At 60.1% G+C, this 115343-nt stretch carries 94 protein-coding genes and 1 tRNA gene (1 of these 95 running past the window's edge); 61 read left to right on the top strand and 34 right to left on the bottom strand.

What is annotated here, in order from left to right; translation table 11 throughout:
• Window positions 1-1979, top strand: partial view of a dermonecrotic toxin domain-containing protein gene (locus GIW28_RS04610; protein WP_236458929.1) — the 3' end only. It extends 3256 nt beyond the left edge of the window; the window shows 1979 of its 5235 coding nt (coding positions 3257-5235); its start codon lies off the left edge, out of view; it ends in the stop codon at window positions 1977-1979.
• Here the strand turns inward: GIW28_RS04610 and GIW28_RS04605 are convergent.
• The 3 genes from GIW28_RS04605 to GIW28_RS04595 form a co-directional block, all read right to left on the bottom strand.
• Window positions 1969-2595 carry a LysE family translocator gene (locus GIW28_RS04605; RefSeq protein ID WP_099548913.1) on the bottom strand — a complete coding sequence of 209 codons (627 nt, stop codon included), beginning with the start codon at window positions 2593-2595 and terminating at the stop codon, window positions 1969-1971. The genes GIW28_RS04610 and GIW28_RS04605 overlap by 11 nt on opposite strands.
• Window positions 2596-2660: 65 nt before the next feature.
• A complete protein-coding gene (locus tag GIW28_RS04600) occupies window positions 2661-4007 on the bottom strand; it encodes an NCS2 family permease (protein ID WP_017137842.1) in 1347 nt (448 codons plus the stop codon).
• A 227-nt stretch (window positions 4008-4234) separates the two neighbouring features.
• Window positions 4235-4669 (bottom strand): MarR family winged helix-turn-helix transcriptional regulator, encoded by a 435-nt coding sequence (locus GIW28_RS04595; RefSeq protein WP_236446100.1) that lies wholly within the window; start codon window positions 4667-4669, stop codon window positions 4235-4237.
• An 81-nt stretch (window positions 4670-4750) separates the two neighbouring features.
• Here GIW28_RS04595 and GIW28_RS04590 point away from each other — a divergent pair, with 81 nt between their 5' ends.
• The gene (locus GIW28_RS04590; protein ID WP_236446098.1) at window positions 4751-5917 is read left to right on the top strand and encodes an aminotransferase-like domain-containing protein; all 1167 of its coding nucleotides are present in this window, start codon (window positions 4751-4753) and stop codon (window positions 5915-5917) included.
• A 10-nt stretch (window positions 5918-5927) separates the two neighbouring features.
• Window positions 5928-6530, top strand: a complete 603-nt coding sequence (locus GIW28_RS04585) for a glutathione S-transferase family protein (protein WP_170037786.1) — start codon at window positions 5928-5930, stop codon at window positions 6528-6530.
• A 69-nt stretch (window positions 6531-6599) separates the two neighbouring features.
• Here GIW28_RS04585 and GIW28_RS04580 read toward each other — a convergent pair whose 3' ends face one another.
• Window positions 6600-7496: a LysR family transcriptional regulator gene (locus GIW28_RS04580; protein ID WP_236446096.1), complete on the bottom strand. Its 897-nt coding sequence runs from the start codon at window positions 7494-7496 to the stop codon at window positions 6600-6602.
• Between the two features lie 111 nt (window positions 7497-7607).
• On the opposite strand from GIW28_RS04580, the gene GIW28_RS04575 reads away from it, so the two are divergent.
• The 3 genes from GIW28_RS04575 to GIW28_RS04565 are packed head-to-tail and all read left to right on the top strand — an operon-like array spanning window position 7608 to window position 10535.
• Window positions 7608-8900 carry a CitMHS family transporter gene (locus GIW28_RS04575; protein WP_099548917.1) on the top strand — a complete coding sequence of 431 codons (1293 nt, stop codon included), beginning with the start codon at window positions 7608-7610 and terminating at the stop codon, window positions 8898-8900.
• 1 nt (window position 8901) lies between these two features.
• Window positions 8902-10224, top strand: coding sequence for an acyclic terpene utilization AtuA family protein (locus tag GIW28_RS04570; RefSeq protein ID WP_169984790.1), 1323 nt, complete (start codon window positions 8902-8904; stop codon window positions 10222-10224).
• Window positions 10221-10535 (top strand): AtuA-related protein, encoded by a 315-nt coding sequence (locus tag GIW28_RS04565; RefSeq protein ID WP_017137835.1) that lies wholly within the window; start codon window positions 10221-10223, stop codon window positions 10533-10535. Before GIW28_RS04570 ends, GIW28_RS04565 begins: the two co-directional genes overlap by 4 nt.
• Window positions 10536-10673: 138 nt before the next feature.
• Here GIW28_RS04565 and GIW28_RS04560 read toward each other — a convergent pair whose 3' ends face one another.
• The 5 genes from GIW28_RS04560 to GIW28_RS04540 form a co-directional block, all read right to left on the bottom strand.
• The gene (locus GIW28_RS04560; RefSeq protein WP_017137834.1) at window positions 10674-11045 is read right to left on the bottom strand and encodes a glutathione S-transferase N-terminal domain-containing protein; all 372 of its coding nucleotides are present in this window, start codon (window positions 11043-11045) and stop codon (window positions 10674-10676) included.
• A 102-nt stretch (window positions 11046-11147) separates the two neighbouring features.
• Complete coding sequence (gene folE / locus GIW28_RS04555; protein ID WP_003442011.1) at window positions 11148-11693, bottom strand: GTP cyclohydrolase I FolE; 546 nt, start codon at window positions 11691-11693, stop codon at window positions 11148-11150.
• Between the two features lie 78 nt (window positions 11694-11771).
• Complete coding sequence (locus tag GIW28_RS04550; protein ID WP_017137833.1) at window positions 11772-12329, bottom strand: Smr/MutS family protein; 558 nt, start codon at window positions 12327-12329, stop codon at window positions 11772-11774.
• 75 nt (window positions 12330-12404) lie between these two features.
• Complete coding sequence (locus GIW28_RS04545; RefSeq protein ID WP_056861118.1) at window positions 12405-12725, bottom strand: hypothetical protein; 321 nt, start codon at window positions 12723-12725, stop codon at window positions 12405-12407.
• Window positions 12726-12861: 136 nt separating this feature from the next.
• Entirely contained in the window at window positions 12862-13452 is a 591-nt protein-coding gene (locus tag GIW28_RS04540) for a cysteine hydrolase family protein (protein ID WP_017137831.1), read from the bottom strand.
• A 239-nt stretch (window positions 13453-13691) separates the two neighbouring features.
• On the opposite strand from GIW28_RS04540, the gene prmB reads away from it, so the two are divergent.
• On the top strand, window positions 13692-14600 hold the full coding sequence (gene prmB / locus GIW28_RS04535) for a 50S ribosomal protein L3 N(5)-glutamine methyltransferase (protein WP_058420625.1): 909 nt from the start codon (window positions 13692-13694) through the stop codon (window positions 14598-14600).
• 77 nt (window positions 14601-14677) lie between these two features.
• On the opposite strand, the gene GIW28_RS04530 is transcribed toward prmB, so the two are convergent.
• Together GIW28_RS04530 and GIW28_RS04525 are read right to left on the bottom strand one after the other, a co-directional pair.
• Window positions 14678-15484 (bottom strand): hypothetical protein, encoded by an 807-nt coding sequence (locus tag GIW28_RS04530; protein ID WP_099548920.1) that lies wholly within the window; start codon window positions 15482-15484, stop codon window positions 14678-14680.
• Between the two features lie 99 nt (window positions 15485-15583).
• On the bottom strand, window positions 15584-16546 hold the full coding sequence (locus GIW28_RS04525; protein WP_236446093.1) for an alpha/beta hydrolase: 963 nt from the start codon (window positions 16544-16546) through the stop codon (window positions 15584-15586).
• Between the two features lie 143 nt (window positions 16547-16689).
• On the opposite strand from GIW28_RS04525, the gene aroC reads away from it, so the two are divergent.
• The 4 genes from aroC to GIW28_RS04505 all read left to right on the top strand — a co-directional run bounded on the left by aroC (window position 16690) and on the right by GIW28_RS04505 (window position 20023).
• Window positions 16690-17781: a chorismate synthase gene (gene aroC / locus GIW28_RS04520; protein WP_099548922.1), complete on the top strand. Its 1092-nt coding sequence runs from the start codon at window positions 16690-16692 to the stop codon at window positions 17779-17781.
• Window positions 17782-17854: 73 nt separating this feature from the next.
• Window positions 17855-19018: an MFS transporter gene (locus tag GIW28_RS04515; RefSeq protein WP_017137826.1), complete on the top strand. Its 1164-nt coding sequence runs from the start codon at window positions 17855-17857 to the stop codon at window positions 19016-19018.
• Window positions 19015-19545: an acireductone dioxygenase gene (locus GIW28_RS04510; RefSeq protein WP_099548923.1), complete on the top strand. Its 531-nt coding sequence runs from the start codon at window positions 19015-19017 to the stop codon at window positions 19543-19545. Before GIW28_RS04515 ends, GIW28_RS04510 begins: the two co-directional genes overlap by 4 nt.
• 208 nt (window positions 19546-19753) lie before the next feature.
• Window positions 19754-20023: a response regulator transcription factor gene (locus GIW28_RS04505; protein WP_017137824.1), complete on the top strand. Its 270-nt coding sequence runs from the start codon at window positions 19754-19756 to the stop codon at window positions 20021-20023.
• Between the two features lie 62 nt (window positions 20024-20085).
• Here the strand turns inward: GIW28_RS04505 and GIW28_RS04500 are convergent, their stop codons facing one another.
• Complete coding sequence (locus tag GIW28_RS04500) at window positions 20086-20364, bottom strand: DUF3509 domain-containing protein (RefSeq protein WP_016970113.1); 279 nt, start codon at window positions 20362-20364, stop codon at window positions 20086-20088.
• 393 nt (window positions 20365-20757) lie between these two features.
• On the opposite strand from GIW28_RS04500, the gene GIW28_RS04495 reads away from it, so the two are divergent.
• From GIW28_RS04495 to GIW28_RS04475, 5 genes are all read left to right on the top strand, one after another.
• Entirely contained in the window at window positions 20758-22584 is a 1827-nt protein-coding gene (locus GIW28_RS04495) for a long-chain-acyl-CoA synthetase (RefSeq protein ID WP_099548924.1), read from the top strand.
• Window positions 22585-22683: 99 nt separating this feature from the next.
• A complete protein-coding gene (locus GIW28_RS04490; protein WP_017137822.1) occupies window positions 22684-23199 on the top strand; it encodes an ankyrin repeat domain-containing protein in 516 nt (171 codons plus the stop codon).
• Window positions 23200-23240: 41 nt separating this feature from the next.
• A complete protein-coding gene (locus GIW28_RS04485) occupies window positions 23241-23771 on the top strand; it encodes a hypothetical protein (protein ID WP_017137821.1) in 531 nt (176 codons plus the stop codon).
• A 67-nt stretch (window positions 23772-23838) separates the two neighbouring features.
• Window positions 23839-24030, top strand: coding sequence for a PLDc N-terminal domain-containing protein (locus GIW28_RS04480; protein WP_003172956.1), 192 nt, complete (start codon window positions 23839-23841; stop codon window positions 24028-24030).
• Between the two features lie 412 nt (window positions 24031-24442).
• Complete coding sequence (locus tag GIW28_RS04475; RefSeq protein WP_017137820.1) at window positions 24443-26530, top strand: LTA synthase family protein; 2088 nt, start codon at window positions 24443-24445, stop codon at window positions 26528-26530.
• 56 nt (window positions 26531-26586) lie between these two features.
• On the opposite strand, the gene GIW28_RS04470 is transcribed toward GIW28_RS04475, so the two are convergent.
• Complete coding sequence (locus tag GIW28_RS04470; RefSeq protein ID WP_015885095.1) at window positions 26587-26739, bottom strand: DUF3309 family protein; 153 nt, start codon at window positions 26737-26739, stop codon at window positions 26587-26589.
• A 329-nt stretch (window positions 26740-27068) separates the two neighbouring features.
• On the opposite strand from GIW28_RS04470, the gene GIW28_RS04465 reads away from it, so the two are divergent.
• Together GIW28_RS04465 and csrA are read left to right on the top strand one after the other, a co-directional pair.
• Window positions 27069-27884, top strand: a complete 816-nt coding sequence (locus tag GIW28_RS04465) for an SDR family oxidoreductase (protein WP_017137819.1) — start codon at window positions 27069-27071, stop codon at window positions 27882-27884.
• 249 nt (window positions 27885-28133) lie between these two features.
• A complete protein-coding gene (csrA, locus tag GIW28_RS04460; protein WP_017137818.1) occupies window positions 28134-28331 on the top strand; it encodes a carbon storage regulator CsrA in 198 nt (65 codons plus the stop codon).
• A 7-nt stretch (window positions 28332-28338) separates the two neighbouring features.
• Here the strand turns inward: csrA and GIW28_RS04455 are convergent, their stop codons facing one another.
• The 5 genes from GIW28_RS04455 to mnmC all read right to left on the bottom strand — a co-directional run bounded on the left by GIW28_RS04455 (window position 28339) and on the right by mnmC (window position 35652).
• Window positions 28339-28566: a YheU family protein gene (locus tag GIW28_RS04455; RefSeq protein ID WP_003192759.1), complete on the bottom strand. Its 228-nt coding sequence runs from the start codon at window positions 28564-28566 to the stop codon at window positions 28339-28341.
• A 90-nt stretch (window positions 28567-28656) separates the two neighbouring features.
• A complete protein-coding gene (locus GIW28_RS04450; RefSeq protein WP_017137817.1) occupies window positions 28657-29841 on the bottom strand; it encodes an osmoprotectant NAGGN system M42 family peptidase in 1185 nt (394 codons plus the stop codon).
• 136 nt (window positions 29842-29977) lie between these two features.
• Window positions 29978-31723: an N-acetylglutaminylglutamine synthetase gene (ngg, locus tag GIW28_RS04445; RefSeq protein ID WP_236446091.1), complete on the bottom strand. Its 1746-nt coding sequence runs from the start codon at window positions 31721-31723 to the stop codon at window positions 29978-29980.
• A gap of 3 nt (window positions 31724-31726) precedes the next feature.
• Entirely contained in the window at window positions 31727-33499 is a 1773-nt protein-coding gene (locus GIW28_RS04440) for an N-acetylglutaminylglutamine amidotransferase (RefSeq protein WP_169984785.1), read from the bottom strand.
• Window positions 33500-33663: 164 nt separating this feature from the next.
• Entirely contained in the window at window positions 33664-35652 is a 1989-nt protein-coding gene (gene mnmC, locus GIW28_RS04435) for a bifunctional tRNA (5-methylaminomethyl-2-thiouridine)(34)-methyltransferase MnmD/FAD-dependent 5-carboxymethylaminomethyl-2-thiouridine(34) oxidoreductase MnmC (RefSeq protein WP_099548927.1), read from the bottom strand.
• A 210-nt stretch (window positions 35653-35862) separates the two neighbouring features.
• On the opposite strand from mnmC, the gene GIW28_RS04430 reads away from it, so the two are divergent.
• The 14 genes from GIW28_RS04430 (at window position 35863) to GIW28_RS04365 (ending at window position 54286) form a co-directional block, all read left to right on the top strand.
• Entirely contained in the window at window positions 35863-40707 is a 4845-nt protein-coding gene (locus tag GIW28_RS04430) for an NEL-type E3 ubiquitin ligase domain-containing protein (RefSeq protein ID WP_236458928.1), read from the top strand.
• A 102-nt stretch (window positions 40708-40809) separates the two neighbouring features.
• Window positions 40810-42324 carry a polyphosphate:AMP phosphotransferase gene (gene pap, locus GIW28_RS04425; RefSeq protein WP_017137812.1) on the top strand — a complete coding sequence of 505 codons (1515 nt, stop codon included), beginning with the start codon at window positions 40810-40812 and terminating at the stop codon, window positions 42322-42324.
• A 457-nt stretch (window positions 42325-42781) separates the two neighbouring features.
• A complete protein-coding gene (locus GIW28_RS04420) occupies window positions 42782-43966 on the top strand; it encodes a thiolase family protein (protein WP_017137811.1) in 1185 nt (394 codons plus the stop codon).
• Window positions 43967-44470: 504 nt separating this feature from the next.
• Window positions 44471-44980, top strand: a complete 510-nt coding sequence (locus tag GIW28_RS04415; RefSeq protein ID WP_425326919.1) for a fimbrial protein — start codon at window positions 44471-44473, stop codon at window positions 44978-44980.
• A gap of 52 nt (window positions 44981-45032) precedes the next feature.
• The gene (locus GIW28_RS04410) at window positions 45033-45593 is read left to right on the top strand and encodes a fimbrial protein (protein WP_017137809.1); all 561 of its coding nucleotides are present in this window, start codon (window positions 45033-45035) and stop codon (window positions 45591-45593) included.
• A 20-nt stretch (window positions 45594-45613) separates the two neighbouring features.
• Window positions 45614-48217, top strand: a complete 2604-nt coding sequence (locus GIW28_RS04405) for an outer membrane usher protein (protein WP_236447523.1) — start codon at window positions 45614-45616, stop codon at window positions 48215-48217.
• Window positions 48214-48972, top strand: coding sequence for a fimbria/pilus periplasmic chaperone (locus tag GIW28_RS04400; protein ID WP_099548932.1), 759 nt, complete (start codon window positions 48214-48216; stop codon window positions 48970-48972). Before GIW28_RS04405 ends, GIW28_RS04400 begins: the two co-directional genes overlap by 4 nt.
• Window positions 48973-48993: 21 nt before the next feature.
• Complete coding sequence (locus GIW28_RS04395; protein WP_026013763.1) at window positions 48994-49578, top strand: fimbrial protein; 585 nt, start codon at window positions 48994-48996, stop codon at window positions 49576-49578.
• 10 nt (window positions 49579-49588) lie between these two features.
• The gene (locus GIW28_RS04390) at window positions 49589-50083 is read left to right on the top strand and encodes a fimbrial protein (RefSeq protein WP_017137805.1); all 495 of its coding nucleotides are present in this window, start codon (window positions 49589-49591) and stop codon (window positions 50081-50083) included.
• Between the two features lie 13 nt (window positions 50084-50096).
• Complete coding sequence (locus tag GIW28_RS04385) at window positions 50097-50576, top strand: fimbrial protein (protein ID WP_099548933.1); 480 nt, start codon at window positions 50097-50099, stop codon at window positions 50574-50576.
• Window positions 50577-50587: 11 nt separating this feature from the next.
• A complete protein-coding gene (locus tag GIW28_RS04380; protein ID WP_017137803.1) occupies window positions 50588-51124 on the top strand; it encodes a fimbrial protein in 537 nt (178 codons plus the stop codon).
• Between the two features lie 80 nt (window positions 51125-51204).
• Entirely contained in the window at window positions 51205-52176 is a 972-nt protein-coding gene (locus tag GIW28_RS04375; protein WP_026013762.1) for a fimbrial protein, read from the top strand.
• Window positions 52177-52292: 116 nt separating this feature from the next.
• Window positions 52293-53249, top strand: coding sequence for a fimbrial protein (locus GIW28_RS04370; RefSeq protein WP_017137801.1), 957 nt, complete (start codon window positions 52293-52295; stop codon window positions 53247-53249).
• Window positions 53250-53329: 80 nt separating this feature from the next.
• Window positions 53330-54286: a DMT family transporter gene (locus tag GIW28_RS04365; protein WP_236447524.1), complete on the top strand. Its 957-nt coding sequence runs from the start codon at window positions 53330-53332 to the stop codon at window positions 54284-54286.
• Between the two features lie 109 nt (window positions 54287-54395).
• Here the strand turns inward: GIW28_RS04365 and GIW28_RS04360 are convergent, their stop codons facing one another.
• Window positions 54396-55784: a class II fumarate hydratase gene (locus GIW28_RS04360; RefSeq protein WP_017137799.1), complete on the bottom strand. Its 1389-nt coding sequence runs from the start codon at window positions 55782-55784 to the stop codon at window positions 54396-54398.
• 320 nt (window positions 55785-56104) lie between these two features.
• On the opposite strand from GIW28_RS04360, the gene GIW28_RS04355 reads away from it, so the two are divergent.
• The 7 genes from GIW28_RS04355 (at window position 56105) to GIW28_RS04325 (ending at window position 63966) form a co-directional block, all read left to right on the top strand.
• Complete coding sequence (locus tag GIW28_RS04355; RefSeq protein ID WP_017137798.1) at window positions 56105-56623, top strand: DUF2059 domain-containing protein; 519 nt, start codon at window positions 56105-56107, stop codon at window positions 56621-56623.
• Window positions 56624-56629: 6 nt separating this feature from the next.
• A complete protein-coding gene (locus GIW28_RS04350) occupies window positions 56630-56923 on the top strand; it encodes a BolA family protein (RefSeq protein WP_236447670.1) in 294 nt (97 codons plus the stop codon).
• Between the two features lie 275 nt (window positions 56924-57198).
• Complete coding sequence (gene trhO, locus GIW28_RS04345; protein WP_017137796.1) at window positions 57199-58140, top strand: oxygen-dependent tRNA uridine(34) hydroxylase TrhO; 942 nt, start codon at window positions 57199-57201, stop codon at window positions 58138-58140.
• A gap of 36 nt (window positions 58141-58176) precedes the next feature.
• On the top strand, window positions 58177-58782 hold the full coding sequence (locus GIW28_RS04340; protein ID WP_177034541.1) for a DsbA family protein: 606 nt from the start codon (window positions 58177-58179) through the stop codon (window positions 58780-58782).
• Entirely contained in the window at window positions 58772-60574 is a 1803-nt protein-coding gene (locus GIW28_RS04335) for an ABC transporter ATP-binding protein (RefSeq protein ID WP_017137794.1), read from the top strand. Before GIW28_RS04340 ends, GIW28_RS04335 begins: the two co-directional genes overlap by 11 nt.
• A 65-nt stretch (window positions 60575-60639) precedes the next feature.
• On the top strand, window positions 60640-63114 hold the full coding sequence (locus GIW28_RS04330; protein WP_236447669.1) for an EAL domain-containing protein: 2475 nt from the start codon (window positions 60640-60642) through the stop codon (window positions 63112-63114).
• A gap of 45 nt (window positions 63115-63159) precedes the next feature.
• Window positions 63160-63966 (top strand): TenA family transcriptional regulator, encoded by an 807-nt coding sequence (locus GIW28_RS04325; RefSeq protein WP_017137792.1) that lies wholly within the window; start codon window positions 63160-63162, stop codon window positions 63964-63966.
• A gap of 21 nt (window positions 63967-63987) precedes the next feature.
• Here GIW28_RS04325 and GIW28_RS04320 read toward each other — a convergent pair whose 3' ends face one another.
• The gene (locus GIW28_RS04320) at window positions 63988-64914 is read right to left on the bottom strand and encodes a GGDEF domain-containing protein (protein ID WP_017137791.1); all 927 of its coding nucleotides are present in this window, start codon (window positions 64912-64914) and stop codon (window positions 63988-63990) included.
• 282 nt (window positions 64915-65196) lie between these two features.
• On the bottom strand, window positions 65197-66339 hold the full coding sequence (lldD, locus tag GIW28_RS04315) for an FMN-dependent L-lactate dehydrogenase LldD (protein ID WP_236447668.1): 1143 nt from the start codon (window positions 66337-66339) through the stop codon (window positions 65197-65199).
• 101 nt (window positions 66340-66440) lie between these two features.
• Between lldD and GIW28_RS04310 the strand changes: the two genes are divergently transcribed.
• From GIW28_RS04310 to GIW28_RS04270, 9 genes are all read left to right on the top strand, one after another.
• Window positions 66441-67325: a LysR family transcriptional regulator gene (locus GIW28_RS04310; RefSeq protein ID WP_099548938.1), complete on the top strand. Its 885-nt coding sequence runs from the start codon at window positions 66441-66443 to the stop codon at window positions 67323-67325.
• A gap of 86 nt (window positions 67326-67411) precedes the next feature.
• A tRNA-Asn gene (locus GIW28_RS04305) sits at window positions 67412-67487 on the top strand.
• 214 nt (window positions 67488-67701) lie between these two features.
• Window positions 67702-69423 carry a ShlB/FhaC/HecB family hemolysin secretion/activation protein gene (locus tag GIW28_RS04300; protein ID WP_236447667.1) on the top strand — a complete coding sequence of 574 codons (1722 nt, stop codon included), beginning with the start codon at window positions 67702-67704 and terminating at the stop codon, window positions 69421-69423.
• A 33-nt stretch (window positions 69424-69456) separates the two neighbouring features.
• Window positions 69457-84144: a two-partner secretion domain-containing protein gene (locus GIW28_RS04295; RefSeq protein WP_236458927.1), complete on the top strand. Its 14688-nt coding sequence runs from the start codon at window positions 69457-69459 to the stop codon at window positions 84142-84144.
• The gene (locus GIW28_RS04290; RefSeq protein WP_099548941.1) at window positions 84131-84364 is read left to right on the top strand and encodes a hypothetical protein; all 234 of its coding nucleotides are present in this window, start codon (window positions 84131-84133) and stop codon (window positions 84362-84364) included. The genes GIW28_RS04295 and GIW28_RS04290 overlap by 14 nt, the downstream gene beginning before the upstream one ends.
• A 65-nt stretch (window positions 84365-84429) precedes the next feature.
• Window positions 84430-85011 carry a tetratricopeptide repeat protein gene (locus GIW28_RS04285; RefSeq protein WP_177034762.1) on the top strand — a complete coding sequence of 194 codons (582 nt, stop codon included), beginning with the start codon at window positions 84430-84432 and terminating at the stop codon, window positions 85009-85011.
• A gap of 190 nt (window positions 85012-85201) precedes the next feature.
• Window positions 85202-85708 carry a sigma-70 family RNA polymerase sigma factor gene (locus GIW28_RS04280; protein WP_017137010.1) on the top strand — a complete coding sequence of 169 codons (507 nt, stop codon included), beginning with the start codon at window positions 85202-85204 and terminating at the stop codon, window positions 85706-85708.
• Entirely contained in the window at window positions 85705-86670 is a 966-nt protein-coding gene (locus tag GIW28_RS04275; protein WP_099548943.1) for a FecR domain-containing protein, read from the top strand. Before GIW28_RS04280 ends, GIW28_RS04275 begins: the two co-directional genes overlap by 4 nt.
• A gap of 96 nt (window positions 86671-86766) precedes the next feature.
• On the top strand, window positions 86767-89601 hold the full coding sequence (locus GIW28_RS04270) for a TonB-dependent receptor (RefSeq protein ID WP_236458926.1): 2835 nt from the start codon (window positions 86767-86769) through the stop codon (window positions 89599-89601).
• A 129-nt stretch (window positions 89602-89730) separates the two neighbouring features.
• Here GIW28_RS04270 and GIW28_RS04265 read toward each other — a convergent pair whose 3' ends face one another.
• On the bottom strand, window positions 89731-89883 hold the full coding sequence (locus GIW28_RS04265) for a hypothetical protein (protein ID WP_017137007.1): 153 nt from the start codon (window positions 89881-89883) through the stop codon (window positions 89731-89733).
• A 183-nt stretch (window positions 89884-90066) separates the two neighbouring features.
• On the opposite strand from GIW28_RS04265, the gene GIW28_RS04260 reads away from it, so the two are divergent.
• Both GIW28_RS04260 and GIW28_RS04255 read left to right on the top strand, forming a co-directional pair.
• Window positions 90067-91122: an NAD(P)-dependent oxidoreductase gene (locus GIW28_RS04260; RefSeq protein WP_236446978.1), complete on the top strand. Its 1056-nt coding sequence runs from the start codon at window positions 90067-90069 to the stop codon at window positions 91120-91122.
• A gap of 108 nt (window positions 91123-91230) precedes the next feature.
• The gene (locus GIW28_RS04255) at window positions 91231-92154 is read left to right on the top strand and encodes a LysR family transcriptional regulator (RefSeq protein ID WP_170037863.1); all 924 of its coding nucleotides are present in this window, start codon (window positions 91231-91233) and stop codon (window positions 92152-92154) included.
• Between the two features lie 22 nt (window positions 92155-92176).
• Here the strand turns inward: GIW28_RS04255 and phnX are convergent, their stop codons facing one another.
• The 5 genes from phnX to GIW28_RS04230 form a co-directional block, all read right to left on the bottom strand.
• Complete coding sequence (phnX, locus tag GIW28_RS04250; protein WP_017137004.1) at window positions 92177-93004, bottom strand: phosphonoacetaldehyde hydrolase; 828 nt, start codon at window positions 93002-93004, stop codon at window positions 92177-92179.
• Window positions 93005-93093: 89 nt separating this feature from the next.
• Entirely contained in the window at window positions 93094-93966 is an 873-nt protein-coding gene (locus GIW28_RS04245) for a LysR substrate-binding domain-containing protein (protein WP_017137003.1), read from the bottom strand.
• A gap of 20 nt (window positions 93967-93986) precedes the next feature.
• A complete protein-coding gene (locus tag GIW28_RS04240; RefSeq protein ID WP_017137002.1) occupies window positions 93987-95282 on the bottom strand; it encodes an MFS transporter in 1296 nt (431 codons plus the stop codon).
• A gap of 103 nt (window positions 95283-95385) precedes the next feature.
• Window positions 95386-96477: an iron-containing alcohol dehydrogenase PsrA gene (psrA, locus tag GIW28_RS04235; protein WP_026013707.1), complete on the bottom strand. Its 1092-nt coding sequence runs from the start codon at window positions 96475-96477 to the stop codon at window positions 95386-95388.
• 112 nt (window positions 96478-96589) lie between these two features.
• Entirely contained in the window at window positions 96590-97234 is a 645-nt protein-coding gene (locus GIW28_RS04230) for a TetR/AcrR family transcriptional regulator (protein ID WP_017137000.1), read from the bottom strand.
• A 119-nt stretch (window positions 97235-97353) separates the two neighbouring features.
• Here GIW28_RS04230 and GIW28_RS04225 point away from each other — a divergent pair, with 119 nt between their 5' ends.
• On the top strand, window positions 97354-98571 hold the full coding sequence (locus GIW28_RS04225; RefSeq protein ID WP_099548947.1) for an MFS transporter: 1218 nt from the start codon (window positions 97354-97356) through the stop codon (window positions 98569-98571).
• A gap of 204 nt (window positions 98572-98775) precedes the next feature.
• Entirely contained in the window at window positions 98776-99642 is an 867-nt protein-coding gene (locus GIW28_RS04220) for a DNA/RNA non-specific endonuclease (RefSeq protein ID WP_236446976.1), read from the top strand.
• Window positions 99643-99727: 85 nt separating this feature from the next.
• On the opposite strand, the gene GIW28_RS04215 is transcribed toward GIW28_RS04220, so the two are convergent.
• The 5 genes from GIW28_RS04215 to GIW28_RS04195 are packed head-to-tail and all read right to left on the bottom strand — an operon-like array spanning window position 99728 to window position 104712.
• Entirely contained in the window at window positions 99728-100747 is a 1020-nt protein-coding gene (locus GIW28_RS04215; protein WP_236446974.1) for a branched-chain amino acid aminotransferase, read from the bottom strand.
• A 33-nt stretch (window positions 100748-100780) separates the two neighbouring features.
• Complete coding sequence (locus tag GIW28_RS04210) at window positions 100781-102031, bottom strand: ATP-grasp domain-containing protein (protein WP_236446972.1); 1251 nt, start codon at window positions 102029-102031, stop codon at window positions 100781-100783.
• Window positions 102028-102975 (bottom strand): DMT family transporter, encoded by a 948-nt coding sequence (locus GIW28_RS04205; RefSeq protein WP_017136995.1) that lies wholly within the window; start codon window positions 102973-102975, stop codon window positions 102028-102030. The genes GIW28_RS04210 and GIW28_RS04205 overlap by 4 nt, the downstream gene beginning before the upstream one ends.
• A complete protein-coding gene (locus GIW28_RS04200) occupies window positions 102972-104177 on the bottom strand; it encodes a DUF6421 family protein (RefSeq protein WP_236446969.1) in 1206 nt (401 codons plus the stop codon). Before GIW28_RS04200 ends, GIW28_RS04205 begins: the two co-directional genes overlap by 4 nt.
• Window positions 104164-104712, bottom strand: a complete 549-nt coding sequence (locus GIW28_RS04195; RefSeq protein WP_017136993.1) for a hypothetical protein — start codon at window positions 104710-104712, stop codon at window positions 104164-104166. The genes GIW28_RS04200 and GIW28_RS04195 overlap by 14 nt, the downstream gene beginning before the upstream one ends.
• A 240-nt stretch (window positions 104713-104952) precedes the next feature.
• Between GIW28_RS04195 and GIW28_RS04190 the strand changes: the two genes are divergently transcribed.
• The 5 genes from GIW28_RS04190 to GIW28_RS04170 all read left to right on the top strand — a co-directional run bounded on the left by GIW28_RS04190 (window position 104953) and on the right by GIW28_RS04170 (window position 109291).
• Window positions 104953-106164 (top strand): YeeE/YedE family protein, encoded by a 1212-nt coding sequence (locus GIW28_RS04190; RefSeq protein ID WP_236446967.1) that lies wholly within the window; start codon window positions 104953-104955, stop codon window positions 106162-106164.
• Window positions 106165-106190: 26 nt separating this feature from the next.
• Window positions 106191-107066 carry a LysR family transcriptional regulator gene (locus GIW28_RS04185; RefSeq protein ID WP_177034770.1) on the top strand — a complete coding sequence of 292 codons (876 nt, stop codon included), beginning with the start codon at window positions 106191-106193 and terminating at the stop codon, window positions 107064-107066.
• 111 nt (window positions 107067-107177) lie between these two features.
• Window positions 107178-107603 carry a VOC family protein gene (locus GIW28_RS04180; protein WP_236446964.1) on the top strand — a complete coding sequence of 142 codons (426 nt, stop codon included), beginning with the start codon at window positions 107178-107180 and terminating at the stop codon, window positions 107601-107603.
• A 157-nt stretch (window positions 107604-107760) separates the two neighbouring features.
• Window positions 107761-108303, top strand: coding sequence for a cysteine hydrolase family protein (locus GIW28_RS04175; protein WP_099548952.1), 543 nt, complete (start codon window positions 107761-107763; stop codon window positions 108301-108303).
• Window positions 108304-108307: 4 nt separating this feature from the next.
• Window positions 108308-109291: a GlxA family transcriptional regulator gene (locus tag GIW28_RS04170; RefSeq protein WP_017136987.1), complete on the top strand. Its 984-nt coding sequence runs from the start codon at window positions 108308-108310 to the stop codon at window positions 109289-109291.
• On the opposite strand, the gene GIW28_RS04165 is transcribed toward GIW28_RS04170, so the two are convergent.
• Window positions 109262-109429, bottom strand: a complete 168-nt coding sequence (locus tag GIW28_RS04165) for a DUF2986 domain-containing protein (RefSeq protein ID WP_017136986.1) — start codon at window positions 109427-109429, stop codon at window positions 109262-109264. The genes GIW28_RS04170 and GIW28_RS04165 overlap by 30 nt on opposite strands.
• Window positions 109430-109569: 140 nt before the next feature.
• On the opposite strand from GIW28_RS04165, the gene panB reads away from it, so the two are divergent.
• The gene (gene panB / locus GIW28_RS04160) at window positions 109570-110385 is read left to right on the top strand and encodes a 3-methyl-2-oxobutanoate hydroxymethyltransferase (protein WP_099548954.1); all 816 of its coding nucleotides are present in this window, start codon (window positions 109570-109572) and stop codon (window positions 110383-110385) included.
• Here panB and GIW28_RS04155 read toward each other — a convergent pair.
• Window positions 110373-111749: an aminotransferase-like domain-containing protein gene (locus GIW28_RS04155; protein ID WP_236446962.1), complete on the bottom strand. Its 1377-nt coding sequence runs from the start codon at window positions 111747-111749 to the stop codon at window positions 110373-110375. The genes panB and GIW28_RS04155 overlap by 13 nt on opposite strands.
• 299 nt (window positions 111750-112048) lie before the next feature.
• On the opposite strand from GIW28_RS04155, the gene GIW28_RS04150 reads away from it, so the two are divergent.
• The 3 genes from GIW28_RS04150 to GIW28_RS04140 are packed head-to-tail and all read left to right on the top strand — an operon-like array spanning window position 112049 to window position 114663.
• On the top strand, window positions 112049-113032 hold the full coding sequence (locus GIW28_RS04150; RefSeq protein WP_236446960.1) for a DUF1852 domain-containing protein: 984 nt from the start codon (window positions 112049-112051) through the stop codon (window positions 113030-113032).
• A gap of 29 nt (window positions 113033-113061) precedes the next feature.
• Window positions 113062-114096, top strand: a complete 1035-nt coding sequence (locus GIW28_RS04145) for a methionine synthase (protein ID WP_236446983.1) — start codon at window positions 113062-113064, stop codon at window positions 114094-114096.
• A gap of 51 nt (window positions 114097-114147) precedes the next feature.
• Window positions 114148-114663, top strand: coding sequence for a flavin reductase family protein (locus tag GIW28_RS04140; protein WP_017136981.1), 516 nt, complete (start codon window positions 114148-114150; stop codon window positions 114661-114663).
• The last annotated feature ends 680 nt before the right edge of the window (window positions 114664-115343 follow it).

The raw sequence follows: 115343 nt of genomic DNA, 5'->3' as shown, positions 1-115343 counted from the left end.
TATATCGTTTTGTTGCCATGCTTGTGGAGTTTTTTTTGGCCCCGCACAAAAAACCGGCGGTGGACAATGAAAGCATCGAGGCATTGATCAAGGAGCAAATCGAGTCGCAGCCTGAACATTGGTTAGCGGCTGCGCCCACCACCTGTGGCAATGCCATGGCGTTGTTGGCCCACGCCAAGGTGTTCGATCTGCAACGGCGTACCCAAGCCCAATCCCAGTCTTCCCAGGCGCTGGAGCAATACCGCGAGCAGCGTTTGGGCGAGCAGCACGACGCGACGATTCGCGGGCTGCTGGGCTTTGTCCCGGTACTGGGTGTTGGCATCAGCCTGTATGAAATGCTGCTTGCAGCGCGGCGCTATCATCACAGCGGGTCTGCCCATGATGCTGTGGATGTGGCGTTCTTGACGATGCTTGCGTTCTTCGACGTGCTGACATCCTTTGGCCCTTCCGCGAAAGGCGCGCGCGTGTCGCGTGTCGCTTTAGGCCGCTTGCATCGCCATCAAGGGGTCACGCTCGGTACCCGCGCAGGCCTGAAACCGTCACCGATCAAGCCACGTCACCTGCTGGAGCACTTCCAGTCCCCTGATGGACTGGATGGGGCCATTGAATTGGCGGGGCCGGGCGCTAAAGGGCGGTACGCGAAAGATGGCCGGCAGTTTATTCGTGAGGGTAAAGATATTTACCCGGTATATCAGCGTGAGAACGAATGGGGACTGCGACTGAAAAAGAGCCAGGGAGAAGGGCAAGATGAACTGATTTTAAACATCGAGCAGCCCCACGAGTGGCAGTTAGGGGCCGATGCACCGGTGCCCGGGCCGAGTTCAGGCGTATGGCAACCTTGGGCGCCCACCAGGAGCGCAGCGGATTGGTCACCGCCTTCGCGTACGGGCCTGGAAGCGAACTTGCGCGCGTTGCCTGTGCCCACCAGTGCCTGGCAGGCGTGGGGTTTTCGGCGCAGTGACGCACTGATCGAAGTACCGCCCCTGGGCCGCAATATATACCGGGTGGCTGCAACGCCGGGTGCGGCGGCTTTTGATCTCTTGCGACTAGGGCCTGATTACTATCGGTTGTTGCCCCAGGGTACAAACGCGTCGTCTTCGAGCATCGTCTTTATAATGAGAAACCAGGATGTTTCGTTCAGGGCATCCGTGGATATAGAGCGCTGGCTGGGCGTGGCTGCTGCTGAGCAGCCGATACCGGCGACCCTGGGTGCCAATGGGCTGTGGACGCCCCATCAAGTGCTGTTTAATGAACGCCTGGACGTCACGGTGGGGCGGGCGTTTCCTGCTATGACCCCGGGCAGCAGGCGGTTTGTCGCCGACCGGCTCACTGAGTTGGCGGACACCGGCCCCAGGGTGACGGCCACGCACTTACTCAATATCAGGGCGACACTCGACCGTTGGACGGCCCCGGGAAACCCGGACCGCCTGCCCGATCTGCTGAGAATGCTACGGCCTGCGGGCGAGCCGGGTGCCCTCACCATTAACATAGGGATCGATGGGGTAGCGCCGGGAGGCACGCGGCTGGATTTCACGCCGCCCTTACACCTTGATCCCTCGTTGCTCAGGCGCAGCCGCGGCAACGGCGTACTTCGTTCGCGAGCTGTTCACACAGCTGTCAGGCAGATACTCGAAAGATATGGATTCACCGTCAGGAGCATTCCAAGGCGGCATGGCGGGGCCAGTACGAGGGACTTTTACTGCACCCATCCGCATTCGAGTTCGGTTTACTTTGTGCTGAATAATTGGGTCGATAATCGCAACGTCAGCCTGCGTTCCAGGGTGGCCCCGCAGCTCTCCGAGGCTTGGTTTCGCGAGCGTATCGGTTCGCAGTCGCCATTCTCGGCGGAGTTTGCCGCCATTGATCAAGCCATGACACAAAACCGTCTGGTTCGGATCGTTGCAGGCATTCAGTGGCAAGTTCGTTATGGAGAGCCCGCCAGTGTGTATTTTGCCAAAGTCGCGCCGTTTAACCCTTGAGCAGCGCTGCGGTTGCCGCCCCGCCAAATAGCGTGGCACTGACGCGATTGAACCAGCTCTGGCCCGCGCCGCTGCGCAGGTAACGCGCGGCACCGTGGGCGCCGAGGCCGTAAGCCAGCTTGCAGAGCAAGTCGAGTACGGTCCAGGTCGCGATCATGATCAGCAGTTGCGGCAGAAACGGCTGCTGGCTACTGAGGAACTGCGGCAGGAAGGCGGCGAAGAACAGGATGTCCTTGGGGTTGCTGGCGCCCAGCACAAAGGCCCGGCCGAACAGTGCGCGAAAACGCGGCACCGCCGGCGCCTGCGGTACCTCGGCGCCATGGGTTGGCAGGCGAGATTGCTGCCAGCTCTGCCAGGCCAGATAGAACAGGTACAGTGCGCCGATGATTTTCAAGGCGCTGAACAACTGCTCGGAGGCCAGCAACAATGCTCCCAGGCCCAGAGCCGAGGCGCTCAACAGGCAGATCGAGGCAAACACTCCGCCCAGGAACGCCGGGTACGAACGGCGCAGGCCGTAGTTGAGGCTGTTGCTGATCATCAACAGCGACAACGGCCCGGGGATCAGGATCACCACCAGTGCCGCACCACTGAACAACAGCCAGGTATCCAGGTTCATCTACATTTCTCCCTCTATGCAAAAGCCCCACCCGAAGGTGAGGCGGTTTTTCAGCCGTTCCCGAACTACAGGAAGATGAACTTGGCGATAAAGATCGCGCACAGCACCCACAGGCTGACAGAAATCTCACGGTACTTGCCGGTGCCTGCCTTGAGCGCCACGTAAGTGATAAAGCCCAAGGCAATCCCGTCGGCGACCGAGAAGGTCAACGGCATCATGATCGCGGTGACAATCGCCGGAATGCTGTCGGTGGCCTCATCCCAGTTGATATGGGCCATGCTCGCCATCATCAGCATCGCCACGTAAATCAGCGCGCCGGCGGTGGCATACGCCGGAATCATTCCCGCCAGTGGCGCAAAAAACATCGCGGCCACGAACAGGATGCCCACGGTTACGGCGGTCAGCCCGGTGCGACCACCTGCGGCCACACCCGCCGCGCTTTCCACATAGCTGGTCACCGGCGGCACACCGACCATGGCGCCAAATACGCTGGAGGCACTGTCGGCCTTCAGCGCACGGGACAGGTTATCGATCTTGCCATCGGCGTTGACCAGTCCGGCCCGTTGCGCGACGCCCATCAGTGTACCCGCGGTGTCGAACATGTGTACAAAAAGAAAAGCAAATACCACGCTTATCATGCTTACATTGAATACACCTTTTATGTCCATGGCCATCCATGTCGGCGCCAGGCTCGGTGGGGTTGAGAGAATACCGTTGTAGTGCACCAGGCCCAGGCCCCACCCGGCGAGGGTCACGGCGATGATGCTGATCAGGATCGCGCCGAATACCCGGTGATAGCTGAGGATCGCAATCAACAGGAAGCACACGGCCGCCAGCAAGGGCGCAGGCTCGTGCAGCGAACCGAGCTTGATCAAGGTGGCCGGGCTGTCGACGATGATACCGGCGGTCTTCAGGCCGATCACCCCAAGGAACAAACCGACGCCTGCGCCCATGGCATGACGCAAGCTCACAGGGATGCTGTTGAGCAGCCATTCACGCACGCGCGACAGTGTCAGGCCCATGAACAGCACGCCGGAAATAAACACTGCGCCCAGCGCGGTTTCCCAGTGGTAGCCCATGGTGCCGACCACGGTGTAGGTGAAAAACGCATTCAGGCCCATACCCGGTGCCAAACCTACCGGCCAGTTGGCGTAAAGCCCCATCAGCAGGCAGCCCAGCGCGGCGGCGATGCAGGTGGCGACGAACGCCGCACCGTGATCGATACCGGCGTCGGCCATGATGTTGGGGTTGACGAAGATGATATAGGCCATGGTGATGAAGGTGGTGAGGCCGGCAATCAACTCGGTCCTCACTGTGGTGCCATGCAAGCGCAGTTTGAACAGGCGTTCCAGCCAGCCGCCTTGCGGTGGGGCGAGGTCCAGCGTAGGGGCTTCGGTTTTTTGGCTATCCACAGCAAGTACTCCTCAAGAGTTTTATTGTTATTTCCAACGCCGGTCACAGAGGTGGGCAGCAGCGCTTTGAGGTACTGGCGGGTTTTGTTGACCAATAGGTCAGGAACTCGCACGAATCGAATTATGCTTTTGTATACAAATAAAGCAAATAATGTTTTCTATTTTGTTTGCGAAAGGGGATGAAAGGCGGATGCGCGGGCGTTTCTTCGGCTTGTTGTGGCATAGGGTTAAGGTTGGCCGGCGAGGGCCTGGTTCACGGCTAGCCAGCCTGCCACGGCGTCTTCACCGGCTTCACTGAACGCACGCTGCAACAGCTTCACCTGTTCGCGGCGCAACGACTGCTCAAAACGCTGGCCTTCTTCCGTCAGTTCCAGCAGGCGTTTGCGCTTGTCGGCCTCGGAGGCAACGCTGTCAACCAGGTGCATTTCCTGCAATTGGCGCAGCGGCATGTTCAACGCCTGCTTGCTCACCCCGAGCAATTCCAGCAACTCCTTCACGCTCAAGGCCGGGTAGCGCGCGATAAAAAATACGATGCGCTGATGCACGCGGCTCAGGCCACGGCGCTCGAGCATTTCGTCGGCCTTGGCGGTAAAAGCCTGGTAGCCGAAGAAAAAGGCTTCCATGGCTTGTTGTTGGCTGCCCTGGTTTTTAAGGTCAAGCATATTGACGTATCCACGCGAGTCGTCGTAATTTCGGTCAACCAGTTTGACGTATTTGCCCCCGACTTCGCTACCGGTGACCCTATGGCCTTCTCTGAACGTGTTACGCGCCTCAAAAGCTCCTTGATCCGTGAAATTCTTGCGGCGGCCCAGCGCCCACAAGTGATGTCGTTCGCCGGTGGCCTGCCCGCCGAAGCCATGTTGCCGGTACTGAATTGGGATGAACTGCCACTGAACATCGGCCAATACGGTATGAGCGAAGGCGAGCCGCAATTGCGTGCACTGCTCGCCGCCGAGGCCCGCGCCTTGGGCTTACCGTGCCAGGCCAGTCAGGTGCTGGTGGTCAGCGGTTCCCAGCAAACCCTCGACCTGGCAGCCAAGCTGTACATCGACAAGGGCACTGAAGTCTTGCTGGAAGGCCCGACCTACCTGGCTGCACTGCAAATTTTCCAATTGTTCGGCGCCGATTGCCTCACCGTGCAACTGGAGGCCGACGGCCCGAACCTGGCTGCCCTGCGCGCCAGCCTCGAACGCCATCGCCCGGCGTTCATCTACCTCATCCCGACCTTCCAGAACCCCTCGGCCGTGCGCTACAGCGAGACCAAGCGCGCAGCCGTGGCCGCCTTGCTCGATGAATTCGGCGTAACCCTGATCGAAGACGAGCCCTACCGCGAGCTGACATTCGACGGCGCCAGTGCGCAGCCCATCGCCGGGCGGTTGAAAAAAGCCAGCTGGATCTACACCGGCACCGTCTCCAAGACCCTGTTGCCGGGGTTGCGCGTCGGTTACCTGATCGCCAGCGAGGATTTGTTCCCGCACCTGCTCAAGCTCAAGCAATCGGCCGACCTGCACACCAACCGCATCGGCCAGTGGCAAGCGATGCAGTGGATCGGCACGCAAAAATACCAGCAACACCTGGCGCAGTTACGCGACTTTTACCGCGAACGTCGCGATGCCTTTCAGTCGGCTCTGGAGCGCCACTTTGGCGACCTGGCCGACTGGCAAGTGCCTCAAGGTGGATTATTCTTCTGGCTGACCTTGAAACAACCCCTCGACACCCGCACCTTGTTGGCGCAAGCATTGGATCAGGACGTGGCGTTCATGCCCGGTGAACCGTTCTTTTCCGAGCCCGATCAACACTTGGGTTCGTTGCGCCTCAATTTCAGCCATATCGACCCGGCCCGTCTGGACGAAGGTCTCAAACGCCTGGCCGCGGTGGTCCGTCAAGCACAGCACGCGCAAGCGGCATAAGGGGAGCCCCATGTACAAGGTTTATGGCGATTACAAGTCGGGCAACTGCTACAAGGTCAAATTGATGCTCAACCTGCTGGGCATCCCGTACCAATGGATCGATATCGACATCCTCAAGGGCGACACCCAGACTGCTGAGTTCCTGGCCAAGAACCCCAATGGCAAGATCCCGGTGCTGGAACTTGAAGACGGCACTTGCCTGTGGGAGTCCAACGCGATTCTCAACTTCCTGGCCGATGGCAGCGAATTTTTGCCGTCCGAGCCACGCCTGCGCACGCAAGTGTTGCAGTGGCAGTTTTTCGAGCAGTACAGCCATGAACCGTATATTGCGGTGGCGCGGTTTATCCAGTTTTACCTGGGCTTGCCCGCAGACCGTCTTGAGGAATACAAGAAGCTGCACAAAGGTGGCTACAAGGCCCTCAAGGTCATGGAGCGCCAACTGCAACTGACCCCGTATCTGGTGGGCGATCAATTCTCCATCGCCGATGTGGCGTTGTATGCCTATACCCATGTGGCCGAGGAGGGTGGGTTTGAGCTGGACGCTTATCCGGGTGTGCAGGCGTGGCTGGCGCGGGTGGCGAGCCATCCAAAACATGTAGCGATGCTTGATTGAGTTCACGCGGTCAAAAATGTGGGAGCTGGCTTGTGTGGGAGCTGGCTCCCACATTGATAGTGTCCAGTTTCAGTTCGATGTTGTGCCAGACAGCTCATCACTCAGCAGCTCAAAGCAACGCTGCGCCGCCGGGCTGAGGCCCATCCCGCTGCGACTGATCAACCCGATCTCGCGGTTCACGCCGGGATGGTCAATATTGATGCGCTTCAACCCCTGCAAACTGTCCGCCGCCGACTCCGGCAACACGCTGATGCCCAGCCCCTGGCGCACCAACGCCAGCACCGTCGACATGTAGTTGGCTTCCATGCCGGCATTCATTGTCAGCCGTGTCTGATCAAACAACGCGTCCACCTGCTCACGCACACTGCTGTCGCGCCCGGTGAGGATGATCGGCTGGTCCGCCAATTGCTCCAAGGTCAGTTGGCGATGGTGGGCGAGGGGATGGCCCAGTGGCACAAACGCACACAACCGATCATTGAGTACCGGCAAAAACACCAGGCCGTGGCTCAGCCGTGCGCGCACACCAATGCCAAAGTCCACCACGCCTTCGCGCACCTGTGCATGAATGCGATGGGCGACCAGGTCATGCAAACGTACTTCGATGCCGGCAAAGCGTTCGCGAAACAGGCGCAAGGCCGGCGGCAGGGCGCCGGCGCACACCGAGGGCAGTGCGGCGATGGTGACCACGCCGCGGCGCAGGGCGGCGAGGTCGCGCGAGCCAGTGACGATGTTGTCCAGGTCCAGCAACAGTTTTTCCATGGGGCCGCGTGCGTCCTCGCCGGCGGCGGTAATGCTCACATGACGAGGGCTGCGGTCGAGCAGGGCGACACCAAGCCAGTCTTCGAGTTGTTGCACCTGCACCGTCAGGGCTGAGGGCGATAAGTGCAACTCGTTGGCGGCCTTGGTGAAACTGCCGGTACGGGCTACGGCTAAAAAGGCTTGTATATGTTGGATGCTGTTCTTCATTTTGTTTTTCCGAACGTGCCAGGCCGAATATTCCAATTTACAAAGACTAACCTGCTTCCAATACTCCAGGGAAAACAATAACCGGCCACCAAGGCCGCTCTGGAGTAACCCATGCTCGCAACCCTGGGTGTCATCACCATCCTGTGCCTGCTCGCTGCCGTCATGAGCAAACGCCTGTCGCCACTGGTGGCGCTGATCGCCTTGCCGATCATCGCCGCACTGCTCGGCGGTTTCGGCCTGCAAACCAGCGCCTTCATCATTACCGGAATCAAGAACGTCGCCCCAGTGGTGGGCATGTTTGTGTTCGCGATTCTGTTTTTCGGGATCATGACCGACGCCGGCATGCTCGACCCCATCATTGATCGCATCCTGCGCACCGTAGGTACGCGTCCTACGCGGATTGTGGTCGGCACCGCGACCCTCGCGCTGCTGGTGCACCTGGACGGCTCCGGCGCTGTGACGTTTCTGGTGACGGTGCCGGCGATGCTGCCGCTGTATACGCGGTTGGGCATCGACAAACGTATCCTCGCGTGTGTCTGCGCCATGGCCGCCGGGGTCAATTTCCTGCCGTGGACCGGCCCGGTGCTGCGCTCGTCGGCGGCCTTGCATGTGCCGGTGGCCGACCTGTTCCAGCCGCTGATCCCGGTGCAGATCGTCGGCCTGGTCTTCGTGTTTGCCTGCGCCTGGTGGCTGGGCCGTCGTGAAGAAAAACGTCTGGGCCTGGGCGCCGGTTCCTCGGTGGAGGCGGTACCGCAACGGGTGCTCAGCGACGAGGACATCAAGCTACGGCGCCCACGGCTGTTCTGGGTCAACCTGTTGCTGACCGTGCTGGTAATGGTGGTGATGATTGCCGGCTGGGTCGACCCGGTGGTGATGTTTATGCTCGGCACCGTGGTGGCGCTGTGCATCAACTACCCGAATGTGGATGCCCAACGGGCGCGCATCGATGCCCATGCGAAAACCGCCCTGACCATGGCCAGTATCCTGCTCGCCGCTGGCGTGTTCACCGGCATCATGCAAGGCACTGGCATGCTCAAGGCGATTGCCGAGGTGGCGGTCGCACAGATTCCCGCCGGCCACGGCAAGTTGATCCCGGCGGTGGTGGGCTTTATTTCCATGCCGTTGAGCATGTTGTTTGACCCCGATTCCTACTATTTCGGCGTGATGCCGGTGATCGCCGAGGTCGGCAAAGCCCTGGGCGTCGACCCGCTGCAAGTGGCCCAGGCCTCGTTGCTGGGCGTACACACCACCGGTTTCCCGGTCAGCCCGCTGACGCCTGCGACCTTCCTGCTGGTGGGCCTGTGCAAGATCGAACTGGCCGATCACCAGCGCTTCACTATTCCGTTTCTGTTTGCTGCGTCGGTGTTGATGACCCTGACCGCATTGCTCCTGGGAGTGATTTGAGATGAAAACCTTGCGCATCGGTTCCGGCGCCGGCTACTCCGGCGACCGTATCGAGCCTGCCGTGGAACTGGCCGAACAGGGCGACCTGGATTACCTGGTGTTCGAATGCCTGGCCGAACGCACCATTGCCCTGGCGCAACAGGCGCGTATCAGCGACCCGCAGGGCGGTTACGACCCACTGCTGAGCGAGCGTATGCGCCGGGTGTTGCCATTTGTTGGCTTGAAGGGCCACCGTCGCCTGCGGGTAATTACCAATATGGGCGCGGCCAACCCCGTGGCGGCGGCCGTTGAAGTGCGGCGCATTGCCAACGAGTTGGGCCAGGACCTCAAGGTCGTGGCGGTGGTAGGCGATGACGTGCTGGATGTTTTACAGCCCGAGCAACGCCTGGATAACGGCCAGACCGTTGGCTCTTTGGGCGAGCGGCTGATATCCGCTAACGCCTACCTGGGCGTCGACGGCATCCTTGAAGCCTTGCGCGCCGATGCCGATGTGGTGATCACCGGGCGCGTGGCCGACCCGTCGCTGTTTTTGGCACCGCAGATGTTTGAGTTCGGCTGGGCTGCGGACGACTGGCAGCGGCTGGGGCGCGGCACGTTGGTCGGGCATTTGCTGGAATGCGCGGGCCAGGTCAGCGGCGGTTATTTTGCCGATCCCGGTTTCAAGGATGTGGATGAGCTGGCACGCCTGGGTTTCCCGTTGGCTGAAATCGATGCCGATGGCGAGGCTGTGATCACCAAGGTGGCGGGCTCAGGCGGGCAGGTCAGCCGTGCGACGTGCACCGAGCAGATGATCTACGAAGTACACGACCCGGCGGCTTATCTCACGCCGGACGTGACGGCAGACTTTTCTCAAGTGAGCTTTGTGGAGGAGGGCGTGGATCGCGTCCGTGTCCAAAACGCCAGTGGTCGCGCTCGGCCTGAACAGTTAAAGGTCAGCGTGGGTTACCTGGACGGATGGATCGGTGAAGGGCAGATGTCCTACGGCGGCCCAGGCGCGGTCGCACGGGCTGAGTTGGCGCGGGATATCGTACTCAAGCGCCTGGAACTGATGGGCGTAAAGATGCAAGAGCTACGCGCCGAGCTGATTGGCATGGATTCATTGCACGGCCCACGCAGCAGCGTCGAGCCCTGGGAAGTGCGTCTGCGCGTGGCCGCCCGTTGTGAAAATCGCAGCGAAGCGGTGCGGGTTGGCAATGAAGTGGAGACCCTCTACACCAATGGTCCGTCGGGCGGCGGCGGCGCGAGTAAAAGTGTGCGCCAGGTGGTGGCAGTAGCGTCGTTATTGCTGCCCCGCAGCGTGGTCAACCCGAGGATCGAAGCATGAAACTGCACACACTGGCCCATTCCCGTACCGGCGATAAGGGCGACACTTCGAACATCTCGATCATCGCCTACCGCGCCGAGGATTATCCGTTGCTGTGCGAACAGCTCACGCCCGAGCGCGTCGCCACGTTTTTTGCCGGCTTGCGTGAGCCGGGCGCAGCGCCGGTGCGGCGTTATGAATTGCCCAACGTGCAGGCGCTGAACTTCGTGCTGCCGGGGATCCTGCGCGGCGGCGTGACCCGCTCGCTGGCGCTGGACGCCCATGGCAAGTGCCTGGGCTCGGCCTTATTGGATCTGGTAATACTGACTTAATTACACAGCCAAACAAATGTGGGAGCTGGCTTGCCTGCGATAGCATCAACTCAGTCTACCTGAATCACCGAGGTGCCTGTATCGCAGGCAAGCCAGCTCCCACACAAGCCAGCTCCCACTTGGGTTCTTCAGCGGCTGTCAGACCGCGGCAAACCGCTTGTCGAGGTAATCAATGATTACCTTGGAATCATACATCCAGGTGGTCTGGCCATTCTCTTCGATACGCAGGCACGGCACTTTGATCTTGCCGCCTTGCTCCAGCAGGGTCTGGCGATCCTGTTCGTTGTTTTTCGCGTCCTTGAGCGCCACCGGCACATTCAGGCGGTGCAGGGTGCGGCGAGTCTTCACGCAAAACGGGCAGGCGTGAAACTGATACAGCGTCAGTTCCTTGGCCGCCGCGTTGACCTGTGCCTGTTGCTCGGCAGAACGCTGCTTTTTGCGCGGGCGGGTCAGGAAGTCGCCCGCGATGATGATTTGGCCGAGACCCACTCGAAGTGCTTTGACGAACATGGCTGAAAACCTCTTGCCCATGAAGAAGGGGCCGCAGCTTACCTGAATTTCGCGGGCGAAAAAAAACCGGCGATGAACGCCGGCTTTTCCTTACGCAGCCTGTTACTTGATCAGGCTGAGGAATTCGCTGCGGGTGGCCGCGTTTTCGCGGAACTCACCCAGCATCACCGAAGTGATCATCGACGAATTCTGTTTCTCCACACCGCGCATCATCATGCACATGTGCTTGGCTTCGATCACCACCGCCACGCCCAGGGCGCCAGTCACTTGCATCACTGCATCGGCGATCTGGCGGCTGAGGTTTTCCTGGATCTGCAGGCGGCGCGCATACATGTCGACAATCCGCGCAACCTTCGACAGGCCCAGCACTTTGCCGCTCGGGATATACGCCACATGCGCCTTGCCGATAAACGGCAGCAGGTGGTGTTCGCACAGCGAGTACAACTCGATGTCCTTGACCAGCACCATTTCGCTGTTGTCGGAGCTGAACAAGGCACCGTTGGTGACTTCTTCCAGCGTCTGTTCATAGCCGCGGCAAAGGTACTGCATCGCCTTGGCGGCACGCTTTGGCGTGTCGAGCAGGCCCTCGCGGGAAACGTCCTCGCCGAGCTGGCCGAGGATCGCGGTGTAATTCTGTTCCAGGGACATGAAACTACCTGTGGGATTTTCGCAAAGCGCAAGGTTACGGTGGCGGGCACATCGCTGCAAGCCTGACGATGGCACTTGTTACTCGTCGCGCCCTTCCATCATGGTGCGCTTGAGCATCACATACACCGCACCGGCGCCGCCGTGGCGGGCCTGGCAGGAGGTAAAACCGAGTACCTGGGCATGCTGGCGCAGCCAGGTATTGACGTGGCTCTTGATCATGGGACGCTTGCCGTCCAGGCGCACGGCCTTGCCGTGGGTGACGCGCACGCAGCGGATTTCGAATTTGGTCGCTTCGGCCAGGAAGGCCCAAAGGGTTTCGCGGGCTTTTTCCACGTTCATGCCGTGCAGGTCGAGGCTGCCTTCGAACGGGATCTGGCCGATCTTGAGCTTGCGCATCTGGCTTTCCTGCACGCCGTCGCGAGCCCACATCAGCTCGTCTTCGGGGCCTACATCGATCACGAACTGGTCCGACAGGCCATCCACCGTGGTGGCGTCGGTGCGCACGGTCGCGGCCTGGCGCAACTTGGCGATCTGTGCCCGGTCGGCCTTGGGTTTACCGGTGTCGGCACGATCATGCTTGATCGGCTTGACGCCGCGCAGCTCGTTTTTGAACAGGGAAAAATCGTCGTCTTGCATGTCAGCCTCCGCGAAGGGCGGGCAGTTTACCTAAATCGCGGCGGCCAGGGCGCAGGAAACGCTATCCAAGCGCCATCAGTCGTGCTTTTTCATCAAGTGCGAAGCGATGTTCAGTGACAGCGGCTGACGCATTTTCCGACGGCTACGACGCCATAACCACACACCCAACCACAGCACCAGCAGTCCGATTACCAACAGGATAGCCGAACCGCCGGGGCTGGCATTCAACTCGCCAAGGGCCGGCGAATGACCAAACAGGCCGGCGCCACCAGCGCCGGCCAACAGCAAACCTACAATGGCCAGCAACGCGGCAAAGCCGGCTACCAGGCGCAGACGCCAATTGCTCGGGCCTTTGGGGCGCAAGCGACGAGCGTCAAAACCATCGGATATCTTCATTCCGACCTTTCCTCCAGGGTATCGGCCCTTCGACCGGAAGATACACAGGTTGTTCCGACAGCAGCGGTAAATGCGCCAAATGAGAGGGCTTTGCGGATGAGCGGGGCAATAAATACGCCGCTCATCTCAAGGGCGATCAGATCAGATCTTTGGTCAACGCGAGGGTGGCGAAGTTGTCGGCCATGATGGCCATTTCAGTTTGCTGTACGTGCTCGGCGCTCAGGATGCCACCTTTGTAAGGCAGGTCACGGGTGGCGCAGGCGTCTTCCACCAGGGTGCAGCGAAAGCCCAGGTTCTTGGCGGCGCGCACGCTGGTGCTGACACTGGAGTGGCTCATGAAACCGCAGACGATCAAGTCCAGGGAGCCGAGGTCTTGCAGGTGTTTCTCCAGGCCGGTGCCATGGAACGCGCTGGGCAGCAGTTTGCCGATGATGGTTTCATCGCCTTGGGGTTCCAGGCCAGGAATGAACTCGCCGCGCTCGCCCTGCGGGTCGAACAGGCCACCGACGGTGCCAAGGTGACGTACATGCACGATCGGGCGCCCGGCATTACGCGCGGCTGTCACAAGCTGCTTGATGTTGTCGACCGCCGCGTCCATGCCGGACAGGGCGAGTGGGCCGCTGAGGTATTCCTTCTGGGCGTCGATGATCACGAGGGTCGCATGGTTCAGGTTGGCTGCTGCGTAACCGCGACCGCTGAGTTGAAACATCGTCTTTGGAACGGACATTCTGGGGCTCCTGTGAGGGGGGCTTTTGTCACATTGTCCACTGGCTGAGCGGTTCTGTGAATCGCTACCATCGTAAGGTACGCCGTTGTTGACGTGCAGCCATGTCAAGAGGTGGGCTTGATCAGCGCAATGATGGCAATTTGAATGATTTCCGACAGATGGTGAAGGGTTTTCGTACATCGTCGGTACAGGCGAAGGCTGTTAGAATCGCCAGTCGTTTTTTCCAGGAGCTTGCCCCCGTGATTACCTCCCGCCTGCGCACGTTGCGCGACCACATCCGTTGGGCTGTCAGCCGTTTCCATGGGGAAGACCTGTTTTTCGGGCATGGCACCGACAATGCCTGGGACGAAGCCCGGCAATTGGTGCTCGGCGCCTTGCACCTGCCTTGGGAAATTGCCGACAGCTACCTGGACTGCAACCTCGAAGAAGAGGAAGTCGCCCATGTGCAGCGCTTGCTGCACAAGCGTATCCACGAGCGTGTCCCTACCGCCTACCTGTTGAAGGAAGCCTGGTTCTGCGGCATGTCGTTTATTGTCGATGAGCGCGTGTTGATCCCGCGTTCACCGATTGGCGAGTTGATCGAAAACCGCTTTGAGCCATGGCTGGCCCAGCCGCCGGCGCGCATCCTCGACCTGTGCACCGGCTCCGGTTGCATCGGCATCGCCTGTGCCTACGAGTTCCAGGACGCCGAAGTGGTGCTGGGCGACTTGTCCTTCGAAGCCTTGGAAGTGGCTAACCAGAACATTGAGCGTCATGGTGTCGATGAACGCGTCTACACCGTGCAGGGCGACGGCTTCGATGGCCTGCCGGGCCAGCGTTTTGACTTGATCGTGTCCAACCCGCCGTACGTGGATGCCGAAGACTTCGCCGACATGCCGGATGAGTACCAGCACGAGCCGGAACTGGGCCTGGCCTGCGGCGACGATGGTCTGAACCTGGTGCGACGCATGCTGGCCGAGGCCGCCGACCACCTGACCGAGAAGGGCTTGCTGATTGTTGAAGTCGGCAACAGCCAAGTGCACGTCGAAGCGCTGTACCCGGAAGTCGACTTTGCCTGGCTGGACTTCCAGCGCGGCGGGCACGGTGTGTTCATGCTGACGGCTGAGCAGTGCCGGGCGCATCAGGCGGTGTTTGCGGCGCGGGTTTAACTTCATTCCGCAATAGGAACGCGATCAGTGTGGGAGCCGACAAGCCAGCTCCCACATTTGGAATGCATTCCAACCTTTCAGCGGTGTGTGGCAATCCAGATCAACAGCCCCGCCTGAAACACCGTAAACGCCACCAGGCACGTAATGGTAAAGCGCAGCCCACTGTCCTCGCGCTTGAACTTGGTGACCTTTTCTTCTTCCTTGCGCAGCTTCACTTCATGCTCGGCCAGGTTCTGCTCGGCCTGCTGCAGCATTTGCGCAGCTTCGAGGATCTCCACGTACTGCACCTTCTCGGTGTTCCAGCTGTCCAGCACTTCGCTGACTTTGCCGGGTTGCACGGTTCCTTTGAGGTGCTGCACATCGGCGTAGGCCACATCAAAACCCTGGATGCGCAGGAAATGATCGCGACGCAGGCGCGTGGCTTCGTTGAGTGCATCCTTGTTGGCGAGGTCCACGCCGTCTACGCGGTAATGTGACCACTTCTTTTTCGCCCACGCGGCGGCCTGTGCCACCAGAAAGCGTCCCAGGCCACGGTTGGCCGGTTCAATTTCCAGGCTGTTACCCGGGCCGAAGTGCACACGGTGCGTCTCGTGATCGACCCAGATATCCAGGTGGTTCTGCTCGCGGCGCACACGTTGGCCGGGCAACTGGATCACCATGCGTAACAGGCTGTGTTTCTTGTCATGGCGTTCGGTATAGCCAAACTGTACGAACCGCAGCGGCCGTGCGCCGGTGGCACGATCAGTGGCCAGGGGCGCCAGGCGCAGCATCTTGAAGTGTTCGGCCTGAACGTCCGCCCACGGCAGGGCCGCGGCCTCGACAGCCTCGGGTTTTTCGGCCGGGGTGTCGGCGGTAGATTCGGGTGTTGCTTCGGTGGTAGTCATGCGGCGCGATCCTGTCCAAGCCCGGCGAGCCGACAGTCTTTTTACTGTCGACTCTGGGCTTATCGGCCGTTTTATTCAGGACTGGAGGCAAATAATCGCTTAACGGGGTTGAAGTCCGTCGATAAAGCGCACGATGCGTTGGCCCAGCTCGGCGGCGAGGGGCAGTTTGGGGTCGTTGTACGACTCAAGCTGTTCCTTTACATCCTTGGGCACGATGCGCATCACGTGGTTCATGCCTTGAATCACGCTCAGTTTCGCGTCGGGCTTGGCCGCTTGCAACTGCTGGGCATCCGCCACGCCGACCTGGATATCGTTGGTGCCCTGGATGATCAGAGCCGGCATGTTCAGTTTGGCGAAGGCGGCCGACGGGTCGGCACGAAACAGGCTGATCAGGTACGGCTGCACACTGGGGCGGAAAATGCCTTCCAGCGGGCGCGGTACATCGGCATCCACTTGGCCGGCCTTAAGGTGGTCGAGAATTTCATTGCTGCGCAGCAACAGGGCAGGGGGCAGATGATCGGCCAGTTGCTGGCGGATCACCTGGTCCACCGGCCGGGCGCTGCCGGACAGCGAAATAACCCCGGCCGGGTCGAGTTGCGGCGCGGCGAGGGTGGCGACCAGCGCACCTTCGCTATGGCCCAGCACGATCAACTGGCCCATGCGGCTGTCGGCCTTGAGCAGCTTGCCCCAGGCCACCGCATCGGCCACATAGGCGTCCAGGGTGAGGTTGCGTTCGTCGGGGGTGGCGGCCAGGCTCGCGGCCACGCCGCGTTTGTCGTAGCGCACGCTGGCGATGTTATTGCGCGCCAGCACCCAGGCCAGGCGCTTGAGGCTGTCGTTGCGCGCACCATCGGCGCTGTTGCCGTTGCGGTCGGTGGGGCCGGAGCCGGCGATGATCAGCACCACGGGCACCGGCTTGTCGGATTTTGGCAGCAGCAGCGAACCAAACAGCTCGCCGCTGCCGGTGTCCAGGCTGATCGGCCGTTGCAGCACGACGGGGGAGGCGGCGAAGCCAAGGCTGGAAAACAGGGTAAGGGTCAAAAGCAAAACTCGCAGCATCATCACGCCATCATCAGGAAGGTGCCGGTTGGACCAACGTCTACCGGTAAGGTTTCGAGGATGAACTACTCGGTTAGCCTGCGTATACTGGCTGCCTTAAGTTATTACGGTTGAGTTGATTCAACTGATTTCACGGAGCGCCCTGCATGTCCGGCAATACCTTCGGCAAGCTGTTCACTGTCACCACCGCGGGCGAAAGCCATGGCCCGGCGTTGGTCGCCATTGTCGACGGCTGCCCGCCAGGCCTCGAGTTGTCTCTGGAAGACCTGCAGCGTGACCTCGACCGCCGCAAGCCCGGCACCAGCCGCCATACTACCCAGCGCCAGGAGCCCGACGAAGTCGAGATTCTTTCCGGCGTGTTCGAAGGTCGCACCACCGGCTGCGCCATTGGCCTGTTGATCCGCAACACCGACCAGAAGTCCAAGGACTACTCGGCGATCAAGGACCTGTTCCGCCCGGCCCACGCCGACTACACCTACCACCACAAATACGGTGAGCGCGACTACCGTGGTGGTGGCCGCAGCTCGGCGCGTGAAACCGCCATGCGCGTGGCCGCCGGTGCCATCGCCAAGAAATACCTGGCCACCCAGGGCATCGTGATCCGTGGCTACATGAGCCAATTGGGCCCGATTGAGATCCCGTTCAAGACCTGGGACAGCGTCGACGACAACGCCTTCTTCAGCCCCGACCCGGACAAGGTGCCGGAACTGGAAGCCTATATGGACCAGTTGCGCCGCGATCAGGATTCGGTGGGTGCCAGGATTACCGTGGTCGCCGAAGGCGTCAAACCGGGCCTGGGCGAGCCGATCTTCGACCGCCTCGACGCCGAGCTGGCCCACGCGCTGATGAGCATCAATGCGGTCAAGGGCGTGGAGATCGGCGCCGGTTTTGCCTGTGTCGCCCAGCGCGGCACCGAGCATCGCGATGAAATGACGCCGCAAGGTTTCCTCAGCAATAACGCGGGCGGCATCCTCGGCGGTATTTCCTCCGGCCAGCCGATTGTTGCGCACCTGGCGCTCAAGGCCACGTCGAGCATCACCACGCCGGGCCGTTCGATCGATGTGCATGGCAACCCGGTGGACGTGATCACCAAGGGCCGCCACGACCCGTGCGTGGGCATCCGCGCCACGCCGATTGCCGAGGCGATGATGGCCATCGTGTTGATGGACCACCTGCTGCGCAACCGTGGGCAAAACGCCGATGTGCAGGTGAGTACGCCGGTGTTGGGCCAGCTGTGACGGTGTGTGGCGAGCGAGCTTGCTGTGGCGAGGGAGCTTGCTCCCGCTGGGCTGCGCAGCAGCCCCCCACAATATGACGCAAAGCCTCCCATACTGGCGCCTCTCCAGCTTCTACCTCTTCTACTTCGCCCTGCTCGGGGCGACGGCGCCGTTCCTGGCGCTGTACTTCGACCACCTGGGGTTCTCCAGCGCGCGTATCGGCGAGCTGGTGGCCATCCCCATGCTGATGCGCTGCGTGGCGCCCAACCTGTGGGGCTGGCTCGGCGACTACACCGGCCGGCGCCTGGCCATCGTGCGTTTTGGCGCGGTGTGTACCCTGGCGAGTTTCTCGCTGATCTTCTTCAGCAAAACCTACGCCTGGCTGGCCCTGGTGATGGCACTGCATGCGTTCTTCTGGCACGCGGTGTTGCCGCAGTTTGAAGTGATCACGCTTGCGCACCTGCAAAAGCAAACCGCGCGCTACAGCCAGATCCGCCTGTGGGGCTCCATCGGTTTTATCCTCACCGTGGTGATCATGGGCCGCCTGTTCGACGGGCTGAGCCTGGACATTTACCCGGTGGTGGTCGTGGTGATCATGGCCGGCATTATTGGCGCCAGCCTGTGGGTGCCGAACGCGCAGCCCGCCGTCCAGGGCAATCGCCTGGCCGGTGACGGTTTCCTCAAGCAATTGCGCAGCCCCGGCGTACTGGCGTTTTATGCCTGCGTGGCCTTGATGCAAATGAGCCATGGCCCGTATTACACCTTCCTGACCCTGCACCTTGAACATTTGGGTTATAGCCGTGGCGTGATCGGCATGCTGTGGGCGCTGGGTGTGGTCGCGGAGGTGCTGATGTTCCTGGCCATGAGCCGGATCCTGACGCGTTTTTCGGTGCGGCGGGTGCTGTTGGCCAGTTTCGTGTTGGCGGCTATCCGCTGGTTGCTGCTGGGGTCATTCGCTGAAATCTTCTGGGTATTGCTGCTGGCGCAAGTGCTGCACGCCGCCACGTTCGCCAGCTTTCATGCGGCCGCCATCGCCTTTGTACAACGCAGTTTCGGCGCCAGACAACAAGGCCAGGGCCAGGCGCTGTATGCCGCGCTGGCCGGCACCGGGGGCGCGTTGGGCGCCCTCTACGCCGGCTACAGCTGGAACCTGTTGGGCCCGACCCTGACCTTCAGCATCGCCAGCGTCGCCGCCCTGGCCGCCGCCATTATCATTGGCCTTCGATTGCAAGAACCGACTACAGGAACCGAGCAATGAGTTATGTCGCTGTTTACGCTGCCACCACACCGGATACCCCGAACAAGGTCCTGACCCATTTCGACGATATCGTCTCGACGCTGGCCGACCACGGTGTGCGTTTTGCGCGCTGGCAGCCGGCGCCGATTGAGAAGGGCGCCAGCGACGCAGACATGATCGCCGCGTACCAGCCGCAGATCGACGCCCTTGGCTACGCCGCCGTGCAGGTGCTTAGGGCGGCGGGCGATCTGGCACAGAACATTGAACTGCGTGCGCAATTCCTCAGTGAACGCCGCTACAGCGAAGACGAAGTGCGTTTCTTCGTCGCAGGCCAGGGTCTGTTCAACGTGCACGTGGGCGACTATGTGTATGCCGTACGTTGTGAGAAAAATGACCTGCTGGTGATTCCGGCCGGCGTGCCGCATTGGTTCGACATGGGCGAGAACCCGCACTTTGTCACCTTGCGTTTGTTCAACACAGCTAAAGGCTGTGAGCCTCAACTCACCGGCGATGCTATTGCCGATGGCTTCCCGGGCTTGGACGACTAAGCACAGATATTTAAATGTTCAACCCAGGCAAGTTGGAAGTTGTTGTGGGAATAAGCCTGATTATCTGTAAGGCGTAGCTGTTTCTGCTGCGCCCTGTGCTTTCAATCCATTCGTTATGTAACTCTCTGCAGACTCGATGTTTATATCACCTGTCAATAGCAGGAATCCGAAAGGTGATAGGGCATCCACTACATAAGGAGAGAGCACAATGAGTGGCCCAGAACAGTCGTGTCGCACGCCGGTGGACGCGCCGATGACCGTTAGAAGACGTCTGAGCCTGGGCGGCAAGCCCCTCACCCCGACAGAGCTGGAAATTTTGCGCTGGGCCTCGGAAGGCAAGACCGTCTGGGAAATCAGTCAGATCCGGGCAACCTCTGAAGCCACGGTGAAATTCCATCTGCGCAATATCTACGGCAAGCTGGAAGTCACCAACCGCGTACAGGCGATGAATGAGGCCAGCCGACAAGGCTTGTGCTGAAGCCACACAAAAAAGGGCCGCGACGCCTGTAAGCGTCGCGGCCCTTTTTGGTTATCGGTGGTTTATGCCGAGTGGTAGGTCGGCAGGGCAAAGCGGTTCTGGCTTTGCAGCATCGAAATCTGTGGCAGCTCACTGGCTTGTTCGGCCAGGTCGCGGCGGATCGCGCTGATCACCCAGGTCAGTTGGTCAGCGGTGTGCAGCTGTTGATACGAGATCGAACGCTTGACCTGTTTGCCTTCGCTGTTGCGCAGGGTCAGCAGGATACCGCCGTCTGGACGTGGCTGAGTGGTGACGTCGTATTGGGAGAATACAGAAGCGAATTTATCTTGGATCAGGCTCATGTCTATCAGCTCCGTTGGCTCAAGTTGGCAAGCATGGAGAGATAGGTGCAGTGATTGTGCCAGTATTGGATATCTGAAAAAGTCGTTATAAATCAATTAGTTAAAAATTTTACAGATTTTCGGTTTCGTGCAATTTGCATGAATGGCCATCGTGCATCCTGCATTTTGCGTTATTCGCGCCAGCTGTTTCAGGTCAGCCTCGAAGATAAAGACCGCCTCGGTTGGGCAAAATTCCTTTTCGGTGGAAGCCGACTCGGGATACAAAACTTTTCAAATCCCGCATGTACAGTCAAAGAATGGCAGGCGTATTTTCCCGCATGGCATTCGGCATCTGCCTACAGGGCTGCCGCTATGTCTGGATCATACGAAGAATAAGAAAAAGGACGTTCCGCCATGAGCCATCAGCAAGACGACATGATCACGTGGGGCAAGCTCTTACGTAAGGTGCCTGCGATTGTTCGAGCTTTGCCACGCGTAGTGCGTGGCATGCGCGCCGCGAATGTCACCGACCCCGCGCAGCCTTGCGGCCTCGGTTGGCACTTTGAACAGGCTGCGTTGCGCAACCCCGACGGCGCGGCGTTGTTGTACGGCGACAGCGTGCTCAGCTACCGCGAAGCCAACCAGCGCGCCAATCGCATGGCTCATTACCTTCAAGCGCAGGGCATCGGCAAGGGTGATGTGGTCGCGCTGTTTATTGAAAATCGCCCGGAACTGCTCCTCAGCGTACTGGCCGTGGCCAAGCTGGGCGGTATCTGCGCCATGCTCAACACCGCGCAAACCCAGGCGGCGCTGGTGCACAGCCTGAACCTGGTGAACCCGGCGGCGATCGTGGCAGGTGCAGAATTGGTAGACGCCTATGCGGCGGTGCGCGAGCAAGTGTCGATTGCGGCCGAACGCAGCTGGTTTGTGGCGGATCAGTCCTCAAACGCGGTGCCGCAGGGCTACACCGACCTGATGGCCGCCAGCGCTGACAGCCCGGTGGACAACCCTGCCAGCAGCGGACAAATCTTCTTCAACGACCCCTGCTTCTATATCTACACCTCCGGCACTACCGGTTTGCCCAAGGCCGGCATCATGAAGCACGGGCGCTGGACCAAGACGGCGGTGAGTTTCGGCAGCATCGCCCTCGACATGGGGCCGCACGACGTTCTGTATTGCACTTTGCCGCTGTACCACGCCACGGGCCTGTGCGTGTGCTGGGGTTCGGCGATTATCGGCGCATCGGGTTTCGCCATCCGGCGTAAATTCAGCGCCAGCCAGTTCTGGGACGATGCGCGCAAATTCAACGCAACCACCCTGGGGTATGTCGGTGAACTGTGCCGCTACCTGCTGGACCAGCCGCCCAGTGCGCAGGATCGCGACAATAAAGTCACCAAGATGGTCGGCAATGGCTTGCGTCCCGGTGTCTGGGCGCAGTTCAAGCAGCGTTATGGCGTCGAGCACATCTGCGAGCTGTATGCCGCCAGCGACGGCAACATCGGTTTTACCAATGTGCTGAATTTCGATAACACCATCGGCTTTTGCCTGCAGCATTGGGCGCTGGTGGAGTACTCCCACGAAACCGGTGAGCCGCTGCGTGGCAGCGATGGTTTCCTGCGTAAGGTGCAAACTGGCGGGCAGGGCTTGCTGCTGGCCAGGATCGATGAAAAGTCGCCGTTCGACGGCTACACCGACCCGGAAAAGAACCGCAAGGTGGTGCTCACGGACGTGTTCGAGAAGGGTGACCGCTACTTCAATACTGGCGACTTGCTACGCAGTATTGGCTTTGGCCATGCGCAATTTGTCGACCGACTGGGCGATACGTACCGTTGGAAGGGCGAAAACGTCTCCACCACCGAAGTGGAAAACGTGTTGCTGCAGCACCCGCAGATCGCCGAAGTGGTGGCCTATGGCGTCGAGATCGAGAACACCAATGGCCGCGCAGGCATGGTCGCCATCACGCCAAGCGAGTCCTTGGCGGCCCTGGACATGCGTGAGCTGTTGCAGTTTGCCCACGGCCAGTTGCCGCACTATGCGGTGCCGTTGTTTTTGCGCATCAAGGTCAAGATGGAAACCACTGGCACCTTCAAATACCAGAAGGTCAAGCTCAAGGAGGAAGCCTTCGACCCGGACAAGGCCGGTAACGACCCGGTGTACGCGTGGCTGCCCGGCTCCGACAGTTATGTACCGGTCACCGGGCTATTACTGGCGCAGATCCAGGGCGGGCAGTTCCGTTATTGATTCTGGCTATGAATGCTTTTGACAAAAAAGCCATGACAGCGGGGAACTCCCTCGCGACACTGAGCGCCTTATACACATTCGCAGACAAGGAGCCCCCGCATGTCAGACCAGCCCAAACAAATGACCGACGATGAAGCCGCCGAATTCGCCGAGCAGGTTTTTGATGTGGCCCGCAAAGGCGATGCAGCGATGCTGGCTGCGCTGCTGGCCAAAGGCTTGCCGGCCAATTTTCGTAATCACAACGGCGACACCTTATTGATGCTCGCTGCCTACCACGGCCATGTCGAAGCGGTAAAAGTGTTGCTCGAGTTCAAAGCCGACCCACTGATTGCCAACGACAAAAATCAGCTGCCGATCGCCGGTGCAGCGTTCAAAGGCAACCTGCCGGTGGTGAAGGCGTTGATCGACGGCGGCGCGCCGGTGGATGCAACCTCCCCGGACGGGCGCACAGCGCTGATGCTGGCCGCTATGTTCAACCGCGTTGAAATGGTCGACTACCTGCTCGGCCAGGGCGCCAACCCCAAGGCCGTCGATGCCCAGGGCGCGACCGCGCTGGCTGCCGCGCAAACCATGGGCGCGGCGGATACGGCGGCACGGTTGCAGAAACTGGTGTAGGCTACGCGCCCTCAAAAACCAGCCCGCCACAGGACCTTCCCATGCAAACCGCCCTCGTCGAACTTATCAGCAAAATCAGCGCCGGCGTCATGGGCGAGGACGAGGTGGCGCGCATCGCCACAGAAGCCGCCCAAGCCTACGCGGACCCGGTGGCGTTTCTGGCGGCGAACCCGGATATCAACTACGACGACACGTTCCCTATCCCTCTGGGTGAGTGGGTAGTGGTTGGCAGCCTGCCGGACACGGTGCTGTTCCAGGCCGACACCTATGGCGATCTGTTCGCGCAGATCGTCGCCTCGTTCGGCCCGGGCGTGGCGTTCAACCTCAAGCCCAAGCAGTTGGCCAAGACCGAAGACCTCACCGCGCTGAACCGCATCCAGATCCAGATGAGCGCGTTGAGCCCCGAAGATGGCGGCTATGTGTTGCTTAACTTCAGCCAATTGCTCGATGACGAGATCCAGGCGGTGCTGGTGTACGGCAATGACCTGCCGCGCGTGTTGCAACTGTGCGCCGAAGTGGGGATCAAGGCCGAGCCGTCACTGGAAGCCTTGAAAGTCGCTGTGCACGTCTGAAATAAAACGGAACCCAGGCAAACGCTGACTATCCTACAAGTGCATGCCCTCACTTAGGAGCGACACCATGGGTTCCACTTTCAACGGTCTTATCGGCCTGATCATCCTGGCGCTGGATATCTGGGCGATCATCAACGTGTTCAAAAGTGGCGCCAGCACCGGCGCCAAAGTGCTGTGGATCCTGCTGATCCTGTTGCTGCCGGTACTGGGCCTGATTATCTGGGCGATTGCCGGGCCGCGCGGTAACGTGCGGATCTGATCGTTCGCCCACTCCATCTAGAGTGGGCACAGTCAATGTGGGAGCGGGCTTGCCCGCGATAGCGGTGTATCAGTATCAGATGTTTTGACTGACACACTGCAATCGCGGGCAAACCCGCTCCCACAGTGGTTTCCAGCGTACTCAGGATTTTGTGTGTCGAAACTATTCGCTGCACACAATTTTCACATCTTTTTCAAGACAATTCGGCGGTTTTACGGCTCTCCCAAGGCTCTAACTCAAGTGCCATTAAAGGCCGGGCCACGGCGCACGTTCAGTAATTAATAGCGTTGATGCCATTGATCGGGCACCATTTGCGCCACCGCGTTAACCGCCTACCCCAGCCAGCCTGGGCGAGGGACGGACGCCACTGCATAATTTCGAAACTTAAACTTCCAATGGGTCCTAGAACGACATGGCAAACCCGGACGCCCTGAGTCAGCAGCGAGCTTCTAATCGCTTGCTGCAACCGACCGTCAAATCCCATCTGGCATACACGCTGCTTTGCGCGCTGGTCATGATGGTGATGTTCTCCCTGCTGCGCCTGGCGCTGCTGGTCTACAACCGCGAGATGATCCTCGACACGCCGGCCTCGACCTTCCTCGAAGCCTTCGTCAACGGCACGCGCTTCGACATCCGCTTTGTGATGTACGCGCTGGTCCCGCTGCTGCTGGCGCTGTTCAGCGTACGGGCCATGGCGGCGCGCGGGTTCTTCCGTTTTTGGCTGACCATCGCGTCCAGCATTGCCCTGTTCCTGGGCTTGATGGAGATGGACTTCTACCGCGAGTTTCACCAGCGCCTCAACGGCCTGGTCTTCCAATACGTGAAGGAAGACCCGAAAACCGTGATGAGCATGCTCTGGTACGGTTTCCCGGTGGTGCGCTACCTGCTGGCCTGGGCCGTAGGCACGCTGATCCTGAGCATCGCCTTCAAGGGCGCCGACCGTGCGACACGCCCACGTGGTCCGTTCAGCGGCGGCACCGTCGGCACTCGCCAGGTTGCTCCGTGGTACAGCCGCATTGCGGTGTTCGTGGTGTGCCTGCTGATCGCCGTGGTCGCCATTCGTGGCACCCTGCGCCAAGGCCCGCCGCTGCGCTGGGGTGATGTCTACACCACCGACTCGAACTTCGCCAACCAGTTGGGCTTGAACGGCACCCTGTCGTTGATCGCCGCAGCCAAGTCGCGCTTCTCCGAAGAGCGCTCGAATATCTGGAAAGCCACGCTGGACCAGCCGCAGGCTACCCAGACCGTGCGTGACATGCTGGTGTTGCCGCAAGAGAAACTGGTGGATACCGACACCGCCGCCGTGCGCCGTGACTACACGCCACCGGCCGAGAAAACCCTGCCGATCAAGAACGTCGTGGTGATCCTGATGGAAAGCTTCGCCGGTCACTCGGTCGGCGCACTGGGCCGCCCAGGCAACATCACGCCGTACTTCGACAAACTGTCCAAGGAAGGCCTGTTGTTCGACCGTTTCTTCTCCAACGGCACCCACACCCACCAGGGCATGTTCGCCACCATGGCGTGTTTCCCGAACCTGCCGGGTTTCGAATACCTGATGCAGACCCCGGAAGGCAGCCACAAACTGTCGGGCCTGCCGCAGTTGCTCAGCGCGCGCAAGTTTGACGACGTGTATGTCTACAACGGCGATTTCGCCTGGGACAACCAGTCGGGCTTCTTCAGCAACCAGGGCATGACCAACTTCATCGGGCGCAACGACTTCGTTAACCCGGTGTTCTCCGACCCGACGTGGGGCGTGTCCGACCAGGACATGTTCAACCGTGGCCTGGAAGAGCTGAAGGCCCGCGAAGGCGGCAAGCCGTTCTACGCCCTGCTGCAAACCCTGTCCAACCACACGCCGTATGCGTTGCCGACGCCCTTGCCGGTCGAGAAAGTCACCGACCGTGGCAGCCTCAACGAGCATTTGACGGCCATGCGTTACTCCGACTGGGCCTTGGGCCAATTCTTTGAAAAGGCGCGTAAAGAGCCGTACTTCAAGGAAACCCTGTTCGTGATCGTGGGTGACCACGGTTTTGGTAATGAACAGCAGATCACCGAGATGGACCTGGGCCGCTTCAACGTACCGATGCTGATGATTGCACCGGGCATGCAGGAGAAGTTCGGCGAGCGTGACCACACCGTGGGTACCCAGATCGACATCGTGCCGACCATCATGGGCCGCCTGGGTGGCGACACCTTGCACCAGTGCTGGGGCCGCGACTTGTTGAACCTGCCGGAAGGCGACAAGGGCTTTGGCGTGATCAAACCGTCGGGCAGCGACCAGACCGTCGCCCTGGTCACTGCTGACCGCATCCTGGTACTGCCTAAAGAGATGCCGCCGAAACTGTGGGAATACGAACTGGGCGCTAACCCGACCGGTAAGGTGATTCCTGAATCGCCGGACGAAGCCGCGCTGAAACAGAAACTTGAGTCGTTCCTGCAGACGGCCACCAAGAGCCTGTTGGATAACACCGCCGGTGTGATCGACGGCAAGCCGGACTAATAATCCGGGCATAAAAAAAGAGGCCTTCTAGAAGGCCTCTTTTTTTTGTCCGGATTTTATATCCGGCCGAGCAGCAACAGCACCAACAGTACCACCAGTACCACACCCAGAATACCCGACGGGCCATAGCCCCAGTTACGAGAGTGCGGGAACACCGGCAGGCCGCCGACCAGCAGCAGGATCAGAATTATGATCAGAATCAGGCTCATGTTTTTTTCCTTGTAGGCCTTCTGAAAAGACCGGTTGTTTAACGACAGGCCCGTGGGTTTATTTACGGACGCCTTAACAACTCCGACTGTGCCGTTGTGGAGAAAATTCCATAGTTTCTTAAAGCATTTCGCACACTGGTTTATTTCTTTTAATGCGTTCGCAATAATGGGCACTTAGTTGAAAAAGATTGAACTTACGCTATAAGCCGGGCTGCTACCTGGCTGGCGGTTTGCCTGAGGCATTCATCAATTGGATGGTGCGTGGGTGCAGGAAAAACCTTCGCTACACTGCCGATCACTTCTTCCGTGAACTACAAGGCTACTTACCTATGCAAAATCGCATGATGATCACTGGCGCCGGATCCGGCCTGGGTCGAGAAATCGCGCTGCGCTGGGCACGCGAGGGTTGGCAGTTGGCCTTGTCGGACGTCAGCGAGCCAGGCTTGCAGGAAACCCTGAAGCTGGTGCGCGAGGCCGGTGGCGATGGCTTTATCCAGCGCTGCGACGTGCGTGACTACAGCCAGCTCACCGCCTTTGCCCAGGCTTGCGAGGTGAAGCTGGGCGGCATTGATGTGATCGTCAATAACGCTGGCGTGGCCTCGGGTGGTTTTTTTGCCGAATTGTCCCTGGAAGATTGGGACTGGCAGATTGCGATCAACTTGATGGGCGTGGTCAAGGGCTGCAAGGCGTTCCTGCCGCTGCTGGAAAAGAGCAAAGGGCGGATTATCAACATCGCGTCCATGGCTGCGCTGATGCAGGGGCCGGCGATGAGCAACTACAACGTGGCCAAGGCTGGTGTGGTGGCGTTGTCGGAGAGTTTGCTGGTGGAACTCAAGCAGCAGGAAGTCGGTGTGCATGTGGTATGCCCGTCGTTTTTCCAGACCAACCTGCTGGATTCATTCCGTGGGCCAACGCCTGCGATGAAGGCGCAGGTCGGCAAGTTGCTGGAGAGTTCACCGATTTCGGCGGCGGATATTGCCGATTACATTTATCAGCGGGTGGCAGAAGGGGAGTTCATGATTTTGCCCCACGAGCAGGGGCGCATGGCGTGGGCGTTGAAGCAAAAGAACCCGCAGTTGCTGTATGACGAGATGACGCTGATGGCCGACAAGATGCGCGCCAAGGCCCAGGCAACCAAGGGCTGATGATGATCGTTCCCACGCTCCGCGTGGGAATGCCGCCCCGGACGCTCCGCGTCCCGCTTTTGAAGGCGTGACGCGGAGCGTCACCGGATGCGTTACCACGCGGAGCGTGGGAACGATCAGAAACTGGGGCTTGTCTGTCAGCAAAATTACCGGGCTACGTAGGCCTTTCCTGATTTTACTGCAAGCCATTGCTGCGCCAAATCCAATCGCGCATGGTCAAGGTCCTGTCACTCCAAAAGGACAACCGCCATGCTGGTCTTAAGCCGCGCTGTGGGCGAAGTCATCTCCATCGGCGATGACATCGCCCTGCACATCCTCGAACTCAACGGTACCCAAGTGAAATTCGGCATCGACGCCCCGGTGGGTGTGAATGTCCATCGGGCCGAGGTGTATCGCAAGATCCTCGAACGCCAGGCCACAGAAACCCATGCCGAACCCAACCGCTGAACCCTGCTCAGTCAAACAGATGCTTGGGCACGTCGTGCTTGAGCATCAACTGGCATTGCTCGCTCTCCGGGTCGAACACGATCAGGGCCTGGCCCTTGGTCAGCGCTTGGCGCACGCGCAGTACGCGGGTTTCCAGGGGCGTGTCGTCGCCATTGTCGGTACCGTCGCGGGTGACGAAGTCTTCGATGAGGCGGGTCAGGGTGTCGACTTCAAGTGCGTCGTAGGGAATCAGCATACAAGCCTCGGAGGTAGGAACCCGGCGATGCTACTGCGCCGGGGGCCCTTGTTACCAGCAGTTACCATCAGTTACCAGTAGTTGCCAGTGTCAGGACTTCTGTCCGACCAGGCTGTCCACCGACGGCACGCGGGTGTCGCTCTCCATTTGCGTTTCGTGCTCGATCTGATGGCTGAACCGGTCCAGCGAACCCTGGGCCGGCTGTGCGTCGCTGGCAAATACCGGCGGGCTGAGGATGTACGCGCCCAACAGGCGGCTGAGTGCGGCCAGGCTGTCAATGTGTGTGCGCTCATAGCCATGGGTCGCATCGCAGCCAAACGCCAGCAGCGCGGTGCGAATATCGTGGCCGGCGGTGACTGCCGAGTGGGCGTCGCTGAAGTAATAGCGAAACAGGTCGCGGCGCACCGGCAGTTCATTCTCCGATGCCAGGCGCAGCAAGTGACGGGACAGGTGATAGTCATACGGCCCGCCGGAATCCTGCATCGCCACACTCACCGCGTGTTCGCTGGAGTGCTGGCCGGGCGCGACCGGGGCGATGTCGATACCGACAAATTCACTGACATCCCAGGGCAGGGCGGCGGCCGCGCCACTGCCGGTTTCTTCGGTGATGGTGAACAGCGGGTGGCAGTCGATCAATAACGGTTCGCCGCTGTCGACAATCGCCTTGAGTGCGGCAAGCAGGGCGGCCACACCGGCTTTATCGTCCAGATGGCGGGCGCTGATATGCCCGCTCTCGGTGAATTCCGGCAGTGGGTCGAACGCCACGTAGTCACCGATGCTGATGCCTAACGAGTCGCAATCGGCGCGGGTGGCGCAGTAGGCGTCCAGGCGCAGTTCCACGTGGTCCCAGCTCACCGGCATTTCATCTACGGCGGTGTTGAACGCGTGCCCGGAGGCCATCAACGGCAGCACGCTGCCACGGATCACGCCGTTGTCGGTAAACAGGCTGACACGGCTGCCTTCGGCAAAACGGCTCGACCAGCAGCCCACCGGTGCGAGCGTCAAGCGGCCGTTGTCTTTGATCGCACGCACGGCGGCGCCGATGGTGTCCAAGTGCGCGGAAACAGCGCGGTCGGGGCTGTTTTTCTGGCCCTTTAGCGTGGCGCGGATGGTGCCGCGCCGGGTCATTTCAAAGGGAATGCCCAGCTCTTCCAGGCGCTCGGCGACGTAGCGCACGATGGTGTCGGTGAACCCCGTGGGGCTGGGGATGGCAAGCATTTCCAGCAGCACTTTCTGCAGGTAGTTGAGATCCGGTTCGGGGATGGTTCGGGTCATGGAAACTCCTGATGAGTTGAGGGCGATCGTTCCCACGCGCAGCAAAGGAATGCCTCACTGGACGCTCTGCGTCCGCTCTTGTGACGCGGAGCGTCACCGGCTGCATTCCCACGCAGAGCGTGGGAACGATCAGTGGTCAGGCGGTCGGCTGACTGTGCGGAAACAACAAATCCACAAACTTTTCTGCCGTCGGTTGCGGTTCATGGTTGGCCAGCCCGGCGCGTTCGTTGGCTTCGATAAACACATACTCGGGCTGGTCGGCGGCGGGCACCATCAGGTCCAGGCCGACCATGGGAATGTCCAATGCACGGGCGGCGCGCACGGCGGCGTCTACCAATGTCGGGTGCAGGATCGCGGTGACGTCTTCCAGGCAACCGCCGGTATGCAGGTTGGCGGTACGGCGCACCGCCAAGGTTTGGCCACGGGGCAAGATGCTGCTGTAGTCGTAACCGGCGGCGTGCAACGTGCGTTGGGTTTCGGCGTCCAGCGGGATTTTGCTTTCACCATAGGTGGCCGCCTGGCGGCGACGGCTCTGGGCTTCGATCAAAGCACCGATAGAGTGCTGACCATCACCGGTAACCTCGGCCGGGCGCCGAATTGCAGCGGCAACTACCTCAAAGCCGATCACCAGGATGCGCAGGTCGAGGCCTTCGTGGAAACTTTCGAGCAGCACACGGCTGTCGTATTGACGCGCCGTCTCGATGGCTTTTTGCACCTCCTCGATGGTCTGCAGATCCACTGCCACGCCTTGGCCTTGTTCGCCATCGAGCGGCTTGACCACGATGCGCTGATGCTCGTCGAGAAACTCCAGGTTGTCGTCGGCACTGCCGGCCAATTGTTGCGACGGCAGTTTCAACCCCGCTGCGCTGAGCGTCTTGTGGGTCAGGCTCTTGTCCTGGCACAGGGTCATGCTGATGGCGCTGGTCAGGTCGCTCAACGATTCGCGGCAACGCACACGGCGCCCGCCGTGGCTGAGGGTGAACAAGCCGGCGTCGGCGTCATCCACTTGCACATCAATGCCACGTCGATGGGCTTCTTCGACAATGATGCGCGCATACGGGTTAAAGCCTGCCTGCGGGCCGGGGCCGAGAAACAGCGGCTGGTTGATGCCGTTCTTGCGCTTGATCGCAAAGGTGGTCAGCGCGCGAAAACCGAGCTTGGCGTAGAGGCTTTTGGCCTGACGGTTATCGTGCAGCACCGACAGGTCGAGATAGCTCAGGCCACGGCTCATAAAGTGCTCTACCAGGTGGCGCACCAGCACCTCGCCCACACCGGGGCGCGTGCACTGCGGGTCGACCGCCAGGCACCACAGGCTGCAACCGTTTTCCGGGTCGTGGAAGGCTTTTTGATGGTTCAGGCCCATCACGCTGCCGATCACCGCGCCGCTGTCTTCATCCTCGGCCAGCCAATACACCGGGCCGCCTTGATGGCGTGGTGTCAGGCGCTTGGCGTCGACGGGCAACATGCCACGGCCTTGGTAGAGTTGGTTGACCGCCTGCCAATCGGCGTCGGTTTGCACGCGGCGAATGCGAAAGCCGCGAAATACCCGCGTAGCGGGGCGGTAATCGCTGAACCACAGGCGCAAGGTGTCGGAGGGGTCGAGGAACAACTGCTGCGGGTCAATCCCGAGGATTTGCTGGGGCGCCGCCACGTACAGCGCGATGTCGCGCTCGCCCGCCTGTTCATTGAGCAGTTCCTCGGCCAGGCTGGCCGGGTCCGGAAAGGTATGCCCGATCAATAACCGGCCCCAGCCGCAATGCACGGCAATCGGCTCGGCGCCCAGTGGGCTGCCGTCTTCAGCCAGGCGCGCCTGCAGGCGCTCGTAGGTCGGCGCCTGGCCCTTGAGCAAGCGTTGGCTGTAAGCCGCTGCAAGAGGTTTCATCGATCAGATTCCTTGTTCGCTGAGCCACAGGTTCAGCGCTGCCAGCTGCCATAGTTTGGAGCCGCGCAGCGGCGTCAGTTGGCCTTGCGGGTCGGTCAGCAGGCGGTCAAGCATGGCCGGGTTGAACAGGCCGCGATCCTGGCTTGGGTCCATCAGCAAATCGCGCACCCAGTTCAAGGTATCGCCCTGCAAATGCTTGAGGCCCGGCACCGGGAAGTAGCCTTTCTTGCGGTCGATGACTTCGCTGGGGATGACTCGGCGCGCGGCTTCTTTGAGCACCTGCTTGCCGCCATCGGGCAATTTGAATTTGCCTGGCACACGGGCTGACAGTTCTACCAGGCGGTAGTCCAGGAACGGCGTGCGCGCCTCCAGGCCCCAGGCCATGGTCATGTTGTCGACGCGTTTGACCGGGTCGTCCACCAGCATCACGGTGCTGTCCAGGCGCAAGGCCTTGTCCACGGCGGCGTCCGCGCCGGGCATGGCAAAATGCTCGCGCACAAAGTCACCGGCGGCGTCATTGGCGGTCAGCCATTTTGGCGCGACGGTGGCGGCATAGTCGTCGTAGCTGCGGTCGAAAAATGCGTCTCGGTAGGCGGCATACGGGTCGTTGGCGCCGTCCACCTGCGGGTACCAGTGGTAACCGGCGAACAGTTCATCCGCGCCCTGGCCGCTTTGCACCACTTTGCAATGTTTGGCCACTTCCCGCGACAACAGGTAGAAGGCGATGCAGTCATGGCTGACCATCGGCTCGCTCATGGCACGGAACGCTGCCGGCAGTTGCTCGATGATTTCGCTTTCGGCGATGCGCAACTGGTGGTGACGGGTGCCGTAGTGTTTAGCGATCAAATCCGAATACTGGAACTCGTCGCCACGTTCGCCACCGGCGTCTTCAAAACCGATGGAGAAGGTCGACAAATCCTGCACGCCGACTTCCCGCAGCAGGCCCACCAGCATGCTCGAATCGACACCGCCCGAGAGCAGCACGCCGACATCCACGGCCGCACGTTGGCGGATCGCCACGGCTTCGCGGGTGCTGTCGAGCACGCGGTCGGTCCAGTCTTCGAGGCTGAGGTTTTTTTCATCCTCGTGCGGGCCGTAAGGCAGGGTCCACCAGGTTTTCTGTTCGGTGGTGCCGTTGGCATCGATGCGCATCCAGCTTGCCGGCGGCAGCTTTTCGATGCCTGCCAGCAAGGTGCGCGGTGCAGGCACCACGGCGTGGAAATTGAGGTAGTGGTTGAGTGCGACCGGATCCAGGATCGGGTTGATATCGCCGCCCTTAAGCAGGGCCGGCAGCGCTGAGGCAAAACGCAGGCGCTGGCCGGTGCGCGACAGGTACAACGGCTTCACACCCAGACGGTCACGGGCGATAAACAGGCGCTGCGCGTCACGCTCCCAGATGGCAAAGGCAAACATGCCATTGAGCTTGGGCAGCAAGGCTTCGCCCCAGGCGTGATAGCCCTTGAGCAGCACTTCGGTGTCACCGCCGGAATAGAAGGCGTAGCCCAAGGCTTCCAGCTCTTCACGCAATTCCGGGAAATTATAGATTGCACCATTGAACGCCAGGGACAGCCCCAGCTGGGCGTCGACCATCGGTTGGGCGGAGCCGTCCGACAGGTCCATGATCTTCAGGCGGCGGTGGCCCAGGGCAATCGGCCCTTGGGCATGGAAGCCCCAGGCGTCCGGGCCTCGCGGGGCAAGGTGATGGGTGATTCTCTCTACGGCTGCCAGGTCGGCAGGTTGATGATCAAAGCGTAACTCGCCAGCTAGTCCACACATAAATTCCTTACCGGTTTTTCCGTTGGGGAGGGCAATACTCGATACGCCCGACAGGGCGCGTACCCAGAAACTGACCCAGTGCTATGCGTGGAGTTTTAGACCGATAAGTTATAAGGCAAATAGCCGCGATGCTCGCGACGGCGTCGTTTCTTCCCTCACGGCGATCAGCGTGTCGCCGGTTTTCCTCGAACCAGCGCGCGCAAGGCAAACCGGTTCGGGTGGCAGGCTTCGGCCACGCTGGCCGGCACCGGCAGCGGTTCGTCGCTCAACCAGGCGGCCAGCAGTTCGCCGCACAGGGGCGCGGTGATCAGCCCGCGTGAGCCGTGGCCGCTGTTGATATACAGGCCCGGCAACCACGGGCAGGGCGTATCCGGGACTTGCCGGGCGTCTTTGCCCAGTACGGCATAAGCCTGTTGGAACGCAGCGCTTTCGGCCAAGGGGCCGACGATTGGCAGGTAGTCAGGGCTGGTGCAACGAAAGGCGGCGCGGCCTTGCAAGTGTTCGGCGTTTAGTGAGTCAGCGCCAAGACGCAGCAGCAGGTCTTCGGAAATCTCCCGCAGCATCGCAAGGTTGCCCGTGTGCTCGGCGAGGGTGGGGGTGAGGTCTTCATTGTTGAAATCAAAACTGGCGCCCAATGTGTGTTCGCCAAGGCGCGCCGGTGCCACATAACCTTCGGCGCACACCACGGTGGCCAATGCCGCACTCGCGGGAGTTTGCGCCAAACGTGTGATCTGCCCGCGAATGCGCTTGAGCGGCAAGCCCGCACTATGCGGGAATCGCTTGATTTCGGCTGCACCGGCCAGCACTACCACGTTGGCGCTTGCCAGTACGTCATCGCCGTCACGGGCTTGCCACTGCTCGTCGACGCGGTGCAGCTCCAGCGCCTCGTGATGGGTAAGCACCTTGATAAGCGGATGCGTGGCTTGCCATTGGCACAGCGCCGGTGGATGCACCCAGCCACCTTCGGGGAAAAACAGCCCGCCCTGGGCCAATTGTATGCCGGCCTGTTGTTGAGCCTGATCGCGGCCGAGCAGGTGCAACAGATCCGGTGCGAAGGCCTCGGCCAGTTGCGCCTGGCGTTGGGCTTCCTTGGCGTCAAACGCCAGTTGCAGGACACCGCAACCGTCCCAGTCAACGCCGCGCTGCAAGTGCTCCAGCAGGCGCCGGGTGTGGCCGAAACCGCTGAGTATCAGCTGCGACAATGCTGTGCCATGGGCCGACAGCTTGAGGTACAGCACGCCCTGCGGGTTGCCCGATGCTTCCTGGGCCAGGGCGGCGTGACGTTCCAGCAAGCTCACGCGCCAACCGCGAGCGGCCAGGCTGGCGGCGGTGGCGCAACCGGCCAGGCCGCCGCCGATGACCATGGCGTGGCGTTCGCCTTCGATGCCTGCCGGGCGCGCAAACCAGGGTTTGGGTGTGGCCGGCGGTGGCGTATCTTCGGGCCAGCCGAGGAACTCACCGCGCAGTATTTCCCATTTATGGCCGATGCCCGGTGTGCGTTTCATCTTGAACCCGGCGGCATTGATCAACCGGCGTACCCAGCCGGTGCTGGTGAAGGTGCTGATGGTCGAACCCGGTGCCGCCAGGCGCGCCAGTTCGGCGAACAACTCAGCGGTCCACATGTCGGGGTTCTTGGCCGGGGCAAAACCGTCGAGAAACCACGCGTCGATTTGCGCGTCCAGTTGCGGCAATTGCTCCAGGGCGTCGCCGATCAACAGCGTCAGGGTCACCCGGCCGTTATCCAGCACCAGGCGCTGGAAGCCTTGATGGATCGCAATGTACTGAGCCAACAGTTGCTCGGCGAAGGCACTGAGTTCCGGCCAGAGGGCCAGGGCGCGTTGCAGGTCGGTGTGGCTCAGAGGGTACTTTTCCACACTGACGAAGTGCAGTCGCGCACCGGCCACGGCGTGCTGTTCAAACAGTTGCCATGCGCAGAGAAAATTCAAACCCGTGCCGAAGCCGGTCTCGCCAATGACCAGTCGCCCACCCACCGGCAGGGCCGCAAAGCGCGCCTGCAGGCGGTTCTGTTCAAGGAACACATAGCGGGTTTCTTCAAGGCCCGACTTGTCGGAGAAGTACACATCATCGAAGACCCGCGAGTGCGGTCGACCTTGGTCATCCCAATCGAGCTGGGCGTGGGTGATGGGGTTCATGGGCGACTCATAAAAAAAGCAGACAAAGGCAAGGCGGCCATTCTAGCCGATCACGGGGCAGAGGGCTGATTGCGGGTGGTAACCCAATAGATTTTGCATGGAAAAAACTGCTGTGCGCAGCCTCCAAGCCATCAACAATCAGCGCTAATCCTGGGCAGATTGCTGCGGTATCGTCATTCCTTGATTGATAGGCAATAAAGGATATTGCTGATGCGCACCGAGGATGATTTGAACAATAAACTGAGCCAATTGACCCAGAGCCAGCTGCAAGCGGCCTTGCTGGAAATGACGGGCGATCTGGACAAAGCTCAGGTGCTGCAAAAGCAACTGCCTGGCTGGATGGTCAACGCGCCGCCCGGCGTGCTGGATGCATTGACTAAAGATGCCCTGCAGGTTGCAGATGCCCAGGCAGCCGTCGCCGAGCGATTGAAGCCATTGCAGGCGCTGGATGAGTTTTGCAGTGAGCGGCTCAAGCAATACTGCTCTACGCGATGGCAACGGGTTGTGGACCCCAAAAAAGATCTATTTATTCGTGCGGTAAACGAATACGAGAAAGAGGTCTTGCCGTTGAAGTATGTGAAGACGGTGAGGTTGGTGCAGGACAGCCTGCTGCATGTGGCGATGCAGAATTTCTCAGAGGATGAAGCCCGGGCGCAGCACTTTCCCGTCGGGTCGCTGTTGCAGTCGGGGTCTGCTGATCGTGAAGTCATTGGCATTACACCCCTCGAGTTTGCGCAGGGGTGTCGCGCCCTGGATCTTGGCCGCTTGTATCAGCAGCACATCAGTGACGTGCTTGAACTTGACAGCGACCCGGCAGGTGATAAGCCTTACCTCAATAATGTAGCGACCGATATCGGCCGGATGAAAATCCTGGACGTAAAAGTCGACGCCCATATTGCCTTGATGCGAGGGGACATTACCCAAGGCACCTACGCGATGTTGTGCACATTGCTGGACCGCCAATTGACGCCGTCCCAGGCCCAGGCCGAAGGGGTGCTGTACGACGGGCGCCCGGTCATTTGGCAAGGGCTCAATACCCAGGGCGGATGCCTGTGGAGCATTCTGGTATTTTCCGCTCGCTCGATTGCGCAATACCCGCAAGCGCCTTGCGTGGTGTACATGCCCAATGAACCGGAACGGCCATTCTTTGAGTATGCCTCGCTTGACGACTTTCAGGTCTACCTCAAGCGCAAGCTTGCACTGGCCGCGTACCGTGCCTTCTTTACGCGTTACCTGAGCCAGGGGGACCGGGTTGGGTTCTTCACCCGTTTCGATCAAGCCCAGAGCCTGGGGGCGCTGGACGCCAACCCCATTACGGCCAGCCTGGCGCGGCACTTTTTCGACACTTACGCCGCAAAGCTGCAAGCCGATGCACGGGCCCTGGCGGTGCCGGTGGCCGAGGTCGATGAGGACGTCCGTGAGCAGCGCTTGCAGACGTATCTGGACGCCGGTTTGACGGTGCTCAACCTCGCAGGGTTTGTCGTCCCGGAGCTGGGGTTATTGATGACAGCCGTGGCGGTAGGCCAGATGCTCGGCGAACTCTATGAGGGCATTGAAGACTGGCGCCGTGGTGATAAGAATGAGGCGTTCCAACAGTTGGCAGTGATCGCGCAAAACATCACGTCGATGGTGTTGTTCGCGGCAGGGAGCAAGGTTGTCGGTTCGGCCATGCAGCGTACCGGCCTTAATCTGAATGGTTTTTTCCGTAAATTCGAGGTGATAAACCCCGCTGTGGGCAACCAGCGGCTGTGGCGTCCGGATATCACGCAATACGTCCATGATCAGCGCCTTGGCGACGAGCAGGTTGCCGACGCGTCGGGAATCTACACGGTGGAGGGGCATTCGTACGTCAAGGTCAATGACTGTATCCACCGGATCGCGTTCGACGCGAGACTGGATCAATGGCGGGCCAGCCACCCGGTGCGGCAGACGGCTTATCGCCCGAAATTGCTGCATAACGGTGAAGGTAGCTGGCGTTTTGCGTTCGAGAAGCCCGACGAGTGGGAGAACCCGGAGTATCTTTTTTCGCGGTTGAAACCGACAGGTCCCGGCTCTTCGCTCCCTCCTCGCAAACTTCTACAGATCAAGGCCATTATGGATTTGCCCGATGATTGGGGCGTCTATCAGGCCCAGGAGTGTCTGCCGTTTCCCGCACGCTTTCGCGATCTGTACGAACGTTTCAGGCTCGATCAGTCCATTCGCGATTTGAACTGGCAGTTGGAAAGCGGTGCTTCCCCCAACATTGAAAACTCGACCTTGCAGATGCATGCCTTGCCCCTGTTACCGGGGTGGCCCGCCGGGCGCTATTTTGAGCTGCTGGATGCAAAGCGCAGTGTCATGGCGCGTTACCCTGCCAGCGAACCTTACGATGCAGGCCTGCGTTTGACGATCACCGAGCCGATGCTCAGTGAGGGGAAAGTGTTTGAAGTGCTGTTGTCCGGGCTGGATGACGCACAAAAGACCGGCTTGTTGGGAGAGGGCGTAGACGCCGATCAGGCGCACACCGTGCTGGCGCGTCAGTTGCTCGCGCATCTGAAGGCTGATCGCAAGCCGCTGTTTGAGCAGTTGTATCAGACCTATGATGGGCCCGTACCGCCGGAATGGGCGTTGCTCAGGCGCACCTACCCGCAATTGCCCTGCACGCTGATGCGCGAATTGATGGCCGAAACGACCACCGTGCAGCGTGAGTCCCTGCGCGATAATCAACGGGTTCCCATGGCGTTGGCCGAGTCAGTGCAACGTGCTCTTGAGGCACAACGCCTGGACCGCGCCTTGATGGGGTTTGAGCAGCCAGAGTTGGCCAGCCTGGATACTGCCCTCATCGCCGTTCGGACAATGCCGCGCTTGGCGGGGTGGGGGGCAGAGCTGCGGCTTGAGTTGCGCCAGGACTCGCCTCAAGGCGACTTGTTGGCCTTGGGCGCGTTCAAAGACGCTGGTGTGCGGCGAGTAGTAGTCAGGTCGAACGCAGGGTTTGAAGCGTTCAACGACAACGGCCGCAGTCTCGGCGGACCTTATGCCGGGCCGGACGGCCTGTTCGAGGCGATCGATGCAACGCTGATGGATGGCCAGCGAGTGGCATTGGGATTGCCGCTGAAGGACGCCAGTAACATTTGGCGTTTGCGATACATGAGTGCCTCGCAAGCGAAAGGCGATCGGGAACTGGCTGCCGAGGCTTTTTCCAGCCAGGTCAGCGAACCGGCGTCGCAGGGGGTGAGCTGTGAAATGGCCGATTTGCCGACGGGGCCGTTGGTTCATCCAGCCGCACTGGTGCGTAAGGTAAAGCGTTTGTACCCATTGTTCAGTGAGGCTCAAGTGTCTTCGCTATTGATGACGTTGGGCGCTGACCATCTGGCCCGGGCCAAGGCGGTCAAACGCTTGAAGGCAGAACTCGGTCATTTGCGCGCGCTGCTCAAGCATTGGAAAACCGATATCCAGGGCATGGAGACACAGCCGGGCCTGAGTGACGTTCGTACTAGCCGCCAGCAGGTGGCTGAGCGCATTGAAGCGTGTTGGCGGCGTCAAAGCTTTGCTCTGGATGAGCATCAGACGTCCGTTGCCAGTTTGAACCTGGATGGGATGCGCGTTGGCTCACTGCCGACGCTGCCAGCCGACATACGTTTCGACCATGTTCGGCAGTTGTCACTCAGGAACATGCGACTGGGCGATGACGTCGCCTATTTCCTGAAGTGCTTTAAAGGCGTGCAGCATTTGAAACTGGGGCGTAACCGCCTGACCCGCTTGCCGGAGGTATTCTCGCGAATGCTCGACCTGGAAAGTTTGTCGATGCCCCGCAACCGTCTTGTGCTCACCGAATACACCCGACTGAAACTGGCAGACCTGAATACGTTGCGCCTGCTGGATCTGAGCCACAACCCGCTGGACAAGTTGGTGGATGTCAGCCGGATGCGTGACCTGCACACCCTGTTGTTGCAGGACACCAAAATCGTCGACTTACCCGCAGGGCTTGGGCGCCTGGCTCACCTGGAGCAAGTGGACCTGCGCGATAACGTGATCACCGTGTTGCCTGAGTGGTTGTTTACGGTGTCACGCAGTTTCAGCCAGTCGATTGACCTGGGCGGCAACCCGCTCTCCAGTACCACGATAACCGCGCTTACGCGTTACCGTGACGAAGTGGGAATTGGCATGGGGTTTGTAGAGGACGATCAGCCACGCATGACCGAACTGAAGGCCAGGGCATTGTGGTTGCCGGACGAGGTGGCCGCCCGAGAGGCCCACAAATCTACCGTGTGGGCCAACCTGCGGGATGACCCGGACTCGACGCCGTTGTTCCACTTGCTGGCTGAGCTGTCCGGTACTGCCGACAATCGTCATGTGCACGAGGACTTGGCCCAGCGGGTCTGGGACGTGTTGCAGTCGACCCACGACAGTACCGATCTGCGCGAGCAGGTCTTTCAACTGGCGGCTCATCCGGCGAACTGCGCAGACGACGCCGCGCAGATTTTCAGTCAGATGGAGGTGCTCAAGGAGGTCGAGAAGGCAACGCAGCAGGCCGGTCGTGTAAAAGGCAATTCCGGGGCGCTGTTAAACTTGGGCCGAGGGTTGTTTCGCCTCAGCGAGCTGGAGAAAATTGCGGCCACCTACGCTGTCGAAAACGCGTCCGTGGACCCGCTGGAAGTCAGCCTGGCATTCCGGGTAGGGTTGGCCAAAACCCTGCAGCTACCGGGGCAGCCCAAGCACATTCAATATGGAGAATTTGCCAATGTGACCAGCGACAGTCTGGAGGTGGCGCACTCCCAAGTGCGCACGGCAGAGCTGTCCCCCACGTTCTTGCGTTTTATTTCACAGCTGGCGTTCTGGAAAACCCACCTCAAGCAGCAGTTTTCCGGTGCGTTCGAGTCGGCGACAGAGCCCTTTGATACGCAGCAGCAAGCACTTTTTGAGAACAGCCAGAATCTCACCGACGCGCAGTACCTTGAGCAAATGGAGGCCCTGCGTTCGCCTCGCCGGCAGGCCATTACCGAAGTGGTAGAGCGGCTCACACAGCAGATGTTGAGGCAGCATGACCTTGGCATTTGCCATCTGCCAGGGAACTAGCCATAGGGGATGGCGATTGATCCATGGCAACTGTTTTGGAATTCTTTGAGTGGCGTGGTGCCCAATCCGCTAGTCTTGAGCCATCTTGAAATGGAGCTGCCCATGTTCGAATCCGCCGAAATCGGTCACGCCATCGATAAAGACACGTACGACGCCGAAGTGCCGGCCCTGCGTGAAGCCTTGCTGGAAGTACAATACGAACTGCAACAGCAGAAGCGCTTCCCGGTGATCATCCTGATCAATGGCATCGAGGGCGCGGGCAAGGGCGAAACCGTCAAGCTGCTCAATGAATGGATGGACCCACGGCTGATCGAAGTGCGCACCTTTGACCAGCAGACTGACGAAGAACTGGCGCGCCCACCGGCGTGGCGCTATTGGCGTCAGCTGCCGGCCAAGGGGCGCATGGGCATCTTTTTCGGCAACTGGTACAGCCAGATGCTGCAAAGCCGCGTGCATGGCCAGATCAAGGACGCGCGCCTGGACCAGGCCATCGCCGGTGCCGAGCGCCTGGAAAAGATGCTCTGTGATGAAGGCGCGCTGATCTTCAAGTTCTGGTTCCACCTGTCCAAGAAACAGATGAAGGCACGCCTCAAGGCGCTGGCCGACGACCCGCTGCACAGCTGGCGCATCAGCCCGCTGGACTGGCAGCAGTCCGAAACCTACGACAAGTTTGTGCATTTCGGCGAGCGCATCCTGCGCCGTACCAGCCGTGACTACGCGCCGTGGCATGTGATCGAAGGCGTGGATGCGAATTACCGCAGCCTCACGGTGGGCAAGATCCTGCTCGAAAGCCTGCAAAACGCCTTGAAGCTGCCCAAGGGCAAGGCCAGCGGCATGAACCCGGCGCCTTTGATTGCCTCCGTGGACAAGAAGGGCCTGCTCGACAGCCTCGATTTGACCCAGCGCCTGGAAAAAGATGATTACGAAGAGCAACTGATTACCGAGCAGGCGCGCTTCTCTGGCTTGATGCGCGACAAGCGCATGCGCAAGCACGCATTGATCACCGTGTTTGAAGGCAACGATGCGGCGGGCAAGGGCGGCGCGATCCGCCGCGTGGCGGCAGCGCTGGACCCGCGCCAGTACCATATCGTGCCGATTGCCGCGCCGAGTGAAGACGAGCGCGCCCAGCCGTATCTATGGCGCTTTTGGCAGAAGATTCCGGCTCGCGGCATGTTCACCGTGTTCGACCGCTCGTGGTACGGCCGCGTATTGGTGGAACGCATCGAGGGCTTCTGCACCCCGACGGACTGGATGCGTGCCTATGGCGAGATCAATGACTTCGAGGAGCAACTGCGCGATGCGGGGGTGATCGTGGTCAAGTTCTGGCTGGCGATCGACAAAGATACACAGTTGGAGCGCTTCCAGGCCCGTGAGGAAATTCCCTTCAAACGCTTCAAAATCACCGAAGACGACTGGCGCAACCGCGACAAGTGGGATGACTACCGGGCGGCGGTGGGTGACATGGTCGATCGCACCAGCACCGAAGTGTCGCCCTGGACCCTGGTGGAAGCCAACGACAAACGCTGGGCGCGGGTCAAGGTGCTGCGCACCATCAACCGCGCGCTGGAAGAAGCGTTCGACAAGACCGACAAGCACGATAAGAAGAAAAAGAAATAAAGCTGGCGGCACCTCCTGTGGTGAGGCTCCCGTGGTGAGCGACGCTTCTGTGGCGAGCAGGCTTGCCCTGCGTTGGGCTGCGCAGCAGCCCCCGACCCAAGCAGCGCGTTCTTTCTGGTAGACCTCATTGGCAGGTTTTGGGGCCGCTGCGCAGCCCAGCGCGAGCAAGCTCGCTCGCCACAGTTTGCGTCGCCTTCAAGTCCTGTGGCGAGCAGGCTTGCCCTGCGTTGGGCTGCGCAGCAGCCCCCGACCCAGGCAGCGCGTTCTCTCAGGCAGACCTCATTGGCAGGTTTTGGGGCCACTTCGCAGCCCAGCCCAGCGCAGGGCAAGCCTGCTCGCCACAGAAGCCTCGTTCAGGCGGTCATGCTTTTGTATATGCCAGGTGAATGATCGTCGCGGTTGGGCAGGCCGGCCTCTATGCTCGGTCCATCTCCCAACCACAAGATCGAGGTAGCCCATGCGTGAAGTAGTGATCGTCGACAGCGTGCGAACCGGCCTGGCCAAGTCCTTTCGTGGCAAGTTCAACCAGACACGCCCGGATGACATGGCGGCCCATTGCGTCAACGCGCTGCTGGCGCGTAATGGCGTCGACCCGGCGACGGTCGAGGATTGCATCGTCGGCGCCGGCTCCAACGAAGGTGCCCAGGGCTACAACATCGGGCGCAACGTGGCGGTGCTCTCGCAACTGGGCACCGGGACGGCGGGCATGACCCTCAACCGGTTCTGTTCCTCGGGCTTGCAGGCGATTGCGATTGCGGCCAACCAGATTGCCTCGGGTTGCAGCGATATCATCGTTGCCGGTGGCGTCGAGTCCATCAGCCTGACCATGAAAAGTGTCAACACCGATAACCTGATCAACCCGCTGCTCAAAGAGCAGGTGCCGGGCATCTACTTCCCCATGGGCCAGACTGCCGAGATCGTCGCGCGCCGCTATAACGTCAGCCGCGAAGAACAGGACCTGTACGCCCTGCAAAGCCAGCAACGTACCGCCCAGGCCCAGGCCGACGGCTTGTTCAACGATGAAATCGTGCCGATGGCCGTCAAGTACAAGGTCGAAGACAAAAACACCGGCGAGGTGCAGGTGCTCGATGGCGTGGTCGACCGTGACGACTGCAACCGCCCGGACACCACACTGGCCAGCCTCAATGGCCTCAAGCCGGTGTTTGCCGAAGACGGTTCGGTGACGGCGGGCAACTCTTCGCAGTTGTCCGATGGCGCTTCGATGACCTTGGTGATGAGCCTGGAAAAAGCCCTGCAATTGGGACTCAAACCCAAGGCGTTTTTCCGTGGCTTTACCGTGGCCGGTTGCGAGCCGGACGAGATGGGCATCGGACCGGTGTTCTCGGTACCCAAATTGCTCAAGGCCAAGGGTTTGCAGGTGGCGGATATCGACCTGTGGGAGCTTAACGAAGCGTTTGCCTCGCAGTGCCTCTATGCTCGCAATCGCCTGGAAATCGACAATGGCAAATACAACGTCAACGGTGGCTCGATCTCCATTGGCCACCCGTTCGGCATGACCGGGTCGCGGCAGGTCGGGCACCTGGTGCGTGAGTTGCAGCGACGTAACCTGCGCTACGGCATCGTCACCATGTGCGTGGGCGGTGGCATGGGCGCTACCGGATTGTTTGAGGCGGTGCGTTAGTCAATCGACAGCTCACACCTATCCATACAAAAGGGGGAGCGTGCTCCCCCTTTGCGCATTCGCTGTTTGGTAATAATCAGGTACTTCTCTGCTTGTTTGATTAGTTGCTCAAAGTCCGTAAACACGGTTATTTTTTAATGCGCGTAATCCCCATCTTACAGAGACGGTCTGATTTGAATTGTTCTCATTAATCTGCATGTAGTCCTTTTCCTTCAGCCAGTTTTAAAGTTTTGGCAAATAGCCATGTTTTTCCTGCGCGCTTTGGCGTACTGCGGCTACTTGGTTTGCGGAAACAGACGGCTTACTTGCTCAAGTGTGAAGTGGAGAATTGCCCGGCGTTGAGCTGATTCCTGGATTGCAATACAACAAGTTGGAAAAACTCAGGAATCATCGGCTTAACAGCACGGGTTATAACCGCTCGTTTAATCAGCCCTGCACCGACCTGTGGCCGGGCTTCTTTAATGACACTTGTTAATAAGTGGGAATCTGTAGATGAATACCAAAATGAAAGCTGCGCTGTTGTCTATCGGTCTGTTGGCCGGCTCGATCTCTGTTGCGCAGGCAGCGGATGGGACCGTCACGTTTCTGGGGTCGGTGCATTCGGGTGCTTGCTCCATCAAGCCTGACTCTGTGGATCAGACCGTTCGCCTGGGGGCGATTGCCAAACACCAACTGGAATCGGGCGGCAAGTCTGAAGCGCGCCGCGTGCTGATTGAACTGGAAGGCTGCGACCTGTCCGGCCTGACCGATAACACCGTGACCACGACCTTCACCGGCGCACCGTCGAGCGTGGTTCCAGGTGCGATCGGTACGGTCGGCGGCGCTGGCGGCGTGGGCATCATGATGACCCACGGTGGCGCACCTGTTGAGCTGGGTGTTCCTACCACCCCGCAAGTCATCTCCACCGGCAACAACACCCTGGAGTTCGGCGCTTATGTGCAAGGTGCCGCCACGGACCCGATCATTCCTGGCGATTTCAGCGCAGTAACCAACTTTACCTTGGCTTATCAGTAAGTTTTTCCCCCCGCCACCACGTGTGGCGGGGGGACGCTGACGGGAGATCCAGGTGAAAACATTCCTACGTTTGGCTATCGCCTCTTCATTGACGACGTTGATCTGCCCTTACGCTCTGGCCCAGGACGCTTCGCAGGGTGAAGGCGTCGTCCTGTTGGGCGGGGAAGTCGTGGACTCAGCCTGCGGGCTGGAGCTGAGCAGTATCGATCAAACCATCGAAATGCCGTCGGAGCCAGTTGGCCGGCTGTTGCGCAACACGCGGGGAGAAGATCACCCGTTTCAGTTGCGTTTGGTCAACTGCTCACTGACACGTCCGGACCCGTCGCGCCCAGGGGCAACCCTGCCTGACTGGGAGCACATGCGGGTGACGTTTGATGGGCCGACCGACCGGGCTGGGCTTTCCTTCGCTGTGTTCGGTGGCTCCCAGGGGGTTGCCCTGCACATTGTGGACGCGGCCGGCGAAGAGAGTATTCCCGGGCAGCGAATGTCGCCTACGCCACTGTCGGAGGGCGATATGACACTTAACTACAGGTTTTATCTGGTTGGCAATGGACTGCCACTGGTAGTGGGCGCCCACAGTGCCGCAGTGCGGTTCAAGTTGGAATACTTTTGAACATTGATGGACAGGCTTTCATGTTGAATACAGCGAAGATCAAAAACACGCTGCGCCCGAGTCTGTTTGGCGGGCTGATGTCTCTGGCGGGAACTGCATTGGGTGCCGGGGATATCGAGTTTAATACCGACGTTCTTGACTTGATTGATCGCACCAACATTGACTTGTCTCAATTTGCGCGCAGCGGGTTTATTTTGCCCGGCACGTACTCGATGGTCGTGCACATCAACGGCCAGCCAATTGCCGAACAATCGGTGGCGTTCTATCACCCCGATAATGATCCCAAAGGCAGTCAGGCGTGTTTATCTCGCAGCCTGGTGGAACAGTTGGGTCTAAAAGCGGCGGATGCCGACAAACTTGCCTGGTGGAAGGGCGGCGAATGCCTTGATGTTCAAAGCTTGCCGGGCACCGAGGTCAGTGGCGACCTGGCCACGTCCACGCTGAGCATCAATCTGCCCCAGGCCTACCTCGAATACAGTGCCATCAACTGGGACCCGCCCTCGCGGTGGGACGAAGGGGTGCCGGGGTTGTTGGTTGACTACAGTCTGACGGCGCAGTCCAACTACCAGCGCGGCGATGGTAACCGCAATAACCTCAGTGGCAACGGCACCGTTGGCGCCAATGCCGGCGCCTGGCGGTTGCGGGCCGATTGGCAGGGGCGCGTCGAGCGTGGCCGCCAGGAAGCGGCCGGGCCGCAAAAGCTGGAGTGGAGTCGCTACTACGCGTACCGCGCCATTCCTGCGCTGAAGGCACGTTTGGTGGTGGGCGAGAACTACCTGTATTCGGACCTGTTCGACAGTTTCCGCTTTACCGGTGCCGCGCTCAACTCGGATGAAAGCCAGTTACCGCCCAACCTGCGTGGGTATGCGCCGGAAGTGGTCGGGGTGGCCAAGACCAATGCCAAAGTCATCATCAGCCAACAGGGCCGCGTGCTTTACGAAACCCTGGTAGCGGCGGGGCCCTTTCGTATTCAAGACTTGCAGGATGCAGTGACGGGCAAGCTCGATGTGCGGGTGGAAGAACAGGACGGCTCGGTCCACAGTTTCCAGATGGATACGGCCGGGGTTCCTTACCTTACCCGCCCGGGGCAAGTACGTTACAAGCTGGCATCCGGGCGCCCGTCCAACCTTCAGCATGGCGGTGACGGCGACTTTTTCGGCACCGGGGAGTTTTCCTGGGGCATCAGCAATGGCTGGTCGTTATTTGGCGGCGGCATGACCGATAACAACTATCGGGCGTTGTCCGTGGGGGCGGGGCGCGACTTGCTGGCGTTCGGCGCGGTCTCGCTGGATGTGACGCAGTCTCACGCCGAGGTGTGGAACGAGACGCTCTCGGGTAAATCCTACCGCCTTCAATACTCCAAGAACTTTGAGCAGTACGACAGCCAGGTGACCTTCGCCGGTTACCGGTTCTCCGAGAAAAACTTCTTGAGCATGAGTGAATACCTGGATGCCCGGTATTACGGGCTGAACGGTGAACTCGGCGGGCGTGGTGATTACCGTGACCCGAATGAGGGCTGGAAGCCGATTGGTGGCAACAAGGCGCTGTACACGGTCACGGTCAACAAGCAGTTTCGTGACCTGGGCGCCACCGTCTACGCCAGCTACAACAAGCAAACCTACTGGGATAGGCCCGACACCCAGCGCTGGAACCTGTCGCTGTCGCGCTACTTCAACGTGGGCACGGTCAAGAACATGAGCCTGTCCCTGAACATGTACCGCACCCAGGAATACAACTACAAAGACAACGGCATGGCCGTCACGGTCAGCCTGCCGCTGGGGCGCACCGGCACATTGTCGATGGACGCCAGCCGCACCGCCGGCAGGAACAACTTTGCGACGCGCTACAGCGATCGTCTCGATGAGCGCAACAGCTATCAGCTCAGTGCCAGCGATTCGTCCGCCAGCGGTTACTTGAGCCATATGGGCGACCAGGCCGATATCGACGTCAGCGCCAGCACGCAAGAGGGCGGCTACAGCAGCCTGGGTGTGTCGGCGCGTGGCGGTGGCACGGTCACGCAATATGGCGCGGCCGTGCACCGTACCACCAGTACCGGCGGCACGCGCCTGATGCTCGACACCGGCGGTGTACCCGACGTGCCGGTGCGCGGTTACGGCTCGCCGACCCGTAGCAATGCCTTCGGCAAAGCGGTTATTTCCGATATCAGCAGCTATCAGCGTACGGCAGCCAGCGTGGACCTGGAGCGCTTGCCGAGCACGGTCGAAGCCACTCAATCGGTCACGCAGTTGACGCTCACCGAAGGGGCGATTGGTTATCGCTCGCTGAGCGTGATTGCCGGTGAAAAAGCCATGGCGATTCTGCGCCTGCCGGATGGCAGTTCGCCGCCCTTTGGCGCCACGGTGAAGAACCTCAAGCAACAGGACACCGGCATTGTGAATGACGGCGGCAATGTCTACCTCAGCGGCCTGCAGGCCGGCGAGCAGATGGTCGTCAGTTGGGGCGGCAACGAGCAATGCATCCTCACGCTCCCCACCGTTCTGCCCGTCGATGGCTTGACGCACGCCCTGCAGCTGCGCTGCCAGAGAGTTGCCGCTGCCCCATCCCTGCCCGAGCCAGCCACGCTGACCGGGGAGCTTACCGACACGGAGAACACAGCCTCATGAAGCTTGATATGCGCCTCACCTTCCCAGCGTTCGCGCTGCTGGCCCTAGGCTTGAGCCAGGGCGCCAGCGCCGCGGTTGGCCTGGATCGTACCCGGGTGATTTTCGATGGCGGCAAAGATGCCACCAGCGTGAACATCACCAACAACAATACTCAGCTGCCGTACCTGGCCCAGGGTTGGATCGAGGATGAAACCGGTAAAAAAATCAACTCACCCTTGATCGTGCTGCCGCCGGTGCAGCGCCTGGAACCCGGCAAACAAAGCCAGGTGAAAGTCCAGGCGCTGCCGGCCGCCAAGTCGTTGCCGCAGGACCGCGAGACGGTCTATTACTTCAACTTGCGAGAAATCCCGCCGCGCAGTGATAAATCCAACACCCTGCAAATTGCCCTGCAAACCCGCATCAAGTTGTTCTACCGCCCGGATGCGATTGCGCCGAGCCAGCAAGACCTGTCCAACCCCTGGCAGCAGAAACTGACCCTGACCCGCGAAGGCGACCACTACCGGGTCCATAACCCGACGCCGTACTACGTGACCCTGGTGGATGCACGTGCCAGCAAAGACGGTAAAACCGTGCCGGGCTTTGCACCGGTGATGGTTCCCCCCAAGGACGCGCTGACCCTGGGCCCCAGTGCCAAGGCACTGGGTACGTCACCTTATCTGGCCTATGTGAATGATTACGGCGGCCGTCCACTCCTGGCGTTCACCTGCAATGGCAATACGTGCCAGGTCAACGCGCAGGCCTCAGCGCCGAAATGAGTAATGCTGCTGGAGAACATCATGAAGTCGCAAAGTGTGAAGGTCTTGGGCTGCCTGTTATGGGTCTTGGCGATGGGCGCGCACGCCGCCGACGATGACGAAGATATCGAAGGGATGAGCGGAATGTTGAATGTCCTCGGGGCCATGAATGAGTCGCCTTGCAGTCTGGATATGACCTCATTGCACCAGACGGTGGACCTGGACGCGGTGTCGACCAGCCATTTGCAACGGCCTGGTGATCAGGCGCCCGCCAAGGCTTTTCAACTGCGTTTTACCGACTGTATGCGCACCGCCGGTCGCGTGCGCAACGAACGCACGGGCAACCTGACATGGAGTGCTTACCAACCTGTGTTGTCGGTGGCGTTTGTCGCGCCGGCCGACGCCGATGATCCACGGTTGGTCAAAGTCCAGGGCATCACCGGGATGGGCCTGCAATTGACCGATCCCCTTGGCCGGGATGTACAGCTGGGCTCAAAGGGCGAACCGTTGATTCTGCCCGTGGGCCGCAATACCCAGACCTGGAATGTTCGGCCTACGCGCACCTCGGCGCCGTTGAGCAGTGGGGCTTTCAGGGCCGTGGTGGAATTCAGGCTCAACTATGAGTAAGGGCAGAGCGATGGCTAACTCAATCGGCCCGTGGGCCATTCTTATCGGTGGCGGTTTACTGTGGCCTGTCAGCCAATGCGTGCAGGCCGACACCAGCCTGACCATCCGCGCGGTCATCATCGCGCCGCCGCCTTGCGTGATTAACAGTGGCGCAACCCTGGATGTGCCGTTCGGCAATGACCTGCAGACGTCACGGGTAGACGGGGTTAATTACCGTCGTGACGTGCCCTATACCGTCACCTGTAATTCGCCGTTCAGCAACGCCCTGACCCTGGAACTCAAAGGCACCGGCGCCGGGTTTGACAGCCGCGTGCTGTCGACCCGCAAGGCCGACCTTGGGGTCAAGCTGTTCGTGAATGGCGCTGACTGGCCGTTGAATACGGCCGTGAATTTTACCTATCCCAACTTCCCGGCGGTACAGGCGGTGCCCGTCAAACGCGTGGGCAGCACGCTGAGCGGCGGGGCATTTGATGCTGTGGCAACCCTGGTGGTCGATTACCAATGACGAGGAATGCTCAATGACATTTTGGCAGCAACGCGTGTTGCTTACCTTGTGTTCCATCGGCCTTTGCAGTGGTGCGTCGGCCAACCTGACGTTCAGCGGCACGCTGAATGAACCGCCGCCCTGCACCATTGACGGCGGCAACACCATTGAGGTGGATTTTGGCGATGTGGGGGTAAAACGCGTCGATGGTGTGAAATACCGCCGGGGCGTCGGTTATGCCATCAACTGTGGCACCGACACGCTGCCGTGGGAGCTCAAATTGAGCGTCAACGGCACAGCCACCTCATTTGACGGTGCAGCGGTACAGACCAGTGTGCCGGCACTGGGCATTCGGATTTTCCAGAATAACCTGCCACTTCCACTTAATACGCCACTGGACATCACCCTGTCGTCACCGCCGACATTGGAGGTGGTGCCCGTGCAGCAGCCAGGCACCATTTTGACGCCCGCGCGGTTTACGGCGGTGGCCACGTTGTTGGCCGAATACCAGTAGGAGTTGAGTCGATGCGAGACCAAATTGTGCAAAAAGGCGGGTTGGCGTTATTGCTCACCGTCGGCCTGATCCCCCTGGGGCACGGCGCGGACAACCTGATGTTCAAGGGCAACCTGGTGGAAGAGGCCTGCACCATCCGCCCTGGCGATGAGGCCATCACGCTGGAGCTCTGGGACGTCACCAGCAAGCACCTTTATATCAACACGCGAACCGTGGGCAAGCGGTTCCAACTGCACTTGGAAGAGTGTGACACCACCATTGGCAACACCGTGACCATCACCTTCGGCGGTGCCGAAAATGGCGAACTTCCAGGTTTGCTCGCGCTGGACGGTGGCAGTGGTGCCTCGGGGATTGGCGTTGGTATTGAGACGCTGAGCGACAAGCCGTTGCCCTTGAATACCGTCAGCGATGAGCAGGTGCTGAGCGATGGTAGCAATGTGATCGAACTCAAGGCCTATGTGCAGGGCGAGCCGACGGCGATAAGAGATCAAACCATTGGGCACGGTGCGTACACGGTGACCTCTACTTTTACGTTGGACTATCCGTAGCGGCTACGTCCTCTTCACGACGTGAGCCGAGTGCCCGGCGGGCGACATTCGGGTAGATAAAAGCCGCGAGAGATTAAAAAATGAAACAGCGCTATGGAGCCATTGTGCTTCTTGTACTGATGGGAATGACTACGGCTGCGAGTGCAACTGATTGTCGTGTGAACGGCGGGGCTTGGATATTTGTAGGTGCGGGTGGGACTTTAAACCTGCAAGTTCCCGTCACAGTTCAACTGAGCGCAGACAGAACTCGTATCATGCTCGAAGGGGCAAGGTTAGAGTGCCGGTTCTCGGGTTTTGGCGGTAGCCAGCCTTGGTATACGGACTACTGGGCTACGTCCGCAAGAGTGGGGCCGGCCTGGGTGCCAGGCCCGAAGTTCACCAGCCAAGGCACCGGCTTACGCATCAACGGCAGCTATCAAAATACCCCGGTCCCGAATGGTATCCGAATGACGACCATGCCTAACAACGGCATCGGCGTGCTGGTCGATGTCACACCTTATATTTTGGTGCGTAACAATCCGACCAATCCTATCGACGTTCGATTAGGAGACGTCCTCGGAAGGTTAAACCTGGACCAGACAAATAACTATAACTCCGGCAGCTCAACGCTCGCGCTCACGTACACGGCCGCCAACAACTTCTCCATCTCCCCATCCACCTGCACCATCAACAATAACAATCCGATCGAGATCAACTTCGGTACCGTCCATCAGCGGGCAATCGGCACCGACCCGTTGACCTCTTCCGTCGTCAGCAACCGCAGGCTCACTTACTCATGCCCGGACGGCGGCATTACCACGCCCATCACCATCACCTACAAAGGCACCCGCTCGGCCTTCGATGCACGGCTGTTGATGATGAGTAACCCGGATGTGGGCACGGCCATGGTGCATGCCGGTACTGCGGTGCCGGTGAACGGCTCGTTCCTGACCCGTATCACTAACAGTGTGGGAGCAGACGATGTGACCTTTTCGCTGGTGCGGCGCAATGGCTCCTTGCCGACCGCAGGCGCCATAAGCGGCAGTGGTGTGCTCGTAATGGGTGTGCCATAAGGCCCAAGCTCGCCGGCAGCCAACCCTACTAACCCCAACACTCTAACGGGCGGCGCGAACAGGGGGCTGAATATTCCTCGGACGGCGCCTGGGTAGAAAAATCACGAGAAGTCAAAATGAAATCACTTTATGGCGCGCTGGCGCTTCTCGCCCTGGCGGGTTTTACCACAACCGCGCACGCCGTCGATTGCCGTGTTAACGGCGGGGCTTGGCAGAATGGCAACCCCAACCTGCAGGTGCCGGTGACGGTCACCCTGGCTGCAGATCGCACGAGGCTCATGCTCGAAGGTGCAAGGCTGGAGTGTCGGTTTACCTATAGCGGAGGCCCCGCTTGGCATACGGACTTTTGGGTCAGTGGAAGCGCCGCAGGTACGGCCTGGACTCCCGGACCAAAATTTGCCGGCGAAGGCACCGGTTTACGCATCAACGGCGCTTTTCGAAACACGCCGGTGCCGTCCGGCATAGGGATTGCGAACATCCCCAACAACGGAGTGTTTTACCCGATCAATGTCACCCCCTACATTTTGCTGCGTAATTATCCGTCCAACCCGTTCGATGTTCGTATCGGTGACAACCTCGGCCTGTTGCGCCTGACCAGCTCGAACAATTACGACGGCACCCGGCCACAGCTCACGGTGACCTACACGGCGGCCAACAACTTCACCGTCTCGCCCTCCACCTGCACCATCAACAATAACAACCCGATCGAGATCAACTTCGGCGACGTCCACCAACGCGCCATAGGTTCCGACCCGTTGACATCCTCCGTCGTCAGTAACCGCAGGCTGACCTACTCATGCCCCGACGGTGGGATCAACACACCGATCACCATTACCTACAAAGGCACCCGTTCCGCGTTCGACCCGCGCCTGCTGATCATGAGCAATCCCGATGTGGGCACGGCGTTGTTGCGCGGCGGTGCTGCAGTGTCTGTCAACGGCTCATTCCTCACCCGTATCACCAACAGTGTGGGCGGCGATGATGTGACGTTTTCGCTGGTGCGGCGCAATGGTTCACTGCCGACGCCTGGCGCCATCAGCGGCAGTGGTGTGTTGGTGATGGGGGTGCCCTGACCCCCAAATGATCGATACCCAAAGCACAACGCCTCGCCCTAGAATGCCAGCTCCTCCACCTCTGGCATTTTGGGGCGCTCATGCACATCTCTTCCGGTCGCTGGGTCTATGGTTTTGGCCTGACCCTGCTGACTGCGTTTCTCTGGGGCATTCTGCCGATCAAACTCAAGCAAGTGTTGCAGGTGATGGACCCGATCACCGTCACCTGGTTTCGCCTGGTGGTGGCCGGCAGTTGCCTGTTTATCTACCTGGCGCTGAGCAAACGCTTGCCCAGTCGCAAGGTGCTTGGTCCCAGGGGCGGCTGGCTGGTGGCGATGGCCGTGTGTGGTTTGGTGGGCAACTACGTGTTGTACCTGGTGGGCCTGAAAATGCTCAGCCCCGGCACCGCGCAATTGGTGGTGCAGATGGGGCCGATTTTTTTGATGATCGCCAGTGTGTTCGTGTTCAAGGAGCGTTTCAGCCTGGGGCAGGGCATGGGGCTGGCGGTGCTGATCCTGGGCTTTGGTCTGTTCTTCAACCAGCGCCTGGCTGAGCTGCTGACCTCTATGGGCACCTACACGGCGGGCGTGTTGACGATCCTGCTGGCTACCACCATCTGGGTGTTCTACGCCCTGGGCCAGAAGCAATTGCTGACGGTGTGGAATTCGCTGCAGGTGATGATGGTGATCTACTTGTCGTGCGCCCTGTTGCTCACGCCATGGGCACATCCGCTGGAGGCGTTGCAATTGAGTCCGCTGCAAGGCTGGTTGCTGCTCGCGTGCTGCATGAACACGCTGGTGGCCTATGGTGCGTTTGCCGAAGCACTGGCGCATTGGGAGGCCTCGCGCGTCAGTGCGACCCTGGCGCTTACGCCGTTGGTGACCTTTGTGGCGGTGGCGGCGGCGGCGTGGCTGTGGCCGGACTATGTGCAGGCAGAAGAGATCAATGCCGTGGGCTATATAGGGGCATTGGTGGTGATGCTGGGTTCAGCGACGGTAGCACTGGCGCCGTCGCTGCTCGCCGGGCTCAAGGCCCGGCGGGTGCGTATGGCGTCTTAATACCTTACTTAAGGACGAACACTCTCATTGTGGCGAGCAGGCTTGCCCTGCGTTGGGCTGCGCAGCAGCCCCAGCCAGCTTTAACTGACTCACCGAGTCGCCAGTTCTCTCAGTGGCCGGCTTCCAGCATGTTCTCCGGGCGCACCCACTGGTCGAACTCTTCATCAGTCAGATAACCCAGGTCCAGCGCCGCCTGGCGTAGCGTCAAGCCTTCGGCGTACGCCTTCTTGGCAATCTGCGCCGACTTGTCGTAGCCGATATGCGGGTTGAGCGCCGTGACCAGCATCAAGCCGCGCTCCAGGTGCTCGGCCATTTGCTCGGCATCCGGCTCAAGGCCTGCGATGCAGTGCTCCTGGAAGTTGTTGCAGCCGTCGGCCAGCAGGCGGATCGATTCGAGCAGGTTGTGGATGATCACCGGCTTGTACACGTTCAGCTGCAAGTGCCCTTGACTGGCGGCGATGCCGATGGTCACGTCATTGCCCAGCACCTGGCAGGCCAGCATCGACAGCGCTTCGCACTGGGTGGGGTTGACCTTGCCGGGCATGATCGAGCTGCCCGGCTCATTGGCCGGCAGCTTGACCTCAGCCAGGCCTGCGCGTGGGCCGGAACCCAACAGGCGCAGGTCGTTGGCGAGCTTCATCAGCGCCACCGCCAGGGTCTTCAGTGCGCCGTGCAGGGTGACCAGCGGTTCATGGCCGGAGAGGGCGGCGAACTTGTTGGGGGCGGTAACGAACGGCAAGCCGGACAAGGCCGCCAGCTCGGAGGCGATCGCCTCACCAAAGCCATGCGGCGAATTGAGCCCGGTGCCCACGGCGGTGCCGCCCTGGGCCAACTCGCACACAGCGGGCAGGGCGCTACGGATGGCGCGCTCGGCGTAGTCGAGTTGGGCGATAAAGGCCGAGACTTCCTGGCCGAAGGTGATCGGCGTGGCATCCATCATATGGGTGCGGCCGGTTTTCACCAGTTTCATATGGCGTGCAGCCAGCTCGGCCAAACCGCCAGAAAGCGTGGCGATCGCCGGGAACAGGCGTTGATGAACCGCCTGCACCGCCGCAATGCTCATGGCTGTGGGAAAGCAGTCGTTGGAGCTTTGCGAGCGGTTCACATGGTCATTGGGATGCACCGGGCTTTTGCCGCCACGGGCCTTGCCCGACAGCTCGTTGGCGCGGCCGGCGATCACTTCATTGGCGTTCATATTGCTTTGGGTGCCGCTGCCGGTCTGCCATACCACCAGCGGGAACTGGTCGTCGTGCTGGCCATCGAGCACTTCATCGGCGGCCTGTTCGATCAGGCGGGCGATGTCGGCGGGCAAGTCGCCGTTGCGGTCGTTGACCCGTGCTGCGGCTTTCTTGATCAGGGCCAGCGCGTGCAACACCGCCAGCGGCATGCGTTGCTCGCCGATGGCGAAGTTCACCAGCGAGCGTTGGGTCTGGGCGCCCCAGTAAGCGTCATCCGGGACTTGGACGTCTCCCAGGCTGTCGGTTTCGATACGGCTCATCGGGCACACTCCTTCAGGTTCGTTTGCGCAGTTTAGGCTGTGATCCGTTGGTGGGGTTCCATAAAAGACTTTTCATCGAGGGTATTCCCATGCGGTTCGGGCCGCCTGCGATGGCGTCAACGGGTTGTCACTGATAAACCGCGGTGCTTGCATCGCAGCGGTGCGACGATTCGACAAGCCGGCTCGCATAGAAAGGCAGATCCCAGCCCCGTGCCCCCGCAAAACCAGGCTGAACAAGGCCTGGGGTTGAGCCGCAAGGTTTTTTAGGCGCAGAATGGTCGCCCTTGGGGTCTTACCTCGCCTGCTAGAAAGGAAACTCGATGACTCGTCTTCGTGCCATCTGTACCGCGGTTGCTCTGGTTTGCGCCAGCGGCCAGGTTTTTGCCGATACCGCCAGCCATAACGCCAGTGCCGAAGCCTTCCTGACCCTGGCCCACGCTGACAAGCTGGGTACCCCGGTGTACATGCAAGTGCAGCAAATGTTTGCCCAGCGTTTCGCCCAGACCAAGGCACCTGCCGCCAAGCAGTCCGTACTCGACAGCTACCAGGCCAAGGCCAATGCTGCGCTGGACCAGGCCATCGGCTGGCCGAAGCTGAAGCCGGACATGGTCAAGCTCTACACCACCAACTTCAGCGAATCCGAGCTCAAGGACCTGGTAGCCTTCTACCAGTCGCCGCTGGGCAAGAAAGTCCTGGAAAAAATGCCGCAACTGACCCAGCAATCGGCCCAGATGACCCAGGCCAAGCTGGAAAGCGCGGTACCTGTGGTGAACAAGCTGCTCGAAGACATGACCAACGAGCTGACGCCAAAAGCCCCGGCCCCGGCCAAGAAGAAGTAAACAGGAATGACCATGCAACAGCGTATCGAATCGGCACTCGTCGCCCTGAGCCCGGAATACTTGAGCGTGCTGGATGAAAGCCATATGCACAGCCGTGGGTTGCAGACCCACTTCAAGGCCGTGCTGGTCAGCCAGCAGTTCGAGGGGCTCAACCGGGTAAAGCGCCATCAGAAGGTCTATGCCACCCTGGGTGACCTGATGAGCGAATTCCATGCGTTGGCGCTGCATACCTACACGCCTGACGAATGGGCGAAAATCGACGCAGCCCCGGCCTCGCCGACCTGCGCCGGCGGGCACTGACACTGTGGCGCATGGGCGTTATGTGGTGAGGGAGCTTGCTCCCGTTGGGCTGCGCAGCAGCCCAGATGCCCATCACTGCGATCTTTGTGAAAGGTCACAATCGCCTTATCGGGGCCGCTTCGCAGCCCAGCGGGAGCAAGCTCCCTCGCCACAGTAAAGAGGCGGCCCATAAGCGTCGCCAATTTTGTTAGAATCCGCAACGCGCCGCTTAGCCGGCGCGTTTTTTTTGCATCCGGTTCACCCCTTACGAGGGTAGCCACCTGGAGAGAACACCCATGACTCAACCGATTGTCGTGGCGGCACTGTATAAGTTCGTCACCCTCGAAGATTACGTCGCCCTGCGCGAGCCACTGTTGCAGGCAATGGTCGATAACGGCATCAAAGGCACCTTGCTGATCGCCGAAGAAGGCATCAACGGCACCGTTTCCGGCAGCCGTGAAGGCATTGATGGTCTTATGGCCTGGCTCAAGAACGACCCACGCATGGACGACATCGACCACAAAGAGTCGTACTGCGACGATCAGCCGTTCTACCGCACCAAGGTCAAGCTCAAAAAAGAGATCGTGACCCTGGGCGTCGAAGGCGTTGACCCGAACAAAAAGGTCGGCACCTACGTCGACCCGCAGGACTGGAACGCGTTGATCAGCGACCCTGAAGTGCTGTTGATCGACACGCGCAACGACTACGAAGTGTCGATCGGCACCTTTGAAGGCGCAATCGACCCGAAAACCACCAGTTTTCGCGAATTTCCTGACTATATCAAAGCCAACTTCGACCCGGCCAGGCACAAGAAAGTCGCGATGTTCTGCACCGGCGGCATTCGTTGCGAGAAGGCTTCCAGCTACATGCTCAGCGAAGGTTTCGACGAGGTTTACCACCTTAAAGGCGGGATTCTGAAGTACCTCGAAGAGGTGCCGCAGGCAGAAACCAAATGGCAGGGCGACTGCTTTGTGTTCGACAATCGCGTGACCGTGCGTCACGACCTGAGCGAAGGCGACTACGATCAATGTCATGCCTGTCGCACACCGGTCAGCGTAGAAGACCGCGCGTCCGAGCATTATGTGGCTGGCATCAGTTGCCCGCATTGCTGGGATAAGCTGCCGGAGAAGACCCGTCGCAGCGCCATCGACCGGCAAAAGCAGATCGAACTGGCCAAGGCCCGCAACATGCCGCACCCGATTGGCTTCAACTACAAGCAAACCCCTTCCGAGGCCTGACCCATGCCCGCGCGCCTGCTCTATGTGATGGACCCGATGTGTTCCTGGTGCTGGGGCTTTGCCCCGGTGGCGCAGGCGCTGGTTGAGCAGGCCCAGGCGGCCGGCGTGGATGTGCACCTGGTGGTGGGCGGTTTGCGCACCGGCAGCGGCGCGGCACTCGAGCCGACTACACGGCGCTATATCCTTGAGCACTGGCAGGCCGTTACCGACGCCACCGGCCAGCCGTTCAAGCGCGAAGGCGCGTTGCCCGACGGGTTTGTCTATGACACCGAGCCTGCGTGCCGCGCCATCGTCACCGCGCGCAGCCTGGCGCCCGATTGCGCCTGGACACTGCTGGGGCTGATCCAGCGTGCGTTTTATGTCGAGGGCCGCGATGTGACCCTTGCCAGCGTGCTGGTGGAACTGGCCGAGCAGGCGGGCATTCCGCGCATCGAGTTTGCCGGCGCCTTCGACCGCGCCGAGCAACATGCGGCGACGGCGGCTGACTTTACCTGGGTGCAGGACTTGGGCATCGCCGGTTTCCCGACGCTGCTGGCCGAGCGTAATGGCCAGCTGGCGTTGCTGACCAACGGTTATCAGCCGTTGTCCGAGCTGTCGCCCTTGCTCGCCCGATGGCTGGAGCGTGCCACCTGTGCAGGATGAGCCCAAACGCACCGACCGACTGACTTGGGCGGAAGTTCGCCGCCTGGCCCTGCGTCACAAGAAATCCCTGTGGATCGCCAATGGCGTTGCCGTGCTGGCGACCCTGTGCAGCGTGCCCATCCCTTTGCTGTTGCCGTTGCTGGTGGACGAAGTGCTGCTGGGGCACGGCGATGCTGCGCTCAAGGTGATGAACCACGCGTTGCCACTGGGTTGGCAGAAGGCAGCCGGTTATATCGGCCTGATGCTGTTGGTGACCTTATGCCTGCGCTGCGGTGCGCTGGTGTTTAACGTGGTGCAGGCGCGGCTGTTTGCGCGGCTGGCCAAGGACATTGTGTACCGCATCCGCGTGCGCCTGATCGAACGGCTCAAGCGGATTTCCCTGGGCGAATACGAAAGCCTGGGCAGTGGCACGGTGACCACGCATCTGGTCACCGACCTGGACACCCTGGACAAGTTTGTCGGCGAGACTCTCAGTCGCTTCCTGGTGGCCATGCTCACGCTGGTCGGCACCTCGGCGATTCTGGTGTGGATGCATTGGCAACTGGCACTGTTGATCCTGCTGTTCAACCCCTTGGTGATATACGCTACGGTGCAGTTGGGCAAACGCGTCAAACACCTGAAGAAGCTCGAGAACGACAGCACTTCGCGCTTCACCCAGGCGCTGACCGAAACCCTCGACGCCATCCAGGAAGTGCGCGCCGGCAATCGCCAAGGCTTTTTCCTCGGGCGCCTGGGCCAGCGCGCCAAGGAAGTGCGCGACTACGCGATCCATTCGCAATGGAAAACCGATGCCTCCAGCCGCGCCAGTGGCTTGTTGTTCCAGTTCGGCATCGACATCTTCCGCGCGGCGGCGATGCTCACGGTGTTGTTTTCCGACCTGTCCATCGGCCAGATGCTCGCAGTGTTCAGCTACCTGTGGTTCATGATCGGCCCGGTGGAGCAGCTGCTGAACCTGCAATATGCCTACTACGCGGCGGGTGGTGCGCTGACGCGGATCAACGAGCTGCTGGCGCGGGCCGACGAGCCGCAATATGCCGGCGGCGAAGACCCGTTCACCGGGCGTGAGACCGTCGGCATCGAGGTGCGCGGCCTCAACTTCGGCTATGGCGAAGAGTTGGTACTCAACCAGTTGAACCTGGCTATCGCACCCGGCGAGAAGGTCGCGATTGTCGGCGCCAGCGGCGGCGGCAAAAGTACCCTGGTGCAACTGCTGTTGGGGCTCTATACCCCACAAGCGGGCAGTATCCGTTTCGGCGGTGCTACCCAGCAGGAAATCGGCCTGGCGACCATCCGCGAAAACGTCGCAGTGGTGCTGCAACACCCGGCGCTGTTCAACGACACCGTGCGCGCCAACTTGACCATGGGCCGCGCCCGCAGTGACCAAGCCTGTTGGCAGGCACTGGAAATCGCCCAGTTGGATGCTACCGTCAAGGCACTGCCCTTGGGCCTGGACAGTGTGGTGGGGCGCTCGGGGGTGCGCTTTTCCGGTGGGCAACGCCAACGCCTGGCGATTGCACGCATGGTGCTGGCCGAGCCCAAAGTGGTAATACTGGACGAGGCCACCTCGGCCCTGGACGCAGCCACCGAGTACAACCTGCACCAGGCGCTGGCGCGGTTTCTCAGTGGGCGTACTACACTGATCATCGCCCACAGGCTTTCTGCGGTGAAACAGGCCGACCGGGTACTGGTGTTTGATGGCGGGCATATCGCCGAAGATGGCGACCATCAGCAGTTGATTGCCGATGGAGGGTTATACGCCAAGCTCTACGGGCATCTGCAACAAGTGCGTTGATTTGGCTGAGCTATCGAGAGCGGATTCTCGCGTGCGTATCAAGCAGTGCATGTGCAAGGGACCTCATGAAGCAAAAGCGTACTCTCGCAGCGACGTTAAGCAAGCCTCGGTTGCTGGGCATTGTCTGGCCCTTTATCGCCGTCGTGCTGTTCCAGGCATTGCTGGGCTGCGTCAGCCTCTACATGCTGTCAGCGGTGCGCGGCTATGTAGCAGGCGAGAGCTTGTGGTCCAAGGGCCAGAAAGACGCCATCTACTATCTGAGCCTTTACGCCGATAACCGCGACGAAGCGACGTTCCTCAAATACCGGCAAGCCATCGCCGTGCCCCAGGGCGGCCATGAGCTGCGCGTCGCGCTGGACCGTCCCACGCCCGACCTTGCGGCCGCGCGCCTGGGCATCCTCAAGGGCGGCAACCACCCCGATGACGTGTCCAATCTGATCTGGCTGTACCTCAATTTTCGCCATTTCAGCTACCTGGAAAAAGCCATCGAGTTGTGGACCGTGGGCGATGGTTACCTGGTGCAACTGGATGACCTGGCCCAGGCGATGCACCGGGCGATCCGCAGTGATCAGGTCAGCCCTGGCGACATTGCTGGCTGGAAGACGCGCATCATCGCCATCAACGACGGCGTGACGCCAGCCGCCAAGGCCTTCAGCGATGCCTTGGGCGAAGGTTCGCGGATGATCCTGCGCCTGTTGCTGATCACCAACCTGGCCACCGCCCTGGGGTTGATCGTGCTGGCACTGCTGCGTACCCATAAACTGCTGACCCAGCGCCACGCCTTCGCCACCGCGTTGCAAGCCGAGAAGGAGCGGGCGCAGATCACCCTGGAGTCGATTGGCGACGGCGTGATCACCACGGATGTCGACGGCGCCATTGCCTACATGAACCCGGCGGCCGAGGCGCTGACCCATTGGAAGAACGCGCAGGCCCAAGGGTTGCCGCTGGCGGCGTTGTTCAACCTGCTTGATGAGAACGCCGAGCCCGATGGCTTCGCCCTGATTGAACACATTATCAAGGGTGAACTCAGCGGTGGCAGCGAGCATTCCAAGCTGATCCAGCGCGTGGACGGCAGCACGGTGTCAGTCACCCTGGTAGGTGCCCCGATCCGCAACGCCGGCAAGGTCAGCGGCGCGGTGCTGGTGTTGCACGACATGACCCAGGAGCGCCAGTACATCGCCAACCTGTCGTGGCAGGCGACCCACGATGCCTTGACTGGCCTGGCCAACCGCCGCGAATTCGAGTTCCGGCTGGAGCAGGTGCTGCAACAGGTAGCGCGCCAGCAAAGCGGGCGGCATGCCTTGATGTTCCTCGACCTCGACCAGTTCAAGCTGGTCAACGACACTTGCGGGCATGCGGCGGGCGATGAGCTGCTGCGGCATATCTGTGCGTTGCTGCAATCGGACCTGCGCGAAGGCGACACCCTGGCGCGCCTGGGCGGCGATGAATTCGGCATCCTGTTGGAGAACTGCCCGGCAGCGGTGGCGGAAAAGATCGCTGAAAGCCTGCGCCATACCGTGCAAAGCCTGCATTTTGTGTGGAAGGGCCGGCCGTTCATGACCACCGTGAGCATTGGTCTGGTGCATATCTCGCAATCGCCGACCACCCTGGAAACTTCGCTGCGCGCCGCTGATATGGCCTGTTATATGGCCAAGGAAAAGGGCCGTAACCGGGTGCAGGTCTACCATGTCGATGATTCGGAATTGTCCATGCGTTTTGGCGAAATGGCCTGGGTACAACGCCTGCACATGGCCTTGGAGGAAGATCGTTTTTGCCTCTACGCCCAGGAAATCTCGCCGTTGGGCCATACCGATGGTGGTAATGGTCATATTGAGATACTCCTGCGCCTGCACGACGAGGCGGGTCGGATCATCTTGCCGGACAGTTTTATTCCGGCTGCAGAACGTTACGGTTTGATGACTTCGCTGGATCGTTGGGTCGTGGAAAACGTCTTTAAGATTATCGCCCGTTGTATGCAAGAGCGTGCAGGCCGTCCTATGGCTATGTGTGCGATTAATCTGTCAGGCATAACTATTGGCGATGATGATTTTCTCGGGTTTTTACGTGAGAAATTCGAGGCTTACAGCATTCCGCCGGAAATGATTTGTTTTGAAATAACAGAGACCAGCGCTATTGCCAATTTGGGCAGTGCAATCCGCTTTATTAATGAACTCAAGGCCTTAGGTTGCCATTTTTCACTTGATGACTTTTGTGCCGGAATGTCCTCGTTCGCTTATCTTAAACATTTACCTGTAGACTTCCTGAAGATCGACGGGAGTTTCGTAAAGGATATGCTGGACGACCCGATTAACCGTGCCATGGTCGAAGTGATCAACCACATTGGCCACGTCATGGGTAAGCGCACAATTGCCGAATTTGTTGAAACACCGCTGATCGAGCAAGCTTTACTTGAGATCGGTGTGGATTATGCTCAGGGCTACCTGATCGAACGTCCGCAATTGTTTACCTTTGATAGTCTGCAGTGCCGACCCGTGCGGCCGCAGCCACTGTTGCTAAAGGCGCCCGGCACATTCCGCTGAAGCATTCGACGGTCTGTACAATCACACTAGAAAAGGAGCCCTACAGTGATCGACACCTTCAACCGAACCGGCCCGCTTATGGAAGCCTCGAGTTACCCAGCCTGGGCGCAACAACTGATCCAGGACTGTAGCGAGAGCAAGCGCCGGGTTGTCGAACACGAACTGTACCAGCGCATGCGTGATAACACGCTCAGCGCCAAGACCATGCGCCACTACCTGATCGGTGGCTGGCCAGTGGTTGAACAGTTTGCCTTGTACATGGCACAGAACCTCACCAAGACCAAGTTTGCCCGTCATCCTGGGGAGGATATGGCGCGCCGGTGGCTGATGCGCAATATTCGCGTGGAACTCAACCACGCCGACTATTGGGTGCACTGGGCGCGCGCCCACGGTGTAAGCCTGGAAGAGTTGCAAGCGCAGAACGTACCACCGGAGTTGCACGCACTGAGTCACTGGTGCTGGCACACCAGCTCGGCCGATTCGTTGATCGTGGCGATTGCCGCGACCAACTACGCGATTGAGGGGGCGACTGGGGAGTGGTCTGCCGTGGTGTGTTCGACCGGCGTGTATGCGGCCGCCTTCCCTGAAGAAGACCGTAAACGCGCCATGAAGTGGTTGAAGATGCACGCGCAATACGACGATGCCCATCCTTGGGAAGCCCTGGAAATCATCTGCACCCTGGCCGGGATGAACCCGAGCAAGGCCTTGCAGGTAGAACTGCGTCAGGCGGTGTGCAAGAGCTACGACTACATGTACCTGTTTTTGGAAAGTTGCATGCGGTTGGAGAACGAAAAAGCAAAGGCCCCAGCAGTTGTTCGTGAACGTCAGGTTCGCGCCGCCAGCGAGGCGTGATGTAAGCGTGATGGCGGGGTTTTACCCCGCCATTGCCAAGCGGTTGCGGCCTTCGCGCTTTGCCACGTACAGGGCGTTATCGGCCCGCCGCAACAGGCTTTCTGCCGACTCGGCGGCCAACAGGGTCGAGCAACCCAGGCTCACCGTCAGTTCAATTCGCTTGCCATCGGCCCAATAGTCCTGAGCCTCTGCCGCCCGACGCAGGCGTTCGCCGACCATACCTGCCGCGTCCCGGCCGGTGTTCGACAGCAGGATCAGAAACTCTTCCCCGCCAAAGCGAAACACCATGTCCACATTGCGCAACTGGCTTTTGATCGAGTCGGCGACAGCGCGCAATACGATGTCGCCCGCTGCATGGCCGTGGGTGTCGTTGATTTTCTTGAAGTGGTCAATGTCCAGCATCAACAAAGACAGCGGGCTCAGGTGCCGCCGGGCCATGTCGATTTCCCGTTGCAGCGTCTGGTCCATCGCAATGCGGTTGCCGGTTTCGGTCAGCGGGTCACGCAGGGCGCTGCGGGTGGCGGCGCGGTAGAGCAGGGCGTTACGCATCGGGTACAGCAACGTCGACAGCAGTGACTCAAGTTGCGCCAACTCGTCGTCCAGCAAACGCTGGTTGCGCCGGAATATCAACTCGCCCAGATGCTCGCCTTCATGGCTCAAGGTGTAGCTCACCGAGTGATGCCCGCGATGGCCAAACTCCAGGCGCAAGTCGCTGGCCTCATGGCGATATTGCAGCGCGTCCAGCGGCACCAGCCGCTGAACTTCGCGAAAGAACAGCGCCAGAATGCGCTCCGGCTCAAGGCTGGTTTGCAACTGCTGGTTCAGTTGCTGACGAAGTTGCGCAAGTGTGGTGGGGCGACGTGGAAGCAGGGACGGCTGACCAAACCCCAGGCGTTGCAATTTGGCACTGTCGAAGTCAATTGCGTTGGTCTGGGTCGGTGATTTCATAAGCTGACGGCCTCTAAGCACTTAACTGTCTTACAGGCTGCACGAGAGCGGCAAATGCCAAGCGTCTTACTGTTCCTTCAGTTCCGTAAAACATTGGAAACAGTTTAAACCGCTTTTCCATGGGTTATAACCCCTGGGCCCTGCCACACGTCTTGTCATCGCTTAACCTGCTTGAAAGGGGTTAGAGCGAGATTCATGCCACTTTGTTTAACTTACAAAAACGCCTTATAAATCAACGACTGTTTTAAAAAACTCAACACAGTCGTTGTGCAGTGACGTCAGTTATTTGGCTGTTTGAACCAAGGTGGAGTGGTCAATCTGGTCAATCGAGGTGACGCCGGTCAAGGTCATGGCCACGCGCATCTCCTTGGCGAAGATATCCAGCAGGTTTTCCACCCCGGACTGGCCGGCGGCGGCCAGCGCATACACGGTCGAACGTCCCAGCAGGCAACCCTTGGCGCCCAGGGCGAGCATGCGTACTACGTCGAGTCCGGAGCGAACGCCGGAGTCCACCAGCACCGTGAGATCATCGCCCACGGCCTCGGCAATCGGCGGCAAGGCTTTGGCGGTCGACAACACGCCATCCAGTTGGCGCCCGCCGTGGTTGGAGACCACGATGCCGTCGGCGCCGAAACTCAGCGCGTCCTTGGCGTCCTGGGGGTCAAGGATGCCCTTGATGATCATCGGGCCTTTCCAGAACTCACGGATCCACTCCAGGTCTTTCCAACTGATCGATGGGTCGAAATTATTCGCCAGCCAGCCGATGTAGTCTTCCAGGTGGGTGGGCTTACCGAGGTATTTGGAGATATTGCCCAGATCATGAGGGCGGCCCATCAGGCCCACATCGAAGGCCCATTGCGGCTTGCACACCGCCTGCAGCATCCGGCGCTGCGCCGCATACGGCCCGGACATGCCCGAATGCGCATCACGGTAACGCGCGCCGGGTGTGGGCATATCGACGGTAAACACCAGCGTGGTCACCCCTGCGGCCTGGGCGCGCTCCAGCGCATTGCGCATAAAGCCGCGGTCCTTGAGCACATAGAGCTGGAACCAGATCGACTGCGGGCTTTGCGACGCGACCTCTTCAATCGGGCACACCGACACCGTCGACAGGCAGAACGGAATGCCCTTGTTGGCCGCCGCCTTGGCCGCCTGCACCTCACCACGTCGCGCGTACATGCCGGTCAGGCCCACGGGGCTGAGAATCACTGGCATGGCCAGCTCCTGGCCGAACAGCGTGGTCTTGAGGCTCAGGTTGTCGACATTGCGCAGGATGCGCTGGCGCAGGCTGATCTCGGCCAGGTCCGAACTGTTGGCGCGCAGGGTGTGCTCGGCGTAGGCGCCGCCGTCGATGTAATCGAACAGAAAGCGCGGCAGCTTGCGTTTGGCGGCTGCACGGTAGTCGGCGGCGGACGAGATGATCATGAACGGGTTCTCCACAGAGCTGGGTCGCACCACCATAAGCAAAAAGCTGGCATGATAAAAACAACTTTTATTACTAATACCCAGTCGCTATAGGAATACCGATGAACCTGAGAACCGTGCGGGCCTTTGTCGAAGTGGTGCGCCAGGGCGGTTTCTCCCAGGCAGCGGAGGTGGTGGCCCTGACTCAATCCACCGTGAGCAAGGCGGTCAAGACCCTCGAAGACGAGCTCGGCACGCCGCTGCTCAATCGCCTGGGCCACCGTAACGAGCTGACGGCCGCCGGCGAAATTGCCTACCGCCGCGCCCTGGTACTCCTCGCCGAGCACAACGACCTGGTGGCCGAGATCAACGACCTGCGCGGCCTCAAGCGCGGCGTGCTGCGCATCGGCCTGCCGCCGGTGGGCTGCGGCGTGCTGTTTGCCGCTATGTTCGCGGCATACCGCAGCCGCTACCCGGAGATCGAGATCGAACTCACCGAATACGGCAGCAAAAAACTGCGCGAATGTCTGGAAGCCGGGGAGGTCGACCTTGCCGCACTGCTGTTGCCGGTGGACGAAGCCTTCGACTACCAGCCAGTGCGCAATGAACCGCTGATGGCGGTATTGCCCATCAGCCACCCACTGGCCCAGCGCAAACACATCGACTTCACCGACCTGGCCGATTCACCGTTCATCTTGTTCGAAGCCGGCTTCGCCCTGAACGCCAAGATCCTCGCCGCGTGTGAGCGCAAAGGCGTCACGCCCCGAGTGACCGCGCGCAGCGGGCAAATCGACTTTATCGTTGACCTGGTCTCAGCCGGGCTGGGCGTTGCGTTTCTGCCGCGAATGCTCGCGCTAAAACATCAACACGCGGGTATCGCCTTGATTGCGTTGGACGAACCACACACCGACTGGCATATCGCCCTGGCCTGGCGGGCCAGCGCACACCTGCCACCGGCGGCGCGTGCGTGGCTGGATCTGGCCAAGGAAATGGCCAGCCCGGTGTAGCGGGCTGCAAGCGGAATTTGCAGGAATTCGTCAAAATGCTCCTCAATGCTTGACTTCTTCTTTTTAATCAGTAACATACGGCGCATTCCGCGATAGCTCAGTTGGTAGAGCAAATGACTGTTAATCATTGGGTCCCTGGTTCGAGTCCAGGTCGTGGAGCCAGATAGAGAAAAGCCTGCAGAGATGCAGGCTTTTTTTTGCCTTGGATTTTTTGAAATTTTTGTTAAGTGCATGATTTTAAAAAAACATAATTTTCAAGCTGAGCCTGATTTGTTTCACTTTTGAAACAAATTTGTACATTTTATTGACGCCATCAAAGTGCCATCCTAGAATCGCCGCCCATTGATAGCACAACGCTATGTAGAGGGATCTAGACATGTGGCGTTTGGAACGCCGGACCAGGTTTTGCCTGCTGTCCGTTTTTTTCTGCCTGGGCACCGCCGGATTAGCGCACGCCGCCGCCCCGCAGAACACCCCCGGCATCACCGACCTGATCCGCGACCGTCAGGACCGCCTGCTCGAAGAGCAGCAGCGGCGCCTCGAAGAACTCAAGGATCTGCCCGGTAAATCCGCCGCCCCTGCAGCTCCGGCGACGCCTGCCGACACCCGTTGCTTCCCGATCAAAACCATCGAGCTCGCAGGCGCCGACGCCCTGTCCGTAGACGAGCGCAGCGCGCTGATCAAACCTTACATCGGCCAATGCCTCGGCGTGCCGCAGCTCAACGAAGTGCTCAAGGTCATCACCGACCGCTACCTGGCCAAGGGCCTGGTCACCAGTCGCGCTTATCTGCCACAGCAAGACCTTTCCAGCGGCAACCTCAAAATTCAGGTAGTCGAGGGCAAACTCGAAAGCCTGAAAGGCGCCGAAAGCAGCGGCATCACCGACCGTCAACTGGCGATGAGCTTTCCCGGCAAACAAGGCGAGTTGCTCAACCTGCGTGAAATCGAGCAGATGGTCGATCAGCTAAACCGTTTGCCCTCGAACCAGGCGCAGATGGAACTGGCGCCGGGCAAGGCCGTGGGCGGCAGTGATGTACTGGTCAAAAACACCCCGCAAAAGCCCTGGCGTGTCGGCCTGTCGCGGCACAACGGCGGCCAGCGCAGCACCGGCGAACAACAGTGGGGCGCCAGCCTCGACTGGGACAACCCGCTGGGCTTGGCCGACCAACTTTCGTTGCGTGGCGGCCACGATGCGGTTAGCGATCACCAGAAAACCTCGCGTAATTCGATGCTCAACTACAGCTTGCCCTTCGGCTGGTGGAACCTCACCTACAGCTACACCGAAAGCGAATACCGCTCTCGGGCCGAGGCCAACAACTTCAAGTTCAAGCAGACCGGCGACAGCCAGAGCCACCAGTTGCGCCTGGAGCGTGTCGTTCACCGCGACGCCTTGAGCAAAACCTCCCTGAGCACCGGCGTCGCCTACCTGCGCACCAATAACTTCATTGAAGACAGCAAGCTGGCGCTGAGCAGCAACCGCCTCAGCGAAGCCCAGTTCGGCATCAACCACGGCCGACGTATCGGCAGTGCATTTCTCAACATCGACCTCGGCATGCAAGACGGCATCGGTGCCTTTGACGCCCAGGCCAATCACAACCCGCGCCACGGCCAGGCCGATGCGCGCTACCGCAAATACACGGCCACCGTCAGCTACCTGTACCCGTTCAAGCTGTGGGGCGAGTCCTTGAGCTTCAGCAGTTTGATGACCGGCCAGCACAGCGAAGATGTGCTGTTCAGCCCGCAGCGCATGAGCCTGGGTGGGCAGTCGTCGATCCGTGGCTACAAGGACCAGATGCTGTCCGGCGACAGCGGCGGCTACTGGCGCAACGACCTGCGCTGGAGCCGCCCGGTGACCTGGGCCTGGCTGCAACCGGTGCTCAGCGAATACGGCGCCAGCCTCGGTTATGACCAGGGCGTGATCAGCCGCGACCGTTACAACGCCGAGCAGCATGGGCGCATGAGCAGCAACTCGGTGGAGCTGTTTGCCCGTGGCAAAAACGTCGCCGCCAGCGTGACCTTTGCCCACTCTTTGGAACGACCGGCCGCTATCACAGAGCGTGAAGCGCCGATCTATTTCCGTATGGATTTTTTCCTTTAATTTTTTTACCGCCTTCGGGTATCGAGACACAACATGGACGTTCGCCAGTTCGCCTTCCTCGTGCGCCAGCCTTCTGCTGCCGTAAAAAGCCGTTCCCACTTTTTGGGGCTGCCTAAACGCGGGTTGGCGTTGATCCTGGCCAACGCGATGTTCTGGCACCCGTTGCTGGCCCAGGCCGACGGCATTGTGGTCAGTGCGCCGGGCACAGGCCTCGCGCAGGCGGGCAATGGCGTGCCCATCGTCAATATCGCCGCACCGAATACCAATGGCCTCTCGCACAACCAATTTCATGACTATAACGTCGGTGCCAACGGCGTCATCCTCAACAACGCGACCGACCGCACCCAGGCCACACAACTGGGTGGCATCATCGTCGGCAACCCGAACCTGCGCGGCACCGCTGCCAATATCATCCTCAACGAAGTCAACGGCGGGAGCCCCAGCCAACTGCGCGGCTACACCGAAGTGGCGGGGCAGTCGGCCCATGTGATTGTCGCCAACCCGTATGGCATCAGTTGCAACGGTTGCGGCTTTATCAACACGCCGCAAGTCACGCTGACCACCGGTAAAGCGGTGATCGAAAACGGCCAGATCAGCCGCTATCAAGTCGATCAAGGCAACGTCGCCATCGAAGGCGCGGGCCTCAACGCGACCAATGTCGACCAGTTCGAAATCATCACCCGCGCTACCACCATCAATGCGCAGATCCAGGCGAAAAAACTCACCATCGTCGCCGGGCGCAACGATGTGGACGCACGCACCTTAAACCCCACCGCACGGGCGGCAGATGGCAGCCAGGCGCCAGACCTGGCGATTGACTCGTCGGCGTTGGGCGGCATGTATGTGGGCGCGGTCAAGCTGATCGGCACCGAGGCCGGTGTGGGCGTGAAGCTGTCGGGCGATATGGTCGCCGGTGGTGATATCCAGATTGATGCTGCGGGCAATGTGGTCATGGGCACAACCACGGCAGGCACCTCTGTCGCCGTCAAAGCGGCCAGCTTGCAAGCCAAGGCGGCGGTCTACGCCGGTACTGATCTGTCGGTAAAAACCCAGGGTGCGCTCACCACGCAACAAACCCTGGCCGCCAAGGACAGCATCGCGCTGGACGCCGGCGGCCGCTTGACCAACAACGGGATCATCGAAGCAGGCGTCAACGCCGATAACAGCCGCAATGCCCAGGGCGATGTACGCTTGACCGCGCAGGCCATCGACAATACCGGCAAAACCGTGATCGCCAGCCGCGACCTCAGCGTCAACAGCGGCGAACTGGCCAACCAGGGCGGTACCTTGAGCGCCCGGCGCGACGCACAGTTGACGGCCACGCAGATCGACAACCAGAACCAGGGCCGCCTCCTCAGCGCAGGCAGTCTTGGGATCACCGCCGGGCAACTGCTCAACAGCCAAGGTGGTTTGGTCACCAGCACCGGCAACCTCACGGCGGGTATCGGGCAACTGATCAACCGCAACGGCGAGCTGTCGAGCCAGGCGCAGGTCACGCTGCAACTGAATGAACTGGATAACGTCGCCGGCCTGGTCTCGGCCGGCCAATCGCTGAGCCTGAATGCGACGGGGCTGATCAATAACCAGGGCGGGCGAATTGCATCGCGTCAGACGGCACAGGTCAATACTGGCGCCCTCGACAACAGCCAAAAGGGCTCGCTCACCAGCCAAGGCTCACTGACGTTGAGCCTCAACCAAGGTCACTGGGATAACCGCAACGGCCTGATCAACGCCGGCGGTCAATTGACCCTTAACAACCTCAACACGGTCGATAACCGCCAAGGGGAAATCTCCAGCGCGCAGTCATTCCTCCTGGCCGCCAACAGCCTCGACAGCGGCGCCGGAAAAGTGCTCAGTGACCAAGGCCTGACCCTGCGTATCGCCGGTGCAATGAACAATGCGTTGGGCCTGGTTTCGGCGTCGAACCTCGACGTCAACGCCGCCAGCCTGAACAACCAGGGCGGCAAGCTCCGCGCATTTAATCAACTGACGGCGAACACCGCAGGCCTGCTGGACAACCGCGGCGGCGAGTTGCTGGCCACCGACCTGGCGTCCACCACGGGTGAATTAAACAACAACAGTGGCCGCCTGCAAGGTGATCGTTCCCTGGTGCTCAGCAGCGGCGTGGTGTCCAATCAGCGCGGTACATTGGCGGCAGGTGCAACGTTTACCCTCAATGCATCCCGCCTGGACAACAGCGCAGGCACGCTCACCAGCGACGGCGTGTTGGTCGCGGTGATTGCCGGACAATTGCTCAACCAGACCGGTCTGTTTGCCGCCAAAGGTGATGTACGCCTCAGCCTGGGTAGCCTTGATAACCAACAGGGCAGTCTCGTCGCCCGTAACCTCAGCGTGCAATCAAGCGGCCCGCTGAACAACCAGCGTGGCACCTTGCGCGGTGACGTCGCATTTAATTTGAACGCCGGCCAAGTGGATAACAGTGAGGGCGGCCGCATCAGCGCGGGCCAAATGCTGAATGCTGGTATCAGTGGTCTTGATCAGCACAACGATGGTCGATTCTTCGGCCAGGGTGACGTAAGCCTCAACCTCAATAATGGGCATTTGAATAACCAGGGCGGCACGATCAACGCCCCTGGCCAATTACTGCTGAGCAACCTCGCCAGCGTCGATAACCAAGGCGGCGAAATTTCCAGCGCCCAGGCGTTTACCCTGGCCGCCGATACCCTGAATAACCAGCACGCCAAGCTCCTCAGCGAGCAGGGTTTGGCCCTGCGTATCGCCCACGCACTGGATAACACGCAAGGCTTGATCTCGGCTAAAACGCTGGATGTACGCGCCGCCAGCCTGACTAACCAAGGCGGCACGCTCAGCGCGGGTGATGGCCTGATCGCACAGATCGACGGAGCATTGGATAACCGCAGTGGCAAGCTATTGGCGCGCACGGCGTCGGTCAACAGTGCGTCGCTGGATAACCGCGAGGGCCTGCTGCAAGGCGACGCGATGCTCTCGCTCAACAGCTCAGGCTTGATCGACAATCGCCAGGGCACGCTGTTCGCCGGGCAGGCGCTGGACATCACCGCTACGCGCTTGGACAACAGTGGCGGTAAGCTGACCAGCGACGGTCGCCTTGGCGCGTTGATCAGCGCGCACCTGCTGAACCAGGCCGGGCTGTTCAGCGCAACCGGCCCGTTGCTGGTGAGTGCGGCAAGCCTGGACAATAGTGCCAAAGGCAATATCCACAGCCAAGCGGGTGCAAACCTTGACCTGAACCACGGCCACCTGAATAACCAAGGCGGCTTGATTCACGCGCCGGGCACGCTGCTACTGAGCAACTTAAGCAGTGTCGATAACCAGGCCGGGGAAATTTCCAGCGCCCAGGCCCTGGCGTTTACCGCAGGCAGCCTCGATAACCGGGGCGGCAAATTGCTCAGCGAGCAAGGCCTTGTGGTGCGTGTTGCCGGTGCGCTGGACAACACCCAAGGCTTGGTCGCTGCCACGGGGTTGGACCTGCACGCAAACAGCCTGGTTAACGCTGAAGGCAAGCTGAACGTCCGCGATGATCTGGCACTGTCCGTCGACACTGCCCTGGACAATCACCACGGTGAAGTCATCGGTGCTACCACCACCTTGAGCAGCATGAGCCTGGATAACAGCCAGGGACTGTTGCAGGGTGACCGCTTGCTTAACGTCACTACCCGCGGCATCGCGATCAACCGTGGCGGTCGGTTTGTCAGCGGTCAGCAGGCGGCCTTGGCGATTGAGCAATTCGATAACCGTGGCGGTAGCGTAACGGCAACCGGGCCGATGCAGGTAAGCGCCACGCAACTGGATAACCGCGAGGGTGGCTTGCTCAACGCTCGCCAGTCGCTGGTGGTGAAAGTTGGTAGCCTGAATAACCAGGGCGGCGAAGTCTCCAGCCTCACCGACCTGTCGTTCAACGGCAGGCAGTTCGACAACAGCAACAAAGGTCGACTTTTAGCGAACGGCGCACTGAGCCTGAAACTGGACCAACTTAACAATCAGCAAGGCACCGTACGCAGTGACAAGAGCCTGACCCTGCAAACCGCCACACTGAACAACGACAGCGGCCGCCTCAGCAGCGGTGCGGCTTTGGATCTGACCGCCAGCGGCGTACTGACCAACCGCAGCGGCGAGCTGCTCAGCGCGATGGCGTTGACCGTGAGCAGCGCCAGCATCGACAACAGCGGCGGCAAAATGATCGGTGACGGCGCTGTGCGCATCACGACCGGCGCGTTGAATAACCAGAGTGGCGGGCGCCTGACCAGTGCTGATCGCCTGGCGTTGACGGCAGGGAACGTGGACAACCGTTTTGACGGCCACATCGCCAGTAACAAGGCACTTACCGCCAGCCTCGCGGGCCTGGACCAACGCAACGGTGGGCAGCTCTACAGCACCAGCGACGTGAGCCTGGACATGAATCAGGGCGTTCTTGATAACACCGGTGGCTTGATCCATGCGCCGGGTCAGTTGCTGTTGAAAAACCTCTCCACGGTCGCCAACCAGTACGGCGAAATTTCCAGCGAGCGTGCCTTCACCCTGGCCGCACAAAGTCTGGATAACAGCAACGGCCATGTGCTCAGTGATCAGGCGCTGACCCTCAAAGTCGACCAAGCGCTGATCAACCTCAAGGGCGTCATTTCTGCGGCAGGCCTGGCTGCTCAAGCTGGGCGACTGGATAACACCCACGGCGTATTCAGCAGTTCCAAAGACCTCGCGTTAACGTTGGCGGCTGACCTGCATAACGACGACGGCGAAGTCTCCAGCGGCGGCGCCACAGTGGTCAACGCGATGACCCTGAATAACCGCAACGACGGTCATGTGATGGGCGACATCAGCCTTGACTTGACCGCCCGCGGTGCACTGTTCAACCAGGCCGGCACCTTGGGCGCCGGCCAGCGTTTGAACGTGACCGCGGCCAGCCTGGATAACAGCCAGTCCGGCAGTCTGGCGACCGATGGCAGCCTGACGGTGAAAGTCGACGGCCTGCTCGATAACCAAGCCAAAGGTGCCGTGCTCGCCAAAGGCGTGATGGACATCCAGGCTGGGAGTGTGGACAACCGCACCGGTCGCCTGTCCGGACAGAACCTGCTGACCCTGCGCAGCAATAGCCTGGATAACCGTGGCGGCGCGGTGCGCGCCAATCAGGGGCTGAACCTGCACGTCGGCCAGCTCGACAACCGTGAAGGTGTGCTTAACAGCAAGCAGGCGCTGGCACTCGACGGCCAGTCCTTGAACAACCAGAACGGCCTGGCCAGCGCGATTGGCCCGGTACGCCTGGCCCTCGATACCGTTGAAAACGCCAAAGGGCGCATCGCCAGCCAGGATGATCTGGACGCCACGATTGGCGTGCTGAATCAGCAGGGCGGTCAGTTGGTCGCGAAGGGTAATCTGAGTCTCAACGCTGCCACCGTGGATAACCAGAACGGCGGTTTGCTCGCCGCGACAAAAGTGCTGAAACTCAAGGCAGGCAGCACCGACAATCGCAGCGGGGAAATCTCCAGCCAGCAGAGTGTCGATTTCAGCGGACAACGCCTGGATAACAGTGCAGGCAAGTTGTTGGCCGGCACTGCGCTTGAATTGGCGATGGCCGAGGTGATCAATCAGGCCAAAGGTTTGATCTTTGCCCAGGACGCTCGGCTTACCGGCACTGCAGTAGATAACACCGATGGCACTGTTGGCGCTCAGCGTGCTTTGGCGCTTCAACTGAAGGCAGGCCTGGACAACACAGGCGGCAAGCTCACCAGCGAAGGCTCGATGGCGCTGGCAGGCCAGCGTATTGACAACACCAGCGGCAAAATTTCCAGCGCAGGACCGTTGACCCTTGTGAGTGCAGCGGCGCTAATCAACCAAGGCGGCACCGTCGAAAGCGCCCAAAACCTCACACTGACCAGTGCCAGCCTGGATAACACCAACGGCCTGCTCAAAAGCCAAGGCCTGGCAACCGTTAACACCGGACAGTTCACCAACGGCATCGACGGCCGTGTGATCAGCGCCGACAAGCTCGACCTCAGCGCCACCCAGCTCACCAACAGCGGGCATATCGCCAGCGTCGGCGCAATGAATGCCAGCGTCACCGGCCTGACGCAATTGGACGGCGCCGAACTGGTCAGCACCACACAACTCAACCTTGACCTGCACCACGGCGCACTGGTCAACGCGGGTGTGATCAACGCACCGCTGCTGACACTGAACAACCTCGCCAATATCAACAACCGCGACGGCGAAATCTCCAGCCAGAACGCTTTTACCTTGGTCGCAAAAAACCTGGATAACAGCAACGGTAAACTGATCAGCAACCAGGCACTGACCCTGCGTGTCGACCAACTGCTGGCCAACCTCAAAGGCCATCTCAACGCCGCCAGCCTGGATGTGCGCAGCACTCGCCTGGACAATACCGAAGGCGTGCTCAGCGGGCGTGGCGATGTCACCCTCAGCGCCAGCCAATTGTTCGATAACCAACGCGGCAGCGTGATCGCCGACGGTGCCTTGTTGCTGACCAGCGCAACGCTGGACAACCGCAATGGCGAGATCGCGGGCAAGGCGCTTGCGACGATCAGCGCCAGCAACCTCGATAACCAAAACGGCAAACTGATCAGCACCGACGAGCTCAACCTGCGCGGCGCAAACCTTGATAACCGCAACGGTCTGGTAGGCGCCACAAAAGCGCTGAAACTTGACGTGCAGACGCTCGACAACCGCACCGGCGAATTGACCGGCAACGCCGACGTCAGCGTCACCGGTCAGCAGCTCAACAACAGCGACAAAGGTGTGGTGTTCGCAGGCGGTACGTTAAGCCTTGCAGTCGATCAGGTCATCAACCGCACCCTCGGCGAACTCAACGGCGAGCGCCTGACGCTGACCGGCTCCATGCTGGACAACAACGGCGGCAAGCTGCTCAGCCAGCAATCGCTGAAGCTGGATCTCGCCGGTGATTTCGATAACAGCCAGGGTGTGCTTAGCAGCGAAGACGCATTGGCCGTCAAAGCCCGCAGCCTGAATAACAGCAAAGGCAGCCTGTCCAGCGCCAATGGTTTGAGCGTCGCCGTCACCGACAGCCTCAACAACAGCGAAGGCAAACTGGTCACCGACGGCGGCCTGACACTGCAAAGCGCCAATCTTGGCAACCAGCAAGGCATCATCAGCGGCAAAGGCCCGGTCACGGTCAGCACAGGCGAGCTGAACAACCAAACCGGCCGCCTCAACAGCGGCGACACCCTGGCCCTGACCACCGCACAGTTGACCAACGGCGGCAGCATCGGCAGCGCCAAGACGCTGACCGCCAGCGTCACCGGGCTGGATCAGCAGGGCGGTAAGCTGTTCAGCAACGCTGGCTTGAGTCTCGACCTGAACAACGGCCAACTGAAGAACCAAGGCGGATTGATCAACGCTATTGGCCCGCTGACGCTTAACAACCTCAACAGCATCAATAATCAGAACGGTGAAATCTCCAGCGCCCAAGCCTTTACCTTGGCCGCGCAAAGTCTGGATAACAGCAACGGCAAGCTGCTGAGTAATCAGGGCCTGACCCTGCGCGTCAATCAAGCCCTGGCCAACCTCAAAGGCCTGATCGGCGCCGCCAGCCTCGACGCTCACGCAGGCTCCGTCGACAACCGAGGCGGCACTTTGAATAGCCGCAGCGACTTGCAACTGACCAGTGATGGCCTGCTGAACAACCAGGACCAAGGCTTGATCAGTGCCAAGCAAACCCTGAATCTCAACGCCGCCGGCCTCGACACCGGCAACGGCGGTGAGGTCTCGGCCAAAGGTGTGTTGACCGCGAACCTCAACGCTCTGGCCCTGGCGGGCGGTCGCGTTGTGGGTGAGCAGGGAATGACCCTGGACCTCAACAACAGTGATTTGGACAACCGCAACGGTCTGCTGCTGACTAACGGCCCGCTGACCCTGAAAAACCTGGGCGACCTTAATAACCAGGGCGGTGAAATCTCCAGCCTGCAAAGCTTCGCTTTGAGGGCGCGCAACCTGGACAACCGCGCCGGCAAGCTGATCAGCAGCCAAGTGCTGACTGTCAACGCGGACGCCATGAACAACACCGCAAGAGGCCTGCTGTCCGGCTGGCAAGGTCTGAACGTCAGTGGTGGCAACCTCGATAACCGTAACAACGGCACGCTCTCCAGCCGCAGCGGTGCAATCGATGTGCGCCTGAGCGGCGCGTTGCAAAACAACAACGAAGGCGCGCTGGTTAGCCAGGGCCGCTTGGGCGTCAGTGCCGCCAGCCTGGATAACAGTGGCAAAGGCGTACTTTCCAGTGGCGATGGGCAAACGCTTATCGTGACCGGTGCGCTGACCAACGCCGATGGCGGTTTGATCGAAAGCGGCACCACGCTGGATCTGCAAGCGGTAACACTGACCAACCAAAGCACGATCAACGCCCAACAAGCGATGACCGTCACCGGCACCGACCTGAACAACAACAGCGGCACGTTGGCCACCAACGGTCGCCTGACCCTCAACCTGCTCGGCACCCTCAACAACAGCGGCGGCAGCATTGCCAGTTCCGGCCCACTGCTGCTGCAACGGGCGATGCAGGTCAACAACGACGCCAAGGGCAGAATCATCAGCCAAAGCCTGCTGACGCTGTTCGCCGGTGGCCTGAACAACAGTGGCGGCGGCACCCTTGCCAGTAAGGATCGTGTCGCGATCACCAGCACCGGCATCGTGCAAAATACTAACGACGGCCTGATCTATAGCCAGGACGCCGACGTGCAATTGAACGCAGTGGGATTGAATAACGCCAAGGGCAAGGTTCAGGGCCAGACCGGCCTGAGCCTGGGCGTCAGCGGTGACCTCAATAACCAGGGTGGCACACTCCAGGCCCATAGCCTGAACCTGACTGCCAACCGCCTCGACAACCAGAACGGCTTCATCGCTGCGCAGACCGGCGATGCAGTGGTCAATGCCAACTACTTCGCCAATGCCAACGGCGGGGTGTATGCCACCGGCTTGATGCGAGTCAATGGTGCACAGCTGGACAACAGCGCCGGGCAAATTGCAGGTCGCGCGGTTGAGCTGAGCGCTGGTGGCGCGTTGATCAACCGCAGCGGTGTGATTGAAAGCGATAGCTCCCTGAGCGTGACAGGCGCCAGTGTCGACAACCAAGGCGGGCAACTGCGCGCGCTGGGCCGTAGCGGCAAAACCAATTTCCAGCTCGGCGGTGCGTTCGATAACCGCAATGGACGACTGGAAACCTCCAACGCTGACCTGACCCTGAATGCCGGCAGCTTCCTGAACCAGGGCGGCAGTCTGCTGCACGGCGGCACCGGCACTTTTGATATCGCCACCGCCAACCTGATCAATGCCGGCGGCAATCTGGTGACCCGTGGTGGCCTGACCCTGGCCGCAGACAGCTGGACCAACAGCAGCGTGATCCAGGCCGGGCGCCTGACGGTCAACGTCAATACCTTGAACCAGACCGCCAGTGGCCAGTTACTCGCCTCCGACAGCCTGACGGGCAACGGCGGCAACTGGAATAACGATGGCCTGATCGCCAGTGACGGCACGGCCAATCTGACGCTGGCCGGCAGTTATGGCGGCAATGGGCGCTACAGCAGCCTGGGCAACCTGGGCTTGAGTGCCGCGCAGATAACCGTGAATGAAGCCGCCAGTGTGGCAGGCGGCGGCGCTTCCCAACTGACCACCGGGGGCCAACTGCTCAACCGGGGGCGTTTGACCTCCAGCAGCGACCTGCGCATCAACGCCGGCAGCATCGTTAACACCGGCACGTTGGGGGCTTCACAGAACCTGGTGCTGACGGCACAAAGCCTGCTCAACGACCACGCCGCCAGCGGCATCGGCGCACGTGGTTTCCTGTTCAGTGGCCAGGATTCGACCTTCAACCTCGGCAGCCTGACCAACAACTATTCGGATATCTACAGCCTGGGCAACCTTACGGTGGCCGGTGTAGCCGCTGGCACTCTGGCGCAGAGTGTGCGTAACGTTTCTGCCAGCATCGAGAGTGTGGGCGACCTCAGACTGTCGGCCAATGACGTGGTCAACGAGCGCGAGAAATTCACCCTCAACCAGCAGCTGACCTCGGTGGGCGTGAGCATCCGTTGCACCCAGCATTGCAGCGGCGGTTGGAGCGACCGGCGCCCGGCGGTGTCCCTGAGCCGCACGGTTGAGAGTGTGATCGAAGCGAACTCGCCTTCCGCCACGATCAGTTCGGGGCGCAACATGGTGATTACCGGTCAGAACTTCACCAACCGCTATAGCGTGGTGTCGGCTGCTAACGATCTGTCGATCAGCGGCGAGAACATTCTGAACCTGGCGGCCACCGGTGGTTCCGGCTCCCAGAGCCAGGAGTACGGCGGCATTACCAAAATCTCCAAAGGCCAATACAACCAGATGGTCGCCGCGGTGCAGGCCTATAACCGTGCGCACCCGCAGGGTTCGCCGGTGGATGAGGCGGCGTTTGCGGCCTTGATGACGCGGTTCAGCCCGTCGCTGTTTCCCGGCATCAACCAGCCCATCGCGGTACAAGGCGGCACCCAGGTGGTGGCCCCGGCGATTATTCAGGCCGGTGGCAACGCTGCGCTCACCGCCAGTAAAAGCATCAACAACATCAACGTGATCAAGACCGCGCTGGCGGTTGATGGCCGTTCGCTGGACACCGGCGTAGGCGCCAACAAAACCCGGGTGGTAGTGCTCAATGCACAATTGCCGCCCGACCTTGCCCAACAGCAGGTCAACCCCTTGACCCTGCCGGGCTTCGGTTTGCCCAGCGGGCAGAACGGATTGTTTCGTTTAAGTGGCCAAAGTGGCACTACGGGGCAGGCAGGTGCTGGTAATCAGGATTGGACGCTGGGCAGCGCCAGCCTGGACCCAAGCCAACGCCAACAAGCCCTGCCTGGCGCCCACGAACGTGTGATTCAGGTGGGTGGCGCGGCGCAAGTGACCACCAGCACGCGCCAAGTTGCCGTGGCCGCTCGTGAAGCCGGTGTCGTCAACGCGGTTGCCAGTGCCATTGATACCGGCGCCGTGGGCAGCGCCGATGTGCAGCCCCTGCCACCGGGTCGCACCAGTGGCATAGACATCACCCGCGTCGATGGCATTGACGCCCGCAATCCTACGGGTGTCCCCCAGCCTGCGGTCGATGGTTCGCGGCCGGGCATCGACCTGCCTGCCGTAACGCCAGGCGATAGGGTTGTGCATACGTCATCTGACGGGGCTCTCCCTGATCTGCGTGTGCCGGGCTTGTCGACCGTTGCGCGCAGTGCAGACGTTGCTGCGATCGCACCGCCGGATACCCAACTGCCGGGCCTTACCCCGGCGGCCCACGACGTACCCGTTGTCGGTAACGTACAGCCACCGCAGGTCAGCCAACCCACGGCATTGGCCAGCCAAACCATCAGCCGCGTCCAGGGGCTGCCGGAAAGTCGTGCCGTATCGCAACCGCACAAATACCTGATCGAAACCAACCCGGTACTCACCGACCTCAAGCAATTCATGAGCTCGGACTACCTGCTGCAAGGCGTGGGCTACAACCCGGACGAAAGCTGGAAGCGCCTGGGCGATGGCCTCTACGAACAGCGCTTGATTCAGCAGGCCGTGCAAGCACGCACCGGCCAACGCTTTATCGACGGCCAGACCACCGACGAAAAACTGTTCAAGTACCTGATGGACAACGCCATCAGCAGCAAGCAGCAACTGAACCTGTCGATGGGCGTCAGCCTCACCTCGCAACAGGTCGCGGCGTTGACGCATGACATCGTGTGGCTGGAAGAGCACGAAGTGAACGGTGAAAAAGTCCTGGTGCCGGTGCTGTATCTGGCCCAGGCCAACAACCGTCTTGCACCCACCGGAGCCTTGATCGCGGGTAACGACCTGAACCTGATTGCCGGCGAAAACCTGGTTAACGCCGGCACCCTGCGGGCCACCAACAACCTGTCGGCCAAGGCCGCCAATGACTTGACCAACAGCGGGCTGATCGAAGCAGGCAACCGCCTGGACCTGCTGGCGGGCAACAATATCGTCAACAAAGCCGGAGGCATCATCAAAGGGCGCGATGTGACGCTGACCGCCATTAATGGCGATGTGATCAACGAACGCAGCGTGACCGGTTGGGATGACAAAGGGGCAGGGTACTCGCAGCATCGCGATTATGTGGATAGCGCTGCGCGGGTTGAGGCGGCGAATGATCTGAGTATCAAGGCGGGGCAAAACGTAACCAGCGCAGGCAGTGGTTTGCAAAGCGGTCGTGACATGACGATCGTCGCCGGGCGCGATGTGAGCTTCGTGTCCGCCGAAGAGCAAAACGCGATGGACATGGGCAAGCGTCTGCAAACGAGCAGCGCCACGCAACATGGCTCAAGCGTTGAGGCGGGGCGCGATATCAACGTGAAGGCGGGCCGGGATATCACGGCGATTGCCAGCCAAATCGATGCGAAACGCGATATCAGCATGAGTGCAGGCGCTGATTTGATTCTGGCTTCGGCGGCGGATGAGGAACATTCCTCTAGAAAGAGCAAAAAGGAGAAGCGTCAGGAAGATCATGTGAGCCAGGTGTCGACCACGCTGAATGCGGGTGGGGATGTAACGCTTGGTGCGGGTAAGGACCTGCTAATGACCGCCAGCCGCATTAGTGCGGGGGATGAGGCTTATCTGGTCGCGGGCGGCAACCTGGGCTTGCTGTCGGCTGAAGACAGCGATTATTCGCTGTATGACATGAAGAAGAAGGGGAGTTGGGGCTCTAAGAAAACCCAGCGTGACGAAGTGACTAAAGTCACCAACATCGGCAGTGAAATAAAAACCGGTGGCGACCTTACGATTCAAAGCCAGGGTGACCAGAAGTACCAGGCGGCGAAGTTGGAAAGTGGCAATGATCTGACCATTGCCAGTGGCGGTAGTGTGACGTTCGAAGGTGTGAAGGACCTTCATCAGGAAAGCCACGAGAAGTCCAATAACAACGCTTTTTGGGTGTCATCCAAAGGCAAAGGCAATACCGACGAAACCGTGCGTCAAACGCAAATGGCCGCTGCAGGCGCTATTGCGATCAAAGCGGTGGATGGTTTGAAAATTGATGTGACGCAGGTCAATCAGCAAACCGTTAGTCAGTCCATTGATGCAATGGTCAAAGCTGACCCGCAATTGGCATGGATAAAGGAAGCGGAAAAGCGTGGCGATGTAGATTGGCATCAAGTCAAGGAGATCCACGACAGCTTCAAATACAGCAATTCCGGGCTTGGTCCTGCGTCGCAGATCATTATCGCGATCGTGATGGCTGCGGTCGTAGGGCCGATGGCTGCGGCTGCGGCGGGTGGTGGTGCTACGGGAGCGGCGGTGGGTGCGGTTGCTTCAAGTGCAGCGACTAATGCAAGCGTCAGCGTTATCAATAACCGGGGCAATCTTGGGGCGGTGTTCAAGGACGTCACCTCGTCGGATGCAATGAAGGGCTACGTGATATCGGGTGTAACGGCAGGCCTGACGGCGGGTCTTTTCGATGGTTGGACAGGCACGCAGACCAATCCAGGCACGGGAGCTGTTATCACTTCGCCAGCCCTCAACACCTGGACCGGCGTTGGGCAGTTTGCGGCGAACCAAGCCTTGCAGAACGGCACGTCGACGCTGCTGAGCAAAGCGCTCGGGCAAGGTGGTGACTTTGGTGATGCACTCAAAGGCGCTTTGTTCAACACGTTGGCAGCGGCAAGCTTCAATGCTGTGGGGGATTACACCAAGGGCAAACTGACTGATGGCTACCCGCCGAAGATATTGGTGCATGCGATGGTCGGTGGGTTACTTGCCCAGGCCACCGGTGGAGACTTCAAGACCGGCGCGCTGGCGGCGGGTATTAACGAAGCGGCTGTAGTTCACTTGGATTCGTTGGTTAGCGGTGATAAGAATCTGCTAGCTATGAGTTCTCAAATAGTCGGTGTTCTGGCGGCAGCTTCGCAAAAAGATGCTGATGCGAAGTCCATCGAGAAAGGTGGATGGATTGCGAAAAATGCTACCCTCTACAATCGTTCTGCACATAAAGATGAAATTGACGCTATACAGCAAGAGACTGAAAAAGGAGATTTCAAAAAAGAAAATCTCGAAAAAGCGACCTGTTTTCTGACGAAATGCTGGGCGGAGTTTGAACGAGGCGGCGAAGAGTACCGTAATAAATACCTTACGGAGTCAGATATGGCTGGACTCAGTAATGAACTTACGTGGGCGCAAGTGCAGCAAGAAAAAGGGCTGTTTAACTATAGTTTTTTTGATCGTCTGGCTGACGGAACAACGTCCGATGTAATCCCAGTCGGAAAAAGTGCAGTCACAGCGGGGTTGGGTGGCATGACCGTGAGTGCAGGCGTTACGCTATGCGCCACTGCTGCGGGCTGCTTCGTGGGCGCTCCCATGAGTGCGTTTGGAGCAGGTAATGTCTTGGAAGGAACCACGGGGATGTACAACCATTTCTGGGGGGATGAGCCTAAGAGCTACAACCCTGTTAAGTCGGCGTTTGACTTGATTCCAGGTGGCTATGGTCCATTGGTCTACCAAGGGGCGGATACGTTACTTTCCGCCGGTGCTGGCTTTGGGAAAGTCCCTCTCGTGATGGGGGCTTCGGATGGGTTGAGGAAGGGTTCGATCTTCGGGGTTTTGGTTCCGAAGATGGATAATAATTTTATCATTCCGCTGTTAGGTACGAAAACGCCATTTGGTACTGCGCTGGGTGTGTATGTCGGCGGAGTGGGTTATAAGGGCTACGGCTTTTACGAGGAGGCTAAGGGTGACGGTAAGTAAGTTGATGTCTTCGGCGATAATGGCGGCGGGTATTTTAGTCGTAATGCTTTCCATAGGCTGCCTGCTGGCATTGTTGCCAGTCCTGTTTATTTCCGCAGGGTTTGAGGTGGAATTTGATGTGGTATTTGTATGGTTGGGAATGCCATTTTCGATTTTGTTTGCGTTGAGTTGGTTTTATAAGTATGCAGACTTCGCAAAATCAATCATCTTTAGGCGCTAGTCAGGCGTGCCTGTGAGCACGGCTTGGATAACAAGACGGCCCGCAGAAGTGGTTGGAGAGTAGGTGTGAGCGAATCTGATTTTAGAAATATAAAGAGACAGCTGATTCGATACCTTTCAAGCGGACTTGACGAAAAGGCTGTTGACTATTTCAAGGAGTGTTCGCACTCACTGTCGGAGTCAACATTCGCTGAGTGTTTGGGCGATATTTGTTTCTATCAGCGTGACTTCGCCCAAGCCATAAAACATTATGAAGTGGCTACCCAATTGGCCCCCGGCCAGGTCATCGCGCGCTATCTTTTCCTGGCGGGTGTATCCAATGAGCGGGCGTCTAATTATGTCGACGCATTTAAGTATTATCAGGCCGCCATTGAAGCTGAACCGTCATTTGTCGATACGTATCTTGAGCTCGGTGCAATGTTGGTGAAGGTGGGGGATCTTGAAGGCGCCTTGCAGTGCTATGAAGATGCTATTGAAATAGAACCTGCAGACTTGGCGAGTCATGAAAGTCTGGTGTCGATTTTGGCTGAGCTTCACAGCCGCACTCCGGAAAAATATGCTGATAAGTACGCAGCGTCCAAAGCGACAGTTGAAAAGATGAGGCGTTCCGGAAGGTCGACACCGTCGAATCGTCATGCCGCATGGTAAGTAAATCCAAAACAAGCCAAGCCGAGGTTCCCTGGTTCGAGCCCAGGTCGTGGAACCAGATAGAGAAAAGCCTGCAGAGATGCAGGTTTTTTTTTGTCTGAAATTTGGCTGATCGTCGCAACTTATCCCTCTATACAAGCCATCCCCTCACCCCTAAGATGAGAAGCATTATCATTAGTGCGGATCTGAAATGCAGCACGACAGCACCCCCTCGCCCGTCGCCCAGCTGTACGCCAATCACCACAGCTGGCTCCGAGGCTGGTTGCATCGACGGCTGGGGCATACGGCCGATGCCGAAGACCTCGCACATGACACCTTTATCCGCGTGCTGCGCTCCCAAGAGGACGTGCGTGAATTACGCCAGCCCATGGCATTTCTGGCCACCATCGCCAACGGCTTGCTGATCAACCGTTGGCGTCGCCAAGCCATCGAGCGGGCTTATCTGGAAGCGCTGGCGGCGCGGTCGGTGGCCGAGGAGCCTTCGCCGGAAGAGCGGCATCTGATGATCGAAACGCTGTTGCAGCTGGATTCGCTGCTGGTCGGTTTGTCGGGGCGGGTGCGGCAGATTTTCTTCTTGTCGCAGCTCGATGGCCTGACCTATCCGCAGATCGCCAAACAATTAAGCCTGACGGTGGCCCAGGTGCAGCGCGCCATGGGTAAGGCCTTCAGTGTCTGCTATGCGAGCCGGTTTGAATGAGCAGTGTGGCGGTTGACCCGCAAGTGCGCGACAGTGCCATCGAGTGGCTGGTGCGTCTGCAGTCCGGCTTGATGAATGCCGCCGACCATCAGGCTTTGCAGCAATGGCGTCAGGCCAACCCTGCGCATGAGTACGCCTGGCAGCGGGTCAGCAGCTTGCCGCTGTTGTTGCAACCAGGCGCCAATGTGTTGGCCGACGCCACCGCACGCCGGGCATTGCAGGCAGCCGGGACCGATCCTCATCGCCGTCGTCAGGTGCTCAAGTGCCTGTTGGCGCTGGGGCTGCTCGGCGGCGTTGCCTGGCAAGGTGCGGACTCCACGCGGGTACGCGCAGCGCTGGCAAGTTATCGCACCCGCACCGGCGAGCGCCGACACTGGACCCTGGCGGACGGCAGTTCGCTGTGGCTGAACACCGCCAGTGCGGTCAACCTGGACGTGAGCGCAGGCCAACGCAGTGTGCAGTTGGTCGAGGGCGAGCTGGCACTCGATACGCCAGCGGGGTCTGCCTCGTTACAACTGCAAACCCCGAACGCGCTGCTTTATAGCCAGGGTGCCAACCTGTTGGTGCGCCATGATCATCAGAGCACGCAGGTGACTGTTTTGCGCGGGCGGGTGCAAGTGAGTGCGCGGCATCAGCCGACGCCCGTGCCGTTGCAGGCTGGCTGGCAGATAAACGTTGACGACTACGCAATCGGGCGCCCAAGCCCGGTTGACTTGTTGCTGGCCCAGGCCTGGATGCACGGCATCCTGCCTGCCGAACGCATGCGCCTGGATCAATTGATCGCCGAACTCTCGCGCTATCGCCCAGGCTTGCTGCGTTGCAGTGAAGCGGTGGCGGCGCTGCGCATCACCGGCAGTTTCCAGTTGGACGACACCGATGCCGCGCTGGCCCTGGTGGCCAAAACCTTGCCGGTGCGCATCGAGCGAAGAAGCCGTTATTGGGTGACGGTGGTGCCCGCGTAAAGTTTTTTTTCGCCGACGCGATAGTTTTTTCGATCTGGCTTGGCCTTTAGGTATTACCCACCGGCACAGGTGGGTTTCGATCCCTAGGAGCCTTGCATGATTTCCCCCGTTAGTGTCTTGCGTCGTCATACGTTCAGCTTGTTGTTTCTCGGCCTGCAACCGTTGTGCGGTGAGCTGGTATTGGCCGCCGGTGAACGCCCGTACAGCATCAGTGCCGGGCCTCTGGACCAGGTGCTGTCGCGCTTTGGTGCAGAAGCCGGGATCAGCATGGCGAGCAGTTCGCTGCTTACGGCGGGCAGGAAAAGCCAGGGGCTGCAGGGTGAATTCAACACCGATAACGGCCTGGCCCAGGTGCTCTCGGGCACCGGCCTGGACTATCAGCGTCAGGCCGATGGTGGCTATGTGTTGCGCCTGCGCCAGGAGGCCGTGCAGCTGCCGACGCAAAAAGTGACGGGCGAAAATCTCGACGAAGAGGAGGTCTACCGCGCGCCGCGTTCGTCGGTGTATATCTCCGGCGAAGACATGCAGCGTTTTGGCGTGGTGTCGGTGGGTGATGTGCTCAAGGGCCAGCCCGGCGTGCAGGTGGGCGACAGCCGCAATGGCGGCGGGCTGGATGTGAACATTCGTGGCATCCAGGGCCAGAGCCGGGTGGCGGTCACGGTGGACGGCTCGCAGCAGGCGCTGGATGTGTATCGCGGCTATGCCGGTACTCAGCAGCGCAGTTATATCGACCCGGACTTGATCAGCGACATCACCATCGACAAAGGCCCCAGCCTGACCTCCAGCGCCATTGGCGGCACGGTAAAAATGCGCACGCTGGGCGTTGGCGACATCCTCAAGGACGGCCAGAACATCGGCCTGCGCCTCAAGGGCGATGTTTGGAACAACGGCGTCGCCCCGGCGTCCCGCGACCCGCACTCCAAAACCCAGGACCTGTATGCTGAGCCGCACCAGAGCCGCGGCGGGCTGTTCGGCTCGCAGGCCGAAGCCGGCAGCGCCGCGTTTGCCTACACCCATGAGTTTTTCGACGTGGTGGCGGCCTACGCCAAGCGCAATCAGGGCAATTATTTTGCCGGTAAAAAAGGCCAGGACCGCTACCGCACCTACAACCGTTGGGGCGATGAAGACACCAGCGTCGCCACTACCTACAACGCCGGCGAAGAAGTGCTCAACTCCTCGGCGAAGACCGAATCGTTCCTGCTCAAGACCACCCTGCGCCCGGCGGACGGCCATACCTTCGACCTGGGCTATCGTCGTTATGACGGGCGCATTGGCGAGATCATGCCGTCGGATATCTTCCGTTTCGGCACCGGCGGCATCTATCAGTACCCGCTGGGCCATACCAGGATCGACACCTACACCGCTCGCTACAACTACCTGCCCTCGGGCAACCCGCTGGTGGACCTGACCGCCGACCTGTGGATGACCGACGCCCAAACCAGCCAGCTCACCTCGGTGGCCGCACCTGCGTCCCAGGCTTATCGCTCCGACCGCGCCTGGAGCCGCCAGGCAAACCAGCGCATCGGCGGCGGGCTGGCCAACACCTCACGCTGGGCGACCGACTACGGTGATCTGAAGCTCGACCTCGGCAGCTCGTTCCAGCTCGAAGAACTGCGCCCGCAAAAAGGCGTCGCCACCACCCAGCACGATATCAACGCCAACCGCATGCTGCGCGAAGGCTCGCGGCAGGAATACAGCTTCAATGGCAAACTCGAATACAAGCCGGTGGACCGCCTGACCTTATGGGGTGGCGGCCGTTATACCCACTACCGCAGCAAAGACCATATTGCCAATGCCACCGCGCGACGGGAGGAGCGTGACCTGCGCTACCTGCGCGTCTACAACGGCAACAATTCCGGCAACATGATGTGGTTCCCGGACCAGAACGGCGAGTACACCAACGCCACTGATCCGCGCCTGAACAACGGCATCGTGTTCCAGAACACCAACTTCCCCTTCGAAGGCGTGCGCTACAACGACTTTGGCGTGATCGATTCGACGGTTTACCCGTCCCAGGTCGGTGACGTGGTGAGCGGCTATGACTATTCCGGCAAGGCCAGCAACAGCGGCGGGGCATTTTCGCCGGCGCTGGGCATCAATATCGAAGTGCTGCCGGACACCTTTGTGTATGCCTCCTACACCCAGGGGTTTCGCATGCCCTCGTTGTTTGAAACCAGCCAGGGCGTGCTGCAAACCCTGCCCGGCAAGGGCTTGAAACCCGAGCGCTCAAGCAACTGGGAGGTCGGCGCCAGCACGTTGCGCAAAGGGCTGTTGGTCGAGGATGACGCGGCGGCGATCAAGCTCGCCTACTTCAACAACACCATCAAAAACTACATCACCCGCTACTACGACCCAAGCCCAGGCACCTGGGGCCAGATGCGTTTCAGCAACACCGACAGCTACAAGACCAGCGGGCTGGAACTGCAAGCCCGCTACGATGCCGGGCGCGTGTTTGCCGACCTGTCGTCCACCTACTACCTGAAGACCGAAACCTGCGATGCGGCCTTCGCCGCCACACTGCGCGCCACCAGCAACAGCTACCAAAAAACCGCCGACACCCCGAACTGCACGCCGGGCAGCTTCATGGGTTCCTACACCAACACCCAGAACCCACCCCGGCTTGCTGGCAACCTGACCACTGGCCTGCGCTTCTTTGACCAAAGCCTTACGCTCGGCACACGTATTACCTACACCAGCGGCCCCACCGTCACCGCCGACAAACCCTGGCAGACCGGCGCCACCACGCCGCAACTGAACTACCGCGAAGTGGCACTGGTGGATCTGTTCCTCAACTATAAGTTGCAGGAGGACGCGAGCCTGAATGTATCGCTGCAGAACGTCACCGATCGCTACTACCTGGACCCGCTGGCGCAAAGCTTCATGCCGGCGCCGGGGCGTACATTACGGTTGGGCGTGCAGGCGAAGTTCTAAAGGCCAGGCGACGCCCATCGGTTAAGGCTGGACACCTTCACCGTGGCAAGCCTGCTCGCCACAAGTGACGGTGTTCGTCGTTCACGCTCGCCCACTGGCAGGCAGCGCCCGTTCCTAGCTCTCAGTAGCTTACATCGCCTGCACAATGATCTGGCTTTTCAAATCATTGACCATGCCTTCAATCGCCGGCTTCATCGCCGCGAACTCTTGCGGGGAGCACAGGGCATCCGGCTTGGTGAAGGTATAGTGGCGCGTGATCAGCACCGTGTTGGCTTTTTTCACAGTGATCGTTCCCACGCTCTGCGTGGGAATGCATCCGGTGACGCTCCGCGTCACGTCTTCAAGCGCTGGACGCAGAGCGTCCGGGGCGGCATTCCCACGCGGAGCGTGGGAACGATCAATTAACCCCTATCCCCAGGGCAACCTGGGTATCGGCAGGCGCTACCCTCCAGGAGAATCAACTGTATGGCATTTACCACCCTGATACTGGATGCCCCCGGGCCGCCGTTACTGTTTGAGGAAGTCGATCGCTTTCTTGAGTTGGGTCTGGGTGTCACCCTCAACCTGTATTATTTCGCGGACAAAGAGCGCATTCGGCAGCACTACGGCACGCGCATTCACTATGCCGAGATCAACTGCCATGACGAGCCTGGCTTTATTGCCGCCGTGAGTCAGGCCGGCGGCTACAGCGTGTTCAAGACGCGCCTGAACATCCCCTTGGGCGCCGGCCTGATCCGCGCTGCCACCTCGCCAGCGTTGGCCACGCCACTGCGCGCCGTTGCCCAGGCTGGCACAGGGGTCAATCATATTGATCAGCTGGCGTGCGAGCAGTGTGGTGTGGCGATCCTTAACACGCCGGGCTCAAACGCGGCCGCTGTTGCCGAATACGTCGTGGCCCAGGCGCTGTATCTGTCGCGCGACCTGGATGACTACAACGCCGAAACGCACAACGGCCATTGGGCAAAAGGCACCCTGGCACCTGCCTGCGAATACGCCGAACTGACGCTTGGGCTGGTGGGCACCGGCAGCATTGCCCGGCAGGTGGCGCGCAAGGCTGCGGCGCTGGGCATCAAGGTGATCGCTACCGGGTCCGAACGCTTTACCGAAGCGGTGGCGCGCAGCCTTGGGCTTGAACGACGGGCGGGTCTTGAACCGTTACTGGCCGAGGCGGACATCGTCTCGATCCACGTACCGCTCACCCCGCAGACCCGAGGCTTGTTCGGCACTGCCGAGTTCCGGCAGATGCGCCAGGGCTCAATCCTCATCAATACCGCGCGCGGCGGGATCGTCGACGAACACCAGTTGGCCGCCTTCATGGGCGAGTTTCCCAGGCATATCAAAGCGGTGGCCATCGATACCTTTGCCCTGGAGAAAGACCGCTTCGACTCGCCATTGACCGCTATTGCCAATGCGCAATTGACGCCGCACATTGCCGGCAATACCACCACGGCAATCCGGACGGCATCACGCCAGATCGTCGACAAGATCCACGCATTCAGTGCCGCCGCCATCGTGCGTTAACCTGCCGGGCACAAAGAAGGCCGATAACTCATTCTCGCCCGGCGCGCTGTATTAAAGGCCAAGAGGCTGGTAAGAATGACGTCGGATAGTGAGCCGATGTAATCAATCATGAAACGCCATTTCGAAGATTTGCAGCTGGGCAGCATCGAACTGTTCTGCCTCGCTGCCGAAGCCGGCAGTTTTACCGCTGCTGCGCAGGCTGCGGGCGTTACCCCGGCCGCCGTCAGCCGCAGTATTTCGCGCCTGGAAGAACGCCTGGGCTCGCGCTTGTTTGTGCGTACCACGCGCAGCATTCGCCTCACCGACAGCGGCCGCACATTTTACGAGCAGTGCCGCCAGGCGCTGACGCAACTGGTGGAGGCCCAGCAACAGGTGATGGGCGCGCAGGCGGTGCCGTCCGGGCGCTTGCGCATCAGTGTGCCGACCACCTACGCGCATCACCGCTTGCTGCCGCTGCTGCCCAGGTTCCGTGCGCAGTACCCGCAAGTCACTGTGGATATCCACATCAGCAACCGCAATATCGACTTCGTTGCCGAAGGTTATGACCTGGCCATTCGCGTGCGCGCCCAGCCGGATTCGTCGCTGATCGCGCGGCTGCTGGAAGATGCTGAGTTGGTGGTTATCGCTGCGCCTGCGTACTTGCAGCGCGTCGGCACACCGCAGACGCTGGACGATCTGCCATTGCATGAGTGCATTCAGTTTGAACTGCCCAGCAATGGCCGGCGCATCCCCTGGCTGTTCCAGCTGCAAGGCCAGGAGCAGGAGTTTGCCGGAGAGGCCGGTTACAGCATTGCCCATGATGTGCTGGGCGGCGTAACCCTGGCCAAACACGGCGCGGGGCTGTTTCAGACCTACAAGTTTATCGTTGAGCGTGAATTGGCCGACGGCAGCCTGGTTGAAGTGCTGAAGCCGTTTGGCGGGCGTTCACGGCCCTTCACCTTGCTGTATCCCCATGGGCGCTATGTGCCGCATCGGGTGCGGGCGTTTGTGGATTTTTTGCTGGCATGTCGGGACGAATGGGGCACGCTTTAACAGCAGGCGTGCCCCGATCCGGTCAGACGCCTTGGGGTGTTTCCCCGCGTGCCAGGCGGGCGTTGATGTCTTCAACCACCGCCGCCAGATCGACGATAGTGTCGATCAGGTAATGCGGGCGGGCGCCTTCGAACAGCTGGCCGATGCGTGTACGTTCTTCGGCAAGTTTCTGCGCCGGCAGCGCCTTGAACTGCTCGTAGGTCAGGCCCAGGGCATTGCCGGAGCACGTGAGTGCCACCGTCCACATGCCGGCGCTGCGCCCTTCGAGAATACCCGGCCAGGTGTCATCGACCTTGACGCACGCCGCGACGTCGCTGATGCCCAGCGCGATCACATTGGCCAACGCCTGCGCCGGGTACGGGCGGCCGTTGGGCACTTCATCGGTGGCCACCACGTGGTCGGCGACGTAGCCGTTCTGGCGGGCCAGCTCCACGACTTTGGCCATGACCACTGCCGGGTAGCCCGAGCACGAGCCGATTTTGAGGCCTTTGCTGCGCAGGGCTGCAATGGCTTCCAGGGCGCCGGGGATCACCGCCGAATGCAGTGCAATCTTTTCGATTTGCAGGGGCATGAAGCGTTCATACAGCGCGGTGACGTCCTCATCGGTCGGCAGGCGATCAAACACGGCGCGGTAGCGTTCGGCAATTTGCGGCTGGTTGCACAGCGTACGGATGTGGTCCCACTTGCCCATGCCCATGGGGCCGCGCGCCTCCTCCAGTGACACCGCCACGCCAAACTCGGCAAAGGCTTCGACGAAAATCTGGGTGGGGGCAAACGAGCCGAAATCCACCACGGTGCCTGCCCAGTCCAGGACGACAGCTTGCAGTTGCTTGGGTTGTTGGTAATGCATGGTCAATCTCCAGTTGCGGGTACAGGGAGGCCGTCCCTTTCGCGTGCGAGAGGTAGGCGGCCAGTTCAAGGGTCAAGCGTGTGGGGTATTCAGGTGGTCGGTGTGGGGCTTGAGTCGAACAGTTCGGCGATCATGGGTCGATTGCGTCGAATGCCCAAGCAACACAGGTGGTAGTCGATGGAAAACGGGTGATTTACAAAGGTAATCGGGGTCGTACCGGGCGTTTCGGCGTATTCGACCGCCGATACAAAACCGATACCGATACCCTTGGCGATCGCATGCACGATGGCTTCGCGGCTGTTGAGTTGCATCACACAATTAAGCGAGACACCCAGGCGTGTGCAGCTTTCCTCCACCAGTTGGCGGGTGCGCGAGCTTTTTTCACGCATCACCCATTTCTCCTGACTGATCTGCTCCACATGCACCTCCTTCTGGCTGGCCCAAGGATGGTCGTTGCGCACCACGGCAATGATCGGGTAACGGTGGTAAAGCTGCGTGTCGAAGCGCTGGTCGAATTCGGACAGCGCCAGGATCGCCACATCGATATCAAAATTGAACAGCCGGTCCAGGGTTTCCTTTTCGGGTGAGAAGGAGGTTTCCAGCTCGATATCCGGGTGACGTTGCATCAGCTCGTACGTCAGGTTCATCGCAATCGGCGGCGACACCGCCCCCAGGCGTAACATGCCGAGCTTGCGTTGCTTGAAACTCTGCAGCAATTGCACGGCTTCATCCTCTTGCCCGAACAGGCCCTGGGTGATCGCATACAGCTGGTGGCCCGCGGCGCTCATTTCGACAAAACGCCCGCGCCGGTGGAACAACTCAACGGAGAACTTCCTTTCCAGGGCATTCACCTGTTCGCTGACGGTCGGCTGCCCAACACTCAGGAACTCGGCGGCAAGGGTGAAACTGCCGGTCTTCGCCACCGCATGAAAGGAGCGCAGCCACTTGTGGTACTGGTACATGCAAAGGTCCTGTGGCTGGCTCAGCGTCTGATGAACAGTGCGACCACCGCGCTGCTCAGGCAGGCAGTCGTCACCACCAGAAAGATCAGCGACGTATTGCCGGTACTGTCGAGCATACTGCCGATCAGCGGTTCCGCCAGCCCGGCAAACAGGTAGGACGAGAAATTCATCACACCGGTCGCGGTCCCGGCGCGCTTGGCGCCGACCAGGTCCGGGCACAGTGCCCAGAAACTCGACGCCGGGCCATAGACGAAAAAGCCACACAGAAACAACGCGACCAGGCCGATGGCGCTATGCGGCGGCAGGCTCCACATCCACAGGCTGGTGGCGGCACCGAGGACCATGTACAGCATGATCGCCAGGTAGCGTTTTGAGCCGAACAGCTTGTCCGACACCCAGCCATTGCTCAAGGCGCCGATGGCCATGCCAACGGGCAAGGCAACGGTGATCCACTTGGGGTCGACCAGGCTGTCGCCGCTTTTCCAGTTGGCGCCCAGGAAGTGCACCGGCACCCACACGATCAAGCCGTAGCGCGCAGCGTTCTGAAACCCCAGGGACACGGCTGCGATGATCAGGCGGGCATTTTTCAGCACCGCCTTGTAGCGCTGTAACGAGCTTTCGACGGCGCCGTGCGCCACCTCATGGTTCTTGTCTTCGGCATTGGCCACGCCGGTATCGGCAAGGGCTTCGAAACCCATGTCCTGTGGGCGTTCGCGGGCCACCAGGTAAAAGATGATGCCGCCAGCGAGCATCAGCAGCACCGGCAAGCGGAAGATCCAGCGCCATTCCAGTTGCAGCACTTCAAGCACGATAATCGATGTGACGTAGGACAGGATCGAGGCGCAACCGGCGGCGAAGACATAAAAGCCGTAGACCTTGCCGCGCTCGCCCGCGCTCCACCAGTTGGAGATCAGCCGGCTGCCGGGCGCCCAGCCCAGGGCCTGAAAATAGCCATTGAGGCCCCAGGGCAGGATCAGGCTGGCAAAACCGCCGGCAAAGCTGGTCACCCAGTTGGCGGCGCACGACAGCACCGCGCCGAGGGTCATGATGCGCCGCCCGCCAAACTTATCGGCAAGGTTGCCGTTGATGGCCTGGCCGATAGCGTAGGCCCACAGCATGGCCGCAGAGGCCCAGCCGAGGGTTTCCTTGGTCAAGCCGAACTCGGCCTGGATGCCGGGGATGGCAAAACCGAAGGTTTGCCGGCCAGTGTAGAAAAACAGGTAGCAGAACATCGCTGCCAGCAGCATTCGCCATTGGGCGACTCGAAACGAGGCGGTTTTCACGGTAAGGCCAGGCAAGGCTTGGGCACGGTTCATGATCTTTTCCTTTTTATTGTTGGTTCCCACCGAGTGGTGTCGGTGGGCGCACTCTTGCGAGGGTGCGGCAGGAAATCGTCGCTACAGGGGTAAACGGCTGGCTTCAGGCGGCGTGGGCACCGATGAAGTTTTTGCCGCGTGCGCCCTGCAGGGCGAAGTTGATCATGGCTTCGGCCTGGGAGGCTGTTACACCGTAGTCGGCAAACTCCGTCTTCACCTCAAGGCTGTGCAGAAAGTCGCGCAGCCTGTGTTGGGCGTGCTGCAAGTCGCTGCCGAAAATCCGCTGAAGGGTTCGGTCACGCGCTGCGTTGCGACCCCAGGCCAGGCCCAGCACCAGCGGCAGCGTGAACGAGCAGGCAATGCCATGCGGCAGGCCGTGGTGCAGGGTCATTTCGTAGGAGATGGAATGGGCGAGGGCGGTCTTGGTGTTGGAGAACGCCAACCCGGCTTTAAGGGCCGCCAACGCCATGCGCGAGCGCAGTTCCTGATTGGCCAGGTCACGCCGCAGCAACGGCAGGCATTCGAGGATGTCTTCGATGGCCGAAATGGCGAACGTGTCCGAGATGGGGTTGGCATTGATGTTCCATACCGCTTCCAACGCATGGGACAAGGCGTCCAGCCCGGTGGAGACGGTGACGCCGGCGGGCACGGTGAGCATCAATTGTGGGTCGATGATCGCCACCTTCGGCCAGGTACACGCCAGGTGCAGCGAGTACTTTTTCAGGCTCGCCGAGTCCCAAATGGTGGCCCAAGGCGTGACTTCACTGCCGGTTCCCGCCGTGGTGGGCGCGGCAATCAGGATTTTGCTGCGCGCAGGCACAAAGGGTTTGCCCGTGGCCAGCAACGCCAGCAACTCATCGAAACGGCCGGACTCGGTGCCCACAATCAGCGCTTTGGCCGTGTCGATGGCGCTGCCGCCGCCCACGGCAATCACCGCATCACAGTCGCCGGCTACCTGCCAGAAACGTTCATAGGTATCGCGCAGTTGCGCCACGTCGGGGTTGGGCTGCACGTCTTCGATGAGGTACACCAGGCGGTCGCCGAGCAGGTCCTGGATGCGTTCCACCAGGCCCAGCCCACGCGCTTCGGGAAAGGTCACCAGCGCCACGGTCTGGCCTTGGGTGATGTCGGCAAGCTCGAGCAGGCTGCCGCAGCCGAAACGCGTGTCTACTGGGTTGTGAAATCGGGCAGTCATGGCGAGTCCTTTGTTTTTGTTGTTGGAAGTGGCCCCATAGTCGGGGCGCTTCAACAAAGGCTCAAATCGATAATTCGCGGGTGTGCATCGGCTGGGCCGATAACGGGCCGGTTCAGGCGTGATTGAAGTGGGTGCGCGGTGCGACGGTTGAGGCTGCAACATCCCATGTCAGCAGGAGTTGAGTGATCGCCGCGTCGATAGCCACATGCGGCACGTTATCGCGCGCCAGAATCGAAACGCCCTGCAAGAAACTGTCAAATACCGTCGCCATCGACGCTGCCTGCGTGGTGCCCGGCAATTGCCCAAGACGTATCCCGCGCTCAATGCAGGCCACAATCCCGGCCCGGGTGCGCACGCGCGATTGCGTCAGCGCGTCCGCGACCCGCGCGTTCTCCGGGCTGGGTGCGCTCATCACGCCCAGCGCCACCATGCAGCCTTTGGGGTGCCCGTCTTCACACTGCATGCGTGCTGACTGGCGCAGCGCGGTTTCGATGGCCTTACGCGGGGGCAAAGCCTCATCCCACAGGCATTCGGTGACCTGGGCGTAGGTGGCCAGATAACGCTGCACGCATTCATCGAACAGCGCTTCTTTGGAGCCGAATGCGGCGTAAAAACTCGGCGCGGAGATACCGCCACCCAACCCGGCCTTGAGCTGGGCGAGGGAGGTGGCGTCGTAACCGTGCTGCCAAAACAGGTGCATGGCCTGTTCCACGGCCTGGTCTCGGTCGAAATTACGCGGGCGGCCCATTTGTGCCATGTGGGGAATCCTCTGGGTAAGCGAGATAAATACTAGTCGATACATAAGTCGTTGACAACGAGCTGTGTGCACGCAACATTTATATCGATCAGTATCTAAGTCATCTCAAGGAGTCTCCCATGACACCCTCACTCAGCTTATCCGCGGCTTCCGACCGGCTGCCCATTGGCGCCTTGCTCGCCCTGGCCATGACCGGCTTTATCTGCATCGTCACCGAAACCCTGCCCGCCGGGCTGTTGCCGCTGATCAGCGACGGCCTGGCGATTTCGCCGTCGATGGCCGGGCAGATGGTCACGGCCTACGCGCTGGGGTCGGTGCTGGCGGTGATTCCCATGACCATAGCCACCCGTGGTTGGCGGCGGCGCAACGTGTTGCTGCTGACTATCGTCGGCTTTCTGCTGTTTAACTCCATCACCGCGCTGTCGTCCCAGTACGGCGTAACCCTGGTGGCGCGGTTCTTTGCCGGCGTGGCGGCAGGGCTGGCCTGGAGCCTGCTGGCCGGTTATGCCCGGCGCATGGTTGCGCCGCATCAACAGGGTCGGGCGCTGGCACTGGCCATGGTGGGTACGCCGATTGCGTTGTCGCTGGGTGTGCCGCTGGGCACTTGGCTGGGCGGCCTGGTGGGCTGGCGTACGACGTTCGGCCTGATGTCGGCGCTGACGCTGCTGCTGATCGTGTGGGTGCTGGTGAAAGTCCCGGACTATCCACCGCAGCCTGCGCACCAGCGGCTGTCCCTGGGCCAAGTGCTGACCACGCCCGGCGTGCGGCCGGTGCTGGCGGTGGTGATCAGTTGGATGTTGGCGCACAACATTTTGTACACCTACATTGCCCCGTTTGTGGCGCGTGCAGGCTTGGCTGAGCGTGTGGATTTAGTCTTGCTGGTGTTCGGCATTGCCGCGTTGGTGGGGATCTGGTTGACGGCCAAGCTGGTCGAGCCGTTGTTGCGCAAGACGGTGCTGGTAAGCCTGGTGACGTTTGCAGCAGTAACCCTGGTGTTCGGCTTTTTGGGCAGCGTGCCGCAGGTGATCTACCTTGGCGTGGCCGTGTGGGGCCTGAGCTTTGGGGGGGCCGCGACACTGCTGCAAACCGCGTTGGCCGATGCAGCTGGAGAGGGCGCCGATGTGGCGCTGTCGCTGAACGTGGTGGCGTGGAACAGCGCCATTGCGGCCAGCGGCGTGGTCGGTGGCGTGTTGCTGGAAACGTGGGGCGCCGCCTCATTTCCATGGGCAATGACGCTGTTGCTGCTGGTAGCGTTGGTGATTGCCTGCACGGCGCATGCCCATGGCTTCAAACCGGGACGGCGGTCAGCCGATGGGCCTGCGGTGGCAGGGCACTAGGTGCTAAGCGAGCTTCACGGTCATGGTGCCGCCTGCCAGTTCGGCAAGTTGCTTCCCCGGCAGGCGCAGCATCCTGCGTGAAGCGCTGGCGTGCTTTAACGAGGTGGGGAGCCTGGCTCAGGCGGCCTGGAATTCGATCCGTCAGGCGTCGCACTAAAGGTTAAAGTGAGGGTCCATTAGGCTCCTCACTTTAAGATATAAAACATGCACTTACGCATTATTGCAGTCGGCCTGTCGGCGTGTGTTCTGCTCTCGCCCGGCGCGCAGGCCCGCAGCCTGCTGGACCTGATCAAACCACCGGCCCATGAACACACTTCGCGCTCAAGCTCCATCAGCCAAAGCGCGGCCCTTGGTCTCTATTCCCGTCAAGAAAAACAGCTCTCCTTCGACGGCTGCGCGGACCTGTTTCCTGGCGCCACGCCGATCAACACGGCCACCGTACCCGCCTCGATGAAACCCATGGCGCTGTGTTCGGATCACTTTGCGGTGCTCTACTCGCAAACCAGCAAGACGCCTTTGGTGGTGGTCGAGCGTTTGAACGCCGCACAGTTGAAAGACGCCAAGGGTGAAGAGCGCACCAACCAGTTTTATCCCGATCCGCGCATTCCCAAAGGTGCCCGCGCCGAGCTGAGCGACTACCGCAGCCAGCACCCGGCGGTGGACCGCGGCCACCAGTCCCCAGCCGCCGATGCGCCAAGTGCAAATGCCATGGCGCAGTCCTTCGCCTTGTCGAACATGGTGCCGCAAGACCCCACCAATAACCGCAAGATCTGGAGCAAGGTCGAGGCCGACGTGCGCAAGTTCGCGGTACGTGCAGGCGGTAATGTGTTTGTGTTCACCGGCCCGTTGTTTGATGCCGGCTACAGCACCATCGGCGACAACAAGGTGTGGGTGCCGACACGCCTGTTCAAGCTGGTGTACGACGCTTCGTCCAAACGTGCCTGGGCCTATGTGCTGCCCAACGCCGGAACCCGTATCCAGAAGCCGATGGACTACGACACCTTTGTGAAAAGCACCGGGCTCAAGTTGCTCGGCAACTTGCCGGTTACCGGTTCAGTGGGGCGGACATGAGCCCTTTCGGCCGGTCTGACTGACGCTTGATCGGCCCGCTGTACTGACACCCACGGGGTGTCGGCACAGCGAGCGCCTCAGGGCTTTAGACTTTTTCGATCCAGCCTGCCGGTGCTTCAACGTCGCCGTTCTGGATGCCCGTCAACTCATTGAACAAACGTTGGGTCATCGGGCCGGCTTCATGTTCACTGTGGAATACATGCAGGTGATCGTTGTAGCGGATACCGCCAATCGGTGTGATAACCGCCGCGGTGCCGCACGCGCCGGCTTCCTTGTACGCCGCCAGGTTGTCGATATACACATCCTCTTCCACCGCCTTGAGCCCCAGACGGCTTTGCGCAAGCTCGATCAACGAGGCGCGGGTGATGCCAGGCAATACTGAAGGCGAACGCGGGGTCACAAAGGTGTTGTCATGGGTGATGGCAAAGAAATTCGCCGAGCCGACTTCTTCGATTTTTTTATGGGTCAGCGGGTCGAGGTAAATGCAGTCGGCAAAACCCGCCTGCCGTGCCTCGGTACCGGGTAGCAGGCTGGCCGCGTAGTTTCCGCCGACCTTGGCGGCGCCGGTGCCATTGGGGGCGGCGCGGTCGTAGTCCGAAATGATGAAGTTGCTCGGTTGCAACACGCCTTTGAACAACGCGCCGACCGGGATGCAAAACACGCAGAAGATAAACTCCGGCGCGGTACGCACACCGATGTTATCGCCCACACCGATGACGAAAGGTCGTAGATACAGCGAGCTGCCTGTTCCGTAGGGCGGCAGGAAGCGTTCGTTGGCCTTGATCACCTGCTTGCAGGCATCAATGAATTGCGCGGTCGAGACGGGCGGCATCAGCAGCCGTGAGCAACTGCGCTGCATACGGGCAGCATTCTGATCGGGGCGAAACAGGTTGATCGAATCATCCTTGCAACGGTAGGCCTTCATCCCCTCAAAACACTGCTGGCCATAATGCAACGCGGTTGAGCCTTCGCTGATATGCAGTTGGTTATCTTCGGTCAGTGCACCTTCCTGCCACTGACCGTCACGCCAATGTGCGATGTAACGAAGGTCGGTTTTCCTGTAGCTGAAACCCAGGTTATTCCAATCCAGTTGCGGATGTTCCATATCACGACTCCCGAACCCGGCTACGGGTGGTATTTATTGGTTCCAGTTGATGCTCAAGGAAGCATCAAGCCATTGGTGGTAAGCGCTCGCCGCCTCATCCGAGGCATGTACCGAGAAGATGAACCCTGGGTAGCCGCCAAACGCGGGAGGGGGTGGTGAAAGATGCCCTGCCTCGAAAAAAGTCACGATCCGGGCGGTTTCAGGGTGCTCCGCGACCTTTTCCAGCCCGCTGAAACCGTTGAAACGGCCATCGCCGCGCAGAGGAATGATGTAGTTTGCTGCCACTCTGGCGGCCGGCAGCACATCGGGCAGTGCCGGGGTGGGCAAACCCAGGGCGGCCTTCATGCACAGTGCGGCGAACGACACGCCGGTGCTCTGTTCCACCACAAAGTGCGAGACCCCCGAGCCCCCTATGCGTGCGCCGATTTCAATCACATACGCTTGCTGGTTGGCATCCAGGCGCAGCTCCACATGGGCGGCTCCCATGGTAATGCCCAGTGCCTTGACCCCGGCGCGCGCGGTCTCACACAGGGCCATGATCAAGGGGGCGTCGATATCTCGACGCTGGCGGTAGATCGTTTCTTCAAACCAGGGCCCTTCGGGTTGGCCCTTGTCGCCCACTGCCAGGACATGCACCCCTTCGATATCGACAAAGCACTCCACAACGAATTCTTTACCCGGCAAATACTGTTCAACAACCAGGCCTGCGGCTTTGTCCTGGTCATAGAAACGAGCCAGGTCCTTGCTCTGGACCTCCCAGACCGCGTTGACGAGGGCGGGAAGCTCTTCGGCCGTTTTGGCCAGCATCACACCGGTGCTCGACCAGCCGGAGAGCGGCTTGATCACCAGTGGCAACCCCAGGGCGCGGGTTTGCGACAGGTCGTGCGGGTTATCGATGTAGCAAAAGCCCGGCGACCTCAAGCCTGCCTCGGCAAAGGCCTGGCGCATCAGGTACTTGTTGCGGGCCAGCGCGGCCACATGCGGATCGATGCCAGGTGTACCGATTTTTTGCGCCGCCAGTGACGTCCAGATGATCGCTTCTTCGCGAACCGTCATCACCCCGCCAATCCCTCTCTCTTGCACGCCGGCCGCGAACGCTTCCAACGCCACCTGCGGCTCGTCGAAAACCGGCAGCTGCCAGGTCGACGTGACTGCCGGCAAGTGCGCGGGGGCGCTCTCGGTCGTGTCGTAAATCAGTACCAGTTCAATACCTGCCGCTTCTGCGGCCTCAAATACAAAGGACAACTTGGCACTGCGGTGGCAAACCAACGCCAGCTTTTTCATTGTATTTCCTCACTAACCGGTTGGTTTGGGGCACGACGCTTGAACGTCCAGCCCGAGGCGCCTGATGCATCCATGAATAACAGGGTGATCCCCACCATGACCGCAATCATCGCGACGATTTTTACTGCACCCAAGGTCGTGCCGGAGCCGATCAACCACTCACCGGTGACCACGGCGAACGGTGCCAGCAAGCCAATCGCATTGGCATACAGCACGCCGCCCTCGGCCAAAACCTTCTGGTACAACACATACACCGGCGCCGAGCAGGCAGCCCCCAGGATCAGCACTTTGAGCGCATCCTCAAGGTTCAGGCGCAACAAGGGCGCGGGGTCGAGAATGAACAGCGGCACAAAGCACGCCGCGGCGATCAGTGTGACCCAGGCCAGCGAGTTGATCAGTGGCAAATCCTTGAGGTAGCGCTTGGACAGCAGGCCATAAACGGCGTAGGAAAGCGCCGCGACCAGGGCCAGCGCAATGCCAGACGGGCTGACTGCGCTAACGTCACCGGTGTGGGTATTGAACGCCAGCGCCGCGACACTGACGATCACCACACCCGCCAGTTTGAGCCAGGAAAACCCCAGGCTGCGTGTCAGCAGGCCCAGCAAGTAGGTAATGCCCGGGATCGTCGCCAGGACCATGGTCAGGTCGCTGGCTTTCAGCGTTTTCAAGGCGCCGAAGCTGCAGACAAAATAGAGCGAGAACCCCAGGATCGACAGGATGAAAAACCCCGGCATTCTTGCGAGCAGCGGCTTGGATGCCAGCGGCGGTCGCGTGCCGAACGCCACGATCAACCATAAGGCGGCGGTTGTGGCCCACAGCCTGAGCCCAACGGCATGCATCACCGAAATGCTACCGAGCAGGTTTTTCGACAGCAGCCAACTGATCGAGAACAACGCGAGAATGGCCACGGTGAACAGCAGCAGACGGACCTTCAATGCATTCATTGGGGGCACTCGGCCAGCACGCGGCGTGCGTAGTGCGTGGCCGGGAAATTGAAACGTGCCAGTGGGGTTTGCGGTGTGCCCAGATGTTGCTGAACATAGGCTTTGGCACCCGCCAGGTAGGCCTCGTCGTCGAGTGCTTCGAGGGCCTCGATATCGGCAATCATCGACACAAGCTTTTGGTCAAGACGCTCGCTGTCAAAGCTGAGGTGGCCGTGCTCGGTTTCGACCAATGCCTTGGCATTGATCAGCATCTCAAAGAGCAAAATCCCGGTGCCGGCATCGAACGTCATGTGTTGGTCCGAGCCCTTGGGGTAGCGGAACATGCGCTCGAGCAGAATGAACTCGGCGATTTCACGCCAAAAGTCCGGACGGTGTTCCAGCACCAGGCGCACCGTAATCAGGTCACACTTGGTTTCTTCCAGCAGGCCGGTAAACCAGTTCAGCTTTATGTACAGGTTTTTGTCCAACGGGCGTGGCCCGGTGTGGTGCGCATAGTCATGGTAATAACCCCACAGGCAACGCGCGTCGTACATGTCTGGCTCAGACATCTGGCGGCTGCTCAATTGGCCGAACAGGAACGGGCTTTGGCGCCCGAACAGACGGTCTGCCTCGACGAGTGTCTGTTCGTTGTAGATACGCAGAAACTTGCTGAAGAAGAACAGCGCGAAGGTTTGTTTATCGACCTTGGCTGCCGTCGCCACGGACTCTGGAAACAGCACTATGCAATTGCCTTGCAGGAACCCCTTCGAGGCCGCTCCAAGCTTGATGCATTGAAACGGTGCCACGTACTGCTCGGTGTACTGCGCGGCCTTTGCCAGGTAAGGGGTTTCACTGCGGTAGCCGGTGACCAGCTCCAGCCGAAAGCCTTCGGGGTCAGGGCCGTTGGTCGCGCGCATGGGGGCCAGTAGAAACAAGGCGTCGCCGGGTGCAGGGGTGTTGAAACTGGCGAGAGTTTTATCGAATAGAGGCCGTTGATCCAGGCCATTCTTCAGCCAGTTGCCCAGGTCTTCCAGGGTCGCCGTCAACAGCGGCGCAGATAGCCCGTCGATGATTGCGGCGTGCCGGTCGAGCTCGGTGATCAAGCGGTTGATGAGGGCATGGTCGGCTACGTTCGGCGCCTTGATGCTGCCATCCAGTTCCTGGCGGGCACGCACTTCATCGACGATATTGACCAGGGTCGACAGCGGATCAGGCTTTTGCATGGTCGGCTCGCTTCAGCGAATGGACCAGAAAGGCCATCGGCACCTGGCCGAAATCCTCAATGATGTTCAGCTCATGCAGGTCTGCCGCGACCACGGTGGTCACGCACGCATCTGCCTGGCCAGTGCTGCACAGCACGGCGGCATCGGCATTGCTGTTGGCGAACACTTTGCGGTAGTGGCTTGCCACCAGGGATTGGGGCGCGGGATGGGTTGCCACACTCTTTATCTGGTCGGCGCTGGTACGGCTCGCAAGCACCATGGAGTGGGTCGGCATGATGAAGCTGTCGCACAGCTCCATATCGCCCAGGCGGGTAAAAATCAGCGTATGCAAATCGGGGTACGCGGCGCAGCTTAAAAGATAGCCGTCCTGTTTTCCGGACAACTCATCAAAGGCTTGCTCAAGCGTCTCATGCAGAACAATTCGCTGCGTGCCATTGCGCGCTTCACGAGAATCAAGCCACCACTGCGCGGCGGTGGCGCAATTGGTACCCTCGGGGCCGAGCGTATAGATGGTCGGACTGATAGCCGTGTGCATGCTTTAACTTCCTTGTCAGAGCCCACCGGACAGCGGGCCAGAATCCATTCCTGCCACCCATTGGTGGCTGCCTTGGCGGAGGTTACTGTAGGTTTTTTGTTCAAGCAATACACCCGGCGAAACTAAACGTTGCCACCTTCGCAGGCATTGCCTGGCCGTCTGAATTCCTGCAAAGGCCGACCCTGTCAGGGTTTATACTCACCGCCAATCTTCCCCCCCCGATCAAATCCGAGAAAGCCCATGAGCACCTCCCTTTCCCTGATCCCCGCGCGCAAGCCTATCGCGCCGTTGGCGGCTTTTATCATCCTGGTGGCGGGTGCTGTATTCCTGCAAAACAGCGTCGGCTCGCGCCAGGTGCTGTTGCTGGTGGTCGGCGCCGCATTGGGCTTGACCCTGTACCACGCCGCTTTCGGATTCACGTCGGCCTGGCGCGTATTTATCAATGATCGACGCGGCGCCGGTTTGCGCGCACAGATGGTCATGCTGGCGGTGGCGGTGTTGCTGTTCTTCCCGGCATTGGGCGCGGGCACGTTGTTCGGGCAGCCGGTGGTCGGGCTGGTGGCACCGGCTGGGGTGTCGGTGGTGTTCGGGGCGTTTATCTTTGGTATCGGCATGCAGTTGGGCGGCGGGTGCGCGTCCGGCACGCTGTTCACCGTGGGCGGCGGCAATGCGCGCATGCTGGTGACGCTGCTGTTTTTTATCTGTGGTTCGTTGATTGCCACGCACCATGTGGATTGGTGGTTCGCGTTGCCGGCGTTCCCGGCGGTGTCCATCGTCAAGAGCTTCGGCGTGTTGCCGGCCATGATTCTGAGCCTGGCCATGTTCGCGGTCATCGCGCTGGTCACCGTGCGTTTGGAGAAGGGCCGTCACGGCCAGCTTGAACCCGGCGTGAGCAGCGAGCATATCGGCCTGCGCCGCTTCCTGCGCGGGCCTTGGCCGTTGGTGTGGGGTGCAATCGGTTTGGCGCTGCTTAACTATGCGACGCTGGCGCTGGCCGGGCGGCCATGGGGCATTACCTCGGCGTTCGCGCTGTGGGGCGCCAAAGTGGCCAGCGGCTTGGGTGTGGACGTGGCCAGTTGGGCGTTCTGGCAAATGCCGGGCAATGCCAAAGCCCTGGCAGCGCCCGTGTGGGAAGACATCACCAGCGTGATGGACATCGGCATCGTCCTCGGCGCGCTGTTGGCCGCGGGCCTGGCCGGGCGTTTTGCCCCAAGCCTGAAAATCCCGGCACGCTCGCTGGTGGCCGCAGTGATCGGTGGTTTGCTGCTGGGCTATGGCTCGCGCCTGGCTTACGGCTGCAACATCGGCGCGTACTTCAGCGGCATCGCCTCCGGCAGCCTGCATGGCTGGGTGTGGTTGGTGGCAGCGTTTATCGGTAACAGCGTCGGTGTGCGCCTGCGGCCGTTCTTCTTCGCAGGCGAGCGACCGCAGGTGGCCTTGAGCGGTTGCTGAAGCCCAACGACCTACAAGGCAGGCCCATGATCAGAGAACTGAGAACCTTCGTAAGCGCTGCCCGCCGTGGCACCTTTGCCGCCGCCGGGCAGCAGGTGGGGCTGACGCAATCGGCGGTGAGTGCGCAGATCAAACACCTCGAGGACGCCCTGGGCGTCAAGCTGTTCGACCGCACCGGTCGCTCCGCCACGCTCAATGCGGCCGGGCAGCGCGCGGTGCCGCTGGCGGAGGAGATCCTCGATATTTTCTCGCGCATGGGCGCGCCCGACAGCGCCAACAACTTTCACGGCTCGCTGCGCATCGGCGCCATCGGCAGTGTGCAAACCGGCCTCCTGCCCCAGGCGCTGGTCACGCTTAAACGCCGCGCGCCGTTTATCGAGGTCAGCCTGGTGCCCGGCGTTTCGCTCAACCTGCTCAGCCAGGTGGATGCCGGTGAGCTGGACCTGGCGATCATGATCCACCCGCCGTTCAACCTGCCCAAAGACCTGAATATCGAAGTGATCGCCCGCGAACCCTTTGTGCTGATTACCGCCAAGGACGTGCAGGGCGACGACCCGCTGCAGATCCTGCGCGAGCAACCCTTCGTGCGGTATGACCGTGGCTCGTTCGGCGGGCGCCAGGTCACGCAGTTTCTCAAGGAACACAAGATCCAGACCCGGCAAGCGCTGGAACTCGACGAGCTGGACGCCATCGTCAAGATGGTACGCAGCGGCCTCGGCGTGTCGCTGGTGCCCCTGGCCGGCCTGTGGCTGGAACACGGCAGTGACGTGCGGGTTTTGCGATTGGGCAAGCTCACGTTCTACCGTGAAATCGTGCTGCTGACCAAGTACACCCAGCGCCAATTGCCGCTCTTCGAATTATTCAGGGCGTGCGTCATCGAAGTGCTGGATGCGCCGAAGTAGGGCGCGAGCATCGAAATTATTGAGGCTCAGGGCGAAGGATATCCGCTTTATCCGTGGGGCTTTCTGGTGAAGAATCGGGTTCTAACCAAACAGAACCTGCAGGTAGCCACCGTGAGCCTTTCTCCCTTTCACCTAGCGATTCCCGTCTACGACCTGGCCGCCGCGCGTCACTTCTACGGCGATGTGTTTGGCCTTTCGGAAGGTCGCTCCAGTGCGCAATGGGTCGACTTCGATTTCTACGGCCACCAACTGGTGATTCACGAGCACCCCAAGACGCAATCCCAGGAATCGGTGCACTCCAATCCGGTGGACGGCCACGCTGTGCCGGTGCCGCATTTCGGCATCATCCTGCAATGGGACCAGTGGGAAGCCTTGGCCGATCGGCTGCGCGCGCGGGAAACCCAGTTTGTGATCGAACCCTACATCCGCTTCAAGGGTGAGGTGGGCGAGCAGGCCACCATGTTCCTGTTCGACCCGTGCGGCAACGCCCTGGAGTTCAAGGCGTTCAAGGACATGAGCCAGCTGTTCGCCAAGTAATTGCTCATCGTGCGCAAACGTCCCAGGGTGATTTTCGCCGCTGAGCCGGTATGTCTGAATCGGTCCTGAAGTGGTCCGGCACCTGCCTGTCGCTCATCGGCGCGGGTGCTTACCATGGCTGCATCAACCACTGTGATGCAAGCCACAAGGACCTGTCATGAGCCGCAAAGCCCTTATCGTTATCGATGTGCAGCATTCGTTCCGTCATTCTGCTTACTGGTCCGAAAATGACCTGCCGTTGTTCCTGGAAAAACAGCAAGCGCTGATCGATGGGTGTGTTCAACAGGGCATCCCGGTGATACAAGTCTTCCATGTTGAAGACCAAGGGCACTTTTCGATGGCATCGGGCAATGTCAAAACCTTGAGCGAGTTGTCGATCAACCCCGACCTGATCATCCACAAGCGCTTTCACAGCGCCTTCGCCGGCACGCCGTTGGCTGCACGGCTTACGGAGATGGGCGTGAGCGCGCTGATCATCAGTGGCATCCGCACCGAACAGTGCTGCGAAACCACCACCCGGCAGGCGTCGGACAGCGGTTTTGCGGTGGATTTTGTCAGCGAGGCGACCCTGACCTTCCCGATGGCCCACGCACGCAGTGGCCGCGAATACAGCGCCGCCGAGATTCGTGAGCGTACCGAACTGGTGCTGGAAGAGCGCTTTGCGCGCATCGTCACCGTCGCCCAGGCGCTGGAGCGTTGAACCCGTGAGCGTGCCGGTGCTGTTCGTGCTGTTGCCCAATGTGCTGATGCTGGACTTGGCCGGCCCCGCCGAGGTGCTGCGCCTGGCCGCGCAGAGCGAGGACCCTGCGGCTCTCGACTTCGACTTGCAGTACGTCAGCCCGGTGCCGTCCCTGCAAACCTCGATTGGCTTGCCGCTGGCCGGCTTGGCGCCCCTGCCGCCAAGCCTGGCGCCCGGCACGCTGGTGGTGTTGGTCGGCTCCACGTCAAAGGTGAGCAAGGCGCAGCAGCAGGCGTTCGAGTCGGCCAGCGACACTTTGACCCAATGGCTGCAAAGCGTGTTTGCAGCGTCGGGCCAGCGGCTGGTTTGCGTGTGCGCCGGCGCATTAAGTGCCGCCCGCGCGGGGTTGCTCGATGGCCGCCAGTGCACCACCCACCACGCGCTGTGTGAGGCATTGCAGGCCCTGGCGCCCAAGGCCCGCGTGCTGGAAAACCGGCTGTATGTCACGGACGGCCCGGTCAGTTGCAGCGCCGGTGTCACGGCGGGCATCGACCTGATGCTGCACCTGCTCGCCGAGTTGGCCGGGCCACGCCTGGCCTGCAGCGTGGCGCGCGACATGGTGGTGTACATGCGCCGCAGCGGCGCCGACCCGCAGCTCTCAGCCTGGATCACCGGTCGCAACCACCTGCACCCGGCCGTGCACCGAGTGCAGGACGCCATCACCGCGGCGCCCTGTGAAGCCTGGACCGTCACACGCATGGCCGAACTGGCGTGCACCAGCAGCCGACACCTGGCGCGGCTGTTCCACGAACACGTTGGCATCAGCCCGCTGGATTACCTGCACACGCTGCGTATCACCGTGGCCCGTGAACTGCTCATGGCGTCGAGCCTGGACATGGAAACCGTCGCCGAGCGCGCAGGCTTTGGGTCAGCCCGGCACCTGCGGCGTATCTGGAGCAAATATGAGGTGGGGACGCCTTCAAGCGGGCGTGTCGGCGCCGCTGGTTGAGGCTTGATCGGCCTCGGCTTCGAGTTTGGCGCGGTCTGCCTTGCTGATGTACTTGTCTTTGCTTTTCGGCGCCAGTTTGGCGCTGGCCTTCTTGGCTTTAGCCTTGAAGAGCTGCTTGAGTTTTTTCTGGCGGTTCATGTGTCGGTGCCTGATGGGTGAAGGCCCGGATGATATCAGGTTAAAAACCTGGGTCGCTTTTTAGCGTCAATCTGTGCATTGAACACCCTGGGGTTTTACCAATAATCGGGCCGTGAATTCAGCACAAACGGAAAACACCGATGAGCCTCCACACCCGCACCAAACGCCTCACCGTCCCGCAACTGGTCGCCATGAAGGGCCAGCAGAAAATCGTCTCCCTCACCGCGTACTCCAGCGCCATCGCCAAGCTGATCGACCCGCTGGTCGACTTCATTCTGGTGGGTGATTCCACGGCGATGGTCGGCTACGGCCGGGCCTCGACCTTGAGCATGCAGCTGGAAGAAATCATCGGCCACACCCGCGCCGTGGTCGACAGCACGCGCCTGGCCTGCGTGATTGCCGACATGCCCTTTGGCAGTTATCAGGAATCCAACGAGCAAGCGTTTCGCAACTGCGCCCAAGTGCTGGCGCGCACTGGTTGCGATGCGCTGAAGCTGGAGGCCAACGTGGCGTTGGCGGGCACCGTCGAGTTTCTGGTGGCGCGCGGCATTCCGGTGATGGCCCATGTGGGGCTGATGCCGCAGTTCGTCAACGTGATGGGCGGCTTCAAGGCACAAGGGCTTACCGCCGAAACTGCTGCAGTGATTGCCGCAGATGCCCGTGCCAACCTGGAGGCGGGCGCCTTCGGCCTGCTGCTCGAAGGTGTGGCCGAAGGCGTCGCGCGGCAGATCACCCTGGATTCAAAGATGCCCACCATCGGCATTGGCGCTTCACCGGCCTGCGATGGCCAAGTGTTGGTGACCGAAGACCTGTTGGGCCTGGGCGGCGAACACCTGCCGCGCTTCGTCAAACAGTACGCAGATGTAGGCGCGGTGATTCGCGATGCCTGCGAGCGGTTTGCCGACGATGTGCGCCATGGCCGTTTCCCTGAAGCGCGGCATTGCTACGGGCTTTGATCGATCGCCTCGGCCAATCGCTTCACGGCCTGGGCGATATCCTTGCTCCAGTTGAGGGTGTAGCTTAGGCGCAGGTGTTGCGGCCAGGCGCCATGCTGGCTGAACAGCTCGCCAGGGGCGATGACGATGCGTTGGGCCAGCAGGCGCTCAAATACCTGACGCATATCCACCGCATGCGGTGCTTGCAGCCAGAAGCTGGCGCCGCCTTGGGGCGCGATCACCTGCCAATGTTCCTCCAGCAAGGCTTTCATGCCGGTCATGCGCTCCAGCAGCAGCGCCCGCAGCGCTTTTAAATGCGCGTCGATACGCTTGGAGGTGAGCAGCTTGGCGATCGCCTTTTGCCGGATCGGTGACAGGCGAAACCCACGCTCCAGAAACACCCGCTGCAATTGCGGCGCGTGCCCGTGGCACACCACATAGCCATACGGCGCTTCCGAGCCGATGACTTTATCGAAGGTCGAAAACACCAGCAGCTTCTGCAGGTCGGCGAAGTCGCGATAACGCGGCGGCGGCGCTTCGAAATACAACTCGCCGTAAGTGTCGTTTTCGAACAGCCAGATATCCCGCGCCGCCAGCCAGCCGCAGATCTGCTGCTTGTCCTGTGCCGGCATCACCCCGCCCTGGGGGATATTCACCGTCGACGACAGCACCGCCAGGCGAATCGGCTCACGCATCAGCACGCCTTCCAGCGCCGCCAGGTCGAAACGCCCGTGGGCATCGAGCGGCATTTCGATCACGCGAATCTTCGCCGCTTGCAACTGACGCAGGATCGCCCACGAACACGGTGACTCCACCAGCGCCACGGTGCCGCACAGGTCCAGGGCATTAAGTGCCGCATCCAGCACGCTGTGCAAGTCCGCGCCGATATACACCTGGTCGGCCTGCCAGTAGCGGTCGGCGGATTGGGTGTAGCGCTCGGCCAATGCGGTGCGCAACTCGGGCTCACCGAAGGGTAAGTAAAGCGGCGCCAGCGAGCGTGGGTGCTGGCGGGTCAGTTCACGCTCAAGCATCAGCAGCGGGTTTTCCAGCGACAACAGCATGGCCGGTGCATCGCTGCTCAAGGCGAGCATTCCCGGCTGGCGGGCATTGGCGAACACCTGGTCGAGCAGGTTGGTTTCAGTTGTTACCCGTGCAGGCATGGCCCTTGTGAAATAACCCTGTTTGGGCCGCGCGTGGATCCGCCCTTCATCCTCAAGCAAGGCGTAGGCGTACTTGGTGGTCGACACCGATACGCCAAGGCGCTCGGCCAATTGGCGCAGGGACGGCAGTTTGCGTTCGCCTGACGACGGGCTGGCGTCGATCAACTCGACGAGGTAACGGTAGACCGTCTGATAGGCAAAGCCGGCGTCTTTGGGTTTATCCATGGTCCTTTGAGCTGCGCAAAACAGAGTGGGAAGAGAGCCTGGCAGTATCACTCAAGGCGATCTTATTTGCGCGCGTCTCGGGCTGAACAGCCCACGGCTCGGCCCATTGGGTTTGAGGCAATCCATCATGAACAGGGCTAAAGGTTTAGTGAAATCGTTTCATTATCTCTTGCTCTATAGCCAGCATAAACTCCACCTTAATTATTGAAACTGTAAAGACTTGGGCCCAACGTCGGCGTGTTGCTAAAAGGCAAGCAGTGAACTCAAGTCTGTCTCAAATTTTAAGGTGTCAGGTGGTCATGGATAACGCGTTTGAATTTACGATTAAGAGTGTTTGTTTTGACGAGCACTATCGCCCCTCCGAAAACACGCGCACCACCACTAACTTTGCTAATTTGGCCAGGGGCGAGCGTCGTCAGGAAAACTTGCGCAATACCTTGACGATGATTAATAACCGCTTCAATGCCTTGGCCCATTGGGATAACGCCAGCGGTGATCGGTATGCGCTCGAACTCGAGATTGTTTCGGCTCAAATGCAGATCGGTGTTGAAGGCAATGGGCAGGCCATTCCGCTGATTGAAGTGTTGAAAACCACGATTGTGGACCGTAAAACCAATGAGCGCCTTGAGGGCATCGTCGGCAATAATTTTTCTTCATATGTACGCGACTATGACTTTAGCGTGGTGTTGTTGGGCCACAACAGAGGCCAGGCTGAATTCAGCACGCCCGATAATTTTGGCGACTTGCATGGCAAGCTGTTCAAGTGCTTTGTGAATTCAGCGGCGTACAGGCAGCACTTTAAGAAGTTGCCTGTCATCTGCTTGAGCGTTTCGAATACCAAGACCTATCAGCGAACTGAAAACCAGCACCCGGTATTGGGCGTTGAGTACCAGCAGGATGAGTATTCGCTGACCGATGAGTACTTCAAGAAGATGGGCTTGAAGGTGCGCTATTTTATGCCGCCCAACAGTGTTGCACCCTTGGCATTTTATTTTTTCGGTGACGTGCTGAGTGATTACACGACGCTTGAACTTATCAGCACCATTAGCACGATGGACACCTTTCAAAAGATTTACCGGCCTGAAATTTACAATGCCAATTCTGTCGCCGGAAAACGCTACCAACCCAGTTTGAAGCATCAGGATTATTCATTAACACGCATTGTTTATGATCGAGAAGAACGTGGTCGGCTGGCGATTGAGCAGGGCAGGTTTGTTGAGGAAAATTTCATCAAGCCCTATCACGCTGTGCTTGAACAGTGGTCCGCGCAATACGCCGCTTGACTCATCAAACTTACAAGGTTGTGCCTGTCATGAAAAAGTTATTACCCACTTCTACAGCTGGCAGCTTGCCAAAACCGGCCTGGCTTGCTGAGCCCGAGACGCTGTGGTCACCCTGGAAGTTGCAAGGTGACGAATTAATTGAAGGCAAGCAAGATGCCTTGCGTTTGGCGTTGCAAGAACAGCAAAACGCCGGGATTGATATCGTCAGTGATGGCGAGCAAACCCGCCAACACTTTGTCACCACGTTTATCGAACACCTGAGCGGCGTTGATTTCGAGAAGCGTGAAACCGTCAGGATTCGTGATCGCTATGACGCGAGCGTGCCGACGGTCGTAGGCGCCGTTGCGCGCCAAAAGCCGGTGTTTGTCGAAGACGCCAGGTTCTTGCGCCAGCAAACCAACCAGCCGATCAAATGGGCGCTGCCAGGCCCCATGACCATGATCGATACGCTGTATGACAACCACTATAAGAGCCGCGAAAAACTCGCGTGGGAATTCGCCAAGATCCTCAACGAAGAAGCCCGGGAACTGGAAGCGGCGGGCGTCGACATTATTCAGTTTGATGAACCGGCCTTTAACGTGTTCTTTGACGAGGTGAATGACTGGGGCGTCGCCACCCTGGAACGGGCCATTGAAGGCCTTAAATGCGAAACGGCGGTGCATATCTGTTATGGCTATGGCATCAAGGCCAACACCGACTGGAAAAAGACCCTGGGGTCGGAGTGGCGGCAATATGAAGAAGCCTTCCCCAAGCTACAGAAATCCAGCATCGATATCATTTCGCTGGAATGTCACAACTCCCATGTTCCCCTGGACCTGATTGAGCTGATTCGCGGTAAAAAAGTCATGGTTGGGGCCATTGATGTGGCAAACCACGCCATTGAAACGCCGGAGGAAGTGGCCGATACCCTGCGTAAAGCCCTTCAGTTTGTTGATGCCGACAAGCTTTATCCATGCACCAACTGTGGCATGGCGCCCTTGCCTCGCCGCGTGGCGAGCGGCAAGTTGAATGCATTGAGTGCAGGCGCAGAGATCGTTCGAAGAGAGCTCAATAACGCGCGTTGAGCCACCATTGGAAGGGGTGTACCAAGTTGCACTCCCTGTTCAGGATTTACCATGTCATTTCCCACTACGACGGTCGAGCCACTGAGCTTTCGCGAAGCGCTCGGGCACTACGCGTCCGGTATTACGGTGATTACCTCGCACCTGGATGACGAGCCGGTCGGCTTCACGTGTCAGTCGTTCTACAGCGTGTCGATGAGCCCACCGCTGGTGTCATTCAGCGTAATGTCCAATTCGGCCAGCTACCCCAAGATTCGCCAGGCCGGTCGATTCGTGGTCAATATCCTGTCGGGTGAGCAGGCCGGGATTTCCAACCAATTCGCCCGCCGCGGCACAGACAAATGGCACGGCGTGCAATGGCAGCACTCGCCTTTGGGTAATCCGATCATTGCCGGCAGCCTGCACTGGCTGGATTGCGAAATTCACGCCGAACACGCCGCCGGTGACCACCTGATCGTGATTGGTGAAGTAAAGGCGTTAAGTCTGCGAGCAGCGGCTGCGGCGAAGCCCTTGCTGTATTTCAAGGGGCAGTATTGCAACATCGCCGCACAGGGCGTGGTTCACGGGTAGGTAAAGGTGTGGTTAATAATGTAAGTGCCTAGCGTGTTCGTACGCGCTGTCACCCAGGCAACGGTCATACCGCGTTTTATTTGATCGTCAAGTTCTGATCGGGTTGTGCACAGTTCGATATCGCGCTCAGTGTGTAGATCCTTGATCCATAAGCCCGCCTCGCAACGACTATATTTCCCATAAGCCGGTCCCGGAAACCTGATTTCATAGACGGATTTATAGTGGATTACTTCGCCAGGCAGCAGGTAGACGCACACGGCATAACTATTCAGGAGGAAAACGAATCCAAGGCTGAAGCCCCCTAAAAACTTGTTAGTCGAAGACATATTAGTGCTGTTGGGCGGGCGATTGCGTTCGGGCCTGAACGCACAATAGAGGCCTGTCACAACGCCGAATACCACATAGGTCGTCCATTCAGGAATCCATGCCATCAAGATGGTTTGCCTGGTAACCCGAGAGGCCCAGCCCATGTAAAACATCCATGCCCCAAGGACGAGAAGCACTAATATCAACGCCGCTATTCTTTTGAATTGTCTCCCGAGTGAGGGGTGTTTCATTGTTTTTTTTGCTCGGTTCGTTGGTCGGATGGGTAGCGTTGAGTGAACACCGGTGTGTTCAACCGATCAATCCACTCAAGCAAAATACCATCTAACCGGGCGCGACGACGCCCACTACTTCTC

This window comes from Pseudomonas sp. PA-5-4B (assembly GCF_021606215.1).
GTDB classification, from domain to species: Bacteria; Pseudomonadota; Gammaproteobacteria; order Pseudomonadales; family Pseudomonadaceae; genus Aquipseudomonas; species Aquipseudomonas edaphica.
The sequence above is the reverse complement of the archived record's forward strand: the minus strand, read 5'-3'. Positions and strand labels throughout refer to the sequence as shown.

Excerpts from the sequence above, each read along its gene's own strand:
- GIW28_RS04605 (WP_099548913.1), bottom strand. The coding sequence starts at position 2,595 with ATGAACCTGGATACCTGGCTGTTGTTCAGTGGTGCGGCACTGGTGGTG.
- GIW28_RS04595 (WP_236446100.1), bottom strand. The coding sequence starts at position 4,669 with ATGCTTGACCTTAAAAACCAGGGCAGCCAACAACAAGCCATGGAAGCC.
- GIW28_RS04590 (WP_236446098.1), top strand. The coding sequence starts at position 4,751 with ATGGCCTTCTCTGAACGTGTTACGCGCCTCAAAAGCTCCTTGATCCGT.
- GIW28_RS04585 (WP_170037786.1), top strand. The coding sequence starts at position 5,928 with ATGTACAAGGTTTATGGCGATTACAAGTCGGGCAACTGCTACAAGGTC.
- GIW28_RS04580 (WP_236446096.1), bottom strand. The coding sequence starts at position 7,496 with ATGAAGAACAGCATCCAACATATACAAGCCTTTTTAGCCGTAGCCCGT.
- GIW28_RS04575 (WP_099548917.1), top strand. The coding sequence starts at position 7,608 with ATGCTCGCAACCCTGGGTGTCATCACCATCCTGTGCCTGCTCGCTGCC.
- GIW28_RS04570 (WP_169984790.1), top strand. The coding sequence starts at position 8,902 with ATGAAAACCTTGCGCATCGGTTCCGGCGCCGGCTACTCCGGCGACCGT.
- GIW28_RS04565 (WP_017137835.1), top strand. The coding sequence starts at position 10,221 with ATGAAACTGCACACACTGGCCCATTCCCGTACCGGCGATAAGGGCGAC.
- GIW28_RS04560 (WP_017137834.1), bottom strand. The coding sequence starts at position 11,045 with ATGTTCGTCAAAGCACTTCGAGTGGGTCTCGGCCAAATCATCATCGCG.
- folE (WP_003442011.1), bottom strand. The coding sequence starts at position 11,693 with ATGTCCCTGGAACAGAATTACACCGCGATCCTCGGCCAGCTCGGCGAG.
- GIW28_RS04550 (WP_017137833.1), bottom strand. The coding sequence starts at position 12,329 with ATGCAAGACGACGATTTTTCCCTGTTCAAAAACGAGCTGCGCGGCGTC.
- GIW28_RS04545 (WP_056861118.1), bottom strand. The coding sequence starts at position 12,725 with ATGAAGATATCCGATGGTTTTGACGCTCGTCGCTTGCGCCCCAAAGGC.
- GIW28_RS04540 (WP_017137831.1), bottom strand. The coding sequence starts at position 13,452 with ATGTCCGTTCCAAAGACGATGTTTCAACTCAGCGGTCGCGGTTACGCA.
- GIW28_RS04530 (WP_099548920.1), bottom strand. The coding sequence starts at position 15,484 with ATGACTACCACCGAAGCAACACCCGAATCTACCGCCGACACCCCGGCC.
- GIW28_RS04525 (WP_236446093.1), bottom strand. The coding sequence starts at position 16,546 with ATGATGCTGCGAGTTTTGCTTTTGACCCTTACCCTGTTTTCCAGCCTT.
- aroC (WP_099548922.1), top strand. The coding sequence starts at position 16,690 with ATGTCCGGCAATACCTTCGGCAAGCTGTTCACTGTCACCACCGCGGGC.
- GIW28_RS04515 (WP_017137826.1), top strand. The coding sequence starts at position 17,855 with ATGACGCAAAGCCTCCCATACTGGCGCCTCTCCAGCTTCTACCTCTTC.
- GIW28_RS04510 (WP_099548923.1), top strand. The coding sequence starts at position 19,015 with ATGAGTTATGTCGCTGTTTACGCTGCCACCACACCGGATACCCCGAAC.
- GIW28_RS04505 (WP_017137824.1), top strand. The coding sequence starts at position 19,754 with ATGAGTGGCCCAGAACAGTCGTGTCGCACGCCGGTGGACGCGCCGATG.
- GIW28_RS04500 (WP_016970113.1), bottom strand. The coding sequence starts at position 20,364 with ATGAGCCTGATCCAAGATAAATTCGCTTCTGTATTCTCCCAATACGAC.
- GIW28_RS04495 (WP_099548924.1), top strand. The coding sequence starts at position 20,758 with ATGAGCCATCAGCAAGACGACATGATCACGTGGGGCAAGCTCTTACGT.
- GIW28_RS04490 (WP_017137822.1), top strand. The coding sequence starts at position 22,684 with ATGTCAGACCAGCCCAAACAAATGACCGACGATGAAGCCGCCGAATTC.
- GIW28_RS04485 (WP_017137821.1), top strand. The coding sequence starts at position 23,241 with ATGCAAACCGCCCTCGTCGAACTTATCAGCAAAATCAGCGCCGGCGTC.
- GIW28_RS04480 (WP_003172956.1), top strand. The coding sequence starts at position 23,839 with ATGGGTTCCACTTTCAACGGTCTTATCGGCCTGATCATCCTGGCGCTG.
- GIW28_RS04475 (WP_017137820.1), top strand. The coding sequence starts at position 24,443 with ATGGCAAACCCGGACGCCCTGAGTCAGCAGCGAGCTTCTAATCGCTTG.
- GIW28_RS04470 (WP_015885095.1), bottom strand. The coding sequence starts at position 26,739 with ATGAGCCTGATTCTGATCATAATTCTGATCCTGCTGCTGGTCGGCGGC.
- GIW28_RS04465 (WP_017137819.1), top strand. The coding sequence starts at position 27,069 with ATGCAAAATCGCATGATGATCACTGGCGCCGGATCCGGCCTGGGTCGA.
- csrA (WP_017137818.1), top strand. The coding sequence starts at position 28,134 with ATGCTGGTCTTAAGCCGCGCTGTGGGCGAAGTCATCTCCATCGGCGAT.
- GIW28_RS04455 (WP_003192759.1), bottom strand. The coding sequence starts at position 28,566 with ATGCTGATTCCCTACGACGCACTTGAAGTCGACACCCTGACCCGCCTC.
- GIW28_RS04450 (WP_017137817.1), bottom strand. The coding sequence starts at position 29,841 with ATGACCCGAACCATCCCCGAACCGGATCTCAACTACCTGCAGAAAGTG.
- ngg (WP_236446091.1), bottom strand. The coding sequence starts at position 31,723 with ATGAAACCTCTTGCAGCGGCTTACAGCCAACGCTTGCTCAAGGGCCAG.
- GIW28_RS04440 (WP_169984785.1), bottom strand. The coding sequence starts at position 33,499 with ATGTGTGGACTAGCTGGCGAGTTACGCTTTGATCATCAACCTGCCGAC.
- mnmC (WP_099548927.1), bottom strand. The coding sequence starts at position 35,652 with ATGAACCCCATCACCCACGCCCAGCTCGATTGGGATGACCAAGGTCGA.
- GIW28_RS04430 (WP_236458928.1), top strand. The coding sequence starts at position 35,863 with ATGCGCACCGAGGATGATTTGAACAATAAACTGAGCCAATTGACCCAG.
- pap (WP_017137812.1), top strand. The coding sequence starts at position 40,810 with ATGTTCGAATCCGCCGAAATCGGTCACGCCATCGATAAAGACACGTAC.
- GIW28_RS04420 (WP_017137811.1), top strand. The coding sequence starts at position 42,782 with ATGCGTGAAGTAGTGATCGTCGACAGCGTGCGAACCGGCCTGGCCAAG.
- GIW28_RS04415 (WP_425326919.1), top strand. The coding sequence starts at position 44,471 with ATGAAAGCTGCGCTGTTGTCTATCGGTCTGTTGGCCGGCTCGATCTCT.
- GIW28_RS04405 (WP_236447523.1), top strand. The coding sequence starts at position 45,614 with ATGTTGAATACAGCGAAGATCAAAAACACGCTGCGCCCGAGTCTGTTT.
- GIW28_RS04400 (WP_099548932.1), top strand. The coding sequence starts at position 48,214 with ATGAAGCTTGATATGCGCCTCACCTTCCCAGCGTTCGCGCTGCTGGCC.
- GIW28_RS04395 (WP_026013763.1), top strand. The coding sequence starts at position 48,994 with ATGAAGTCGCAAAGTGTGAAGGTCTTGGGCTGCCTGTTATGGGTCTTG.
- GIW28_RS04390 (WP_017137805.1), top strand. The coding sequence starts at position 49,589 with ATGGCTAACTCAATCGGCCCGTGGGCCATTCTTATCGGTGGCGGTTTA.
- GIW28_RS04385 (WP_099548933.1), top strand. The coding sequence starts at position 50,097 with ATGACATTTTGGCAGCAACGCGTGTTGCTTACCTTGTGTTCCATCGGC.
- GIW28_RS04380 (WP_017137803.1), top strand. The coding sequence starts at position 50,588 with ATGCGAGACCAAATTGTGCAAAAAGGCGGGTTGGCGTTATTGCTCACC.
- GIW28_RS04375 (WP_026013762.1), top strand. The coding sequence starts at position 51,205 with ATGAAACAGCGCTATGGAGCCATTGTGCTTCTTGTACTGATGGGAATG.
- GIW28_RS04370 (WP_017137801.1), top strand. The coding sequence starts at position 52,293 with ATGAAATCACTTTATGGCGCGCTGGCGCTTCTCGCCCTGGCGGGTTTT.
- GIW28_RS04365 (WP_236447524.1), top strand. The coding sequence starts at position 53,330 with ATGCACATCTCTTCCGGTCGCTGGGTCTATGGTTTTGGCCTGACCCTG.
- GIW28_RS04360 (WP_017137799.1), bottom strand. The coding sequence starts at position 55,784 with ATGAGCCGTATCGAAACCGACAGCCTGGGAGACGTCCAAGTCCCGGAT.
- GIW28_RS04355 (WP_017137798.1), top strand. The coding sequence starts at position 56,105 with ATGACTCGTCTTCGTGCCATCTGTACCGCGGTTGCTCTGGTTTGCGCC.
- GIW28_RS04350 (WP_236447670.1), top strand. The coding sequence starts at position 56,630 with ATGACCATGCAACAGCGTATCGAATCGGCACTCGTCGCCCTGAGCCCG.
- trhO (WP_017137796.1), top strand. The coding sequence starts at position 57,199 with ATGACTCAACCGATTGTCGTGGCGGCACTGTATAAGTTCGTCACCCTC.
- GIW28_RS04340 (WP_177034541.1), top strand. The coding sequence starts at position 58,177 with ATGTGTTCCTGGTGCTGGGGCTTTGCCCCGGTGGCGCAGGCGCTGGTT.
- GIW28_RS04330 (WP_236447669.1), top strand. The coding sequence starts at position 60,640 with ATGAAGCAAAAGCGTACTCTCGCAGCGACGTTAAGCAAGCCTCGGTTG.
- GIW28_RS04320 (WP_017137791.1), bottom strand. The coding sequence starts at position 64,914 with ATGAAATCACCGACCCAGACCAACGCAATTGACTTCGACAGTGCCAAA.
- lldD (WP_236447668.1), bottom strand. The coding sequence starts at position 66,339 with ATGATCATCTCGTCCGCCGCCGACTACCGTGCAGCCGCCAAACGCAAG.
- GIW28_RS04310 (WP_099548938.1), top strand. The coding sequence starts at position 66,441 with ATGAACCTGAGAACCGTGCGGGCCTTTGTCGAAGTGGTGCGCCAGGGC.
- GIW28_RS04300 (WP_236447667.1), top strand. The coding sequence starts at position 67,702 with ATGTGGCGTTTGGAACGCCGGACCAGGTTTTGCCTGCTGTCCGTTTTT.
- GIW28_RS04295 (WP_236458927.1), top strand. The coding sequence starts at position 69,457 with ATGGACGTTCGCCAGTTCGCCTTCCTCGTGCGCCAGCCTTCTGCTGCC.
- GIW28_RS04280 (WP_017137010.1), top strand. The coding sequence starts at position 85,202 with ATGCAGCACGACAGCACCCCCTCGCCCGTCGCCCAGCTGTACGCCAAT.
- GIW28_RS04275 (WP_099548943.1), top strand. The coding sequence starts at position 85,705 with ATGAGCAGTGTGGCGGTTGACCCGCAAGTGCGCGACAGTGCCATCGAG.
- GIW28_RS04270 (WP_236458926.1), top strand. The coding sequence starts at position 86,767 with ATGATTTCCCCCGTTAGTGTCTTGCGTCGTCATACGTTCAGCTTGTTG.
- GIW28_RS04260 (WP_236446978.1), top strand. The coding sequence starts at position 90,067 with ATGGCATTTACCACCCTGATACTGGATGCCCCCGGGCCGCCGTTACTG.
- GIW28_RS04255 (WP_170037863.1), top strand. The coding sequence starts at position 91,231 with ATGAAACGCCATTTCGAAGATTTGCAGCTGGGCAGCATCGAACTGTTC.
- phnX (WP_017137004.1), bottom strand. The coding sequence starts at position 93,004 with ATGCATTACCAACAACCCAAGCAACTGCAAGCTGTCGTCCTGGACTGG.
- GIW28_RS04245 (WP_017137003.1), bottom strand. The coding sequence starts at position 93,966 with ATGTACCAGTACCACAAGTGGCTGCGCTCCTTTCATGCGGTGGCGAAG.
- GIW28_RS04240 (WP_017137002.1), bottom strand. The coding sequence starts at position 95,282 with ATGAACCGTGCCCAAGCCTTGCCTGGCCTTACCGTGAAAACCGCCTCG.
- psrA (WP_026013707.1), bottom strand. The coding sequence starts at position 96,477 with ATGACTGCCCGATTTCACAACCCAGTAGACACGCGTTTCGGCTGCGGC.
- GIW28_RS04230 (WP_017137000.1), bottom strand. The coding sequence starts at position 97,234 with ATGGCACAAATGGGCCGCCCGCGTAATTTCGACCGAGACCAGGCCGTG.
- GIW28_RS04225 (WP_099548947.1), top strand. The coding sequence starts at position 97,354 with ATGACACCCTCACTCAGCTTATCCGCGGCTTCCGACCGGCTGCCCATT.
- GIW28_RS04220 (WP_236446976.1), top strand. The coding sequence starts at position 98,776 with ATGCACTTACGCATTATTGCAGTCGGCCTGTCGGCGTGTGTTCTGCTC.
- GIW28_RS04215 (WP_236446974.1), bottom strand. The coding sequence starts at position 100,747 with ATGGAACATCCGCAACTGGATTGGAATAACCTGGGTTTCAGCTACAGG.
- GIW28_RS04210 (WP_236446972.1), bottom strand. The coding sequence starts at position 102,031 with ATGAAAAAGCTGGCGTTGGTTTGCCACCGCAGTGCCAAGTTGTCCTTT.
- GIW28_RS04205 (WP_017136995.1), bottom strand. The coding sequence starts at position 102,975 with ATGAATGCATTGAAGGTCCGTCTGCTGCTGTTCACCGTGGCCATTCTC.
- GIW28_RS04200 (WP_236446969.1), bottom strand. The coding sequence starts at position 104,177 with ATGCAAAAGCCTGATCCGCTGTCGACCCTGGTCAATATCGTCGATGAA.
- GIW28_RS04195 (WP_017136993.1), bottom strand. The coding sequence starts at position 104,712 with ATGCACACGGCTATCAGTCCGACCATCTATACGCTCGGCCCCGAGGGT.
- GIW28_RS04190 (WP_236446967.1), top strand. The coding sequence starts at position 104,953 with ATGAGCACCTCCCTTTCCCTGATCCCCGCGCGCAAGCCTATCGCGCCG.
- GIW28_RS04185 (WP_177034770.1), top strand. The coding sequence starts at position 106,191 with ATGATCAGAGAACTGAGAACCTTCGTAAGCGCTGCCCGCCGTGGCACC.
- GIW28_RS04175 (WP_099548952.1), top strand. The coding sequence starts at position 107,761 with ATGAGCCGCAAAGCCCTTATCGTTATCGATGTGCAGCATTCGTTCCGT.
- GIW28_RS04165 (WP_017136986.1), bottom strand. The coding sequence starts at position 109,429 with ATGAACCGCCAGAAAAAACTCAAGCAGCTCTTCAAGGCTAAAGCCAAG.
- panB (WP_099548954.1), top strand. The coding sequence starts at position 109,570 with ATGAGCCTCCACACCCGCACCAAACGCCTCACCGTCCCGCAACTGGTC.
- GIW28_RS04155 (WP_236446962.1), bottom strand. The coding sequence starts at position 111,749 with ATGGATAAACCCAAAGACGCCGGCTTTGCCTATCAGACGGTCTACCGT.
- GIW28_RS04150 (WP_236446960.1), top strand. The coding sequence starts at position 112,049 with ATGGATAACGCGTTTGAATTTACGATTAAGAGTGTTTGTTTTGACGAG.
- GIW28_RS04145 (WP_236446983.1), top strand. The coding sequence starts at position 113,062 with ATGAAAAAGTTATTACCCACTTCTACAGCTGGCAGCTTGCCAAAACCG.
- GIW28_RS04140 (WP_017136981.1), top strand. The coding sequence starts at position 114,148 with ATGTCATTTCCCACTACGACGGTCGAGCCACTGAGCTTTCGCGAAGCG.